Annotated in this window: 101 protein-coding genes, 4 pseudogenes and 1 riboswitch; of the genes and pseudogenes, 79 read left to right on the plus strand and 26 right to left on the minus strand. The window is 52.6% G+C overall.

All coding sequences use genetic code 11. The annotated features are described in order from the left end of the window. Nucleotides 1–296 (plus strand): annotated as a pseudogene (locus CCB157_RS18045) (group II intron reverse transcriptase/maturase); the annotation flags it as partial. A gap of 42 nt (nucleotides 297–338) precedes the next feature. Here the strand turns inward: CCB157_RS18045 and CCB157_RS09565 are convergent. The 5 genes from CCB157_RS09565 to CCB157_RS09590 form a co-directional block, all read right to left on the minus strand. Then, a complete protein-coding gene (locus CCB157_RS09565) occupies nucleotides 339–896 on the minus strand; it encodes a tryptophan transporter (protein ID WP_238594651.1) in 558 nt (185 codons plus the stop codon). Between the two features lie 427 nt (nucleotides 897–1323). Continuing rightward, complete coding sequence (locus tag CCB157_RS09575; RefSeq protein ID WP_077615679.1) at nucleotides 1324–3117, minus strand: carbon starvation CstA family protein; 1794 nt, start codon at nucleotides 3115–3117, stop codon at nucleotides 1324–1326. Nucleotides 3118–3251: 134 nt separating this feature from the next. Continuing rightward, on the minus strand, nucleotides 3252–3995 hold the full coding sequence (locus CCB157_RS09580; protein ID WP_077615680.1) for a LytR/AlgR family response regulator transcription factor: 744 nt from the start codon (nucleotides 3993–3995) through the stop codon (nucleotides 3252–3254). Next, nucleotides 3973–5751, minus strand: coding sequence for a sensor histidine kinase (locus CCB157_RS09585; RefSeq protein ID WP_077615681.1), 1779 nt, complete (start codon nucleotides 5749–5751; stop codon nucleotides 3973–3975). Before CCB157_RS09585 ends, CCB157_RS09580 begins: the two co-directional genes overlap by 23 nt. A gap of 317 nt (nucleotides 5752–6068) precedes the next feature. Next, the gene (locus CCB157_RS09590; protein WP_077615682.1) at nucleotides 6069–6497 is read right to left on the minus strand and encodes an HIT family protein; all 429 of its coding nucleotides are present in this window, start codon (nucleotides 6495–6497) and stop codon (nucleotides 6069–6071) included. A gap of 195 nt (nucleotides 6498–6692) precedes the next feature. Here CCB157_RS09590 and CCB157_RS09595 point away from each other — a divergent pair, with 195 nt between their 5' ends. Together CCB157_RS09595 and CCB157_RS09600 are read left to right on the plus strand one after the other, a co-directional pair. After that, a complete protein-coding gene (locus tag CCB157_RS09595) occupies nucleotides 6693–7439 on the plus strand; it encodes an ABC transporter ATP-binding protein (RefSeq protein ID WP_143286999.1) in 747 nt (248 codons plus the stop codon). Continuing rightward, nucleotides 7433–8644, plus strand: a complete 1212-nt coding sequence (locus CCB157_RS09600; RefSeq protein WP_158077269.1) for an ABC transporter permease — start codon at nucleotides 7433–7435, stop codon at nucleotides 8642–8644. Before CCB157_RS09595 ends, CCB157_RS09600 begins: the two co-directional genes overlap by 7 nt. 48 nt (nucleotides 8645–8692) lie before the next feature. On the opposite strand, the gene CCB157_RS09605 is transcribed toward CCB157_RS09600, so the two are convergent. After that, a complete protein-coding gene (locus CCB157_RS09605) occupies nucleotides 8693–10090 on the minus strand; it encodes a hypothetical protein (protein WP_077615685.1) in 1398 nt (465 codons plus the stop codon). A gap of 431 nt (nucleotides 10091–10521) precedes the next feature. On the opposite strand from CCB157_RS09605, the gene liaF reads away from it, so the two are divergent. From liaF to CCB157_RS09620, 3 genes are read left to right on the plus strand one after another with little or no spacing between them, the layout of a single operon-like run. Continuing rightward, a complete protein-coding gene (gene liaF, locus CCB157_RS09610) occupies nucleotides 10522–11352 on the plus strand; it encodes a cell wall-active antibiotics response protein LiaF (protein ID WP_158077270.1) in 831 nt (276 codons plus the stop codon). A 13-nt stretch (nucleotides 11353–11365) separates the two neighbouring features. Continuing rightward, complete coding sequence (locus tag CCB157_RS09615) at nucleotides 11366–12391, plus strand: sensor histidine kinase (protein ID WP_077615687.1); 1026 nt, start codon at nucleotides 11366–11368, stop codon at nucleotides 12389–12391. Then, nucleotides 12388–13020 carry a response regulator gene (locus tag CCB157_RS09620; protein ID WP_077615688.1) on the plus strand — a complete coding sequence of 211 codons (633 nt, stop codon included), beginning with the start codon at nucleotides 12388–12390 and terminating at the stop codon, nucleotides 13018–13020. Before CCB157_RS09615 ends, CCB157_RS09620 begins: the two co-directional genes overlap by 4 nt. Before the next feature lie 485 nt (nucleotides 13021–13505). Here CCB157_RS09620 and CCB157_RS09625 read toward each other — a convergent pair whose 3' ends face one another. After that, complete coding sequence (locus tag CCB157_RS09625; protein WP_077615689.1) at nucleotides 13506–13766, minus strand: hypothetical protein; 261 nt, start codon at nucleotides 13764–13766, stop codon at nucleotides 13506–13508. A 117-nt stretch (nucleotides 13767–13883) separates the two neighbouring features. On the opposite strand from CCB157_RS09625, the gene CCB157_RS09630 reads away from it, so the two are divergent. The 9 genes from CCB157_RS09630 to CCB157_RS09675 all read left to right on the plus strand — a co-directional run bounded on the left by CCB157_RS09630 (nucleotide 13884) and on the right by CCB157_RS09675 (nucleotide 22739). Then, nucleotides 13884–14468: an MFS transporter gene (locus tag CCB157_RS09630; RefSeq protein ID WP_158077271.1), complete on the plus strand. Its 585-nt coding sequence runs from the start codon at nucleotides 13884–13886 to the stop codon at nucleotides 14466–14468. 107 nt (nucleotides 14469–14575) lie between these two features. After that, a complete protein-coding gene (locus CCB157_RS09635; RefSeq protein WP_077615691.1) occupies nucleotides 14576–15658 on the plus strand; it encodes a DUF4097 family beta strand repeat-containing protein in 1083 nt (360 codons plus the stop codon). Nucleotides 15659–16192: 534 nt separating this feature from the next. Beyond that, entirely contained in the window at nucleotides 16193–17254 is a 1062-nt protein-coding gene (gene hemE, locus CCB157_RS09645) for a uroporphyrinogen decarboxylase (RefSeq protein ID WP_077615693.1), read from the plus strand. A gap of 153 nt (nucleotides 17255–17407) precedes the next feature. After that, the gene (gene hemH / locus CCB157_RS09650; protein WP_077615694.1) at nucleotides 17408–18355 is read left to right on the plus strand and encodes a ferrochelatase; all 948 of its coding nucleotides are present in this window, start codon (nucleotides 17408–17410) and stop codon (nucleotides 18353–18355) included. Next, nucleotides 18352–19731, plus strand: coding sequence for a protoporphyrinogen oxidase (gene hemY, locus CCB157_RS09655; RefSeq protein WP_077615695.1), 1380 nt, complete (start codon nucleotides 18352–18354; stop codon nucleotides 19729–19731). Before hemH ends, hemY begins: the two co-directional genes overlap by 4 nt. A gap of 204 nt (nucleotides 19732–19935) precedes the next feature. Next, nucleotides 19936–20364: a cell wall hydrolase gene (locus CCB157_RS09660; protein WP_077615696.1), complete on the plus strand. Its 429-nt coding sequence runs from the start codon at nucleotides 19936–19938 to the stop codon at nucleotides 20362–20364. 498 nt (nucleotides 20365–20862) lie between these two features. After that, nucleotides 20863–21603: an MBL fold metallo-hydrolase gene (locus CCB157_RS09665; RefSeq protein WP_077615697.1), complete on the plus strand. Its 741-nt coding sequence runs from the start codon at nucleotides 20863–20865 to the stop codon at nucleotides 21601–21603. Nucleotides 21604–21767: 164 nt separating this feature from the next. Next, complete coding sequence (locus tag CCB157_RS09670) at nucleotides 21768–22301, plus strand: GNAT family N-acetyltransferase (RefSeq protein ID WP_077615698.1); 534 nt, start codon at nucleotides 21768–21770, stop codon at nucleotides 22299–22301. Between the two features lie 192 nt (nucleotides 22302–22493). Beyond that, entirely contained in the window at nucleotides 22494–22739 is a 246-nt protein-coding gene (locus CCB157_RS09675) for an atypical membrane-integrating protein (Mistic protein) (protein ID WP_158077272.1), read from the plus strand. Nucleotides 22740–22838: 99 nt separating this feature from the next. On the opposite strand, the gene coaA is transcribed toward CCB157_RS09675, so the two are convergent. Continuing rightward, the gene (coaA, locus tag CCB157_RS09680) at nucleotides 22839–23729 is read right to left on the minus strand and encodes a type I pantothenate kinase (protein ID WP_077615700.1); all 891 of its coding nucleotides are present in this window, start codon (nucleotides 23727–23729) and stop codon (nucleotides 22839–22841) included. Between the two features lie 184 nt (nucleotides 23730–23913). Further along, nucleotides 23914–24096 (minus strand): hypothetical protein, encoded by a 183-nt coding sequence (locus tag CCB157_RS09685; protein ID WP_077615701.1) that lies wholly within the window; start codon nucleotides 24094–24096, stop codon nucleotides 23914–23916. A gap of 107 nt (nucleotides 24097–24203) precedes the next feature. Here CCB157_RS09685 and CCB157_RS09690 point away from each other — a divergent pair, with 107 nt between their 5' ends. Both CCB157_RS09690 and lplA read left to right on the plus strand, forming a co-directional pair. After that, nucleotides 24204–24821: a LysE/ArgO family amino acid transporter gene (locus CCB157_RS09690; RefSeq protein WP_077615702.1), complete on the plus strand. Its 618-nt coding sequence runs from the start codon at nucleotides 24204–24206 to the stop codon at nucleotides 24819–24821. 168 nt (nucleotides 24822–24989) lie between these two features. Beyond that, nucleotides 24990–25979, plus strand: coding sequence for a lipoate--protein ligase (lplA, locus tag CCB157_RS09695; protein WP_077615703.1), 990 nt, complete (start codon nucleotides 24990–24992; stop codon nucleotides 25977–25979). A gap of 73 nt (nucleotides 25980–26052) precedes the next feature. On the opposite strand, the gene CCB157_RS09700 is transcribed toward lplA, so the two are convergent. Beyond that, nucleotides 26053–26835 carry a methyltransferase domain-containing protein gene (locus tag CCB157_RS09700; RefSeq protein WP_077615704.1) on the minus strand — a complete coding sequence of 261 codons (783 nt, stop codon included), beginning with the start codon at nucleotides 26833–26835 and terminating at the stop codon, nucleotides 26053–26055. Nucleotides 26836–27663: 828 nt separating this feature from the next. Here CCB157_RS09700 and paaK point away from each other — a divergent pair. The 11 genes and pseudogenes from paaK (at nucleotide 27664) to CCB157_RS09770 (ending at nucleotide 37629) form a co-directional block, all read left to right on the plus strand. After that, entirely contained in the window at nucleotides 27664–28977 is a 1314-nt protein-coding gene (gene paaK / locus CCB157_RS09720; protein WP_077615769.1) for a phenylacetate--CoA ligase PaaK, read from the plus strand. Nucleotides 28978–29242: 265 nt separating this feature from the next. Beyond that, nucleotides 29243–30214, plus strand: coding sequence for a 1,2-phenylacetyl-CoA epoxidase subunit PaaA (gene paaA / locus CCB157_RS09725; RefSeq protein WP_077615707.1), 972 nt, complete (start codon nucleotides 29243–29245; stop codon nucleotides 30212–30214). Nucleotides 30215–30424: 210 nt separating this feature from the next. Next, nucleotides 30425–30754 carry a 1,2-phenylacetyl-CoA epoxidase subunit PaaB gene (gene paaB / locus CCB157_RS09730; protein WP_077615708.1) on the plus strand — a complete coding sequence of 110 codons (330 nt, stop codon included), beginning with the start codon at nucleotides 30425–30427 and terminating at the stop codon, nucleotides 30752–30754. Continuing rightward, nucleotides 30751–31545: a 1,2-phenylacetyl-CoA epoxidase subunit PaaC gene (gene paaC, locus CCB157_RS09735; protein WP_077615709.1), complete on the plus strand. Its 795-nt coding sequence runs from the start codon at nucleotides 30751–30753 to the stop codon at nucleotides 31543–31545. The genes paaB and paaC overlap by 4 nt, the downstream gene beginning before the upstream one ends. Before the next feature lie 148 nt (nucleotides 31546–31693). Further along, nucleotides 31694–32209, plus strand: a complete 516-nt coding sequence (gene paaD / locus CCB157_RS09740) for a 1,2-phenylacetyl-CoA epoxidase subunit PaaD (RefSeq protein WP_369688670.1) — start codon at nucleotides 31694–31696, stop codon at nucleotides 32207–32209. A gap of 198 nt (nucleotides 32210–32407) precedes the next feature. Then, nucleotides 32408–32714: pseudogene (locus CCB157_RS09745) on the plus strand (EthD family reductase). After that, nucleotides 32707–33483 carry an enoyl-CoA hydratase-related protein gene (locus tag CCB157_RS09750; RefSeq protein WP_077615710.1) on the plus strand — a complete coding sequence of 259 codons (777 nt, stop codon included), beginning with the start codon at nucleotides 32707–32709 and terminating at the stop codon, nucleotides 33481–33483. Before CCB157_RS09745 ends, CCB157_RS09750 begins: the two are co-directional and overlap by 8 nt. A gap of 229 nt (nucleotides 33484–33712) precedes the next feature. Continuing rightward, on the plus strand, nucleotides 33713–34486 hold the full coding sequence (locus CCB157_RS09755; RefSeq protein WP_077615711.1) for an enoyl-CoA hydratase-related protein: 774 nt from the start codon (nucleotides 33713–33715) through the stop codon (nucleotides 34484–34486). 176 nt (nucleotides 34487–34662) lie between these two features. Beyond that, nucleotides 34663–35529, plus strand: coding sequence for a 3-hydroxyacyl-CoA dehydrogenase (locus CCB157_RS09760; protein ID WP_077615712.1), 867 nt, complete (start codon nucleotides 34663–34665; stop codon nucleotides 35527–35529). 3 nt (nucleotides 35530–35532) lie between these two features. Then, nucleotides 35533–36732 (plus strand): thiolase family protein, encoded by a 1200-nt coding sequence (locus CCB157_RS09765; protein WP_077615713.1) that lies wholly within the window; start codon nucleotides 35533–35535, stop codon nucleotides 36730–36732. A 120-nt stretch (nucleotides 36733–36852) separates the two neighbouring features. Next, a complete protein-coding gene (locus CCB157_RS09770; RefSeq protein WP_077615714.1) occupies nucleotides 36853–37629 on the plus strand; it encodes an enoyl-CoA hydratase-related protein in 777 nt (258 codons plus the stop codon). Nucleotides 37630–37916: 287 nt separating this feature from the next. Here CCB157_RS09770 and CCB157_RS09775 read toward each other — a convergent pair whose 3' ends face one another. Further along, nucleotides 37917–38438, minus strand: coding sequence for a gamma carbonic anhydrase family protein (locus CCB157_RS09775; RefSeq protein ID WP_077615715.1), 522 nt, complete (start codon nucleotides 38436–38438; stop codon nucleotides 37917–37919). A 475-nt stretch (nucleotides 38439–38913) separates the two neighbouring features. On the opposite strand from CCB157_RS09775, the gene CCB157_RS09780 reads away from it, so the two are divergent. From CCB157_RS09780 to CCB157_RS09800, 5 genes are all read left to right on the plus strand, one after another. Next, complete coding sequence (locus CCB157_RS09780; protein WP_077615771.1) at nucleotides 38914–39894, plus strand: ABC transporter substrate-binding protein; 981 nt, start codon at nucleotides 38914–38916, stop codon at nucleotides 39892–39894. Between the two features lie 33 nt (nucleotides 39895–39927). After that, nucleotides 39928–40935 carry an ABC transporter permease gene (locus CCB157_RS09785; RefSeq protein WP_077615716.1) on the plus strand — a complete coding sequence of 336 codons (1008 nt, stop codon included), beginning with the start codon at nucleotides 39928–39930 and terminating at the stop codon, nucleotides 40933–40935. Next, nucleotides 40922–41752 carry an ABC transporter ATP-binding protein gene (locus tag CCB157_RS09790; RefSeq protein WP_077615717.1) on the plus strand — a complete coding sequence of 277 codons (831 nt, stop codon included), beginning with the start codon at nucleotides 40922–40924 and terminating at the stop codon, nucleotides 41750–41752. Before CCB157_RS09785 ends, CCB157_RS09790 begins: the two co-directional genes overlap by 14 nt. Nucleotides 41753–41933: 181 nt before the next feature. Continuing rightward, the gene (locus CCB157_RS09795) at nucleotides 41934–42353 is read left to right on the plus strand and encodes a thioesterase family protein (RefSeq protein WP_077615718.1); all 420 of its coding nucleotides are present in this window, start codon (nucleotides 41934–41936) and stop codon (nucleotides 42351–42353) included. Nucleotides 42354–42417: 64 nt separating this feature from the next. After that, complete coding sequence (locus CCB157_RS09800) at nucleotides 42418–43521, plus strand: Glu/Leu/Phe/Val family dehydrogenase (protein ID WP_077615719.1); 1104 nt, start codon at nucleotides 42418–42420, stop codon at nucleotides 43519–43521. A 173-nt stretch (nucleotides 43522–43694) separates the two neighbouring features. On the opposite strand, the gene CCB157_RS09805 is transcribed toward CCB157_RS09800, so the two are convergent. Continuing rightward, a complete protein-coding gene (locus CCB157_RS09805; protein ID WP_077615720.1) occupies nucleotides 43695–43958 on the minus strand; it encodes a hypothetical protein in 264 nt (87 codons plus the stop codon). 133 nt (nucleotides 43959–44091) lie between these two features. On the opposite strand from CCB157_RS09805, the gene CCB157_RS09810 reads away from it, so the two are divergent. Continuing rightward, a complete protein-coding gene (locus CCB157_RS09810) occupies nucleotides 44092–44337 on the plus strand; it encodes a hypothetical protein (protein WP_077615721.1) in 246 nt (81 codons plus the stop codon). A 7-nt stretch (nucleotides 44338–44344) separates the two neighbouring features. Here CCB157_RS09810 and CCB157_RS18230 read toward each other — a convergent pair whose 3' ends face one another. After that, the gene (locus CCB157_RS18230; RefSeq protein WP_158077273.1) at nucleotides 44345–44902 is read right to left on the minus strand and encodes a helix-turn-helix domain-containing protein; all 558 of its coding nucleotides are present in this window, start codon (nucleotides 44900–44902) and stop codon (nucleotides 44345–44347) included. Between the two features lie 141 nt (nucleotides 44903–45043). Here CCB157_RS18230 and CCB157_RS09820 point away from each other — a divergent pair, with 141 nt between their 5' ends. From CCB157_RS09820 to CCB157_RS09840, 6 genes are all read left to right on the plus strand, one after another. After that, nucleotides 45044–45790: an AzlC family ABC transporter permease gene (locus CCB157_RS09820; RefSeq protein ID WP_274519630.1), complete on the plus strand. Its 747-nt coding sequence runs from the start codon at nucleotides 45044–45046 to the stop codon at nucleotides 45788–45790. Continuing rightward, on the plus strand, nucleotides 45780–46112 hold the full coding sequence (locus CCB157_RS09825) for an AzlD domain-containing protein (RefSeq protein ID WP_077615723.1): 333 nt from the start codon (nucleotides 45780–45782) through the stop codon (nucleotides 46110–46112). Before CCB157_RS09820 ends, CCB157_RS09825 begins: the two co-directional genes overlap by 11 nt. A 148-nt stretch (nucleotides 46113–46260) precedes the next feature. After that, the gene (locus CCB157_RS17625; RefSeq protein WP_158077274.1) at nucleotides 46261–46398 is read left to right on the plus strand and encodes a hypothetical protein; all 138 of its coding nucleotides are present in this window, start codon (nucleotides 46261–46263) and stop codon (nucleotides 46396–46398) included. Nucleotides 46399–46867: 469 nt separating this feature from the next. After that, the gene (locus CCB157_RS09830; protein ID WP_077615724.1) at nucleotides 46868–48136 is read left to right on the plus strand and encodes a M48 family metallopeptidase; all 1269 of its coding nucleotides are present in this window, start codon (nucleotides 46868–46870) and stop codon (nucleotides 48134–48136) included. A 256-nt stretch (nucleotides 48137–48392) separates the two neighbouring features. Further along, nucleotides 48393–49076: a ribose-5-phosphate isomerase RpiA gene (gene rpiA, locus CCB157_RS09835; RefSeq protein WP_077615773.1), complete on the plus strand. Its 684-nt coding sequence runs from the start codon at nucleotides 48393–48395 to the stop codon at nucleotides 49074–49076. An 86-nt stretch (nucleotides 49077–49162) separates the two neighbouring features. Next, on the plus strand, nucleotides 49163–50266 hold the full coding sequence (locus CCB157_RS09840; RefSeq protein WP_077615725.1) for a D-alanine--D-alanine ligase: 1104 nt from the start codon (nucleotides 49163–49165) through the stop codon (nucleotides 50264–50266). 451 nt (nucleotides 50267–50717) lie between these two features. Here CCB157_RS09840 and CCB157_RS09845 read toward each other — a convergent pair whose 3' ends face one another. Beyond that, entirely contained in the window at nucleotides 50718–50930 is a 213-nt protein-coding gene (locus CCB157_RS09845; RefSeq protein ID WP_439951316.1) for a DUF1657 domain-containing protein, read from the minus strand. A gap of 128 nt (nucleotides 50931–51058) precedes the next feature. Between CCB157_RS09845 and CCB157_RS17630 the strand changes: the two genes are divergently transcribed. The 6 genes from CCB157_RS17630 to CCB157_RS09870 all read left to right on the plus strand — a co-directional run bounded on the left by CCB157_RS17630 (nucleotide 51059) and on the right by CCB157_RS09870 (nucleotide 56669). Then, a complete protein-coding gene (locus tag CCB157_RS17630) occupies nucleotides 51059–51196 on the plus strand; it encodes a hypothetical protein (RefSeq protein ID WP_158077275.1) in 138 nt (45 codons plus the stop codon). Between the two features lie 637 nt (nucleotides 51197–51833). Next, a complete protein-coding gene (locus tag CCB157_RS09850; RefSeq protein ID WP_077615727.1) occupies nucleotides 51834–52724 on the plus strand; it encodes a class I SAM-dependent methyltransferase in 891 nt (296 codons plus the stop codon). 293 nt (nucleotides 52725–53017) lie between these two features. After that, nucleotides 53018–53665, plus strand: a complete 648-nt coding sequence (locus CCB157_RS09855) for a phosphatase PAP2 family protein (protein WP_077615728.1) — start codon at nucleotides 53018–53020, stop codon at nucleotides 53663–53665. Between the two features lie 152 nt (nucleotides 53666–53817). After that, nucleotides 53818–54333 carry an acyl-CoA thioesterase gene (locus CCB157_RS09860; RefSeq protein WP_077615729.1) on the plus strand — a complete coding sequence of 172 codons (516 nt, stop codon included), beginning with the start codon at nucleotides 53818–53820 and terminating at the stop codon, nucleotides 54331–54333. A gap of 333 nt (nucleotides 54334–54666) precedes the next feature. Beyond that, nucleotides 54667–56331, plus strand: a complete 1665-nt coding sequence (locus CCB157_RS09865; protein WP_077615730.1) for a CocE/NonD family hydrolase — start codon at nucleotides 54667–54669, stop codon at nucleotides 56329–56331. A 233-nt stretch (nucleotides 56332–56564) separates the two neighbouring features. Beyond that, entirely contained in the window at nucleotides 56565–56669 is a 105-nt protein-coding gene (locus tag CCB157_RS09870) for a YjcZ family sporulation protein (protein ID WP_077615731.1), read from the plus strand. Between the two features lie 253 nt (nucleotides 56670–56922). Here the strand turns inward: CCB157_RS09870 and CCB157_RS09875 are convergent, their stop codons facing one another. Then, complete coding sequence (locus CCB157_RS09875; RefSeq protein ID WP_077615732.1) at nucleotides 56923–57513, minus strand: ECF transporter S component; 591 nt, start codon at nucleotides 57511–57513, stop codon at nucleotides 56923–56925. 180 nt (nucleotides 57514–57693) lie between these two features. Then, a riboswitch (FMN riboswitch) is annotated at nucleotides 57694–57826 on the minus strand. A gap of 390 nt (nucleotides 57827–58216) precedes the next feature. Here CCB157_RS09875 and CCB157_RS09880 point away from each other — a divergent pair. After that, entirely contained in the window at nucleotides 58217–58789 is a 573-nt protein-coding gene (locus CCB157_RS09880) for a histidine phosphatase family protein (protein WP_077615733.1), read from the plus strand. Here the strand turns inward: CCB157_RS09880 and CCB157_RS17305 are convergent. Continuing rightward, entirely contained in the window at nucleotides 58772–59041 is a 270-nt protein-coding gene (locus CCB157_RS17305; protein ID WP_143287000.1) for a hypothetical protein, read from the minus strand. The genes CCB157_RS09880 and CCB157_RS17305 overlap by 18 nt on opposite strands. On the opposite strand from CCB157_RS17305, the gene CCB157_RS18460 reads away from it, so the two are divergent. Continuing rightward, nucleotides 58964–59719 (plus strand): alpha/beta hydrolase, encoded by a 756-nt coding sequence (locus CCB157_RS18460; RefSeq protein ID WP_439951317.1) that lies wholly within the window; start codon nucleotides 58964–58966, stop codon nucleotides 59717–59719. The genes CCB157_RS17305 and CCB157_RS18460 overlap by 78 nt on opposite strands. 188 nt (nucleotides 59720–59907) lie before the next feature. On the opposite strand, the gene CCB157_RS18060 is transcribed toward CCB157_RS18460, so the two are convergent. After that, a complete protein-coding gene (locus CCB157_RS18060) occupies nucleotides 59908–60180 on the minus strand; it encodes a hypothetical protein (RefSeq protein WP_077615735.1) in 273 nt (90 codons plus the stop codon). Between CCB157_RS18060 and CCB157_RS17315 the strand changes: the two genes are divergently transcribed. From CCB157_RS17315 to CCB157_RS09920, 6 genes are all read left to right on the plus strand, one after another. Next, nucleotides 60061–60600, plus strand: a complete 540-nt coding sequence (locus CCB157_RS17315) for an MFS transporter (protein ID WP_238594660.1) — start codon at nucleotides 60061–60063, stop codon at nucleotides 60598–60600. The two genes, CCB157_RS18060 and CCB157_RS17315, sit on opposite strands and share 120 nt — an antisense overlap. Nucleotides 60601–60848: 248 nt before the next feature. Next, nucleotides 60849–62009 carry an MFS transporter gene (locus CCB157_RS09900; protein WP_158077277.1) on the plus strand — a complete coding sequence of 387 codons (1161 nt, stop codon included), beginning with the start codon at nucleotides 60849–60851 and terminating at the stop codon, nucleotides 62007–62009. Nucleotides 62010–62087: 78 nt separating this feature from the next. After that, nucleotides 62088–62423, plus strand: coding sequence for a DinB family protein (locus CCB157_RS09905; protein WP_077615738.1), 336 nt, complete (start codon nucleotides 62088–62090; stop codon nucleotides 62421–62423). A gap of 581 nt (nucleotides 62424–63004) precedes the next feature. Beyond that, nucleotides 63005–63901, plus strand: coding sequence for a hypothetical protein (locus tag CCB157_RS09910; RefSeq protein WP_077615739.1), 897 nt, complete (start codon nucleotides 63005–63007; stop codon nucleotides 63899–63901). A gap of 232 nt (nucleotides 63902–64133) precedes the next feature. Further along, nucleotides 64134–66755 carry a DEAD/DEAH box helicase gene (locus CCB157_RS09915; RefSeq protein ID WP_077615740.1) on the plus strand — a complete coding sequence of 874 codons (2622 nt, stop codon included), beginning with the start codon at nucleotides 64134–64136 and terminating at the stop codon, nucleotides 66753–66755. Between the two features lie 197 nt (nucleotides 66756–66952). Then, nucleotides 66953–67882 (plus strand): endonuclease NucS domain-containing protein, encoded by a 930-nt coding sequence (locus CCB157_RS09920; protein ID WP_077615741.1) that lies wholly within the window; start codon nucleotides 66953–66955, stop codon nucleotides 67880–67882. A 2-nt stretch (nucleotides 67883–67884) separates the two neighbouring features. On the opposite strand, the pseudogene CCB157_RS18065 reads toward CCB157_RS09920, so the two are convergent. Continuing rightward, a pseudogene (locus CCB157_RS18065) lies at nucleotides 67885–68427 on the minus strand (DUF2306 domain-containing protein). A gap of 410 nt (nucleotides 68428–68837) precedes the next feature. On the opposite strand from CCB157_RS18065, the gene CCB157_RS18235 reads away from it, so the two are divergent. The 4 genes and pseudogenes from CCB157_RS18235 to CCB157_RS09940 all read left to right on the plus strand — a co-directional run. Beyond that, nucleotides 68838–68963, plus strand: a complete 126-nt coding sequence (locus CCB157_RS18235; protein WP_274519631.1) for a hypothetical protein — start codon at nucleotides 68838–68840, stop codon at nucleotides 68961–68963. Between the two features lie 182 nt (nucleotides 68964–69145). Further along, a complete protein-coding gene (locus tag CCB157_RS09930; RefSeq protein ID WP_238594653.1) occupies nucleotides 69146–71818 on the plus strand; it encodes an McrB family protein in 2673 nt (890 codons plus the stop codon). Continuing rightward, the gene (locus CCB157_RS09935) at nucleotides 71793–74315 is read left to right on the plus strand and encodes a DUF2357 domain-containing protein (protein WP_077615742.1); all 2523 of its coding nucleotides are present in this window, start codon (nucleotides 71793–71795) and stop codon (nucleotides 74313–74315) included. The genes CCB157_RS09930 and CCB157_RS09935 overlap by 26 nt, the downstream gene beginning before the upstream one ends. Nucleotides 74316–74429: 114 nt before the next feature. After that, a pseudogene (locus tag CCB157_RS09940) lies at nucleotides 74430–74712 on the plus strand (transposase); the annotation flags it as partial. A 223-nt stretch (nucleotides 74713–74935) separates the two neighbouring features. Here the strand turns inward: CCB157_RS09940 and CCB157_RS09945 are convergent. Then, nucleotides 74936–75229, minus strand: coding sequence for a hypothetical protein (locus tag CCB157_RS09945; protein WP_077615743.1), 294 nt, complete (start codon nucleotides 75227–75229; stop codon nucleotides 74936–74938). 64 nt (nucleotides 75230–75293) lie between these two features. Continuing rightward, nucleotides 75294–75851: a CGNR zinc finger domain-containing protein gene (locus tag CCB157_RS09950; RefSeq protein WP_077615744.1), complete on the minus strand. Its 558-nt coding sequence runs from the start codon at nucleotides 75849–75851 to the stop codon at nucleotides 75294–75296. A gap of 157 nt (nucleotides 75852–76008) precedes the next feature. Between CCB157_RS09950 and CCB157_RS09955 the strand changes: the two genes are divergently transcribed. Beyond that, nucleotides 76009–76488, plus strand: coding sequence for a DinB family protein (locus CCB157_RS09955; RefSeq protein ID WP_077615745.1), 480 nt, complete (start codon nucleotides 76009–76011; stop codon nucleotides 76486–76488). Between the two features lie 277 nt (nucleotides 76489–76765). Here CCB157_RS09955 and CCB157_RS09960 read toward each other — a convergent pair whose 3' ends face one another. Then, nucleotides 76766–77179 carry a DUF5412 family protein gene (locus tag CCB157_RS09960; RefSeq protein ID WP_077615746.1) on the minus strand — a complete coding sequence of 138 codons (414 nt, stop codon included), beginning with the start codon at nucleotides 77177–77179 and terminating at the stop codon, nucleotides 76766–76768. 425 nt (nucleotides 77180–77604) lie between these two features. Here CCB157_RS09960 and CCB157_RS09965 point away from each other — a divergent pair, with 425 nt between their 5' ends. The 11 genes from CCB157_RS09965 (at nucleotide 77605) to CCB157_RS10015 (ending at nucleotide 93215) form a co-directional block, all read left to right on the plus strand. Continuing rightward, a complete protein-coding gene (locus CCB157_RS09965) occupies nucleotides 77605–78339 on the plus strand; it encodes an RNA polymerase sigma factor (RefSeq protein WP_077615747.1) in 735 nt (244 codons plus the stop codon). Nucleotides 78340–78407: 68 nt separating this feature from the next. Continuing rightward, nucleotides 78408–78776 carry a VOC family protein gene (locus CCB157_RS09970; protein WP_077615748.1) on the plus strand — a complete coding sequence of 123 codons (369 nt, stop codon included), beginning with the start codon at nucleotides 78408–78410 and terminating at the stop codon, nucleotides 78774–78776. A 728-nt stretch (nucleotides 78777–79504) separates the two neighbouring features. After that, entirely contained in the window at nucleotides 79505–82195 is a 2691-nt protein-coding gene (locus CCB157_RS09975; RefSeq protein ID WP_077615749.1) for a DUF5011 domain-containing protein, read from the plus strand. Nucleotides 82196–82207: 12 nt separating this feature from the next. Then, a complete protein-coding gene (gene srtD / locus CCB157_RS09980; protein WP_077615750.1) occupies nucleotides 82208–82846 on the plus strand; it encodes a class D sortase, LPxTATN-specific in 639 nt (212 codons plus the stop codon). A gap of 106 nt (nucleotides 82847–82952) precedes the next feature. Further along, nucleotides 82953–84404, plus strand: a complete 1452-nt coding sequence (locus tag CCB157_RS09985) for a GDSL-type esterase/lipase family protein (RefSeq protein WP_158077278.1) — start codon at nucleotides 82953–82955, stop codon at nucleotides 84402–84404. A gap of 572 nt (nucleotides 84405–84976) precedes the next feature. After that, complete coding sequence (locus CCB157_RS09990) at nucleotides 84977–85771, plus strand: DUF6230 family protein (protein WP_077615752.1); 795 nt, start codon at nucleotides 84977–84979, stop codon at nucleotides 85769–85771. A gap of 69 nt (nucleotides 85772–85840) precedes the next feature. Further along, a complete protein-coding gene (locus CCB157_RS09995; RefSeq protein WP_238594654.1) occupies nucleotides 85841–86431 on the plus strand; it encodes a DUF6230 family protein in 591 nt (196 codons plus the stop codon). A 41-nt stretch (nucleotides 86432–86472) separates the two neighbouring features. Further along, complete coding sequence (locus tag CCB157_RS10000; protein WP_077615753.1) at nucleotides 86473–87012, plus strand: DUF6114 domain-containing protein; 540 nt, start codon at nucleotides 86473–86475, stop codon at nucleotides 87010–87012. A gap of 56 nt (nucleotides 87013–87068) precedes the next feature. After that, on the plus strand, nucleotides 87069–88820 hold the full coding sequence (locus CCB157_RS10005; protein WP_077615754.1) for a hypothetical protein: 1752 nt from the start codon (nucleotides 87069–87071) through the stop codon (nucleotides 88818–88820). Nucleotides 88821–89094: 274 nt separating this feature from the next. Next, entirely contained in the window at nucleotides 89095–90822 is a 1728-nt protein-coding gene (locus tag CCB157_RS10010; RefSeq protein WP_238594655.1) for a bifunctional metallophosphatase/5'-nucleotidase, read from the plus strand. 1136 nt (nucleotides 90823–91958) lie between these two features. After that, entirely contained in the window at nucleotides 91959–93215 is a 1257-nt protein-coding gene (locus CCB157_RS10015; RefSeq protein ID WP_143287004.1) for an Nramp family divalent metal transporter, read from the plus strand. A 543-nt stretch (nucleotides 93216–93758) separates the two neighbouring features. Here CCB157_RS10015 and CCB157_RS10020 read toward each other — a convergent pair. Further along, the gene (locus tag CCB157_RS10020; RefSeq protein ID WP_077615756.1) at nucleotides 93759–94673 is read right to left on the minus strand and encodes a 1,4-dihydroxy-2-naphthoate polyprenyltransferase; all 915 of its coding nucleotides are present in this window, start codon (nucleotides 94671–94673) and stop codon (nucleotides 93759–93761) included. A 545-nt stretch (nucleotides 94674–95218) separates the two neighbouring features. On the opposite strand from CCB157_RS10020, the gene CCB157_RS10025 reads away from it, so the two are divergent. The 7 genes from CCB157_RS10025 to CCB157_RS10060 all read left to right on the plus strand — a co-directional run bounded on the left by CCB157_RS10025 (nucleotide 95219) and on the right by CCB157_RS10060 (nucleotide 104412). Continuing rightward, nucleotides 95219–96094 carry an ABC transporter permease subunit gene (locus CCB157_RS10025; RefSeq protein ID WP_077615757.1) on the plus strand — a complete coding sequence of 292 codons (876 nt, stop codon included), beginning with the start codon at nucleotides 95219–95221 and terminating at the stop codon, nucleotides 96092–96094. After that, nucleotides 96094–97155: an ABC transporter permease subunit gene (locus CCB157_RS10030; RefSeq protein WP_158077279.1), complete on the plus strand. Its 1062-nt coding sequence runs from the start codon at nucleotides 96094–96096 to the stop codon at nucleotides 97153–97155. The genes CCB157_RS10025 and CCB157_RS10030 overlap by 1 nt, the downstream gene beginning before the upstream one ends. Before the next feature lie 605 nt (nucleotides 97156–97760). Continuing rightward, complete coding sequence (locus CCB157_RS10040) at nucleotides 97761–99158, plus strand: isochorismate synthase (RefSeq protein ID WP_077615760.1); 1398 nt, start codon at nucleotides 97761–97763, stop codon at nucleotides 99156–99158. Next, on the plus strand, nucleotides 99148–100902 hold the full coding sequence (gene menD, locus CCB157_RS10045; protein ID WP_077615761.1) for a 2-succinyl-5-enolpyruvyl-6-hydroxy-3-cyclohexene-1-carboxylic-acid synthase: 1755 nt from the start codon (nucleotides 99148–99150) through the stop codon (nucleotides 100900–100902). Before CCB157_RS10040 ends, menD begins: the two co-directional genes overlap by 11 nt. 50 nt (nucleotides 100903–100952) lie before the next feature. Next, nucleotides 100953–101762: a 2-succinyl-6-hydroxy-2,4-cyclohexadiene-1-carboxylate synthase gene (menH, locus tag CCB157_RS10050; protein ID WP_077615762.1), complete on the plus strand. Its 810-nt coding sequence runs from the start codon at nucleotides 100953–100955 to the stop codon at nucleotides 101760–101762. Between the two features lie 224 nt (nucleotides 101763–101986). Further along, nucleotides 101987–102805 carry a 1,4-dihydroxy-2-naphthoyl-CoA synthase gene (gene menB / locus CCB157_RS10055; RefSeq protein ID WP_077615777.1) on the plus strand — a complete coding sequence of 273 codons (819 nt, stop codon included), beginning with the start codon at nucleotides 101987–101989 and terminating at the stop codon, nucleotides 102803–102805. Between the two features lie 101 nt (nucleotides 102806–102906). Beyond that, a complete protein-coding gene (locus tag CCB157_RS10060) occupies nucleotides 102907–104412 on the plus strand; it encodes an o-succinylbenzoate--CoA ligase (RefSeq protein ID WP_077615778.1) in 1506 nt (501 codons plus the stop codon). Between the two features lie 132 nt (nucleotides 104413–104544). Here the strand turns inward: CCB157_RS10060 and CCB157_RS10065 are convergent, their stop codons facing one another. Then, nucleotides 104545–104766 (minus strand): YdbC family protein, encoded by a 222-nt coding sequence (locus tag CCB157_RS10065; RefSeq protein ID WP_077615763.1) that lies wholly within the window; start codon nucleotides 104764–104766, stop codon nucleotides 104545–104547. 506 nt (nucleotides 104767–105272) lie between these two features. On the opposite strand from CCB157_RS10065, the gene CCB157_RS10070 reads away from it, so the two are divergent. Continuing rightward, entirely contained in the window at nucleotides 105273–105785 is a 513-nt protein-coding gene (locus CCB157_RS10070) for a putative DNA-mimic protein (RefSeq protein ID WP_077615764.1), read from the plus strand. On the opposite strand, the gene CCB157_RS10075 is transcribed toward CCB157_RS10070, so the two are convergent. Genes CCB157_RS10075 through CCB157_RS10085 form a run of 3 tightly spaced genes read right to left on the minus strand, consistent with a single transcriptional unit; the run spans nucleotide 105782 to nucleotide 109050 of the window. Next, on the minus strand, nucleotides 105782–107830 hold the full coding sequence (locus tag CCB157_RS10075; protein WP_077615765.1) for a histidine kinase dimerization/phospho-acceptor domain-containing protein: 2049 nt from the start codon (nucleotides 107828–107830) through the stop codon (nucleotides 105782–105784). The genes CCB157_RS10070 and CCB157_RS10075 overlap by 4 nt on opposite strands. Then, a complete protein-coding gene (locus CCB157_RS10080; protein ID WP_077615766.1) occupies nucleotides 107808–108500 on the minus strand; it encodes a response regulator transcription factor in 693 nt (230 codons plus the stop codon). Before CCB157_RS10080 ends, CCB157_RS10075 begins: the two co-directional genes overlap by 23 nt. Further along, the gene (locus tag CCB157_RS10085) at nucleotides 108493–109050 is read right to left on the minus strand and encodes an RNA polymerase sigma factor (protein ID WP_077615767.1); all 558 of its coding nucleotides are present in this window, start codon (nucleotides 109048–109050) and stop codon (nucleotides 108493–108495) included. Before CCB157_RS10085 ends, CCB157_RS10080 begins: the two co-directional genes overlap by 8 nt. 293 nt (nucleotides 109051–109343) lie before the next feature. Here CCB157_RS10085 and CCB157_RS10090 point away from each other — a divergent pair. Beyond that, nucleotides 109344–109609: transposase (locus CCB157_RS10090; protein WP_193432283.1), on the plus strand; the 266-nt coding region annotated here is incomplete at its 3' end.

Consider the following 109609-nt stretch of genomic DNA (forward strand, 5'->3'; position numbering starts at 1 on the left):
CGTTAATTGAGACCCCCTCTCCCTTGAAGCGCCTGGAAGAATGGATAAGAAGAAGGTTGAGACTGTGCCGTTGGCACCAATGGAAAAGGGTGAGAACTCGAATTCGTGAACTGAGAGCCCTTGGGCTCAAAGAACACGAAGTGTTCGAGATCGCTAACACTCGGAAAGGGGCTTGGCGTACGACAAGGACGCCTCAATTGCATAAAGCCCTTGGCAAAGCCTACTGGCTTAAGCAAGGGCTGAAGAGTTTAACGCAGAGATATTTTGAACTCCGTCAAGATTGGCGAACCGCCTAGTGCGGACCCGCATGCTAGGTGGTGTGAGGGGACGGGGGTTCGTCACCCCCTCCTACTCGATACATCTGTTCGAAAAGCCTTGGTGGATGATGGGGTATGGTTGATGATTTTGTAAACGATCGGGAAAACAATCGCGATAAAGACGGCGTTGATGACCGCTGCCGGCAAGACCACCGCCGTAAACATCGCCAAAAATCCGGTGCCGGGCGGCAGGGAAGCGAACAATTGGAGCGCCGTTAAAAACACCGTTCCGCTTAAGATCGTACCCGCAGCCGTCAAGATCACGGCATTCACCATCATCGGCAAAAGCTTTCTGATCGCGAGGAAAAGCGCAAAGATGACCGCCGACGTGATCAGCTTATCGATGATGTTCGGCAAGAAGCCGCCCGGTATCGTCGACGTCAGGCCGGACAACAGGCCGGCGGCGAGACCGATCACGGCGATATTGCGGCGATCCGCGAACAGAAAAATCGTCAGGAACATGGTTGACAGCAACAAGTCGGGTTTCATGCCAAAAAAGAATCCGGGCACGACGGCGTCCAATACCGTCCCGATCGCCAAGAACAACGCGATGAAGACCAACTTCTTCACTTGTTTCACGCTCATCTCTCCTCAACTCGTCTCGTTTTCCCCCGATAATGCGCTGCCGCTTATCGCGGGGATTACATCCAGTATACCAAACGACGGGAAAAAAGGGAACACGATTCATTCCGTTTTGCCGGATGCCTCAAGGCTGATTCGGTTCGTCAAACCTTGCCGAGGGCAGTTTCTGAACCGTCGGACGGGATCAGGCGCTGTTCGGCGGTCGATACCGGATGCGTCAAGCGGCACCGGATGAGGCAAGGCACGGTACCGGGGCTTGCGGCGTGCGCTCGGCAGAACCGTCATATAAATGATAAACGCCCGAGAGGCGGTCACCCTCGGGCGTCGTTTTTTTACAACGAGGCAAACGGCATGCGAAGCGTGGATCTTACGCTGACGAATGCCTTTGTCCAAGTATTTGCGGGGAACGGCAGGCTCGAAAACCTCAAGCCGACTGATATTTAAGCTCGGCTTCGGGCGTCCGCCAAATGGTGATCCACTTCATGACGGACGTGACCAAGATGATCAGGCCCAAAATGAGCATGATGATGGATAAAACGCCGTTCAACACGCTGTGTCCGGCCGATGCCGGGTTAAGGTAAACGTTTTTTGTCATCCAGATGCCCGCGGCGTTTACCGTGACGTATAAGTAGGCGAGAGGCACCAAGCATGTCAGCATATAGCGGCGTTTTTCCGCCACTTTCAAAATGACGGTGGCGCCGACGATCAAACCGATCGAAGCCATGAGCTGGTTGGAGACGCCGAACAGCGCCCAAACCGAACCGATATCGCCCGAGAACAACAGATAGCCCCAGACGAAGCAGGCGAGCGCGCTCGCGAATATCGCCCCCGGCAGCCAATCGGCTTTTTTCAGCGGTTTGTAAAATTCGCCGAAAAAGTCTTGGATCAGGTAGCGGGCGATGCGCGTCCCCGCATCGATCGCGGTCAGGATGAAGACGGCTTCGAACATGATGACGAATTGGAAAAAGTACGAGGCCAAATGTCCGAACCACGGGATCGATTTAAAGATGTAAGCCATGCCGACGGCGAGCGTGACGGCGCCGCCCGTGCGGCCTTCAAGGTTTAGGCCGATTTCGTGATTGAGCGTCGGCAGTTGAACGACGTGCATGCCCAGCGTTTTAAAGATTTCGGGAGCGGAGTTGATCGCAAAATAATCGGCGGGATGCAGAGACGTCGCGGCGACGAGCGCCATGATCCCGACGAGGCATTCGACGAGCATCGCGCCGAACCCGACGACTTTAATGTCCTGCCACTTATCGATCATTTTAGGCGTCGTACCGGACCCGACAAACGCGTGGAACCCCGAAATCGCGCCGCAGGCGATCGTGATGGAGACAAACGGCCAAACCGGACCAGACAAGACGGGCCCGCCGCCGTGGACAAATTTCGTGAAGGCCGGCATTTGGATCGATGGATTGACGAGAAAAACACCCAAAATAAGTGCGATGAACACTCCGATTTTCATGAAGCTGCTCAAATAATCGCGGGGGACGAGCAAGAGCCAAACCGGCAAGGCGGCGGCAAAAAAGGCGTAAACGGGCAGAAGGATCGCCAACGTTTTGTAGTTAAAGGTCAACCAGTCGCCGAGCGCGCTGTCCTTGATGTATGGGCCAGCGAAAACGCCGGCCAACAGCAGCAAAAAGCCGATGATCGACGCCCATTTTAAATTGCCGGTTTTCTTGTAATATAATCCGACCCCCATGGCGATCGGTATGGTGATGCCGACGGAAAACGTGCCCCATGGATTGTTTTCCAAGGCGTTGATGACGACCATGGACAGGCCGGCCATCGTAATGGTAATGATGAACAACATCGCCAAACCCGTGCAAAAACCGGCGACGGGGCCGAGTTCTTCTTTGGCGACATCTGACAGCGATTTGCCGTTTCGCCGCATTGAGGCGAACAAAACGACGGCATCGTGGACGGCGCCGCCGATGACCGCGCCGATCAACAGCCAGAGCAAGCCGGGCAAATAGCCGAACTGGGCGGCGAGCACCGGGCCGACGAGCGGACCTGCCGCCGCGATCGCGGCGAAATGGTGACCGAACGCAACCCAGCGGTTGGTCGGCACGTAATCTTTTCCGTCGTTCAGTTTATGAGCGGGCGTCGGCTCGGCTTCGCTTAAACGCAAAACTTTGGCTGCCAAGAACGTCCCGTATAAGCGGTAGGCGATGACGAGAAGGCAGATCGATCCGATGACGACGGTAATCCCGTTCATGTTTCGCTCCCCTTTCCTTTAGATTTTTGCAATTTCGATGATAGCGAAAGTGATCGATTTCATTGCATTTTCATCGCCAAACGCACAAAAGGGGGAGCGAAGTGCATGAACCTGAGGATGAAAAGCAAGCGCTTTCAAAGACCGAACCATTGTTTCAGCTTTTTGGCGTAAGTGCGGCTGACCGGGATTTTTTCACCGTTCGGCAAAACGAGTAGATAAGTGGAATGAAACCAGGGTTCGATTTGTGCGACTTTGTCCAAATTGACGAGGTAGGATCGGTGAACCCGCTCAATCGTGGTGTCCCGCAGCTTTCTTTCCAAGGAAATGAGCGATTCATTGACGCGATACTTTTTGTCTTGCGCGGTGATGATCGTTTGGCCGCCCGCGGCTTCCAAGGAATAAATGTCTTGAGGGTTGAGGACGATGATTTTTTCGTCGAGATTGATCGCCAATTTTTTCGGCGCTTCGCCCGTTCGGGCACTCGCCGCGTCCGCCCGTCGGCTCGCCTTTTTCATCTCGACGATCCGTTCGAGTTTGTTGACGGTTTGGATGACGCGGTGTTCATCGAACGGTTTTAAAAGATAATCGAGCGCATTCAGTTCAAAGGCTTCCAGGGCAAATTCATCGTAGGCCGTCGCGAAGACGATCTCGGGCCGATTGTCCATCTTGGAAAGCTTTTTGGCGATCTCGATGCCGTTATCTTCCGCCAATTCGATATCCAAAAACAGCACATCCGCTTCAAGCGGCTGACGCTCGTCGAAGACGGCTGACAAGGTGTCGCTTTCAGCGACGATTTCCACCTTTTTTGTGCGCTTCAGAAGATAGGCGAGCTCATCCCTCGCCAGCGGCTCATCGTCAACGATAACCGCTTTCAACATTTTGATTCCCCCGTTTCGGCGCGTGAAGGGGCAGGGTCATCCGCACTTTCGTTCCGCGGCCCGGCCGGCTTTCGATCGAAAACGTGCCGCGGCTGCCGTAAAGTTCCTCCACGCGCTTTTTAATGTTCCAAAGGGCGGTGCCGGTGCCTTCGCTCGAAGTGATTTGCCGGCGTCCCAACAGGTCGAGTATTTTCGGATCGATGCCGCGTCCGTCGTCTTCGGCGGCGATGATCAATTTTCCATCTTTTTTGTAAGCCCGAATCCGGATGGTTCCGGTTTTTCCGTCGGCCTTCGGGAAAGCGTGTTTTACGGCGTTTTCCACCAACGGCTGCAAAATGAACGGCGGAATCAAGACGTCTTTTAATGCGGGATCAACGTCCCATTCGACGCGGCAGCGGTCGGAAAAACGGGCTTCTGCCAGAGCCAAATAGGCTTCGACGTGCTCGAGTTCTTTTTCCAATGGAATGAACATCTGGCGCGCTCCTTGAAGGTTGCTACGGAAAAATACGGCCAATTTGATGAGGAGCTTTCTGGCCCGTTCGGCGTCGGTCCGGATGAGGCTCGAAATGGTGTTGATGGCGTTGAACAAGAAATGCGGATGGATTTGCGCTTGCAACGCTTTGATTTCCGCATCTTTTAAAAGTTTGCTTTGCCGTTCCATCTCGGCGAATTCCAACTGCGCGGAAAACAGCTTGCTCAGCCCTTCGGCGAGCTCTTCTTCGACGAGATTCAGGCGGTTCGGGCGCGTGAAGTACAGCTTTAATGTTCCGGCGGTTCGTCCATGTACGATGAGCGGCAAGACGACGGCCGCTTTCAAGGGGCAATCGCTTTTAAAGCAGCCGATCGCTTTTTGGGACGTCGCTTTTAAAATGCGCCCTTCGGCCAACACCGCTTTGGTCAATTTCGTTCCCAATCCCTGACCGGGGACGTGATGATCCGATCCTGCACCGACGTGCGCCAATACGCGTTTTCTGTCCGTGATGGCCACGGCGTCGGCGGCGGTCGAGCGGAGAAGGATTTCCGCCACTTTCCCGCACGTGGCGACGGTCAGCCCTTTGCGAAAATACGGCAGCGTCTGGTAAGCGATGTCCATGGCTTTGTGCGTTTGAATGGCGCGCGTGCGCTCTTCTTCTTGTAGCATCGTGCGAATGATCAGCATGAAGACCAAGGTGCCGAAACCGTTGACGGTGATCATGGGCAAGGCGATGATTTCCACCAGACGGCGGGCTTCTTCATACGGGCGGGCCAAAAGCAAGATGATGCCCATCTGCACGATCTCCATTGAGATGCCCGTGGCGACAACGAGCCATGGCGATGAGCGGCTGTGCAGTTGATATCGTTTGCCCATCAAGCCGGTGACGAAGCCGGCGAGCACGGTGGAAACCGAGCAAGCGACGGCGGAAAAGCCTCCGAGCGTCAGGCGGTGCAATCCGGCGATCAGCCCGGCTCCAATGCCGACCATCGGTCCGCCGAGGAATCCGCCGATCGTCACGCCCATGATGCGCGTATTGGCGATGGCGCCGTCCACCTCCAAAGAGGTGTGCCATTCGCTGGAAGTCAGCATTCCGTTTTGGATCTCGACGCCGATGTAGTTGCTGATGATCCCGAAAGCGCCGAAAATGACCGTCAAGATGATTTTTTCAAGGCGGTCGCCATGGCGGACCATATGGCGAAACGATTTGACCATGGAGAGCATAAACGCAATGATGATGAGAATGCCGACGCGTTCCAGCATTAACGGTACGAGCGCGAGCATAACCTGTTCCTCCAAATGACGGTTGACTTTCGTCAAGCGCGGGGAAGTATGAATCAGTGCGGTTTAAAAAAATAATGCGCTTTCATTTACTTCTAATAATAAAAGATCGCGCGAAGGTCGGCACGGTTTTTGACAAAACCCGCCTGGACCAGGCGGGTTTGTACGCCATTGTTTTCCCCATTCGGCCGAGGAAGGGCCTGAACGCGTTTGGGGAATAAACCAACGAAATGGGCAGATTTGGGCGGCCGGCCTTTAAATCCCCCGGACGGTTCTTCCGGCGGGCGTCATGCGGCCTGCACCGTTGAAAGGTGACAAGGTCAAAGTTTTTCGGCGATCGCCTTGGCGATGTTTTGCCTTTCTTCTGGAGAGTAATCGCTTTCGTGGGAATGCCACACGGCGCCGAAGCCATCCCCTTTGCCGTAGCGGGGGATAATGTGCAGATGATAATGGAAAACGCTTTGCATCGCGATCTCACCGTTATTGTTCAAGAGATTGAGGCCTTCAGGCTGGAAGGCATCACGGATCGCGCCCGCGATTTTCGGCACGACCGAGAACAATTTGGCCGCCGTGTCCGCCGGCAATTCAAAAATGTTCGGATAGTGGTCTTTGGGGACCACCAAGGTGTGCCCTTTGGTCACTTGGCCGATGTCGAGAAACGCGAAGACGTTCTCATCCTCATAGACTTTGGCGGAAGGCAATTCGCCGCGAATGATTTTGCAAAAAATGCAATTCGGGTCGTGTGCCATCGGCAACATCCTTTCCTATTTTTTGATTTATTTTACCATGGTTAAGAAAGGATTTCCCGTCGTTCATCCATGCCGGGCAGTCAAGGGGTGTTCCGACCGGTTTGTTCTTTCCGCTTCTGGCAAAATTACGGCATTTTTGCGACAATAGGAAGCAGCGGAAGCGTATGGCGAAAACGGTTGAAGGGAGTGGGCGGGGTGCCTGCGGTGCTGGAAGTCGAAGGGTTGAGCGGGGGCTACTCGCGGCGAAAAGAAATCATCCGCGACATCAGTTTTACAGTGAACCGCGGTGAACTCGTCGGGCTCGTCGGTTTGAACGGCGCCGGCAAGAGCACGACGATTAAACATATCTTGGGGTTGCTTGAGCCGACCAAGGGAACGATCAAAGTCGAAGGGCTTACGATTAAAGAGGACATGACGCGCTATCGTTCACACATCGGATATATTCCCGAAACGCCGGTTTTGTACGAACAATTGACGCTGCGCGAACATCTCGAAATGACGGCAATGGCCTACGGTTTGGATCGCGGCGTTTTCGAGGAAAGGCTGCCGGGATTGCTTCGCCGCTTTGACATGGAGAACCGCTTGAACGCGTTTCCCGGCCATTTTTCCAAGGGGATGAAGCAAAAAGCCATGATCCTTTCGGCGTTTCTCGTCCAGCCGAAGTTATACGTCGTCGACGAGCCGTTCGTCGGCCTGGATCCGCTCGCGATTCAAGCCTTTCTCGAGTTGATGACGGAGATGAAGCAGAATGGTGCGGCGATTTTAATGTCGACGCACATCTTATCGACCGCCGAGCAGTATTGCGACCGCTTCATCCTCCTCCATGAAGGCCGGATCGCCATGCAAGGGTCGATGGAAGAGTTGCGGCGGGCGTCCGGCAGGCGCTATGCCTCGCTCCACGAATTGTATGTGGCCGTCGCCAGGGGGGAGAAGCCGTGGTAACGGTCGAGCAGCTTTGGCGGGCGCGCTGTGGCCATTTTTGGAAGATCGCCGTGCGCTATTTGCGGCTTCTCGCCAACAGCGGCTTTATGTTTTCCCTCTACATTTTCATTGTCGCCGGCGGGGTGTACTACCAAAGATGGGTGAAGGGCTTGAGCGACGCGTTTCCGGCGGAATGGCTGTTGACCGCCGCTTTTTCCATCCTCATCGCCCGCACGCCGATCCGCACCTTTATTCAACCGGCGGATCTCGTCTTTTTGTTGCCGCTTGAACGTGAAATGACCCGTTATTTTAAACGGGCCGTTCTTTACAGCGCGCTCGTTCAATCCATCGCGATATTGTTCGCTTGGGCGATCGCCATGCCGCTTTTCCTGCAGACGGTCGATCGACGCCCGGCGGTGTATGCGGTCGTTTTGTTTTTGCTTTTTATGGTCAAGGCGTGGAACTTGGATGCCGCCTGGCGGGAGCATTATGTAACGGAAAGCCTGCCGTACAAAGGATTGCGCGTGGCGGTGACGGCGGCGTTCATCGGGTTTTTGCTTTTTAAAGCGCCGTGGTGGACGCTATGTCTCATCTTTTTGATCATGGTCGCCCTGTCGGTTTTCGTGTACCATCCCTTATCCAAAAAACATCTGTTGAAATGGGAAGTGCTCTTGGAAAACGAAAATAGGCAACTCGCCCGCTTTTTCCGGTTCGCCAATCTGATCACGGACGTCCCGGCCCTCAGAAACCGCGTCAAACCGCGGCGGTTGCTGTCGATGTGGACGGACGTTTTCCCGTTCGGACAAGCCTCGGTATTCCGCCTGTTTTATGCCAAGACGTTCGTCCGTCTGGGGGATTATTTCGGGATTTGGTTCCGATTGACGGCGGTCGGGGCCATCCTCATTCTTTTGTTGCCGGACGGGTGGCCGCAGCTTGTCGTCGCGTTCATGGCGGTGTATTTGACCGCTGTTCAGCTCCTTCCCATGTGGCGGAACGGATGGGAAGACGGGCCGGCGCTTTGGTTTCCGACGGCCCCCGTCCTCCGTCTCCGCGGATTTTTAACCGTTCTTTCGCTCATTCTCGTCGCCCAGTCGGTCATTTTGAGCGCGGCCGTCGCCGTCGGCCGGAATGGGGAAGCGGCCGGATGGGCTTTATTGATCTGCGTGGGGTTCTCCGCTGCCTTCACATACGGCTATGCGGCAAGAAAGCTTGGAACCGCCGGATAAAGGCGTGAAAAAAGATTAATATATCCGCTCCGGCGCTCGTCGGACCGTTCACAAGATTAACATCGCCGCAATCGTCGTCACGATGAGCCCGGTGATGACGGGGACGAGATTGCGGCGCGCAAGGGTGAACGCATCGACATTACAAATGGCGGCGGCCGGAATTAACGCCCAGGGAATGAGCGTCCCGCCGCCGACCCAAATCGCGGCGATTTGCCCCAAGGCGGTCAAGGTGGCCGCGCCCGCTCCGATCGCCGCGCTGAAAAGATGGGCGATGGAACCGGCCAAGGATATGCCCGAGAAACCGGATCCGTCCAGTCCGGTGATGGCGCCCGCAGCGGTGAGCGTGACGGCGGCGACTTCCTTGTTCACCGGCACCGCATGGGCGAGCGCGTTGCCGAGATCGTTGACGATGCCTTGGGAACCGGCGGGAAGGTGGTTTCCGAACACCGATTGAAAGCCGGCGTCCCCCATATAGAAAAACGCGGCGATCGGAATGACCGGCCCGAATACTTTAAAGCCAAACTGAAAACCTTTTATCAAATACGCGGTGATTTTTTCAAGACCGTCCTGTTGGTGAGCGGCAAGGGAAATCGCGGCTAATATAAATAAAACCGTGCCGCCGATCAGTGCGGTGGCGTCCCCGCCTTGGAGATGAAAAGCGAACATGCTGATGACATCGAGGATGAGCAAGACAGGAATGAGGACGGCAAAAACGGTTTTCGCTTGATCGGACAAGGCATTTGGTCGCTCTTGGCCGTGGGTTTCCAACGCGGCCAACTCTTTTTGCGTCACCTTTAACGCGCCGCTTTTCATGTCCCGTCGCAAAAACCAAAACGCGGTTGCAGTGGTGACCGCTCCCATGATGATGACGAGCGGCACGCTTGCCGCCATGACGGAAGAGACGGGGAGCCCGGCGGCGTCGGCCGTGAGTTTCGGTGCGCCCTGGATGATATAATCGCCGGATAATGCGATCCCGTGGCCGAACAAGTTCATCGCCATCGCCACGCCCAAGGCGGGCAGACCGGCGCGTAAGGCGACGGGCAGGAGGACGACGCCGATTAAGGCCGTTGCCGGGGAAGGCCAGAAAAACCATGAGATCACCATCATGATGAGGCCGACGCTCCAGAAAGCGAGAGCCGGGGTTTTGATCCATCGGCCAAAAGGGCAGATCATCCGATCGCTGATCTCGGTTTCGGTCATGATGTCGCTCAATGCGACGATGACGGAGATGACGAGGATGGTGCCGAGCAATTGACCAATGGCGTAAATCAAACTATTGAAGACGCTCGTAACGGCGACGACGATCGACGAGGTGGCGACCAAGCCGAGGAGAAAGACGCCGATGAGGCAGACGAGAGACGTATCGCGCCGCATGATCATAGCCGCAATGATGATGAACATAAAAAAGAGGTACACCCAGTGAATGAGCGTCAACTCCACTCCCATAGACAAGCCCCCTAGCCATTCATGTATTCATAGGGTATGACAGGCGCCCACGCGATGTGCCATATTTTTTCCGGCAGTGGCACCGCTGCTTCGCTTTCGCCGCTAAGAGGCTGCGCGTGAAGGCAAGCGGGCGCCGGGTTTCGCCTGCCGCTCATTTTGCGGAGGTAAAAATGGTCCTTTCCTTCAGAACCGCTTTGGATTGAACGGCGAATTCAGACTTGGGACGGAGGTAAAAACCGCCGCCGGGTCATTTATAATGTCGGGTAAGGCGATTATATTGGTAGTGAAAAGAAGAGGTTGGAACCCGAGGCGAGGAGACCAGACGCGAAGGGATAAGGCATGGAATGTGGAAGTCTCGCGCAATAAACCGCGGGGAGAAGGCCAATCCGGTCAAAGCTTCCAAGGATGACAGAGATTTTGAGGGGATAGCGATGAGAAGACATATATCATTTGGGAATTTATTCATAGCGTCCATTTTCATTCTGATCGGCGCCTGGCTGCTTTTGTCCAATATGGGCCTGATTGATACAAGCCTCGGTGCGCTTCTCGATATTTTTCTCGCCGCCGCCATTTTTGTTTACGGGCTATGGTCGATCTTTGTCCCGTTGCTTAGAAGGCGGCGGCCGCACTGGTTTGCGGGCGTGTTCGGCACGGCCTACGGCGGTTTGTTATTGGCCGATTATTTTCACTGGCTCTCGTTTCGTTGGTCGGATTTTTGGAAGCTGTGGCCGCTCTTGTTCGTCTATATCGGCTTGGAAATGATCAGCGGCAGCGTCAGGACGGCCCACGGGGGCTATGAAAGAAAGCGGCGCCGCCGGGAGGGCCGCGGGTCGACCGCCGTGTACGACGAAGGATATCGTGAATATAAGGCTTCTAATCGGCACGGGACGGGCACATCGGTTTTCAATTTTGTCAAAGAATACCGGTTCAATGAACCGAATTGGCCGGTGGAACCAATGGCGCATTGGTCGATGGTCGGCGAATACGAGATGGACTTCACCCAGGCGTTCATCCCGGATCGGGAAACGGCAATCCGGCTTTCCGGTTGGGTCGGCGACATCGATATCATCATCCCGGAAGACGTCGCCTTCCAAGTGAGAGGCGAGGCGAGCATCTTGAACGCCAAGATCGACGATCGGGTTCAAGACGGCGTCGGCGGCAGAGATATTTTTTATCAAACGCCGGATTTTGAGCAGGCGACGCGCCGCCTCATTTTCGACCTGGATTTTAAAATCTTGGATCTTCGCATCGACCGGATTTAGGGGGGCAGGCGGGATGCTCAAGTCATTTCATGCTTTTAAGAAGCAGGCGGCGATCGCCTTGCTTTCCGCCGCGGGAGTCTTCATTGCCCTCGAAGGGATCGCCTCCGCCGAAGGCAGGCGCGTCACGGGCGAAGTCGCCGCCGCGTCGGGCATCGTTTTCATCGTCGTTTTTGTCCTGGGGCTTTATCTCACGTTTAAAGAACGCTGGGCATTCAAGCAGCATCTGGACGACATTACTGCTTTTATCACCGTGCTGTCCAACGGCAAATTATCCGACCGCATGGAAATTCAAGAGCCTGGAGAACTCGCTTCCATCGGCCGGGCGCTCAACCGCCTCGCCGACCGCTTCGAGAATCAAGTCCAATCGCTGCAAAAACTGGCCGACGAAAAGGCGGAACTCGCCGAACAAGCGAAAGCGGCGGCGGCCATCGAGGAGCGTCAACGGCTGGCGCGCGATCTGCACGATGCGGTCAGCCAACAGTTGTTCGCCTTGAACATGCTCGCTTCGGCGGCAAAAAAGACGATCGACAAAAATCCGGAGGCCGCGAAGCGCCAAATCGAAGAAATCGCCGATATCGCTTTGAAAGCGCAAGGGGAAATGCGGGCGCTTCTCCTTCATCTCCGCCCGGTTCATCTGTCGGGAGATTCTTTGCAAGAAGGGATGGAAAAACTCATCGATGAACTGGCGCGGAAGACAAACATCCGGTTTGAAACGGACATTCAACCGATCGAAGGCCTTTCAAAAGGCGTCGAAGACCATCTTTTCCGGCTGCTGCAGGAAAGTCTGTCGAATGCGCTGCGCCATTCCGGCGCGACGGTGATTAAGCTCGAACTCCGGCAAACGAGCCAAGCCGTCGTCTTAAAGGTGCATGACAATGGAAAAGGGTTCGACGTCACGGAAGAGAAGAAGGCGTCTTATGGGTTGAAAACGATGCGGGAGCGTTGCGAGGAACTGGGCGGCCAGTTGACGGTGACGTCGCGCCTGGGCGAAGGCACTTTTGTTGACGTCCGGATACCGATAGGGGGGAATCGCTTATGACCGAACCGATTAAAGTGCTGATCGTCGATGATCACGACATGGTGCGCCGCGGCTTGCGCGCGTATTTGGAAATCGAAGACGATATAGAAATCGTCGGCGAGGCGTCCGATGGCGACGAAGTGTTGGAACGCGTTGAAGCCTTGCGCCCTGACGTCATCCTCATGGATTTGATCATGGAGAGGGTGGACGGCATCGAAGCGACCAAGCAAGTGCTCGCGCAACACCCGGAATGCCGGGTGATCGTCTTAACGAGCTTTTATGATGACGAAAAAGTTTTTCCGGCGCTTGAGGCGGGGGCAACCAGTTATTTGTTGAAGACAGCTTCGGCGGAGGAGATCGTCGAAGCGATCCGCAAAGCGGTGCGCGGGGATTCCGTCATCGACGCCAAAGTCGCCGGAAAAATGCTCCACCGCTTTCGCGATGCGCGCCCGAAACATGAACAGTTGACGAGCCGGGAGCGCGAGGTGTTGATTCTCATCGCCAAGGGGAAGTCGAACGCCGAAATCGCCGAAGAACTCTACATCGGCATCAAGACGGTGAAAACCCACGTCAGCAACATTTTGAGCAAGCTGGGAGTGAGCGACCGCACCCAAGCGGCGATATACGCCCACGAGCATCATTTAGTTTAACCGTGTCGTGATGAAGGCGATGGTTATGGCGGCAAGGTTGGTTGCGTTTTCCGGGCTCTATTTTGATCAAGTGGATATCTCTGCTAGATTTCCAGTCCGCCGTTTGGGGAGCGGATCCGTGATTCAACTAATAGAGAGAATCGGCATTAAACAAACCCCTTAATGATTAATTCCATGTAGGGGGCTCCCGCATGCGAAGGATCTCCGTGCCTCATCGAAATTTTTGGTGCTTTTTTTCAGGTTATTTAGCTTCCGAAATCGATCTTTTATTTATCCGTTTTTTGGTGGGTGGAACATCAAACGCAAAATCCCCAGTTAGTGGCATGGTTGGGCTTGGCGATCACGGTTCCGCAGCTGTTTTCATTTATTACCGGTGCGGTATCGGATGTCTACAACAGAAAACATGTCATGATGACAGCCGACTTTTTATCGATGCTCATTTGTTATAAGCATGACGACCTTTACTTTAAAACGATCGGTTTTTCCTATCTCTTTATATTCTTTTCCTTTATTAAACCTGTGCGACAAAATTTTTTACCGTGTTCAAGAGCTTTTCTTCCGGATATGACTTCCACAAAATTTCTTAACTTGGGCAACAGCTTGTTTACGATGGCTACCCAACTATAAACGATCATCGGGGCGACCATTGGTGCCGTTTTGTTAAATAAATTAAACATCGTGGTGTTTTTCCTTTTTAACGCCGCAACGTTTCTATTTTCCTTTTTAATGGCTGCTTTGATCCGCAATGACCATGGTCATCCGGCGCATGCGGGAGCTAAAGGGAGACTCGCTGAAAAACTTTTTAAGCTTTTAACAAAAAACACGTCATGATTTTCGTTTCAAACGTAAAAGGCGGTTTTTCCTTGTTTAAGAAATATAAACTCCTTAGGTACATGATACCCGGCGTGTTTTTCACCAATATTTTTTTCGTCACTTTCAATTATTTAACTCCGGTTTGGTCGCAACAAATTTTGAGAAAAGGCGCCGAAGGCTACAGCCTGATGGAATTGGGATTGGCTACCGGTTTTTTCATCGGCGCGTTCATGGCTGCCGTGCTGTCAAAGAGAGTGTCTGCAAAATATGGGCAAATGTTGGCGTTTTTAATAGAGGGGCTGCTGATGTTTTTTCCGGCATTTAAAAACCTATACTATGAAGTCATTGTTTTGCTTTCCGTAGGCATTGGCTTCGGCATGTCCAATACCTTCGGGGCAACGATGATTCAAGAAATGATTCCGAAAGATTATCGGGGGAGAGCTTTTGGCGTGCTTATGACCGCTCTCGGTGGCGTGGCCCCCATCGGAACATTTATATCGGGAATTCTAGCCGGCATTTTGGGACTCATCGGTGTGTTTGGGATATCCGGAATCGGCGTGGCGATCGGGGCGGTCATTTTGGCCGCTGTTTTCGCCAAGATTCCGGATATGGAAAGGGCGAAAGCAGTGGTATGAAAGATGTGTGTAAAAAAGCGATTGGAACCGTTCTGATCATATCTTCGCATGATGGAAAAATAGGGTTTGAAACTAGAATAGACACCTGATAAGGAAGCGATGGCAATATGAGTCTCGCACGAGCGATCATCACGATCGTCCGGTCATTGACCGGCATGTTCAATGTAACGGAGATCCATGAAACAAAGCGATTTTCCGGCGAGGGGATCCGCCGCCTTCACATACGGACGCCGTTTGTCACGGTCCGCCTCGGATCCACAAAAGAAGGCGAAGGGACGGCGGCCTTGACGGGGGGAGTGTCAAGCCGCTATAAGGATGCCTTCGTTTTTGATGTGCGGCGCAACGAGGATGCCCTGGAAATCAGTGTCGAGCGCACCGCCGCCAGATCCTTTTTCTTCGGATGGATGGTCAACCGTTTGACTTTAGACGTCCGTTTGCCGGATAACGTTTATGAATCCATTGCCCTTCATTCTTCGTCTGGAGACGTTTTTTTGGAGGATGTGGCGGCAGGAACCGTGACCGTCAAAACCTCAAGCGGAGATGTTCAAGCCCTTGACCTCCGTGCCAAGGATCGCTGTTTCATTCGGTCCAGCAGCGGGGATGTTCGAGCGACAAACATCGGAGCGAAACGGATCGATATGGAGGCGACCAGCGGCGCCTTCCTGCTCAAAAACATCACAGCGGAGACGCTGACGGTTTCTGCGACGTCCGGCGGGATCAAAGCCTTCCGCATTGCGGGGCATCATTTCCGGGCCGAAGCCTCGAGCGGCGACCTGCAAGCGACCGATGTCAGCGTTAAACGGTTTTCCGCACGCACGCGCAGCGGGGATATGGAGCTGCACCATATCGTTGCGGACCGCGTTCAACTTTCGGCGTCTTCCGGCGAGATATCGGTTGCAAAAGTCTCCGGTGCGCTCGACATTGAGACGTCTTCCGGTGATATTCGGGTCCTCAGCGACGCTTTGACCGACGATTGCCGACTCCGCGCGACGAGCGGAGACATCGACGTCAAACTCGCCGATCCTTCCGATGTCATGCTCTTTTTCAGCAGTTCATCGGGACAGGGCCGTGTTCAAGTGCCCGCGATGGTGTTTCAGGAAAAAAGCGATCATATCATCCGCGGGATGACGGGGTCCGGCCGCTGTCGTTTGCATGCGCAGACCAGCTCCGGCAATTTCCGCCTGAGTTGACAAGCTTCGCCTCATCGGGGCTCGGGCATGGATTAATGCGCTGATTGCGCGCGCATTAAATTTTTCTTGAAACGGTGTCGTGTTAAAATAGGAAAGGCACCGTCTTTTGGCGTTTGGATACGGCCGAATGACGAAAAGGTTGGAAACGCCGAAATCCTTTTTTTGTTTCGCCGCGCTTGCGTTCGGCTGCCGCTTCGGAATCGGTACACAGGCAAACAATGGCCGACGGACGTCGCGAACGTTCGGCTCACGCCCGGTTGCCGGCTTGCGCAAGCGCTTACCGACGGAAACGACGCTTTATGCGTTGCGGGAAGCCGGTTCCTTGCCATACGCAGGCGCCATTGCGATCGAATACATAACTTTTCGGCAGTTTTTTTCCGAACCGCCTTCGATGATGGAAGTTTAGGTTAATGCTTGGCCCGCCATGCGAATTTGTAACAGATTCGATAGAATTTCGGCGCGCACGCGGGTGTTACAATATGGAATAATAATTATGGAATAATAATTTTAGAAAAGAGAGAGGATGGCCGCGCATTGACCAACCGAGCGTTTAACGACGCGTTCCTAAAGGCTTGCCGCAAGGAGGCGGTCCCGCACGTCCCCGTTTGGTACATGCGGCAGGCGGGCCGATATCAGCCGGAATATCGGGCGATCCGTCAACAGTATTCGTTTTTTGAAATCAACGAGAATCCCGAAGTGTGCGCGCAAGTGACGCGCTTGCCTGTCGAACAGCTGGGCGTGGACGCGGCGATCTTGTTCGCCGACATCATGACGCCAATAAAGACGATCGGCGTCGACGTGCGCATCGTTGAGGGCAAAGGGCCGGTCATCTCCAATCCCGTGCGCGCGTTGGCTGACGTCAAACGGTTGGGGGATTTGGCGCCGGAGCGCGATCTGCCATACATACGCGAGACGATCCGCTTGCTGAGGGAACAGCTTTCCGTACCGTTGATCGGGTTTGCCGGGGCGCCCTTTACGCTGGCCAGTTATTTGATCGAAGGCGGGCCGTCGAAAGACTATCACAAAACGAAGGGATTTATGTACAGCCGTCCGCAAGAATGGCAAGCCTTAATGGACAAGCTGGCCGCCGTCACCATCGCATACCTGTCGTGGCAAATCGAGGCAGGCGCGCAGGCCGTGCAGGTCTTTGATTCTTGGGTTGGATCGGTCGCCAGCGATGATTATGAAAAGTACATCGCCCCGACCATGATGAACATTTTCGCGGAGATCCGAAAAACCGGCGTGCCGACGATTTATTTCGGCAGCGGCACAGCGCATTTGCTCAAAATTTGGAATCAGCTCCCCGTCGACGTTTTATCCGTTGATTGGCGCATTTCCATCGACGAGGTGCGGGAACTCGGCATCGACAAAGCTTTGCAAGGAAACCTCGATCCTTCGATGCTGCTCGCCCCGTGGGAGGCGTTAATCGAAAAAGTGAAAGCGATCGTTGATCAAGGCAAGAAAAAACCAGGATATATCTTTAACCTCGGGCACGGCGTTTTCCCCGAGGCAGATGCCGCCGTGTTAAAAAGGCTGACGGATTGGATTCATGAATACACGAAAGCGGAAGCGGTCAAAGAACGCGTGGAATCGTGACGGTTTAAAAGATCCGGAATGGGTTGGGTCTCGCTTGACAATGCGGGAATTCCAAAAATGCGATCGTGAGTCTGGCGCGCGGGATGCGCCATCGGCCGAATCGTCGTTCGTTTAAAGCGCAATGAGATCATACATGAATAGAGGTGCTGACACATGTCGAAAAAAACGATCGGTTTGCTCGTCATGGCGTACGGAACGCCGTATCGTCCTGAGGACATCGAACCTTACTACACGCATATCCGCCACGGCCGCCGTCCTTCCGATGAACAATTGGAAGATTTGAAAAGGCGATATGAAGCGATCGGCGGCGTTTCTCCGCTCGCCCGGATTACCAACGAGCAAGCGAAGGGGCTCGCCGCCCGTTTGAACGAGCGCCGGAACGACTGTGAGTTTAAGCTTTACATCGGGTTGAAACACATCCATCCGTTCATCGAAGACGCCGTCAAAAAAATGCATGAAGACGGCATTGATGAAGCGGTCGCCATCGTGCTCGCCCCGCATTATTCGACATTCAGCGTCAAGTCCTACATCGACCGGGCGAGGAAGACGGCCGCGGAGCTCGGCGGCCCTTCCATCGTTGCCGTTGAAAGCTGGTATGACCAGCCCGGTTTTATCGATTGGTGGGCGGACAAAATAAAAGAAACGTTTGCCCGAATTCCCGAAGGCGATCGGGAACAAACGGTCGTCATCTTTTCGGCGCACAGCTTGCCTGAAAAAATCATTGCCGCAGGCGATCCGTATCCGCAGCAACTGGAAGAAACCGCCCGGCTGATCGCCGAACGCGCCGGCGTGAAGCATTATGCGGTGGGATGGCAAAGCGCCGGGCAAACGCCGGAACCGTGGCTCGGTCCCGACGTGCAGGATTTGACGCGCGAGCTGTACGAAAAAAAGGGTTACCGTTCGTTCATTTACTGTCCGGTCGGCTTCGTCGCCGAGCATCTTGAGGTGCTGTACGACAACGACTATGAATGCAAAGTCGTGACCGAGGAATTAAATGCCTCCTATTACCGCCCGCCGATGCCGAACGCCGATCCCGCGTTTATCGACGTGTTGGCCACCGCCGTCCTGCAATCATTAAAAGAAAAAGAGACCGCTCAATGACCAAGCGCGTCGCCATCATCGGCGGAGGCATCACAGGCCTTTCGTGCGCTTATTATTTGCAGCAACGGACGGCGGAAAGCGGCGACGGCCTTCGGATCACCTTGATCGAAGCGGAAGACCGGTTGGGGGGCAAAGTGAAGACGCTGCGCCGCGACGGTTTTGTCATCGAACGCGGACCCGATTCGATTTTGAAAAGGAAGCCGGAAGGGCTCGAGCTCGTCGAGCAGCTCGGCCTCGGCGCGGATGTCGTCACGAACCGGACGGGGCGCTCCTACATCTTAAAGGACGATGCGCTTCATCCGATTCCGGACGGTTCGGTGATGGGCGTGCCGACGAGCCTGCGTCCGTTGCTGAAATCGGGCCTTTTATCCATGGACGGAAAAGCACGGGCATTAAACGACCTTTTTATCCCGAAACTCGGCGACTTTGATGATCTGTCGGTCGGCGAATTTTTCAGAAAGCGTTTGGGCGATGAGATGGTCGATCACCTCATCGGCCCGTTGCTGTCGGGCATATACGCCGGTGACATCGATCAGCTCAGCTTGGAGGCCGCCCTTCCGCAATTTATAAATATCGAGAAACGCTACGGCAGCCTCATCCTCGGTTTGCGCGAAACCATGCCGAAACGAGGGAAAAGCGAAGGCCAATTCGCCACCTTGACCACTGGGCTGAATGCGGTTATCGATGCGCTTGCGGACGCTTTGGATTCAGAAGCCGTTTCGATCATGACAGGCGTAGAGGCCGAAAGTTTCGAGAAAGACGACAACGGGTATTACATAGGTCTCTCTGACGGCACGGCGGTCGAAGCCGATTACGTCGTCTTCGCTGTGCCCCATCGCGTCGCCGAACGGCTCATTGGAGCCGATTTTCTCAGGCGCGACCGCGTCGCACCCGATACGTCGGTGGCGACGATCGCCATGGCCTTCGCTCGCGAAGATGTCGAAATGTCGAAAGACGGGACGGGGTTCGTCGTTTCGCGCCGCGAACCGAAGGCGATCACCGCTTCGACGTGGACGCATTTGAAATGGCCCCATACCGCGCCGGAAGGCAAGGCGCTCATCCGCTGCTATGTCGGCAAGCCGAATGATCCCGGGATCATCGAGAAAACCGACGATGAACTCGTCGCGATCGCCATAAAAGAGATGAGCGGAACGGTGGCGATTAAAGGCGAACCCGATTTCGCCGTCGTGACGCGTTGGCCCCTTGCGATGCCGCAATATCCGGTCGGTCATAAGCGCTGGCTTGCGGAGATCACCGCGCGCCTCGCCCGGGACTTTCCGAACGTTTACCTTGCCGGGGCCTCCTATGACGGCGTCGGGATTCCCGACTGCATCCGCCAGGCCCGATCGGCCGCACAAAACATTACGGCTTCATAAGCAACAACCCGACGGAGCTTTTCTGTCGGGTTGTCTCGCTTTCTCCGCGTTCCGGATGCCGCACCTTTTCGCTTTCGGCCGCCGTTTGCCGTCACCTAAGTTTGGCGCACGGTCGAAGGCGTCGTCGCTTTCAACGCCGTCTTTTTTTTTCCTCAGGTCATGAGCCAACCTCCCGGCTAATATGCATAAAGTGGAGGTGTGGTCATGGCGGTTGTGAAAGCAACGTCGTCCGATATTGCCCTGCTTGCGCGCCTGTTGCGCGCGGAAGCGGAAGGGGAAGGCATCATGGGCATGATGCTCGTCGGGAACGTCGGCATCAATCGAGTGAGGTGCAATTGTGCGGATTTCGTCGGCATTCGCACCATTCCGCAAATGGTTTTCCAGCCCCACGCGTTTGAATGCGTCCTACACAGCTACTTTTATCAAAGAGCGCGGGAGCAGGAAAAGCGCTTGGCCCGTCGGGTGATCAACGGTGAAAGATATTGGCCGGCGAAATTCAGCCTTTGGTATTTCCGGCCCCCCGGCGATTGTCCGCCGCAGTGGTACAACCAGCCGCTGGTGGGCCGCTATAAATTGCACTGTTTCTACGAGCCGACCGGAGAAACGTGCGAGAACGTTTACAATACTTTCTGATGACGATGGTGACTTTCGGATGTGGCGCGGTCAAGAAGGTAGAGGTGCGCCGCGTTCGCGCGGCATTGATGACATAATGGCAGGGCGGTGTGGGCAAGGGGACGATGACAAAAAATGGCGGGTGAACGGAAGAAGGTTTCAGGCAATGATCGGGAGCCGTTGAAGCGTTCAGGTGATGGCGATGGTCTGTAGAATAAAGCCCGTTCTCCTTTATCCGTCCGCTTCACCGGCATTCAAGGGATGGATGGAATATGGCGGTCAATTATGGAAGCCTTCGGACCGCGCGGCGCCTGTCGTCTGGCCGCGCTGGCTTGAAGGCTTTCGCTCTTTCCTACGCCTTGTATTTTTAGCAATCCGGTTCCGCCGGCATGCCGGAATTCGGGGCGCCGAGATTGATCTCCCGGCGGAAAAGCGCTAATCTAAAATAAAACGCAACGGACGTTCAACGGAATGCAATTTGTCCACAGCTTGAAACCTAGGATTGAGGTGACACTTGCCATGAAATGGACGGTTATCGGATATTGGGGCGCTTATCCGGAAAAAGGAGAAGCGACAACGGCGTATCTCCTTGAAGATCAAGGTTTCCGCCTCCTCATCGATTGCGGAAGCGGCGCGTTGGCTCAACTGCAAAAATACGCGGCCATTACGGATATCGACGCCCTGATCCTTTCCCATTATCACCACGATCACATCGCCGACGTCGGGCCGCTCCAATACGCCCGCGACATCGCCAAATATTTGGGAGGTTCGGCGAAGCCGTTGCCGATCTATGCCCACGAAATGGAACCGGACAAGTTTAAGGCGTTGGATTATAACGATGCGACTCATGCCGTGAGCTACAAGATCGGCGAGCCGATCGAAATCGGCCCGTTCCGCCTCGACTTCATCCGGACGGTTCATCCCGCGCCGTGCGCGGCGATGCGGATTACAAACGGCAAACGGACGATCGCGTATACCGCCGATACGAGTTATATTCCGGAACTCGTCCCGCTGTCGAAAGAAGCGGATCTGCTCGTGGCCGAATGCAGCCTTTACAAGGATCAGGACGGCGCGCCGATGGGGCATATGAACAGCCTCGACGTCGGACGCCTCGCCAAAGAAGCGGGCGTTCGCGAAGTGTTGCTCACCCACTTGCCGCATTACGGCCGCCACGAAGATTTAGTCAATGAAACGGCGACCGTCTTCGAAGGCAAAATTTCGTTGGCGAAGAGCGGCTGGACTTGGGAAGCGGCGGAGTAATCAAACGGCGGTCAGGAAATGTGCGTGTCGTTTAAACATCCGAAAATGACAACCGATAATATATAAAAGGCAACCGGTGTGACGGATGGCACGCCTTTTCGGGCAGGCCATCCTTGTTCTTTAACCGGCGCCGATGCGGTTGACGGATAGAAAGGAGCGAAGCGATGTTTGAAAGCGAACGATTGATTTACAGGCCTTATACAATGGATGATCTGGACTTTTATGCTTCTTTATGGGCGGATGAACGGGTCGTGCGCTATATCGGGTTCGGGTTGACGAAAAACCGCACGGAATCCGAATACCATTTGAGGGAATGGGTGTTGCCCCGCTACCGCGACGGCCTCGGGCTTTACATGTTGGTCCATAAAGCGGACGGGCAGCCGATCGGCCATGCGGGCCTCATTCCTCAAGAGGTGGACGGAGAGGAAGAAATTGAAATCGGCTATTGGCTAAAGCCCGACTATTGGGGGCGAGGATTGGCTAAGGAAGCGGCCGTTTTCTTCAAAAAATATGGTTTTAGAACGCTCCATTTGCGCAAGCTCATCTCGCTGATCAACCCGAACAACCCGGCGTCCATTTTTGTCGCGCGCAAAAACGGCATGTATTATGAAAGAACCGTTGATTTTCACGGCCATCCGACGCTCGTCTATTCGGTGCACAACCGCGGCGGCGCAGAAGATTGGTCGGCATTCGGCTGAGTTCCCTTGTTGCGGATTGGTTGGCTTGGCGTGGGCGGTGGGCGACGCTCCTTTCCAAGTGGATTTCACAGTGTTCTGACCGACGTCATACGAGCGGCCTGATCATGCAGCCCCGAAAATCAGTGCGGAATTTGCATGAAAAGGTTCGGACCGGGAAAAATAGGTTCAAAAGATTCTCGGCGGGTGACGGGTTTGAAAGCCGGACAAGATGAAAGCAAAATATTCAGCGACGCCATCGACCGCATCAATCAAGGGATGGAAGACATCATTAATTTGTACAACGAATTGGAGGAAGACCGCGAGCTCATCAATTTTGACGACGACATCGCGGCGCGCATCGTGAAAGCGAAAGAGAAGTACGGCAGCGAATTCGTCGATCAGAAAATCAACAACGTCGTCAAAGAAATCATCGAATGGCTGCCGCTGGACGGGGAATAAAACGGCCATACCGGGCATTCGTTCTGAATAAAGGGACAACCCTCTCAATAATTAATAAATTTAAGGGTCCCGCTCTTGTTTAAGGGCGGGACCCGCGGTTTATAAAAGGCATTTGTTGATTTTGATTTCCCGAATGCGGTGGTCGCCGTCTTTTCGTAAAATGAGGCTTGCGCGTTCGCGGGTCGGCAGGATATGGTCTCTGAGGTTTTTGCCGTTGATGTCCTCCCAAACCTGCCGGGCCATGGCATACAGCGTGTTTTCGTCCGTATCCTTGAAGTTGTAATAAAAGGACTCCGGCCGGTTCTCGGCCGCTTGGACTAAACCCTTGATGCGTTCCCAGTACCAACGGAAAAGATCGGCTTCTTCCGCGTCGACGTAAAGAGTGACATCCATCCGGTCCGACAGCGGCACGCGACCGGTGGCGGCGCCGAGGACATGAAGCCCTTCCACGACCAAAATGTCGGGGCGTTCGAGCGTTGTCGGTTCGGGCAAAATGTCATAGATGTCGTGGGAATACTCGGGGACCCGGATGGACTGCGCGCCGTCCGCCAATGCGGCGATCGCGGCGTGCAACGCCTCGAAATCGTAACTTTCCGGGAAGCCCTTTTTATCCATCAACCCGCGTTCCGACAATATGCGATTCGGATAAAGAAATTGATCGGTGGACAAAACGGCGGTTTTCGGCTGATCCGGATACCCCGACAACAAAGACGTGAGGATGCGTGCCATCGTGCTTTTGCCGCTCGCGACGCTCCCGGTGATGCCGATGATGAAAAGGTCGGGCCGCTCGGGTGCTTGGAAGAACCGGCGGACGTTGGCTGCCGTTTCGCGTTTGACTTGGTACATAAGGTGCAAAAGCTCGGCCAATGGAGCATAAATCGCGGCGATTTCCGCGGGATCGATGTACGGCGGAAGCGAAGCGCTTTCAATGGATGGTTTCTTCCCCAGGCGCGCCTCCCATTCCGCACGCGGCAAAGTCAAATAGTCCATTCCACTTCTCCCCTGTTACGTTTGTCACATCTCTCCCCAATTTAACACAAATCGACCTCGGTTGACCATGTTCATCCCTTCCGAATCCGTTTCGGCAAACGAAAGCCGTGCCGCCGCTGTTCGTATGCGGCAATGTGCGCCGCGCCAACCCATCATCACGGCGGCGCTTCCACCCAAGGTGGAATCAGGCATGGTGGATCGCGGTGAAAAGCAATACTCCGTCCAAAGTGAAAACACCAAGTCCGGATTTATCGGGCGTGGCTTTTTGTGGTGTTTGATTTGCCGCGGTGCCATGAGGCCGTTGAACGAGGCGATGACAGTCAATAAAACAGGCACTGGCCTTGATTCCTGCATAATCCTTTATCATGGAAGCCACCTCCATTTCCTATCTTTGAGATGATATAAAAATATGAACAGTCTAAAAACGGGTGTTTTTCTGTGGTAAAATGACATTAGGGAAAAGGAGGAGGACAGTTGGTCGAAGCCTTTGTGCACGGTTTTGTATTAGCGTTCGGGCTGATCTTGCCGCTCGGTCCGCAAAATGTTTTTATCTTTAATCAAGGGGCGTTGCAACCGCGCCTGATCAAAGCCTGGCCGGCCGTCGTCACCGCTTCGCTGTGCGACACGATTCTCATCACGCTCGCCGTTCTCGGCGTTTCCGTTGTGGTTTTGGCGTTGACGTGGCTGAAAACGGCGATTTTCGCGATCGGTTTTATTTTTTTGATCTACATGGGCTGGTCGATTTGGCAAAGCCGGCCGAGTGTCGGGCAAGCGGCGGAAACGTTGTCGCCTTGGAAGCAGATCTCCTTCGCCGCGTCGGTGTCGCTTCTGAATCCGCATGCGATCCTCGATACGATCGGCGTCATCGGCACCGGCTCGCTCGCCTACGACTGGGGCGAAAAAATGATGTACACCGTGGCTTGCGTGGCCGTTTCTTGGCTTTGGTTTGCCGGACTGGCGATTGCGGGCCGGGCTCTCGGCCGCATCGACCGCGACAGCCGCTGGCTGAACGTGGTGAACAAAATCTCCGCTTTGATTATTTGGGGCGTCGCCGTCTATTTTCTTCGACAAATCACCGCGATCCTGATTTGATGGTATCGGGTTTTCCATCTCTTGAAGCCGCCGGTTGAGGCATGGAGATCCGCACCATAAAAAACGGTCTGGACCATCCGATTGGCAATGGCGCGGGATTTGTGCCATATTGATATTGTGAAAACAGCGGAGCGCATGCACAACCGATCATCAAAAGGTGGGAATTCAATGAAGTACATCGACAATCAAGACGTCATGGATGCGACGCTGAATTTGGCGATCGAAGAATACGTGCTCACGGAATTGGACATCAATGAAACGTATTTGCTCTTCTACAGCATGACGCCGACGGTCATCGTCGGCAAAAATCAGAACACGGTCGAAGAAATCAACATGGATTTCGTCCGGGAGCATAACGTGACCGTGACGCGGCGCCTGTCCGGAGGCGGAGCGGTTTATAACGATGAAGGCGACTTAAGCTTCAGTTTCATCACCAAGGACGACGGAAACAGTTTCCATAACTACAAGAAATTTACCGAACCGGTCGTGCGCGCCTTGCGGCAAATGGGCGTCCATGCCGAACTTCAAGGGCGGAACGATCTCGTCGTTGACGGCAAAAAGATCAGCGGCAACGCGCAGTTCTCCACACGCGGCCGCATGTTCAGCCACGGCACGCTTCTGTTCGACGTGAACCTCGAAAACGTCGCACGCGCCCTCAATCCCGACGCAGAAAAGTATTTGTCAAAAGGTGTCAAGTCTGTGCGCAGCCGGGTGACCAACATCCGCGAGCATTTAAAAGAAGACATGGACATCAAGACGTTCAAAAGAAAGCTTTTAGAGTACATTTTCGAAGGGGAAAAAGATATCCCCGAATATAAATTGACGGAGAAAGACTGGAAGCGGATCCGCGAGATCGCCGATAAGCGGTACCGCAATTGGGACTGGGTGTATGGACGTTCGCCGAAATTTAACGTTCAGCATAAACATCGCTTTCCCGCCGGCACGGTCGACATCCGCTTGGAAGTCAAAAAAGGCGTGATCGACGAAGCCGCGATTTATGGCGATTTCTTCGGCGTCGGCGACGTGAAGGATATCGAGGCGCTTCTCATCGGCACGCGCTACGATCGCGATGCGGTGAGCGACAAGCTGGAAACGGTCGACATCGGCCACTATTTCGGCAAAATCACTAAAGAGGATTTGTTGAGCATCATGTTTTAATAGCGATGTGAGAAAGGGTGCGGACGACGCACCCTTTTATGCTTCAACAAATTATTTTCGTTTTACATCGGATCTAGGCTTTCTTCGCCGCCCAAACCGTCCAATAGTCCTGCTCGATGATTTCTTTTGTACACCGTTGGCGCAGGCGTTCGCTGATGTGCTGAATGAGGCGTTCCAGCTCCGGATCGGTCAGTTCGTGCAAAATCGACCGGCCGGTTCTCGCCGAGAGATCTTTTTTGAGTTCTTCTAGATCCGAATAGATTTTTCTCGTCTCACATAACTCTTTTTCGTCCACGGTGCGAAAGCCGGCCTTCAGCAACGTTTCCTTTACGGTTTGGCTATCGGGTCTTCGCCCGGCTTCCTTGTCCACCAATTTCGGATAGACTTCGAAGAAATACCCGCGGATATGATGTTCATTCGGCGGCTGCAAAATGTTTTTCAGCGTCCGGCTCTGCACGATAAAAACGCCTTGAGGTTTCAATAACCGATAGGCCTCACGGAAACAGGCTTCCAGATCCGTCACGTGGTGAATCAGGGCCCGTTCCAAAATGACATCATACTGGGAACCCGGCAGGCGGGTATCCAGGGCATCGCCGACGAAAAAGGCGATTTGGGGATAATCTTTGCTTTTTTCTTGGGCGGCCCGAATCATCTCTTTAGAAAAATCAATGCCCGTCACGCGTTTGGCACCCATCTCGGCAAACGCCCTGCAATATATCCCGCCACCGCATCCGACATCCAAAACGTCCTTCCCTCTGACATCGACGATTTCTTGTATCGCGGCTTTCCAAGACGGATCCGCACGGCGTCCGGCATAAGTGTAACGGTTGGCTTTAGAATGAAAGTCAATCGGCATGGAGACCCTCCTGCTAGGCGTTGATGATCTGCTTGTCTCATGGCGTGGAACCCGTTTGCCGGCTTCCGTTTGCCGTTTCGAAAGAATTCGAACGCAAGTGAACGGGCCGGTGACCATTTTGGGATGCCCATTGGCTTTTGCCATGAAAAGCGTCGGTTTGTCCGACGCAGGCCATCGTTTTTTAGCCGGCGTGGACCCCGGAATGTTCGGCGAGCGACCGCTGTCCGGCACTCGTTGCAGCTTCAACGGGGCTTTTCCGTTTTTTGTTCGTTGACTCCGCTGCGCCTGGCGGCGTAGTAACCGGTCCAGCCGGCGATGAAGCTCGGGGCTAGGCTCCAAAGGAAGTAGCCCCATCGGCCCGTGACCAATGTGATGAGCAGAAAAAACAGCGGAAAGCCGATCATGATAAAAAGCGCCATTCTTTGATACGTGTTTATTGAAAAGGCACCTCCCTTCATGCGGCTGGCGGAAAAATTCCGCACGGTCAAAAGGTGATCGCGTGAATATAGCCGAAAGGAACGGCCATTTGCGGAAGTCGCCAACCCGCATTTCTGTTCTAAATTTTATCAAAAATATCAAGATAAAAATCACGAAAAATTCCGTTGACCGCAAGCCGCCGAAAGGGACGGAATCGGCTTTCAGTCTTCATCGTTCGTCGCGGCTCCGGCTGCTTAAATTTTCAGAAGAGGTTGACTCTTGTCAGGAGGAGCATTATCATTGGGTTAAATCCATCATCGCATGGTGACGGCCGCTGATGGTTTGTCGCGCTCACTTTTGTAAGGGCTTACATTTTGATGAGGAGGAGAGGCGTTGATTTTCAATCCTGAGATGGAAACGATGCCGCGCGATCGGCTGGAGGCGCTCCAACTCAAACGGCTGAAGGAGACGGTACAGAAAGTTTACACGCGCGTGCCGTTTTATCGCGACAAATTTGAAAAACACGGCGTCGTTCCCGGTGACGTCCGGACGCTTGCCGACTTGAGAAAATTGCCGTTCACGGAGAAAAAGGATTTGCGCGACCACTATCCGTTCGGCCTATTGGCCGTCGACAAATCGGAAATCGTCCGCATTCACGCTTCTTCCGGCACGAGCGGAAAGCCGACCGTCGTCGGCTATACGCGGCGGGACATCGACCAATGGGCGGAAATCGTGGCGCGGGCGATCGCGGCGGCCGGGGGCAGGCCGGGTGAGGTCTTGCATAATGCTTACGGTTATGGCCTTTTTACCGGCGGGCTCGGCTTGCATTACGGTTCGGAAAAACTCGGGATGGCCACCGTCCCGATCTCCGGCGGCAATACCGAAAGGCAAATCATGTTGATTGAGGATTTCCAGCCGACCGTCATTTGCGGCACGCCGTCGTACATTTTGAACATCGTTGAAACGATGGAGCGGATGGGGAAAGATCCGCGCAAGACGAGCCTGAAGTACGGCATACTCGGCGCCGAGCCGTGGTCGATGGAAATGCGCCGTGAAATTGAGGAGCGGTTGGGGATCAAGGCGATCGATATCTACGGCTTGAGCGAAGTGATCGGTCCGGGCGTTTCGATTGAATGCCATGAAGCGCAGGACGGTTTACACGTCATGGAGGACCATTTTATCGTCGAGGTCATCGACCCCGAAACGCTGGAACCCGTCCCGGAAGGCGCGGACGGCGAACTCGTGTTTACGAGTCTGACGAAAGAAGCGATGCCGGTCATCCGTTATCGGACGGGCGACATCGCCTCGTTAGATAAGACGCCGTGTCTCTGCGGGCGGACGACCGTGCGCATGTCTCGGGTGAAAGGCCGGATTGACGACATGCTGATCATCCGCGGCGTCAACATTTTCCCGTCAGAAATTGAAAACGTCCTCCTTTCGGTCGACGAACTCGCCCCGCATTATCAACTCATGTTGACGCGCCACGGGCCGTTGGATGAAGTCGTGTTGAACGTTGAGATCAACCCGGAAACGTTCGCGGCCTTTGGCGGAGATTTGAACCTTGAGGGCGCCCGCGATCTTGCCGCCCGCGTCGCTCGAATGATCAAGAACGCGTGTCTCGTCACCGTCGAGGTACACCTCATGCCGCCGGGCAGTATTCCGCGTTCCGAAGGAAAAGCCGTCCGCGTCGTGGATAAACGGGCGGAAGCCGCACCACGCGCATGAAGGTATGGCAAATATTTTATTTTGGGGGTGTCGGGCCGGAGAAAGTTGCCCTCGAACCAAATATCAGCCCGTTCGACCAGCACCGTGGACGCCATCCCGTTTAAAATCCCACAACTTCTATATAGCGCCCTTTCTTTGTGATTTCCCATCCGTCCCCCGATGCTTCCGCTTTTGGATCCGACAGGCTTCATCTTGAACTGCAACCCTGACGACGAATTTCATAACGTAATAAAAACGACATATTTTTTTATGGAGGTTGACCGCCATGGCCGCCGCCGTCCCGTTTGAGCAATGGACCGCAGAGGAAAAATACGGGCATTTTATGCGACGCATTGAGAACGGCGAAAAAATCGAGGCGGACGACTGGATGCCCGATGACTACCGAAAAGCGCTCATCCGCCTCATCACGATGCACGGCATCAGTGAAATCATGGGCGCATTCCCCGAAAAGGAGTGGGTGCCGAAAGCGCCGACGCTGCGGAGAAAACTCGCGATCATGGCCAAGGTGCAGGACGAAATGGGGCACGGCCAGCTGTTGCTCCGCGTTGCCGAAGACCTCGTCAAGCCGTGTGGAAAAACGCGCGAAGACATCCTGCAAGATTTGTTTGCAAAGCGCTTAAAGTTTCATAACGTTTTTCACATGCCTTCTCCCACTTGGGCCGACGCCGCGGTCATCGCCTGGCTCGTCGACGGAGCCGCCATTTTATCCCAGACAATGATGCTCAAAACCTCTTATGGGCCTTATGGCCGCGCGTTGAAGCGCATCTGCCAGGAAGAATCGTTTCATGCCAAGCACGGGGAAAGCTTGACGCTCTCCCTCGCCGAAGGAACCCCCGCGCAGCGCCGCATGCTTCAGGAGGCCATCGACCGCTGGTGGGAGCCGCTTCTCATGTTTTTCGGGCCGAAGACGAAGGAGGCGACCGGCCACACAAACGTCGACAAAAACTTGAAATATAAATTGAGAACCAAAACGAACGAAGAACTGCGCCAGGAATTCCTTTCGAAATACGTTCCGAAAATCCGGCTGCTTGGCTTGGCCATCCCCGATCCGACGCTGCGCTACGATGATGAAAAAGGGGAATGGATTTACCGGGAACCGGACTGGAACAAGTTCAAACAAATCGTCACGGGAAACGGCCCGAAAACCGACGAACGTCTGCGCTTGCGGCGCACGTCTTACGAGAACGGCCGTTGGGTGCGAGAGGCGTTGGCGCAATGGAAAGCGGCCGCGGTATAAAAGGATTTTGTTCTTCCTTTCTATCGCCGGTGAACCGGCCGCGTCCGGGCCATTCCGCTTGCGGCTGCGGTTTGTTGGACAATGCGACCGCTTCCTTGTAGAAGAGAGCCTCGGGACGTTTAATCCCATCCATGTCCGGGGAGTGGAGCGCGCGCGGCGCTTTGCCTGCGCGCGGCCGCGAAATTCTCCGTCGTGAAAGGATGACCGAAGTTGACCGATTCGGTACACCGCTTTTATGAAGAGTACGAAGTTTTTAGCCGAAAAAAAGGCGATCTGCCGCTCGAACATCGCTTCAGCCTGCTCGCCCCGAATATGGAAATGGCGATGATTTTGGCGAAAGAAAATTTTTTCCGCCGCGAGCCGGTCGCCGATTTATGGATCGTGAAGCGCTCGGACATTCGGAAAATGACCCAGAGCGAACGGGAAGCATTCGGCCGCCTCGAAAAGCCCTACCGAGAAACGAGAGGATACGGCGATCTGAACGAGCGCTGGAGGGCTTTTAAAGCCAGGGCCGGGGAAAGCGGTGACGCCGGGCCATGACGCCGGAATATCGCACCGCGCTGATCGAATTGCTTTACCAACTCGCCGACGACAATTTCATTCTCGCCTATCGCGGTTCGGAATGGCTGGGGCTGACGCCGCACATTGAAGAGGACGTCGCTTTTTCGTCGATCAATCAGAACGCGATGGGACACGCCGCCATTTATTATCAGATGCTTGAAGATCTCGGAGAAGGGAAAAGCGACGATCTCGCCCTTCTCAGGCCGCCGGCCGCCTTTCGCAACGCCGTTTTGTTGGAGTTGAAAAATGGACCGGGCAACTATTGGGACGCGCCCGACTATGATTGGGCGTTTGCCGTCGTCCGCCATTTTTTCTTCGATGTGTTTAAAAGCATCCGGCTCAACGCCTTGAAAAAATCAAGCTATCCGCCCCTCGCCGCGGCGGCCGGGAAAATTGTGACGGAACAGGCTTACCATCTCATGCATTGGGAGACGTGGTTTGTCCAACTCATGATGAGCACGGACGAGGCCCGGAGGCGTATGGAAAAGGCGCTTTCGCTGTGCTGGGCCGATGCGGGCGGTTTGCTTTCACTCGGCAAATGGGGAGCGGTGATGGCCGAGCACGGGTTGACGGCAACGGAGGCGGAATGGCGCGATCAGTGGCGACAAGCGATCGGCCAGTCCTTTGCCCGCGTCGGTTACGTCCCGATCGGCGAACCCGGGATGGCGCACGGCGATGGCCGTAACGGCGAGCACACCGCTGATCTCGGCGAAGCGTTGTCCATTTTGAGCGAGGTCTATCGTTCCGATCCGCAAGCGACCGGGTGGTAACTTTTCCATCGCTCGCGCCGCGGGGGCGATGGGGCGGGGATGCTCGCGCCCGGAGCGGGAGCGGATGGATGCCCCCGTGTCTGCCGTACGGGAAGCGTCCGGCCGAATGCCATACCGGGACCGGTCCGCAATGAAGGGGGAGGCGTCTTTGGACGATGAAGGTTTGAAAACGCGCGTCACGGAAGCGCTTAAAAAGGTGAAAGATCCGGAACTGCCGGGGATCGACATCGTCGCCCTCGGCATGTTGGAAACGGTTTCTGTAACGTCCGGACGGGCCCGCATCACCTTGCTTCCGACGTTCAGCGGTTGTCCGGCTTTGGATCTCATCAAGAAAGAAGTCGTTGAAACCGTGCGGCGCGTGGACGGTGTTACCGAGGTGGCGGTGGTGTTTTCGTTTGATCCTCCGTGGACGACCGCCCGCATCAGTCCGGAGGGGCGCGAACAGTTAAAGGCTTACGGCATCGCGCCGCCGCCCGCGGCACAGCGCCCCGGCGATCCGTGGGAAATCGAGTGCCCTTATTGCGGCTCGTCCGTCGTTACGGTGGAAAATTGGTTCGGCCCGACCGCGTGCCGCAGCCTTCTTTACTGTCGGAGTTGCCGAAATCCGTTTGAAGCGATGAAACCCGTCGCTCACGTTGCCGATGAACGCCCCCGGCCGGATTAATGCGAGAGGGCGGCGGAACAAGTTTTCTCCCCGGTGCGGGTTTCCTCGTTAAAGGGTGCGGCGGTAGTTTTTGCGCGTGGAGCCAAGGTGCTTAATCGAGTTTCTTTCCCCTTTTTGCCGAAGAGAACGGGAGGTGCGGATTTCCCGTTCCGTCAAAGCGGTTGTTTATTACGGATACGTTCGAAGAGGAGGCCACTCATGGTTAAATTGATTGCGCTTTATAAGAAACCCGACGATCCGGCTTCATTTGATGACCATTACAGCAACGTTCACATCCCGATCACGAAAAAAAATTCCCGGGCTCCGAAAAATGGAAGTGACGAAAATCGTCGGTTCGCCGGCCGGCCCGAGCGATTATTATTTGCTGTGCGAGATGTACTATGACGATCACGAAGCGCTGAAAAAAGCGATGAAATCCGAGGAAGCGAAGGCGTCAGCCAAAGATTTAATGGGGTTTGCCGGTTCGCTCGTTACGATGATGATCGGTGAGGAAGCCGATGATTGACCGCCCTTTTATAAAAGTTTGGAGAGATGGGGCGGTCGGGCACATCGAATTGAACCGGCCGGAGGCGTTCAACGCGTTGAATCGCCAAATGATGAGCGCCATCGTCGGCGCTTTGCAGACCTTTGATGAAGACGCGGAAACGGCCGTTGTCGTTATCAGCGGAGCGGGACGGGCGTTTGCTGCCGGAGCCGACATCGATGAAATGGCAGGGGATGATCCGGTCCGCCTGGAAATGGTCGATCCGTTCGCCGTTTGGGATCAAATCCGGCTCATCCGCAAACCGCTCTTGGCCGCCGTCCACGGGTTTGCGCTCGGCGGCGGCTTTGAGCTGGCCTTGAGCTGCGACCTCATTTTTGCCGCGGAAAACACGCAATTCGGATTTCCGGAAGTCAAGCTCGGCGTCATGCCCGGTGCGGGCGGAACGGTGAAATTGACGAAGGCGCTCGGTCGCCATAAAGCGCTCGAATGGCTTTGGACCGGAGCGCGCATGACGGCGGAAGAGGCTTGTGCGCACGGATTGGTCAACCGGGTCGTCCCGGCCGACAACCTAATGGAAGTCGCCATGAAAATGGCACGAAAGCTTTCGGAACAAGCGCCGCTTTCGCTCAGATTGATTAAAGAGACGGTCAATCAAGCCGCCGATCTTGCCCTTTACGAAGCCATGCTGATCGAACGGAAAAATTTTTACTTGTTGTTTGCCTCCGAAGATCAGAAAGAAGGCATGGCGGCCTTTCGAGAAAAACGAAAGCCTGTGTTTAAAGGCCGGTAGCTTGGGAAAGTTGGCCGCGAGAATCGGGGGATAAAAGGCGGTTCACCACTTTTTAAAAAAATTAGGATTGATACATTACGGGAAACGCTCCGTTTGCCGATCGGCTTTCGCGGCCTCTCTCGCTTTGGCATCCTCTCGGCGTCGGCATTTCTCCGCGCGTTTTTTCCGGCCGACGAAGGAAAGGCGCGTGTTTTTCTAGAAATAAAACGGGAGAAAAGGAGGAGATGGAATGTACGAAACGATCCGTTATGAATTCCGGAACGGCGTCGCCCGGATCGAGCTCCATCGCCCGGACCGGCTGAATGCCTTTACGGAGACGATGAATCAAGAAATCCTCGATGCGCTCCTGGCCGTTGAAAAGGACAAGGCGGTCCGCGCCTTGATCATCACCGGCAGCGGGCGGGGATTCAGCGCCGGAGAAGATTTGAAAGCGGCGAGCGGCGAGGTCGACTTTGGCGAGGTGTTGCGCAGCCGCTACAATCCTATGATCAAAAAGCTTGTCGGCATAGAAAAGCCGACCGTCGCCGCGGTCAACGGCACGGCGGCGGGCGCCGGAATGAGCCTGGCCCTCGCCTGCGATTTCCGCATCGCATCGGACGAAGCTGTCTTCATCCAAGCTTTCGTGAACATCGGCCTCGTCCCCGATTCAGGCAGCCTCTATTTTCTCCCCCGTCTCATCGGCTATGCCAAGGCGCTTGAACTTGCGGTTTTGGGCGAGAAGATCAAGGCGGATGATGCGCTCGCCCTCGGTTTGGTGACCAAGGTCGTGCCCGCCGCGGAACTGGAGGAGGAGTCGTGGCGGTTTGCCGAACGGCTTGCCGCGATGCCCACGAAGGCGATCGGCCTGATCAAGCGGTATATGCAGAGGAGCTTTGAAACCCGGCTCGATCAAATGCTGGAGTGGGAAGCGTTCGCCCAGCGCACAGCCGGATTGACCGAAGATTTTCGCGAAGGGGTTGCCGCCTTTATCGAAAAGCGGCGGCCTGAGTTTCGCGGTCGCTAGGCGTGGCGATGACGGCACCGCCTGTGCGGCGCCGCGGCTGTCCGTGACCGGTTCGTTTTTCCAGGGCAGTTGACGGAGTGCCTTCTTTATTGATCGGCTACATGGCCGGGCGGTCGCCGAAGGCTCGCCTTTTCCGTTGCGCTACAGCATAGTTCGGGCAAAGGAGGATGATGACCATGACGGAACAGATCACCGTTGTCGGAGCGGGCGTCATGGGCCGGGGCATCGCTTATGTGGCGGCGCTGGCCGGTTTTAAGGTCCATGTCGTCGATGTACAGCATCGCGCCCTTCAAAGCGCCGCAAAAGAGATCGCCTCTCTTTTCCAAAAAGCCATCGCCCGGGGCCAGTTGACGCCAGACGAGGCTTATGTGGTGCAAGACCGGTTGTCTTATTTTACGGATTTAGAGAAAGCCGTCAATCAAGCCGATTTCGTCATTGAAGCGGTGCCCGAAAAAGCCGAGGTGAAGCGGGCGGTCTTTGCGGCCCTCGACCGGCACGCGCCCGAACATTGCGTGCTCGCCACCAACACGTCGACGATGAGCCCGACGGAAATCGGCTCGTACACCCAACGGCCCGAAGCGGTTATCGCCATGCATTTTTTTAATCCTGTCCATAAAATGCCGCTCGTCGAAATCGTACGCGGGTTGGCGACGGCGGATGCGACGGTCGCGCGCACGGAGGCAGTCGCTAGGAAAATGGGGAAGGAAACGGTGACCGTCAACGACTTTCCGGGGTTCGTGACGAGCCGGCTCAGCGCCCTCATCGGCAACGAGGCGTTTTACATGCTGCAGGAAGGCGTCGCGTCAGCGGAAGCGATCGACAAAGCGGTGAAGCTCGGCCTTCATTTTCCGATGGGGCCGTTTGAACTCGCCGACCTCGTCGGGCTCGACACGCGCTTGAATAACTTGCGCTACCTTCATGAAAAGCTCGGGGAAAAATACCGGCCCGCTCCGCTTTTGGAACAATACGTAAACGCCGGACGCCTCGGGAGAAAAACGGGACGCGGTGTTTACGATTATCGCGGAAAAGAACAGGAGGATTGACCGATGCGCGAGGTCGTGATCATCGATGCGGTGCGCACGCCGATCGGCCGGTACAAAGGCGCATTGAAGAACGTCCGCCCCGACGACATGGCGGCGCACGTCATCCGCGCTCTGCTCGACCGGCAGCCGGCTGTGTCGGAAGATGAAATCGAAGAGGTCGTCTTCGGCAATGCCAACGGCGCCGGCGAGGAAAACCGCAACGTCGCGCGCATGGCCGCGCTTCTCGCCGGACTGCCGGTGTCGGTCACCGGCGTGACCGTCAACCGCCTTTGCGCCTCGAGCCTTGATGCTGTCAACATCGCGGCCCAAGCAATCATGGCGGGCGCCGGCGACATCTACATCGCCGGCGGGACGGAAAGCATGACGCGGGCTCCGTACGTCATGGCGAAGCCGGAGATCGATTTTCCGCGCGGAACGATGGAACTCTTTGATACGACGATCGGATGGCGCTTTGTCAATGAAAAATTGGCGGCGCGTTACGGAACCGACAGCATGCCGCAAACGGCCGAAACCGTGGCCCGCCGCTTCGGCGTGACGAGAGAGGAGCAGGACGCTTTTGCCTATCGCAGCCAAATGCGCGCCAAAGAGGCCATCCAAGCCGGCCGATTGAAAGATGAAATCGTCCCCGTCACGGTCATCGATCGGAAGGGGACGGCGGCGGTCGTCGCGGCGGACGAACACCCCCGTCCCGATACGACGCCTGAGAAGCTCGCAAAATTAAAGCCGTTATTTGAGGGCGGAACGGTGACGGCGGGCAATTCATCCGGCATAAACGACGGCGCGAGCGCGCTGCTTTTAATGAGCGGCGACGCGGCGCGGCGGCTTGGCCTCAAACCGTTGGCGCGCTTCGTGGCGAGCGCCAACGCCGGAGTTGCGCCTGAGGTGATGGGGCTCGGCCCGATTCCCGCCACCCGAAAAGCGCTCAAACGGGCGGGTTGGGCGATTCGCGATCTCGATCTCGTCGAATTAAATGAAGCTTTCGCCTCCCAAGCGTTGGTCTGTATCCGCGAGCTCGGTCTCAATCCGGACATCGTGAATGTCAACGGCGGGGCGATCGCTTTCGGTCATCCGCTGGGGGCGAGCGGCGCCCGCATTCTGACGACGCTTTTGCATGAAATGAAGCGCCGCGGGGCGAAACGCGGGCTAGCCACCATGTGCGTCGGCGTCGGACAAGGGGTGGCCACGTTGGTCGAGGCCGTCTAGTAACCCGTGAACCGGCCGGAAGAGCGCCCGGGATTCTGCGAGTCAGAACAAAATGCAGGATCTGGCCCGGTTGACGCTCTTAAGAAACACATCCAAAGAAGACGGGGAGGGAGAATAACGATGGCCACGGTTCTCTTTGAAAAGAAAAATGGAATCGGTTATGTCACGATTCATCGTCCCGAAGTCATGAACAGCTTCAATTACAGCACCTTGTTGGCATTAGAGGAAATCGTCGAGGCGCTGACGGTCGACAACGAGGTCCGCGTCGTCATTTTTACCGGGGCCGGGGATAAGGCCTTCAGCGCCGGCGCGGATTTGAAGGAAAGGCGGACGCTTTCGGAACAGGAAGTGCGCCGCAATGTAAAGAAAATCGGCGACGTCTTTCAGCGCATCGATGAACTGCCGCAGCCGACGATCGCCGCGATCAACGGTTATGCCTTTGGCGGCGGTTTTGAACTGGCCCTTGCCTGCGATTTTCGCATTGCCGCCCGCCATGCCCAAATCGGGCTCACCGAGACGAGCATGGCGATCATTCCCGGCGCGGGCGGCACCCAGCGGCTGCCGCGTTTGATCGGCACGGCCCGCGCCCTTGAACTCATTTTGACGGCAAAAAAGCTGACCGCGGAAGAGGCATTGGCATACGGCATTCTAACGCGCGTCGTCGATGGCTCCGAGCTGATGGCGGCTTGCGAGGCCTTCGCCGCCGCCATGCTCAAAAACGGGCCGATCGCTTTGCAACAGGCAAAATTCGCGATCAAGCAAGGCATGGACACCGACTTGAAGACCGGGCTTAAAATCGAATCGAAAGCGTATGAAGTGACAATACCGACAAAAGACCGCGTCGAAGCGCTCCAAGCGTTCAGCGAGAAGCGGCCGCCGCGCTTCACCGGCGAGTGAAGGATGGCGTTGGCGACATCGCTTGACCGTGCGCGGCATGGTTTGTTATCTCGCGATTGGGAAGGATGGAGAAGACGATCGATATCGCCCCGAAACTGACCGCGTTCACTTCATCGGCAAACCGCCTGTCTTGGCGGCGCTTATCTTGGCTGAGCCATTTTCATTTTCTTGTTGTGCCTCGGGGAAAAACAGATGCGGATGTGCAAGGCGGGGAGAGAATGAGCCGATGGTTGTCCGTTCCAAAACGCCGCCTTTCCGTTTTTTCAGCGGAAAGGCGGCGTTTTTATTTAAGCTCTCTGATTCTGCTCGGCTTTAAATATTTGTGCCTTTTGTTCATAGATTTCAACGGTCGCCTTCAGCGTTTGAAAATCGCGCTCGGTCAACTCACGTACGACTTTGCCGGGCGCGCCCATGACCATGGTGCGCGGCGGGATTTTTTTGCCGGGCGGAACGAGCGCGCCGGCCGCGATGAACGCTTCTTCGCCGATTTCCGCCCCGTCGAGCACGGTCGCGCCCATGCCGATGAGGGCGCCGCGGCGGACGATGCAGCCGTGCAAGATGGCGTTGTGGCCGACGGACACCTCATCTTCCAGGACGACGGGAAAGCCCTCATATAGATGGATCATGCAGTTATCTTGGATGTTGCAACGCCGGCCGATGGTGATCGGCCCTTCATCGCCGCGGATGACGGTGTTGAACCAAACGCTTGAGCGCTCCCCGATCGTGACGTCTCCGATGATTTTCGCCCCTTCCGCCACGTAAACGCTCTCATGAACGTTTGGAACATGCGATTGAAATTTGAGCAGCATCCGGATCCCTCCTGATTGAGCCTTTAAGACTACGCCGGTACAGAATCTTTAGATCGTCAAAACCAGTATAACATTTACGGGCTGGATCGGCATGATGAACGCGCCGTGACAATAAGCGACTATCCGCCGTCCGAACATTCTATCCGAACATTCTTGGCGGCGCGGGCAACGGACGCCGTTTCGGATGAACGGAGGCGATTTTTCAAAGCGGGATGTTCTGAAAGATGATTCGCCTTTGGCGGGAAAGCGTCCCTTTCGGCGCGGCACAAAATGGCCGCTGATTGCGGCGGCCGCGCTGAAGGAATCGGCGCCGGCGTGACGATTCATGATGAAAGAAGTCGACGGCCATCCCGAAAATTATGTGTTAAACGATCGGCGGATTTCCTTTACAATTGCATTAATATAATTAATTTAACGACGATTAAAAGAGGAGGACCAATCGGTGAAAAAGCCCGCGTGTATCCTGCTCGGCTTGATGATCTTCGCCTTGACGGCCCTCGGCGGATGCGGCGACAAGGCGTCGACGGAAGGCAAAAAAGGCGAGGGCGGCAAAAAGACCTACACGGTCGGCGTCACGCAGATCGTCGAACACCCGTCGCTTGACGCCGCGTTTGCAGGGTTTAAAAAAGGAATGGCGGATGCCGGCCTTAAAGAAGGCGTCAACGTCAAATACATTGTGAAGAATGCGCAAAATGACAAGACGACGAACCAAACGATCGCCGATGCTTTCGCCGCCGATAAAGTCGATCTGATTTTTGCCAACTCGACGCCGAGCGCTCAGGCGGCACTCAACGCGACCAAAGACATTCCGATCGTCTTCACTTCGGTCACCGATCCGGTCGGATCGGGGCTCGTCCAATCGATCGAAAACCCGGGGGGCAACGTGACCGGAACGAGCGATACGCATCCCGAAGCGATCCCGGATACGATCAAGTTTATGAACGGACAGTTTAATTTCAAAAACGTCGGCACGATCTACAACGCCGGCGAGACCAATTCGGTCGCGCAAATCCGTACCATTAAAGAAGCGATGAAGGGCACCGGCTTGAAGCTTGTCGAGAAAACGGTGACGAATTCTTCTGAAGTGTTGCAAGCCGCGCAATCATTGGTCGGCAAGGTCGACGCGATTTACATCGTTACGGACAATACGGTCGTCAGCGCATTTGAATCGGTTTTGAAAGTCGCCGATGAAAACGACATACCGGTCTTTGCCGGGGAGCTGGATTCGGTTCGGCGCGGCGCGTTTGCCGCTTACGGATTCGAGTATTCGGACATCGGCTACCAAGCCGGGCAAATGGCGGCCAAGATTTTAAAAGACGGGAAAAAACCAGCGGACATTCCTGTCGAGTACCCCAAGCATTTAAAACTATTGATCAACAAAACGGCGGCCGAAAAGATGGGCGTGCACCTTAAGCCCGAATGGGACGGCATGGCGGAGTACTTTACGCAAAAGTAAACGATGGGGGAAGCGAACGGAGGGAAAGGATCAATGTTTGCATCCATCTTTGGAGCTCTCGAATCCGGCATCATTTTTGCGATTATGGCACTGGGCGTTTACCTCTCGTTCCGGGTCCTTGACTTCCCCGATCTGACGGTGGACGGCAGTTTCGTCACCGGCGCCGGCACGGCCGCCGCCATGATCACCCGCGGGCTCGACCCGATCTTGGCGACGGCCTGCGGCACGCTCGCCGGATTCATCGCCGGCTGCTTCACCGGTTTGTTGCACACAAAGGGGAAAATCCATGCGCTCCTGTCCGGGATTCTCATGATGATCGCGCTCTGGTCGATCAACTTGAGGATCATGGAAGACGCGGCCAACATCCCGCTTCTCGGCAAACACACGCTCATGACCGAAATGGCGGATTTCGCGAAGATCACGGGGCTCGATGCATCGCTCAATGCCGCGCTTAAAGCGGTCGGGCTCGGGGAAAGCTTGCCACGGACGTGGGGCATTTTGATCCTCATGCTCGCCCTCACGCTCATCATCAAAATGTTGAACGATTGGTTTTTGCAGACGGAAATCGGCCTCGTGCTCCGGGCCACGGGCGACAACAAGCGGATGAGCCGAAGCTTTTCCGCCAATACGGATCGCCTGACCATTCTTGGCCTTGGGCTGGCGAACGCCTGGGTGGCGCTCTCCGGCGCCATTTACGCCCAGTACGGCGGATTTGCCGACATCGGCATGGGCGTGGGCATGATCATCGTCGGTCTCGCTTCGGTCATCATCGGTGAGGCCTTGTTTGGCACGAAAACGATCGCCCGGACGACGCTGGCAGTTATCGGCGGCGCCATCATCTATCGGATCGTCGTTACACTCGCTTTGCGCATCGAGTTTTTCAAACCGGGGGATTTAAAGCTGATCACGGCGGTCATCGTCGTCCTCGCACTCGTCGTTCCGAAGGCGGTGGACAACCGGCGGGAAAAACGCCGGCGGAAAAGGCGGCAGGCACCGGCGGACGACCGGAACCGGGAGGCGGAGCAACGTGCTGCAACTTAAAAACGTCCATAAGGTTTTTAACGAAGGGCAACCGGATGAGCGGGTTGCGCTCGCCGGCATCGATCTCGAGCTCAAATCCGGGGATTTCGTCACCGTCATCGGATCGAACGGCGCGGGCAAATCGACGCTCATGAACGTGATCACCGGCGTGCTCGCCCCTGATGCCGGAGAGATTTGGATGGACGGCAAGGAGGTGACCCGTCTTCCCGAGTTCAAAAGATCGGCCCGGATCGGCAGGGTCTTTCAAGATCCGATGGCGGGAACCGCCGCTTCGCTCACCATTGAAGAAAACTTGTCGATCGCCTTTACGCGGAACAAAACGCGCACCCTCGCCCGCGGGGTGACGAAGAAGCGGCGCGCCTTTTTCCGCGAACGGTTGGCGGAACTGAATTTGGGGTTGGAAAACCGCTTGACGGCCAAGGTCGGCTCGCTTTCCGGCGGCGAGCGGCAGGCGCTCTCCCTGCTGATGGCCACTTTGACCTATCCGAGTCTTCTTTTGTTGGATGAGCATACCGCCGCCCTCGATCCCGCGCGGGCGGCGCTCATCGCCGAGATGACCGAGCGCATCGTTCGGGCGTCACGGCTCACGACGTTGATGGTGACCCACAACATGCAGCAAGCCATCGCCCTCGGCAACCGCCTCGTGATGATGGACGCGGGCCGCATCGTCGCCGCCTTTGACGAAGAGGAGAAAAAAACGCTCACCATCGAAAAATTATTGGCGGTCTTTCAGCAAATGCGCTCGGCGGCGAGCGACCGGCTTTTGTTGAACGCATTTCCGCCCGGCGCCGGCTTGCCCGGACAAGGGGGAGAGTGAATCCCCTTGTCCATTTATTCGTCGCTTTTCCATGGTCAGAGGCGAAAGGGCGCGGCGCCCTGGGGAATGATCCAGGTGACCACGGAAAACAAGAAGCTTGTCTGACAGCCGGTCAAGGCTGGTGATTTTTGTCAGTCTTTAGGCGGTATTCGTCAATTCGCAGAGGCAAGGAGGGTCCATGATGAAGCCAGGAATGGCGATCGGCCGGACGGCGACGATCACCGCGACAGTCACCCCGGACATGTTCGCGCGATTTGAAGGACAAGTCGTCCATCCGGCGCTTTCAACGGTTTCCATGGTCTATCACATGGAATGGGCGGCGCGGCAAATCATTTTGCCGTATTTGGAAGCGCACGAAGAAGGCATCGGCGCCGCCGTGTCTGTCAAACATCTCGCGCCGACGCCGGAAGGGGAAGCGATCACGGTGACCGCGACGCTGACGGAAATAAAAGGACGCGCCGTCGTCGCGCGGGTGGTCGTCCGCAACCGACGCGGCATCGCCGGGGAAGGCGAGGTGACGCAATTCATTTTGCCGAAAGATGAGATCCGCCGGAAACTCGGGGCGTGCGAGGCGCAGCCGGGTCTAGGGGAACATGAGTAAAAATGAAAGCGTTTTCTTTTTTGGTTAGGGATATTCCGAATGAGCTAAACGGGAGGGAAACGCGATGTTGGCATTCGAGAGAATAAAAGATTATGAACAAGTGATGTTTTGCAATGAACCCGAAAGCGGATTAAAAGCGATCATCGTCATCCACGACACCACTCTCGGTCCGGCGCTCGGGGGAACGCGCATGCAGCCGTACCGAACGGTCGACGACGCCTTGGAGGACGGTCTGCGGCTCGCCAAAGGCATGACTTACAAATGCGCCGCGGCGGATGTCGATTTCGGCGGCGGAAAAGCGATCCTCATCGGCGATCCGCTGACGGATAAATCCCCCGATTTGTTTCGCGCCTTCGGCCAGTTTGTCCAATCGCTGCACGGCCGCTTTTACACGGGGACCGACATGGGGACGAATCCGGAAGATTTCGTCCACGCCCATCGGGAGACGCGTTTCATCGTCGGGCTTCCCGAGACATACGGCGGGCACGGCGATTCGTCCGTTTCCACCGCCCATGGGGTGATTTATGGCATCAAAGCGGTTTTAAAACGGCTTTGGAACGACGAAGAACTCTCAGACAAAGCGTTTGCCGTCCAAGGGTTAGGGAAAGTCGGCTTGAAAGTCGCGAAACGGTTGTTGGAGGCGGGGGCAACGGTTTACGCTACAGACATGAACGGCAACGCGGTGAATGAATTGGCCGCTTACGCCGAGACGACGCGCGGACATTTTTCGGCTTATGAAGGCGACGCGATTTATGACGCCCCGGCCGACATTTTTGTCCCTTGCGCGATCGGCGGCATATTGAACGACCGGACGATCGAGCGCCTTCGGGTGAAAGGCGTGGCCGGTTCGGCGAACAATCAGTTGGCGGAAGACCGCCACGGCAAAGCGCTCGCCGAAGCCGGCATCCTTTATGCGCCGGATTACATCGTCAACGCCGGCGGACTCATTCAAGTCGCCGACGAATTATACGGGCCGAACAAAGAACGGGTGGTTCAAAAGACGCGCCGGATTTACGAAACGCTCAGCGATATTTTTGAAACCGCGGAGCGTGAGGGCATGACGACCGATGAGGCGGCAAACGTGTTCTGTGAAAAGCGCCTGCGCGCCCAAAGCGCACGAAGCCGGTTTTTTTTGCCCGAAAAACCGCCGAAGTGGCGGTTGCGCTAAACATGCGGGTTGGATCCGGGTCAGGCGCTCCCGCCTTTTCAATCCGCAAATCGCGCCCGGTTTCACTGATGGCAAGGCAAACGGCGTCTGCCCTCTGATTACGCCATCCATTCTCCCGTCCGCCTGACAGCGGTTTTGGCCGCCGAAATTTAATCATCGGCCATGCGTTCCGTTCATCTTTGGATCATAATGGAATGGTGAAACGGTTGAAAAGGGGGAACCAATCCTTCCTTGTGAAAAACCGTGGGGTGCCCGCATTTAGCACAAAACGCGGCGTCCGGGCGGTTGACATGGGTACACCCGTCCGAAATCAAACCCGGTTCGTCGGCGCATTTGTTGATGAGCGGAGCGCCGCACTTGATGCAATGAGAATCGTTTTCACCGCCGACGTGTCCGCAGCGCACGCAGACGCGCGGGTCTTCTTTTTTATCCGCCATCGTTTCTCACCTCACGCCATTATATGCACCGGCGGATGGAGACGTCAAAGCGGCTGCGGAGTTTGATATTCACCGGACAAAGGGCCTTTTCCATAGGATATTAAACAGGATGCATGCGGCGGGAGGGTTATCCGTGGCGATTTCGATCAATTTTGCAGCGATCAACGTCAATTCATTAAACCGTGGCGCCTCGGTCTCAATCGGTGAAAACAACCAGCCGGGCTGGACGGCGCACGGGAAGAATAACCTCGGCAACGGTAACTTCTTCGGCATTATTTTCTCCGCCAATCAAATCAATATCATTTTGGATAATGATGTCATCGATATGCCCATAAACGATCAAGACGGCGTTCCGGGCGTCCAAAACCAATCTGTATAGATGTCGTTCAATAATAGTAGATGACCATGACCAAGGCGGCTTCCCGGCCGCCATTATTGATGTAGCGGTGCGGCCGATCGGCGGCAAAACGCAGGCCTTCCCCCGCCACCAACTCATGCGCGCGTCCGCCCAACTCCACAACCATGTTTCCTTCCGTGACCCATAAAAACTCTTCCACGCGGCCGGGGTGCGCTTTCGCCAAATAATCGCAACCGGATTTCAAGCGCACTTCATAAATTTCGAACGGCCTGGCGCCGTTCATCGGAAACACCGGATAAACTTCAAAGCGGCCGCCGTCTTCGTGGATGGGCGAAAGTTCCGTGCGTTTTACGAGGCTTACCGCGTCTTCGGCCTCTTCGATAAAGGCGGTAAACGGCACTTTCAACCCTTCGGCGATCTTCCACAGCGTGCTCACCGTCGGATTGGAAAGCGCCCGTTCGATTTGGACGAGCATCGGCTTGCTCACGCCGCATCGTTCGGCGCAAGCTTCCAAACTCAAGCCTTGGGCGAGCCGGATGGCCCGCAACCTCCGGCCGATGCGCTCGTTCAGCTCCCGCTTTTCCACGGACGGATCCCCCTTGTTCACTTCGCAAAATTTCTTTTGAAAAAAAAGTCAAAATAACCTACAATTATTATATTATATTATTAAAATTTGCACGACAGCTAATCTGATCGGACGATTTGAGGGAGCAGAGGTGAGGAGAGGGTGCTTTCCCATTCATCGGCGGAAAAAGTGAAAAGCGGCGATTGGTGGAGCGGGGTTAAAGCGGGCATCCCGATTGCCATCGGCTATATGCCGATCGCTTTAACCTTCGGATTGCTCGCCCGGACCACCGGTTTAACATTTGCCGAGGCGGCGGCGATGAGCCTTTTCGTTTACGCCGGCGCTTCGCAATTCATGGCGCTGCAAATGATTGCCGGCGGCACCGGGCCGCTCGAGATTATCCTCGCCACGTTTATCGTGAACATCCGCCACTTTCTGATGACCGCATCGATTGGCGAGCGCATGAAAGAACCGTCGCGCCTCAAGCGGGCGCTCATCGCGTACGGCATTACCGATGAAACGTTCTCCGTCGCCTCGCTAAACCGCGAGTGCGTCGGGACTTCCTACATGGGCGGCTTGATCGTGATGGCGTACGGGACTTGGAACGTCTTCACTTGGATCGGTTATGCGGCGGGCGCCAGCCTTCCCGGCGTTCTTCAAAAGAGCATGGGGATCGCCTTGTACGCCATGTTCATCGGGCTCGTTGTGCCTTCGTTAAAAAAAGAGCGGAAGGCGCTCGCGATATTTCTCATGTCGGCGGGTTTGTCCACGCTCTTATCCTTCTTTCTGTCCGCGGGTTGGGCGATTGTGTGGTCCACGCTGATCGCCGCGGTGGCGGTGGAAATTTTATTCCTTCGCAAAAAATCGGAAGTCGATAAGAAACAGGCGGGTGGCGGATATGGACGGTAAATGGCTATGGATGATTTTAGGAATGGGCGCGGTCACGTATATTCCGCGGATGCTTCCGCTCGTCGCCATGAAAGCGGAAGGCATTCCCCCGTTCTTGCAAGGCATTTTGAAAAACGTGCCGTATGCCGTTCTCGGCGCCCTCATTTTTCCTGCGATCTTCGTCATTCACACCGGCGATTTGCGGCACATCACGACCGGGGACTTTCTTTTCGGGTTGATCGGCGGGGCGGTTGCTTTTATCACCGCTTATCTTGGATGGAACATCATTTTCGTCGTTCTTTCATCCATTGCGATTTTGACGTTGTCCTCCGCCTTGTTCTGATCTTCCGACAACGCGGGCAACGACTGAAGCCGCATTTATGATCTGGAGGCCACCTGTTTTCCTTTTTGTTTGTGGGCCATTTCTCGGCATGAACGCCGTCCCCCCCTTATATACATAAAAATATCCAATCAACCGAGGGGGGATGTCCGTGTGGATCCGTTGGTTCGCGCTTGCGGGTTCCGCCTTCTTTTTCATTACGGCGGGGTTTTTAATCGCCTTTCAGGGCATTGAATTTTTTAAGGCATTCATTCAATTTTTGAACGATTATTTCAACCATCATACTTGATGAATTTGCTTGATATGCGGAAAGCCTCCTCTGAGAAAAGCAGGCAAGCGTTTCACCGGAGAGGCGCGGGGCAAAACAAGGCGATGGCCAAGCTTCACGGGTTCCTCCGTTTTTCTCCAAATGAAAGCCCGCGGGCTTGTGAAGGGTTTTGACCGTTAAGGTCGCCGAGGATCGAATGCCATAGCAAACGCCTTCGGAAGCGCAGTTCTATTTTGGCCGCTAAGGACGACGAAGATCGCCGCCTCGACCGGTCTTTTGTCGGGTTGCCGCATGCCCGGTGCGCATAGGACGGCCCTCCCGATGGATCGGTTCGGTTTGTTTTGACCATCGTCCATCAGGCGTTCCTAGCTGCTTCTTCCCCCGCGGCACGCCGGCGGTTCTAATTTTCCGGATAATGGCTTACACTGTTATTAAGACAAGGGTCGGGCCGCTCCAAGATAAATGAAACGGTCCGGAAATGGGGGATTCGATGAAGAAAGCGGCGTGGTGGTTTCTCGGATTCTATTTGCTCTATATCCTCATCATGGCCGGTTATTTCTTTTGGTGGACGAATTGGGGGGTTCCCGCCGATTACAAGGGAACGGCCGCGGATCCAGAATTGTTCATGACCCACCATCAACTCGTGTTAAGCCAAAACTATTCGAAGCTTCAAGATTGGCTGTATTTCTTGAGCATTCCGCTCAAGTGGGGCGTATATCTCTTTGTCATCGCCTTCGGATTTTCGCGGTGGCTGCGCACGCGGGCCGAAGAGGTGACCCGGTTTTCCGTCGTCCACACCGCCGTTTATTTTTTGGCCTTGTCGATCGTCACATGGCTTATCGCCTTTCCGGTCCATTATGCGGCGCACATGATCTCGCTCCGCTACGGCGTTTCGGTTCAACCCTTTTCGAGTTGGCTGCGCGATGACCTCGTTTCATTCTGGGTGGATTGGGTCATCACCTGGCTTGCGGTGATCGTCATCTATTTTTTCATCCGCAAAAACCCCAAGCGCTGGTGGCTGCCCGTATGGCTCGTGTCCATTCCGTTCACGGTTTTTCTTACATACATCCAACCGGTGGTGATCGATCCGCTATACAATCATTTTAAGCCGCTTTCGGACGGGCATCTAAAACATGAGATTTTGGAGCTTGCGGACAAAGCGAACATTCCGGCGGATAACGTCTATGAAGTCGACATGTCGAAGAAAACGAACGAAATGAACGCCTACGTCAACGGGATCGGGTCGAATTTGCGCATCGTTTTATGGGATACGACGCTCAAGCGTTTGGACGACCGGGAAGTCGAGTTCATCATGGCTCACGAAATGGGCCATTATGTCAAACATCATTTGCTGTGGAGCGTTGCGGGGAGTATATTGGCCATCCTGTTCGGTTTGGTGATCGCGGCGAAACTATATCGGTGTGCGGTCGCGCGTTGGGGCGATGCCCTCGGCCTTCGCGGGCCCTCCGACATCGCCGCCCTCCCGCTTTTGCTCCTGATCTTATCGGTGTTGTCCTTTCTCTTCTCGCCCGTCGAAAACGCCGTATCGCGGTATGCGGAACATTCCGCCGACCGGTACGCGATTGAATTGACGCATGACAAAGAAGCCGGCATTTCGGCGTTTCAAAAACTGACGACCGCCGGGCTCGGCGAGGTCAATCCGCCCGCGCTCGTTCGAATTTTCATCTACGACCACCCAACCATGATGGAAAGGATTCATTTCTTGGAAGAATACGGAAGTTCATCATCCGGCCGGTAACGGAGGAGCCACTAGGCTCCTTTTTTATTGGCTCATGCCGGCGGGCGGTTCTCCTGTTGTACCGAGGACGGCGGAAGAAACGGATGGTTCGAGCAGGGTCCGCATCGCACCCTTAGGGGCGAACGGGCCGCCGGATATGGCAAAAAGAATGCCAACACGAATCCACATCTGTGGTACAATGGGTGCTGGAGCACACGAAAAAGGAGCGGGGCCGATTTTTTTCGGCACGAAACCGAAAAAGAAGGAGATTCTCCGAATGGATATAAAAGCGAGTGAAAAACGGCGGGCCGGCGAAGCGGCTTGCGCTTTTATCCGCGACGGGATGACGGTCGGCCTTGGCACGGGTTCCACTGTCCATTTTACGATTTTAAAGATCGCCGAACGCATCAAAAACGAAGGGTTGAAAATCCGGGCGGTTTCCACTTCCAAGCGAACGACGGAGCTTGCGGAAGCGCACGGGATTCCGATCCGTTCGATCGATGACGTGCCCGAGATCGACGTGACGATCGACGGTTGCGATGAGTTCGATCCGTCATTGCGGGGAATCAAGGGCGGCGGCGGCGCGTTGTTGTTTGAAAAAATCGTCGCCCGCGCTTCGCGGGTCAATATTTGGGTCGCCGACCACTCGAAGCGGGTGGAACAACTGGGCGCCTTCCCCTTGCCCGTCGAAGTCCTCCCCTTCGGCCATACGCATGTGATGAAGACCATGGCCAGCGAAGGGCTGAAGCCCGCTTTGCGCAAAACCCCGGACGGTTCGCCGTACATTACGGACAGCGGGCATTACATCGTCGATCTTCACATCGGAAAAATTGCCCGCCCCGAGGAATTGGCGGCGTGGCTCAACGGCATTCCGGGCGTGATCGAAAACGGCCTGTTTTTGGGAATCGCCGATAAGGTTTTGGTCGCGGAAGGCGACAACGTCGTCACGTATGAACGCTGATCGGACCGTGTTCACCGGTCGCCTTCATGGAATGTTTGAGTAATATGGAAAAAACAGATTTCTATTCGTGAAGAAGGGTGACGGACATGAAGAAAAAACCGACGGTAGCCATCGTGTACGGAGGCAAGTCGGCCGAGTATGAGGTATCGCTTCAAACCGCTTTTTCAGTGATCAACGCGATCGACAAAGAAAAATATAACGTTTTGCCTGTTCATATCACGAACAACGGCGAATGGTTGGAAGGTTCCACCGTGACCGGCAAGCTGACGGACGTCAAGCAGCTCATGCTTGAAGACGGCAAGGAAAAAGGAGAAAAAATCAGCGCCGGAGGGTGGCTGACCCCGGCGGTCGCTGCTGAGGAAAACGAAAACGATAAACCCGACATTGTCTTTCCTCTTTTGCACGGTCCCAACGGTGAAGACGGAACCGTCCAAGGGCTGCTCGAAATCCTCGGCATCGCTTACGTCGGTTCGGGCGTCGCCGGTTCTGCGGCCGGCATGGATAAAATCATGATGAAAGACATCTTTAAAGCCCACGGACTCCCGCAGGCCGATTACATGCGGATTGACCGGCATGAATGGGAGCGCGATCGCAGCGGGTACATTCGCTCGGCGGCAGAAACGATCGGTTTTCCGTGTTTCGTCAAACCGGCGAACAACGGTTCGAGCATCGGCATTAACAAAAGCCACGACGAGAATGAGTTTGTCGGCCACGTGGAGACGGCGTTTCAATACGATCAAAAGGTGATCGTCGAAGCGGCCATCGTCGGCCGCGAGGTGGAAATCGGCGTCATCGGCAACGAAGACTTGGAATTCTCCGTCCCGGGCGAAATCAAACCGAATAAAGAGTTTTACGATTATGAAGCCAAATACAAAGACGGCGATACGACGCTCATCATTCCGGCGGATATTACCGATGAACAGTTGAAAACGATCCGTTCCATAGCGGGCACCGCCTTTAAAATCCTGAATTTGAGCGGTTTGGCACGCGTCGACTTCTTCATCCGCGAGGCGGACGGCCAAGTGTTGATCAATGAAGTCAACACCATGCCCGGTTTTACGCCGTTCAGCATGTTCCCCTTGCTGTGGAAACATACCGGCCTGGAATATCCGGATTTGATCGACCGCCTCATTCAACTCGGCATCGAGCGCCGGCAAGCCCGGGAATCGATCCGTTATCGTTTGGAATAGCGACCTATTTTTTGAAACTTCCACGATTGCCTTTTGTCCGGGAGAAGGTGGACTGAATATATTGGCATTGGACATGATGATCGATGCCGTCGCATCATGTCCCCACCCATACCTCCTCGCTGTTTATGGTCAATATGACACCATGTCATGCCTCCTGCTGGCGGGGCGGCCGGTTCCCGGCTGCCCCGGCTTTATGTACGCCCGGCATGGGTGCGGTGCTATAGGGTGAAAGTCCTGAACGGGGGCTGGCGAGCGCCTACCGTTAGCTGAAGGCAAGGGTGTCCGCCGCGAGGAAAAAGGGTGTGCGATGGCGTTTTGGCGTTCGCCGCAATGATGGATGGATGCAACGCACTCCAGCCGTACTGGTCTTGGATAAAATCCTTTATGTATTCCATCCGTTCATATCAAACATGAAATTTAAGGAAGGCGAAAGGCGCCTTCCTTTTTGGCATTATTGGTTGTATTGCGGTTCTTCCGATTGGACATATTGAAGGCGTTGGTTCAGCTGATCGAGAATGGTTTTTTGTTGTTGGGCTAAGCTTTTGAACATTTGTTTCGCCGCTTGGTCCTGGGTTTCCAAAGCAAAACTGTCGAGGTTTGCCAACGTCGCTTCGCAGCTGGCGATCGTCTGCTGAATTTTCGTGCCGATGGTCAATGTTTTCACCTCCACAACCTTAATATGATTAAAAAACGTCCGGTTATAACGGCCACAAACTGGCAAACCCGGCTCGCATGTTTTCGTGAAAAAAACGAAAACTATATTTGAACCGAAAAACGCGGAGGTGGTACACCATGAAATGGCATTGGGGCTCCATGCTTGCCGGCGTCGGCATCGGCGCGGCGGCGGTGACGATGATGAAAAACCGCAACAATAATAATATCCGCAAAATAGCCAACGACTTTTTAAAAAGCGACACGGGTGCGAAGTAGGAAAACATGCCAAGAGCACGCTGTTTGGATGCTGACTCATCAGGCCGTATGGGAACGGGCCTCTTTGGGTCAGTTTTTTTAAAGACGACGGCCTTGAACGCGTCCCAAGCATCAAGCGTATGCTTCGTTTTGGTGCCATCGGCTTTCTGCCGATCGTCGAAGAGAGCCGAAAAACCGCTTGATAAATGACTCAATGTCATGCCACAGACGTTCGTTTGTGTAAAAAGCGGAAGGCGTTCAGGATGCGCCGCCTGTCACTTCGATAACGCGCCTTGGCAAAGCGCGGCACGCAAGCCGATGGATTCTCCGTTTTAAGTTGAAATACGCCTCATTCACTGAAAAGCCGCCCGCTTTCCGGGCGGTATTCGTTTGGGTATAAGGAATGCTGCCGCATTTGACTTAAACGCTGGCCGAAGATTCGGTCCAACGATTGAATCCGGGAGGATCGATCTCCAAAAACATGCGTGTATCGTGGGGAACGATTTTTTTCTTCAGAGGAAAAATAAATACTTGACAAAAATTTAATTATATGTTATAATAAAAACATTTATTGAAATTTATAATTGGTTTGGTATACTTCTTTTTGGACGTCATCTCTTCGTTTCGAGGAGATAGGCTCTAAAAAGGAGGAAATGCAGTGCAAGCAAACCAAGTCAGTCTTACGGCCATCATGACCGCCTACTTACGCGCCTACCATGCCATGAATGACACCCCAAAAATTTTCGATGATTTTCTCGCCATTCATCTGATACCTGAGGAAAGACGGGCTCTCATTGAACAAGGATTTTCTAAGGCTCTCCAAGCTCAAGTTTCGGAAAGCGGTTTGGACAGCTCCGATCCGAAGTCTCTGAGGCCCTTATTGCAGGCCATGGGGCTGCCGCATGTCCTCAGCCGGTCACGATATGCGGAAGACCATCTTGATTTGGCTGTCAAACAAGGGGTCGAGCAGTATGTGATCCTCGGGGCGGGGATGGATACCTTTGCTTTTCGTCGTCCGGATCTCCTGCGCCAAATTCAGGTGTTTGAAGTGGACCACCCCGCCACGCAAGCCTTCAAACGTCAGCGGCTGGCTGAATTGGCATGGGAAATCCCATCACATCTCCACTTTGTGCCCGTGGATTTCACAAAGGAAAGTTTGGCCGATGCGCTTAAGAGAACTTCGTATGACGTGCAGGCGAAAAGCTTTTTTAGCTGGCTGGGCGTCACCATGTATTTGACCCGAGAAGAAGTGTTGGCAACGCTTCGTGCCATTGCCGAAATTTCTTCCGCCGGCAGCATGGTTGTTTTCGATTACTTTGTGCCTGAAGAAAATGCGCTGAAAGAGATGCAGGAAGATTTGCGCAAGATCGGCGAGCCGATAAAAACGGCTTTTGATCCGGCCACATTGGCTTCTGAATTGGAAGGTTTGGGGCTCCGTCTTCATGAAAACGCCAGCCCGTCCGCTATCCAGGAGCGGTATTTTCAAAATCGGACGGACGGTTATCATGCGAGTAAACATGTCCGCTTTGCGTTGGCAGTCGTAGAGTAAAAAGTTCTTCCTTATTCGATGATCATTTACGCCGGGTGAAGTGCCCGGTTTTTTTGTACGCTTTGTTCACCGAGTGGTTGCAGGCTTGTGCTACCCGCCGGCATGCTTGGCGTCGCCGATCGGCTTCCTGCTTCAGCATGCGGGAAGTATGTGCGGAGACATGAGGAAGGCAGCCTTGCTTCCGTATATAATAAAAAGTATGAATTCAAGCCTTTAAAACCTTGATCGGCCCATTCGCCTTATTTCACCGTTTTCGACGCCTTAGGGCGAAATGGGAAGGGGGGGACGACCCTTTGCAACGTTTAAGTGACCCGCGTCGTTTTCGTCGGCTTTGGCTTGCCGCTTTTTTCTTTTGTTTATCCGGTTTGGCCGTTTTGATTTTCGGGTTGGAACGGCATCGCTTGGCGGTGATCGATGCGCCGGTTTCGCACATGCTTCGCGCGGAGCGGCCGCAGGCGTTGACCGCGTTCATGGAAAGCGTCACTTTTTTTGGTTCCGATCTCGCGGTGTTGGGGGTGACCCTGGCGACCGCTTTATGTCTATCGGCTTTTAAACGGCGGCACGCGGACGCCCTTGCTTTTTTGCTCTGCACCCCCGGGTCCATTTTCATTTACAGGTTGCTGAAAGACGTTTTTCGTCGGGCGCGCCCCGCGGCCGAACATCTGGTGGCAGCCGGCGGATACAGTTTTCCGAGCGGCCATGCGACGATGGCGACGGCTTGTTACGGCATGTTCGCGTATCTCGTTTGCAAACATTTTTGCCGGAACGTCAAAGGAGTTATTTTGACCGTTCTCTTGGCCGGAATGTGGATTGTATTGATCGCGGCAAGCCGGGTGTATCTGGGGGTGCATTATCCGACGGACGTGCTCGCCGGCTTTTTCGTCGGGAGCGCTTGGTTGTTGGTGTGCATTTGGATCAACCGCCGTATCGAGGCTCCCTGATTTCCCATCGCCGTCCGGCGGCTTCGTTCAGGCAAGATCGCTTACTTTAGCGTTTTCCGCCAAGCTTCACGCGAATCCGCCTATCTATTCCGGTTGCTTTCATGAAAACGCTTCATTTATACTGAGTAAGGTGGAAGAAAGGGAGTGCCAAGATGGAAGCAAAATATGTGAACGAATCTCGCGCCGTCAAGTCGGCGCACGTTTTGCCGCCGGATACCAACAATTACAATACGATGTTCGGCGGAATCTTGATGGCCCATATCGATGACATCGCGGCGATTTCCGCGGCGCGCCATGCCCGCCGGCCGGTCGTGACCGCCTCGACAGATTCGGTCGATTTTCTTCATCCCATCAAAGCGGGATCGTCGGTCTGTCTGGAATCGTTCGTGACGTGGACGCATAAAACATCGATGGAAGTTTTTGTGAAAGTGATCGTTGAGGATTTGTTGACGGGGGATCGCAAACTTTGCGCGACGTCCTTTTTGACGTTTGTCGCTTTGGGCGAAGACGGAAGGCCGACCGAAGTGCCTCCCGTCATTCCGGAAACGGACGAAGAAATCATGCTTTATGAAAGCGCTCCATCGCGCTATGAAATTCGCAAACTAAGGAGAGAGGAAAGCCGGCGCTTTGCCAAAGTGATCACCGTGAAAAAGCCTTGGGAGCGGTGACGGAAGCAGCGAGAGCGATGGTGTTTGCTCTGCTAAAAATCAATCTCTGTGCCATCGGGATGCCTGGCTTTGCAAGTTTAGGAAAATCGAATGGCCGTCCGTCGGCCTGCCGAGCGGCATAACCATCGATCGCCTTTTCCGCAAACCAGGCGGGACGCTTGCTCGAACACGTAAAAAACAAATGATTGCCGCAAGGGTCCAAACCATCGTGTCGGCGACAGCGGCGGCACGCCGAACCGCGCCCAGTCTTCCGATCGCCTTTGCCCGTTAAAAGGAAAATCCGGTTTGCGCGGCGAAATGATATAGCCGAAAACAAAGACGGGAGGCAGCGCGATGATGGGCACTTATGACATAGAAATTCGCCGCGACGTCCGCATACCGCTCCGCGACGGCGTGACGCTGTCCGCAGATTTGTATCGGCCTGCCGAGGCGGGACGGTATCCGTCGATCGTCGTGCGCACACCGTACATGAAAAATACGAAGGCGAATCATGAAAACGGCTGCTATTACGCGCGGCACGGGTACGCCGTGCTGATCGTCGATGTCCGCGGCCGAGGCGATTCGGACGGCGCGTTCATTCCCTACCGGAACGAAGGGGACGACGGATATGATTGCATTGAATGGGCCGCGGAGCAAGATTGGTGTGACGGCAACGTCGGCACGATGGGCGGATCTTATCTCGGGCGCATCCAATGGCTCACCGCGATTAAACAACCGCCGCATCTCAAAACCATGATCGTCTCGGTCACTCCGTCCGACCCGTTTGTCGAATGGCCGACGGGGACGCCGACGCCGATGCACGTCTGCTGGTTGTACATGACGAGCGGGCGGATCATGCAAAACATTGATGTCATCGATTGGGAGGCGGTGTATAAACACCTGCCGCTCGTGACGATGGACGAAAAGACGGGCAAACGCCTGCCGCACTGGCGCGAAGAGCTCGAGCATACCCACCTCGATGATTGGTGGAAAGCGATCTGTTACCAAAACGCGTTTGATAAAGTCGATCTTCCGGTTTTACATATTTCGGGTTGGTATGACGATGAGCAGGTCGGCACGCCGCTCAATTTTATCGGCATGACCAAACACGCCCCGTCCGAACGCGCGCGCCGCAACCAAAAATTAATCATGGGTCCGTGGATTCACCAAATCAACACGTCGACGAAAATCGGCGCCATCGATTTCGGCCCCGATGCCGTGATCGATTTAAAAGGTTATCAATTGAGATGGTTTAATCGTTGGCTAAAAGGCGAAAAAAACGGCATTGACGCGGAAAAACCGGTCAAAATCTTCGTGATGGGGCGAAACGAATGGGTGGAAGAAGAGGCTTGGCCTTTGCCGAATACGAAGTGGACGCGCTTTTACCTTCACAGCGGCGGTCGTGCGAACAGCCGCTTCGGCGATGGCGTGCTCTCGATGCATCCGCCCGAAACCGACGAAGCCGAGGCCGATAGCTACGACTATGATCCGAGCGATCCGGTGCCGTTTATCACCGACATGGTGTCGAACCAAATCGGCGGGGCGGATGACTATTCGGCGATTGAACGGCGCGACGACGTTTTGGTCTACAGCACGCCGCCCCTAGACGCGGATGTGGAAGTGACCGGACCCGTTAAAATGGAGCTGTACGCAAGTTCCGACGCCAAAGATACCGACTTCATGGTTAAACTGTTGGACGTCCATCCCAACGGATTCGCGCAGCGGCTCACCGACGGCATGGTGCGCGCGCGTTTTCGGAACGGTATGGATCGCCCGGAATTGATCAAACCGGGCGTGATCTATAAGTTTGAAATCGATTGCTGGAACACGTCGCACGTATTTAAGAAAGGCCACCGCATCCGCATCGAAATCGCATCGAGCGCATTTCCGAAATACGACGTGAATCTGAACACCGGTGCGCCGCTCGGGAAAACAAGCGAGATGATAACGGCCCATCAAACGGTTTTTCACGATCCCGAACACCCGTCGGCGATCATCCTGCCGATCATCGAAAGGTAATCGGAAGCGCCAACAATGGGGAAGCGGTATGCGGACGGTTTGGAAGCGTGAGGCGCGCGTCAGATCGTTTGCGGGGCTTGAAAAAGCAGGCGTTTATATCCTTTGGAAGGCGAAAAAATCCGCTAAAAGGTTAAGAAATCCGCGAACGTCCAAACAGGCGAATCGCTCCGGCATAAGCTGTTAATGTGTGGTTTACCCCCACAAATCTGATTATAAAAAGGAGCGATTGACGAATGAGTTATGGTGGTGGCTACGGTTACGGCTACGGCGCCGGCTTCGCGTTGATCGTCGTTTTGTTCATTCTTTTGATCATCGTCGGCACGTCCTACGTTTGGTAATGAAAGTTCAAAACCACCCGAAACGGGTGGTTTTGGTTTCTCCCGATGAAAAAAGCGTTCAGGCAAAGCCCTGAACGCTTTTTAACGGGAAAGAAGAAATCACTTTTCGATGGAAATGGCGAAAAACCGCTCCGCAACGCCCGGTGATGCGATTCCGTTCATACATGGCGGAGGATACGGCCGCACCCCATGCCGGCCGAGGCAGGGAACGGATGAGGCATTAATGCGTTCCTTCCCGATCGGTCCCGCTTCGCTAAGCATCCGTTCGTAAGCGCGGGCGAAGGCGCGCGTAAATCGGCAAAGCGAGGATGGAGATAATAATGCCTTTGATGATGTTAAAGGGCAAGATCGCCAGGACGATCAGGCTGATCAGATCATGGATCGAATGGTTGGCGGCCTTCGCGAGCTGCACCGCTTGTTCAATGCTGAAGCCTAGGAAATAGGCGTACAACGGAAAAATAATAAAGTAGTTGGCGACGCTCATGACGCCCGCCATGACCAGGGTTCCCGCTCCCATGCCGATGATGAGCGAGCGCAGCGTTTTCCCCTTATGATAGATGTAAGTGCTGACCACTATGAAGAGGCTGCCGGCAAAGAAATTGGCGGCTTCTCCGATGACGGATCCCATCACGAAAGCGTGGATGATATTCTTGACCGCTTCGACGACGACGCCGGCGAGCGGGCCGTACATGATGGCCGCGATGAGCGCCGGAATGTCGCTCAGGTCGATTTGCAAAAACACCGGAATGAGCGGCAGCGGGAATTGCAGATACATGATCAAATAAGCGATCGCCGAAAGCAAGGCGACGGTAATGTTCCTTCTTAAAGACATTTTTTTCATCAGATCACCTCATTTTTGATTCTTTGGGTCGGGTCTGATGATGGGCTGCGGCGGAGTGCGGACTTCGAACGCGTCGTGCCGAAAACTTTTTACATAATAAAAACGCCCAAGGGACATTCCCTTGGGCGTCGAAGTTTTCACGGAATACGAAACGATCGGCTCCGAAAAAGCGCAGCCGTGCTCATCATCCTTCTCCCATCCAGACTATACTGTCGGTTCCGGATTCTCACCGGATCCTGCCTTGACGGCTCGCGGACTTAGAGAGCAAGCTCTCAACACCGCCGGTCGGGAATTTCACCCTGCCCCGAAGGAATGTCTTTAATTTTCATATCCATTATAACCACCTGGAATCGGTACAGCAAGCGATTTGTTTCGCCCTTTGTCGGCGCGGCCGCGGAGGTTTCGGATTGCCCGTCAAAAGCTGGACGCACCAAAGCCTTTGCCGCGGCTGAAATCGCCCGCTGCTTGGTTATTTCCCTGCCGGTACGTAAGACGGGGATGGCCGGCCTGAAACACGGGCGTTTTCATGCTGGTTCCACCCGATATTTTCAGGCAACGGGAAACTTGTCCTATATTCGTCAATATCTTTAGCAGCGACGCTCAATCGGCGCTTAATGCTTGCTGTTTTATATATTTTATATTGTTTAATCAATTAATAATTTATAATCGAATCAGGGCGATCTGTTCCGGAGGGAAATCGATTTATATGTTTACCCATTTATACTTTGTGAGGCATGCCCATTCCGCCTATACACCTGATGAATACGGAAGGCCGTTATCTGAAAGAGGGCAGGCCGATGCCAAAAAAGTCACAGCAGTACTTGAAAAGGAAAAGATCGATGCCGTCATTTCCAGTCCTTATAAACGGGCGGTGCAAACCGTAGAAGGCATCGCCGCATGCATCGGCAAAGAGATCGCCATTGAGCCGGCATTTAGAGAGCGGAAACTGTCCGCAAAGCCCGTCACGAATTTTGATCAAGCCATTGAAAATGTCTGGCGGGATTTCCGCTTTTCCTGGGAAGGAGGGGAGTCCAATCTCGCCGCCCAGGAAAGGGGCGTGCAAGCCACTTTGCAGGTTTTGGAGAAATATGCGGGCCAAAACATCGTCATCGGCACCCATGGCAATTTAATGGTTCTGATTATGCATTATTTTGACAAGCGGTTTGATTTTCATTTTTGGAGAGCCCTTGATATGCCGGATATTTATCGATTGACCTTTCAATGCACGTCGTTAAAAGGCGTGAAACGAATTTGGCATCGTTCATCGGGCGGTTTCTAGCGCCACCCGTATCAGGATTTTAAGGGCAATTTTTGAGTTTTTAGCAAAATGCGGAAAGCGAAACGCATCAATTACGGCCGTTTTGCGGAATTCCCCTAGAAACGCCATCATACGATGTATTGGCAAACTTGCGTCCTGTCCGTCCAAGGCAAAAGCGATGAGGCGCTGGCGATTCTGGCACGCGCCCTCAAAAGCGGGATATGGTGGCATCCGCATTTGCTCGCCCATGATCCTGATTTCAAACCGCTGCAAGAATCAGAAGCCTTTAAGAAGATTATTAAACTGTGCCAAGAAAAATTGGAAAAGAACAAGGGCGGCATCCCGGCGCGGCTTTTCGAATACGGCAGGACGCGAAGGCGGCGATTTTTTCCTTGCATTGGCGGAATTCGAATGTCGAGGAATTTGCGCCTTATTGGCTTGATGAGCGAACGACCGACCGCTACCTTTTTGGTTTTCCGCAATCGTCGCAAATCTGCGGCTATAAGGCGTATTGTTGGGATGACCGCGAGACCGCATGGAAAGATATCGAGCGGACCTATGCGGCATTTAAAAAAACGCCGCGCGTTCGGCACCGCCATCCTCGCCGGCGCTTCCCAAGGAGGGGTTCTCACCGTCGAGCTCGGTTTCCGCGCCCTGTTTTTGGACACAAGCGGTTTTATCGCGGCCGTTCCCGCCATTAAAGACGTCTCCTCAATAGAAAAATCGATAAAAGAAAAGAGAAGGAAGGATTTAAAAGGCTGCCTGATCACAGGGGACAAAGACCCTTATTACCAGAAAACGCTGGAGCTGGCGGCGCTTTTTGAAAAAGAGGGGATACCGTGCCAATGCATTGTAAAAGAAGGAATGGGCCACTTTTTTCCCGAAGACTTTCCCGTATTGTTGGAACAGGCGGTCGAGTTCATTCTATACACAACCGGCCGGCCGGAATAAGCGGCCCGTCTCAATTTGTAACCAATGTCGGCGGAACTTGCGGCGTCTATCATGCTGGCGCTGCCGGTCGGCTAAAAGGCGGTCGCTTTCGTCCCGCAGGCGGCCGAAGCCGAAAATCGGTCTCCGGACAGATTTTTAAAGCCTTGTTCTTGCCGGCGGCACATATCTATGAAATATCAGCATAAATATCAGAAAATATAGAAAATTTTTTTAATCGGGAAATCGGCGACCATCCTCGGGCAAGCGGCCGCCGGCTTCGTCATCGCCGGGATCGGGATCGGGGCCGGTTGGACGTTGTCCGCGGAAGCCTTTTCTTTTTTCTTCGCCGCCGCCTGCGTGGACTGAGCCGCCAAACCGAAGCGGGCGTCCCGCATGCCGTCCGCAACGAAATCAAAAGAAGCGGGGGAAACGCATTCCTTCTGGGGCAAATTGAAAAGCGGCCGGCAATATTCCAAAATCATCCGATGATCTATGCGTTGGTGTTGAGCGCCATGCTCGTTAACATCATTTCCTACATTGGCCCGCTCTACCCGGCCTTCGTGAAGGTTCAATTGCGGAGCGGGGCGGAAGTCTACGGGCTGATTCAGGCCGCGTCGGTCATCTGCGGCATGCTCGGCGGCTTATTGACCGGCCTGCTCAGCAGACGTTTCAAAACGGGCCGTTTGATGGGGGGATCTTTGCTGTTCGCTGGCTTTTGCCCGATCGGCATCGCCGTCTCGAATTCCGTCCCTTTGACCATGGCTCCGCGCTTTGCGCAAACCTTCTTCACCAATATGGCGTCGATAGTCATGATTTCGGCCCGGCTCGCCTTGGTCGAAAAACTTACCGCGGGCGCGTGTTCGGCATTTCGCAATCGTTCGCCATGCCGCTCAGCACTCTGATTGCCGGTATTCTTGGCGACCGCACCGGCGTATCCGTCCTCTTTCCCTTTGTGGGTGTTTGGGGTCATCGGCGTCGCGGCCTTCGCATTGGTCAATCCGAATATCCGAAACTTAAATGTCAAGGAGTCGTAAAATTTTTTACCAAAACATGGGGGGATCTCGGTGATTGCGCTTCTCAGTTCATGGTCTTATCTAAAATTATGGCTTGCGCAGGTCGTCTCCGAGTTCGGGGACGGCCTTACGAAACGTTGATCATCATCCTTGTCGCGACTCAATCCGACAATCCGTTCATCATCGGTTTCGTCATCTTTGCGCAAATGCTTCCGACCGCGGTTTTCGGGGTATTCATGGGTCCTCTCGCCGACCGATTTTCCAAGCGGTTGATTATGGCCGGCATGGATATATATCGAATGATCATCGTGTTGCTGATGCTTTTCGCTCAACACCATGTTTGGCTGATTCTCGCGCTCATCGTGCTGGAGGGCGTCGGGACGTCGCTTTTTGAACCGGCACGTTCCGCATCCATTTCTTTATTGGTGAAAAAGGAAAAACTGGCCGAAGCGGTCGGGCTGTCGCAAGGGACCGCGCAGGCGATGATGATCATCGCTCCCGCGGCCGCCGGGCTTTTGTTTTTGCTGAAGGATAACGATTTGATTTTTATCATCGATGCGTGCACGTTTATCGTTTCCGCCGCGATCCTCCTCACCATTAAAGAATTGAACCGAAAGAGCGAAGAAAACGGACCGGGGCGGGAGACCGAAGGCTATTTGCTGTCGATCGGCCGGGGAATCCGGACCGTCTTCGGCCTTCCCGTATTAAGATTTTTGATTCTGTTTTTGATCCCGATGACGCTCGCCGCCGGTGTGTTGAACACCAACATCAATGCCTTGTTTTTGATGGAATTAAAGGTGCCCGCGGCGAAATTCGGATTTTTGGACGCGACGGTCGGGATGGGCGCCGTTCTTGGGGCGCTCGCTTCCCCCTATATCATTAAACGGATGCGGCCGGGCGTGATGCTTCTCGCGAGCACCGGCGCGATCGGCATTTGGATGTTCCTTGCCCTGGTCTTGCCGCATTTTTCAGAGTTGTTCGGTCTCTCTCCCGTCTTCGTCTGGTCGTTTTTAGTCGGCGGTTTGAACGCGCTGTTGAACGTTCCGGTGAGCGCCTTGTTTTTGGGCATTACCCCGCAGGAATTTTTGGGACGCGGCTCGGCGATATTGCAAGCGACCGTCAATTGGGGGCAGATGGCAGGCATTTTGCTCGGCGGGTATGCGGCGAACCTTGCCGGTACGCTCTATGCGACGGCGGGGACGGGCGTCTTCATGGTTTTGGCTACCATGGTTTTCCCCTTCCTGCGCGGATTTAAAGATCTTTATCGCGTCAAAAGCGAAGCGGAGCAAGTGGCATGACTCACAACTAGCAATCGTGTCGTGACGGGGGACGTCCTTCAAACGTGCGAAAATCATTTTTTCCGGGGGGACAATGAAATGGGAAAATCGCGCTTGTCCGTGTTTCAGTCGCTCAGGGATTATAGTTGGGACGCGGAGTCCTGGTTTTTGCCTATGGCTTCCGCCATCGAAGGAGTCACATCCGAAGAAGCATCATGGCGGCCGCCTGGCGGAGGCAACACCATTTGGCAAACCTTGAACCCTCTCAACTATTATAACGCGTGCATTTTGGAAAGATTGAAAGGGCGTTCGCCTGACCCTTCGTTCATCACGAATACGGCGACGTTCGGGGCGCCCGGCGACCCGGATGACCGCGAGGGATGGAAACGCGACGCCGCACCCGCGACATCGCTGAGTGCATCCAAGAAGCGCTGAGGAAACTCAAGGAAGAGGATTTGGACAAAGACGCCTTGAGGAAACGCTCACTGCCTGGATCATGCATGATGCTTACCACACCGGCCAAATCGTCTTGCTCCGGAAGATGCAGGGCACCTGGCCGGCGGAGAGGAAATGATTGTTAAGAAGACATCGATGCCGGACGCCGGGTCCGGGTGACCCGCGGATCGGCGCCGACATTGATTTGGTTCGCCGAACGCTATGAAGGGCGGGGCGGTCGCGCCGGAAACCCGCACGCTCGGCTTCTTCCCGCCCTTTAAGACAAGCGGCAATCGATGCGGCGACGGGGCTGGCTCTAGGCTCGACACCCTCGTCTGCCGATGACGGAGCCGCGCAATCGCACCTTTTCCGGTATTACACCGAAGCAAAAATCCGCCATTTCCACATCACCGCTTTGGACAGTCCCCCCTTTTTGGGCCACCATGAGTGTTATGATAAAGACGGAGAGAGATCCGCGCCAAATTGAAAGCGCTTAACCATAACCCGGAAGGCTCAACTTGACGCTCGGAAAAATGCCGCAAGCCAAGGTGTTGTAAAAATAAGCGGGAGGGGTTGATCGAATGAAGGTCATCGATCTTACGGCTTTCCGTAGAAACAAGTGGATTGGAAACGACCGCGAGCAGCTTCGAGAGGCGGATGATTATTACGAGTATTGCTTCATTCCCGAATATGAAATGGCGTTTGACGAGTTCAAAATCGACGGCGTTCAAGTAAGGGACATCATTGCGAACATCTTGACCTTGAAGTCCAAGACGTTGCTCGTCAGCGTTTCCTTTCCGAAACCTTGTGAGATCCCTGACATCATCGACTGGTTTGGAAACCATATCGTCTCTTTTAATGAAAAAGATGCGAAGGGATATTTCGCGGCACAGGCGGCGGAGATCCTCGATGGCGTCCGCTTAAGAGGAGAGCCCGTCGTCTTATGCAAGAGGGGCCGGAAAAAGCTTTATTACGATCCAAGCGAATTTGCGGAAGTAACGGAACATTATCACTATTTTTACCGACAAGTGGATCCCGGAAAAATGGCTGAAATCGAATTTATGACCATTGATGAATCCATTGATGAAAACGTCGACGACATGATGACAGAGAAGGATTGGTTTGAACTCGACATGCAGGCTCTGGGGCTTGACAAAGATGATGTGTTGGACAGTTCATCTACTCTTCCTGAGGATGATTGGGATGAAGAGGACGACGAAATTAACGAAGATTGGGAGGAAAAGCTTGCCAGGGTATCCACCCTTCGAATATTAGATTCGGAGTTTAGAGGAAATAACCTTGCGGTGGCTGTTATAGCCGATGATCCCATTGAATTAGAGGGCACGGGGGCATTAAATTGTGCCAAGGAATATGCGGAAGATAAAGGTTTTACCACCTTTGTTAAAGCAGACGATATCGAAATTCGCGGGCAGAATGAACCTTGCCGCCGAATATTCCATTTTATCTCAGATGAATAGGCCGTTGAGGCCGTGAGGGTGTGACCCGGCGTATTGGAAGGAAAACCTTCAGGATTGTGTTGTTAGGAAGCCTGAAAACCGATACCTCGAAATCGCCCCATTTTACGGTTTTTATCATGAAAAAATTTTTTTCATACCGTCCTGTCTCCGTTTCGACCCGAAAAATTTAAAAAACGCGTTTACAAATATAATTAAAAAAATTAAAATATATTAAAAAGAAAAAGGTGGCGTCATGATCATGCATATAGAGGGTTGGCGAACCGTAGAAAAAATCAAGATTACGGCAAAAGATAAGAAACTCGTCGAAATCGATGACCTGGCATTATCCCCGAAAACGAAAGATTACCTCCGCCGACTATATCAATCCAAGCTGTACATTCATCAAAAAGAAGCGGTCAAGGCCTTTTTGAATAAAGAGAACGTATGCATGACGACGGGGACTTCTTCCGGAAAAAGTTTGCCTTTTTATATCGGCGGAATGGAAGTCCTCGCGAAAGATCCGAAAGCCAAAATCATCGCCATATACCCCATGAAAGCGTTGGGCCGCGAGCAGGAGGACAGGTGGAAAGCGGCGATGGAAAAGGCTGGCTTTCCGGTTTCCGTTGGGAGAATTGACGGTAATGTCGGCGTCAATAAGAGAAAAAGCATTTTGGAAGAATGCCAAATCGTCATCATGACCCCGGATGTAATACATGCATGGCTGCTTTACAACGTCAGCGATCGCGCCATTGTGCGTTTCTTGAAATCGGTCGCGTTTATCGTCATTGACGAAGTCCATTCCTATTCCGGCGTGTTCGGTTCGAATTCGGCTTTTTTATTCCGAAGGTTGAGGCACTTATTGCAACTGTGCGGGCAGTATCCGCAATTCATGTGTGCTTCGGCGACGATCGCACAGCCGGCGGAACATCTGAAAAAATTGACCGGCGTGGATTTTGTCGTCATCGGCCCTGAAATCGACGGTTCGCCGAGATACGATGTGGAAATCATCATGCTCGATCCGCCCAAAAATGCGGATTTTATGACGGAGATGGCGGTTTTTTTCGGTGAAATCGCAAAATTTGACGAGCGGTTTATCGCTTTTGTCGACAGCCGGAAGCAAGCCGAATTGCTTTCCGCGATCTTGAACCGGAAGAAAAAGAAAAGCGATGAAGAAGCGGAAAGCACGTTGACGGCCGAGCACCTTTTGTCCGCCGACATTTTGCCGTTTCGCGCCGGCTATGAAGTGCAGGACCGCGAAACCATCCAGCGCCGCCTTTCGGACGGTACGTTGAAAGGCGTGATCAGCACGAGCGCTTTGGAACTCGGCATCGACATCCCTAATCTCGATATTGCGGTTTTGGTCGGCGTTCCGACGTCTTTGACGAGCCTGTATCAAAGGATCGGGAGAATCGGCCGCCACAGGGAAGGCAAGGTCTTTGTGATCAATAACGGTAGCACTTTTAACGAAATGATTTTTGATCACCCGCAAACGTTGTTGGAAAGGCCGATGAAAGAAAGTTCGTTGTATCTGGAAAACCCGAGGATGCAATACATCCATGCCCTGTGCCTGGCGCGGCTCGGGGGCGAGCACGACCAATTGTGCCAAATGATCGGAAAAGCGGATGAAGAAAAATTCCAATCGGCTGTCGAGTTTCCGGAAGGGTTCATTCGTCTTTGCCAAAAAGAAAGGATCGGGGAAATCCCTGTTGATCTGAGGGAGATGAAAGCGGAGGCGGGGGAAGATCCGAACCATACCTTTCCATTGAGGGACGTCGAAAGCCAGTTTAAAGTCGAACTGAAACAAGGTCCTGTTCAAAGAGATCTCGGATCGTTGTCATATGCCCAAGTTCTTAGAGAAGCTTACCCCGGCGCCGTTTATTATTATACGACCCAAGCGTATAGGGTTTACAAAGTGAATCAGCATACCAAAGTGATCACTGTCCGGCAGGAAAGGCAATATACGACGAGTCCGCAGTCCCTTCCCATCCTGGTGTTTCCGAATATTTCGGAAGACAATGTTTATCGCTCGGTCACATACGGGGATTTATTGGTGTTCGAATGCAACATCCAGGTCAGGGAGTCCGTTTCCGGTTTTAAAGAGCAACGCGGCCCGACGACGTTAAGGAGAACGTATCCGTTGACTGATCCCGTGACATATGACGTTCATCGCTTCACGCGCAATTATTTTACGAGCGGTGTAATCCTTCTTCATCCGGTATTCAACAATGAAAACGTCGAAGTCGACAAACTGGCCGAAATCCTCTGCGACAGCTTTTTGATAAAAATACCGTTTGACCGGCAAGATGTGGAATGGGCGATCGATAAAGTCAGGACGGACAAACCTCCATATATCAAAGAAAGCTCGAAATTCATCGCGATCTTTGACAAAACTTACGGAAGTTTGCGATTGTCCGGGCATCTCATGAAGGATGATACGCTTGGCGACGTTTTGGAACAAGCGATCAAGTTGGCAAAAATCAAGGAAAAAGAAGGGAAAATCACGGGCGCCACAACCGGAGCGTTGCTGGAATTATCCCGCCTCTCCGCAAACGGTGCTCGACCGATTTCGCTCGGCGGAGAGGAAATCGGCGACCTTGGGGATATGTTACATAAGATTATTTTGCCGAACAGCAAGGGGCTCGTGACTTATGAGTCGAACCGTGAATTTTTGATTGAGCGTGTCTTTTTCAGCCCCAGGACTTCCGAGCTGATGTACGGGGGCCGGTATCTCGACCAAAAAACGGCCGAAGGCAACCTCACCATTTCGATTCCGGCAAGCAAAATCTTGGAAATCCCCGGGGAAAGCCAAACCGGTTTTTACAATTTGGAGACCGGGGAAATTCTCGAAACGCTGCCGGAGAAATCCCTGTCCTGATTACACGTCCTTGCTGACAGAACGCCGCTCATCTCGGACGGGTCGATAATATGGATAATGGCGGACATGCAGACAATCATTTTCTTTTATTTTTCTTAGAAAGACTGCATTATTAAATCGCTGCGATCAAGGTTGTTGAACAGGAGTAGTATAAACGTCAGCAAGCATTTCATTTTTCGTTTAAGGAGGAAGAATCTTTGGCGAGCTACCTCATTCCTTATGTTGACCCGAAACGAAATGATTTGGAAGAGGATCCTTTATTCTCAGAATATACATACGGTGACAGTGGGAGAAGGGGAAAAATATTGAAGACCAGGGTTTCAAAAGGGGATTATCTCTTCTTCCATACGACGATACAAAATATGAGATATATCACCGCTTACTATTTTGTTGAAGAAGTAATGGACATAAACAAAGCGAGAGAAGACTCGACGATTGTAACGAAATACAATAATCCGCATTTGCGAAGTGCGCAATATCATAGAGATAACGAAGTGATTGTTTTCGGCAATCCGATAAAATCTTTGATCTTGCAGATTCCACTGGAGATAAACAAGGCATTGTTAAGGGAACTAAATATTCCGTTCAATCCTTCGAAAAATCAAACCGAGTTGGCCGCCATTTCTTCTCGATTGAGAAATTGGGTTAGATTGGATGCGAATCAGGCGGATTTGCTGAGGAAGAAGATTGATGATTTAAATCAGAAGAGTTATTTAAAACGAAAACTGCTTTCAAATGATGAAATCCGCCAAATATTGGAACGAGATATCGAACAATTTATTGCGGAAAATCCGACGGTTCTGGGAAAAAATATGCTCTTTATAGACAAACAAGTTGTCCTACGCGATGGAAGAAGACTGGATTTATTGATCCAAGATAAAGAATCCAAACAAAAATATATTGTTGAAATTAAAAAGGGCGAGATAGGTCCTGAAGTGATAAAACAGATCAAGGCGTATATCAAGGTTTATCAACGTGATAAAGGTGAAGGGGATATGAAAGGTATCGTCGTATGCAAAGGGTTTTTGCCGCATTTTGAAGATGAAATAATCAATCAAGCGAAACGGGAAGGCTTAAGGATATACATTTATGGTTGGATGTTTGCTTTACAACGTATTCCAACATAATTTCATATGATTTGTTCGAAAAAAATTGAAAGTGGTCGTACCGTTCCCGCTCCAGCGCCGTTCAATTCCGTAACGCCCGGCCGGATTTGAGATTGGCCCATTTCACGTCCCATACATTGACGGCAAAAACTTGTGCGATCATCGCCTTGATTCCGCCGGGAAGCGTAAACCCGTTGTAAAGGGCGTAATTCAAAATCAAAAGAGGTAATCAAGGCGCGGGCGTAAACGGCGACCAAGGTGATGCCGAAGCTGCGGATCATCCATTTTTGATGTTCTTTGAACTTTCGATCGGCGGTCGCGCAAAAACCTTTACAGCAAGTGAAAAGCCAGACAGCGTACAAAGCGAGAAAGGACATCGCTTAGGTGTAATCCTTTTCGTAATATATGACCGGGAAGGCCAGAACGCCGCTGAGAAGAATGCTCACGACGTAAATCTTGCCGGGATTGCGATGCACGGACGGTTTCTGCCGGCGGATGGGGTGCAAGAATTGGAAAAAGCCGGTGATCAGGCGATGAACGCGAGCGCGATGTGTGCGACCACGCATAACTATATCAACACAAGCCTCGACAATAAAGGATATTGGACGGCGAATGGGGTAATCGGAATGCGGCTTTTGTTCGGATCCAAGGTGAAGCACGGGGTGGAAAACGGGATCATGATTCAGAGCGACACGATCAACAACAGCCACCAGCTCTTTATCACTTTCATCTTCTCGACCTTCTTGTGCGTTTATTTGTGGCACATCCGGATCCGTTTTGTGATAAACCGTATGTTTACAGCATAACGCGTGATCCTTAACGCTTTCTAAATCAATTCTTAATAAATTATAACTAAGGAATGCTGAACAAATAAAATATCCTTGATTTACAAGGATTTTCAGTCTTGTTTGTCGAAATCAAATGCAAGGGTTTTATCACCCATTCTGCAAAAACCTTGCACTTGGAGGCTCCTGCTTTGTATAAAAGATCGGAAAACCAACTTATTTTGTCGGATGACTTTTTCTTGCCGTTTGGCGGCAAATTGAATAAAGACAATCGTTGGGTCAAACTCGCCCAATGGATTTCAATTTATTCCGTCTAAAAAATGACCATAACATGCTTGATTTCATTATAAACATCCAGAAAAAGGTATTGATATATTGGGATGACTTAGAAAAATCTTACGAGGTAAAAAAGTCGGTATTAACATATTTATGAAAGGGATTATACAGGAATTAAATATGTTGCTAAAAAATAGGTTTTAGTTTCACTTGGAGGCCGATGATGATCAAACAAAGTTACAGCTGGTCAAAACCTGATGATAAACCAAATTTGATTGGCATCAAGAAGGTCGATTGGTCGGTCTTCGAATATGGCTCGACCATTCCTTCAGAGTTTCATGCCGACTTCGATGAGGCAAACGGTGGATACCATCTTGCAAAAGGGGATAAACATGAGATAAAACTCATTTTTGATGACCGGGCTTTTGATGCGCTTTTAGTCAATGTGGATCGCAAAAATATTGGGGATACTTACCAAATTCGTTATGACAACAATAAAGAACTAAAAACGTTTTTAAAAGAAATGTTGAATTCGAGTTATCGGTATTTATTAGAAGTGCGTTCAGTGAACGAAAATACGAAAAAAGTTGCTCACGTTCCGGATGAAATAAGTGAGTTCATGGAGTTTTATCAAACGGGGACTCCATTTATATATCGTGTTGTCTTAAAGGTTTATCAGCCATCAAACACGACTTTTCCACATTTTTGGTGGGTGAATCAAGGAAAAACACATGAAGTCGAAAAAAGTAGTGGAATTTTATGGGCACCGAAAGTAAGTAAAAGTGGAGTTGCATTTGCTCATCATACGGATTTGACGAAGGCAAAGCCTGGTGATTTAGTATTCGTTTATGCAGTCGGGCAAATTAGAGCAATTGCTAAGGTCGATGAATCAGCGCTTGAAAAGCCCAAGCCAAAAGAGATTGCTTCGGATGCATGGCAACAGGACGGTTACTTGTTACCCGTGAGTTATTATGAACTTAAATCGCCGATAACGAAAGATGAAATTCCCCTTGAATGGAGAATCACAGAAGATGGGCCTTTTGACCGGAATGGGAATGTAAAGCAAGGATATTTTTTCTCTGTGTCGGATGATTTTGTTCAGAAACTCTATCATAAATTTAAAGAACGATTCCCAGAAGGTGTGGCTTATAATTCCTTCAGACCTCGTTCAGAAGCGATACTTGAGACCAAGGACTTTCATGATGGCAAATCAACTCATGAAAAATTGGCTGAACCTTTTAATTCCATATTCATTGAGTATGGTAAAGCGGAACAGTGTTTTGATTTGATGCGGGAGACCGCTAAAAGACTAGGAATTCGTAGCGAAAGTGATCCACGTCTATCCGTTACCTATCGGAAAGATATGCGTTCGATTCATTTTAATTTTTGTTCATGGTTAATTTTGGGATTTAAAAAATTACGAGATGGACAAGTTGGCGTTCAACTTCCCCTTCTTATTGAGGAAACGGGTAATATCAAAGGGATGATCGAAGAAGATTACATTTATCAACAGAAGATCAATGAAAAACCGGTGAGGCTTTATACAGTTAGTATAGAAGCCTATCAAGATATAGATTCGGGCGTGCAGGAAGCATACCTTCGGACTATTGATTTTGTAAAAACTAGATTTGCAAATTATAGTAAAACACCTTATCGAAGAAATCATTTAGATATTTTGGGTGCAGCGATATTTGATTTAGCAGCTCGTGAGAAACTATTAAAAAATGGGATAGATCCCGATATATTAAAAAGTGAATCCATCGAACCATCGAATTATTTTACGACTTTTGATTCGGATCAAGCCCTTATTGACCACATTCACAGCTATATATCAAGTAAAGGTTTCTACTACTCCAAAGAAAATGTCATAAACTTATTTCTTGCGTTAAAAACAAAACCATTTGTCATATTATCCGGAATTTCCGGGACGGGGAAAACACAAATTGTCCGTTATTTTGCGGAGAGTTTGGGGGCGACGAAAGAGAATGGCCGTTTTACAATGATCCCGGTTCGACCGGATTGGAGCGACGGATCGGATCTTTTGGGTTACACGAATCTTAAGGGTAAGTTCCAACCCGGACCTTTAACCCGTGTGTTGCGGGAAGCTTCAAGACCGGAAAATAGGAATAAACCTTTCTTCGTTTTGTTGGATGAGATGAACTTGGCACGGGTGGAATATTATTTCAGTGATTTTCTCAGCATTATGGAAAGCCGCGACTGGAAGGGCGATCGGATCGTAACGGATTCCATTGAGCTTGATAAAGGGTTAGAAGAGCGGGTGACGATGCCCGACAATGTTTATATTATCGGTACGGTAAATATGGACGAAACGACGCATCCGTTTAGCCAAAAAGTGTTGGATCGTGCCAATACCATTGAGTTCAATGAGGTCAAACTGGATCATTTTGAATTTCTCGAAGAGGAAAAGCAGTTTCCACGACCCGCCTTGGTGTCGAATGCAGTTCTTCGGGGCGAATATATTCGATTAAAAGATGCCTATCGTGAAGCGAAAGACTTGATCTATCGCATCACTGGAAAGCTCGTAGAGGTGAATGCCATCTTAAACGAGATAAACGCGTCTTTCGGTTATCGGGTAAGGGACGAAATTTGCTTTTATATGATACACAATGAAAAAGCGGGGCTATTGACCGAGGATGTAGCTTTCGACCTACAGCTGTGCCAAAAAATATTGCCACGGCTTTCGGGAAGTGATGAGCGGACAGATCGGGTTCTCAAGCAACTTTATCGCTTCTGTACGAACCGCATCATTGAGGAAGATCGCATTGACAACTTGAAAGAAGATCTGAATCATGCCCCCTATCCGAAATCAGCGGCGAAATTGGCCGATATGATATGGAGGCTGCAGAACGATGGCTTCACGTCCTTCTGGTTCTGAAGACTTTGTAACGCAACTGGTTGTCATTGAGACATCGGAACTTTTTCTGTACATCAAAGGGATACCGTACCATGAACGATATGAAAGCCTAAAGCAATACCGACAAAAGGCCGAAGAAACTTTTGAAACGATGCGGTTTGAGTGCACTGGTGTTGATGTCGAATCCGTCGAAGTTTTTGATGTTCGAGAAGGGTGCCTGATGGAAAAAGGGGAACACCCACCGATTTTCTTTGAAAACGGCTTTTACCAACTCGTGGTCGAGTCGAAACAACGAAAACGATTATATTTTGATCATGAATATCCGGCACTGCGAAAAGCTGTTGGCCCTGTGGGTAAAGACGGGCACATCCTCATGGGCAACTTACGTTTTACGAACGAAATCGGCTTGACGACATTTCAGATTCATGACGGCATACGGACGCTGCTCGAGGTAACGCTCGAAATTTTTCCCTCCAAGTTGGATTATAAAGAGGATTTTTATCAACTGTTGAAAGAGGTCAATGAAGAAATTTATAATTTGGCGTTTCATTTTTTGCGGAAAACATTTTTAGGTGCATCATCCGTCCCGTCATCCCGTCCCTCACCCACGGAATTTTATCGACTTTTCGATCACTATGTTCATCAATTTTTTCAAGCGATCGATCGCATTGAGCGGCAGCCGCACCATAAGCTTGTCACCCGCTACCTTTATGTTCGCGGCGACCGGATTAAACAGATGGATCCGACAGCTCGAAAGCGTATACGGAAAAAGGCTCATCTTTTTGAAGAAACGCCGGGTGGTTTGGACATTGCAGGACATGAATTATTGCCGCGGAAAGGATGGACCGTCAGAAAAGATTTGTCTTTCGATACATTGGAAAACCGGTTTGTGAAATGGATGATTAGCCGTTTGCGCGATAAGACGGCTTATATTTACAAAAAACTCGCTGAAAAGGGGCCTTATGAAAAGGCCGCGGATCCGAAGCTGCTGAACAAGGTATCCGGAATGCAGCGTCTCTTAGAAAACAGGTTTCAGATGTCCTTTTGGAAGACGGTTGGGAAGCTTGACCGCAGCGTGATGAGCCTCGTTTTGCACATGAAACCGGGCTATCGCGAGGCTTATCGCATATATCTCATTGTTTCACGGGGTTTGGCGCTCCTAGGACAGATGTTTAAAATGTCGGTTAAAGACGTGGCTACCCTTTATGAATATTGGACTTATTTGAAGCTGGGGCAGATCCTCGGCAGAAAATATGAGCCGGTCTCTCAAGATATCGTGAAAGTGAAACGCGACGGCTTATATGTTGATCTTGATCAGACAAAATCCGCGAAGCGCGTTTTCCGGCATCCGGCCACTGGCGAGAAGATTGTTTTGGAGTTTCAGGCGCGGGATAAGGGAGTGCCGACGGTTCCACAAAAACCCGATGTTTTATTAAGCATCGAAAAAAAGGATCGGCCTTACCCATATAATTATGTCTTCGACGCCAAATACAGGATTGATTTTGCGTCGGCCGGAAGTTATTACGATACGGTATATCACTCGCCGGGACCGTTGGAAGCGGACATCAATACGATGCACCGGTACCGCGACGCGTTGGTGGCTCGCCAAGGCGGTCCGTATGAGCGCTATGCCTTTGGAGCTTATGTGCTTTTTCCGTGGAATGATGAATTAGGGTATCGGTCGCATCATTTCTATAAGAGCATTGATGAGGTTAACATCGGCGGGTTGCCGTTTTTGCCGAACGCGACATCGCTCGTCGAACAATTCATCGAGCGGCTCATCGATAAAAGCGCCGAGGAAATACAGGAGGAAGGCATTTTGCCGCTCGGGGCCACGGATTACTGGCGCTCGTCGCTTGAGGAAAAAGTACTGGTCGGTAATGTGAATGGATTGGACCGGTATCACGCCCATATGCGCCATTGCTTTTATCACATTCCCGTCCGCATTCTGCGAAGCGGATGGCAGGAGGCCCGTTATGTGGCGCTTTACATTCCGCAAAAAGTATCGACCCTTGCCGATGTTGCCAACGGAATCACTTATTATGGCAAGATCATAGATACAGAACTCGTCAAGAGGTCTGATATTAAAGAGATCCCATCAAGGAATCAAGAGTATTACGTCCGCTTTCGAGTCGACGGTTGGCGCCGATTGGATCATACAATCGGTCCGGTGGGTTATGGCATTGTTTCTTATATGATGACGACGCTGAATATGTTAAAAAAGGCGTATGATCTCCCGGAACTTTTTATTAAATCTGAGGAAGAGCTAGCTTTATGGCGGATGTTGCGCCGATTCAGCCGGCAGATTCGGATCGACTTGGACAACCGTTCCGTTGATTTGGCGAAACGGATCAAAGCCTATAAAATCCGTGATCTTACATTCACGATCGACGAACAACGGCGACGGCTTGCGGCGTCAAAACAGGGGAAAGTTTTGAAGACTTTCAACCTTGAGGAATTGCGCAAACGTCCTTCAACGCTTTTTCGTGAAATCAGCACGCTTTTGTATGATGGTTAAATTCGGATTTAATCGTACGTTTTAATCTACGGTTTGACAATTTATGCACGAGTGGTCCGGTTGCGCTATTAACCGGATTTTTTTTACTATCATGTCTACAATTTGATCTCTCTTGACCCCACCTCAGTGCTCGCACTGCCGGTGCGGTACAGAAAGCGGCTGCGGACCACAAACAGCGTGGAGCGCCTGAATGAGGAAATCCGCAGACGTGATTGCGTGATACGAATCCATCCAAATCGTGACTCTTCATTTCGACTAATCGGAGCGCTTATCATAGAAATCGACGAGAAATGGCAAACTGGGCACAAATATCTCGATTATGGCGGACTATTTCACATGGTGTAAGGAGCGGGAGGAAACGGACCGGAACTACGCAAAAGCACACAAGGTTAGTTGACATAACTCAATTCCTGAAGAGGGGCGAATTTACACCACATTTAGGACTTGATCTCTTTCACGACGAAAACGTCGGAATTAGATAGTAAAATATCGACGTTATATGATGAAATAAAAATTCGTCTCCCAGAGAAGAAAAACGAAAAGCATACGGCTGATGAATTATAATCCTGGTTCTTGTTTAGTACAAATATTAAACACAGAATGAGTAGAGCGACAGGTTATTAGGCCGGGATCATGAGATTTCTTTTTTTAAGAGGATATGCAATCATTTCTGATCGATTTGTAAGCGGGGCGGGGGAGGCCATACCGGTTTTCAAAAGTGTGTTTAACCCCGCTTTTTGTTTGATTTTCCTAATCGGTATGACCTTTTTATGGGGCTTGGCAGCTGAAGGTACATTTGCAGCAACCCGTTTAAAGGTGGTTTTGGCGGCAAAGGGCGTCGGCGAGTTTTCTTTCTTGAAAAGGAAGCCTATAGGGTTTTCTTCGGCGTAAATGCGACGCGATCTTGTCTTCATCGTTCTGACCGCCAATGCCCAAGGGCGATAATACATGTACGGCCAAAAAGTGTTGAAGGCCGCTTTATTCCGTTTTTTGGCGTTCCCGAAATTTCCGCACTTTAATGAGGTTTCCGCACGTTTTGTCGTCGCAATACCGCTTCGAGCGGTTCCGCGTGTTGTCATAAAACACCCATAAACAATCCTTGTTTTCACAGATTTTGATGCGTTCCGGGTTCCCTTCAATCGCTGTTTGGATGAAAGAAGTAACGACGGCGTCCATGACCTGCGCCCATCCCTGTTGGGCGGCGACGCTCTTGAGGCGCCAGCCTTTTCCGTTTTCCCCTTTGATGATGGTGCGGATCACCGGCGTTTGTTTTAAGAAAGCATTCAGCCCGTCGACGTCCGCTTGATCGATTTGTTCCCCCGCTGCCAGCTTTTCCGTGAGCTGTTGCAAAAATGTCCGCAAGCGGACAAGGGCTTTCAGTTCGTCCGGCCCGGCCGGCACCGGCGCCTGAAGCTCCCATTTATTAAGAAACCGCGTTTGCCAGTCCCGTTGGCCAAGCCGGTCTTCCGGAGGTTTCCCGGTTCCGCGCCAATCCCGCCAAACGCTGTTCAAAAAATCCGTCCAGAGCAAATCCATAAAAAATCCTCCTTGCCGTATTGACCGGAAGCAGGGCGTTCGGTATGATATGTTTGTAACTATCTAATTAACTATTTGATGGTTACAAATGAATGAACCATTATTTCTTATTGTAACGAGTAACGCCCGCAAATGACAATTTCAAGGAGGTTTTGGCATGGAAGCGTCGCGTTTGTCCGCCCTTCAGTTGCTCAGAGAGTATAGCTGGGACAAGGAATCGTGGTTTTTGCCGTTGGCTTCCGCCATCGAGGGCATCACATCCGAAGAAGCCTCATGGCGTCCGCCGGTCGGAGGCAACACCATTTGGCAAACATTGAATCACCTCAACTTTTACAATGCGCGCATTCTTGAAAGGTTAAAAGGCCGCGCGCCGGCCCCTTTGTCCGTCACGAATACGGAAACGTTCGGAGAACCGGGTGACCCGAATGACGCCGCCGGATGGCAAGAGACGGTTCGCCGCGCCCGCCAAATCGCGGAAGACATTCGTGAAGCGCTGAACGGCATCACGGAGGCCGATTTGGACAACGATGGCCTTGGCGAAGCGCTCACGGCATGGGTCATGCATGATGCCTATCACACCGGACAAATCGTTCTGCTCAGAAAAATGCAAGGCGCTTGGCCGGCTGAACGGGAATAACCCGCCGACACAATGATGCCGGATTTGCGTCCGCCTCGCCGGATCGGTGTTGCCGCCTTGCGATCATCATGATGTGGATGGCCGCTTCTCATGCGGCTTTTTTGTTTGCCCCTAGTAAAGACAGAGATGAACGCGACAACTCGAAAGATCGGGATTTGTGCGTCGATAGACGTTGCCAATATTGGTTTTATCGGAAGGAAGGGGGGAGCGAAAAGATTACTCCTCATCATTTCAAAAGTGAAAGAGAGAGTACGAAAAAAATAGGGGTAAAGCAAATCTATTCATGCCGCTCTTTATCCCAATTTTTATCGTTTTGCCAGTTATAAGTGTCTTTAAAGATATTGAGCTTGTGATTGTAGATTTGGATGACATGAGGGGAAAGCCATGTGATTTCTGGTTCGCTTCGATCATACTCGAAATAAATGGTCTTCGGCGGTTTGTCTTTTTGGTTATTAAAAACAATGTCGACGCGGATGGCTGTTCGGATCGTTGCCCCGCCGTTATTAATTAAAAACGCTCTTGCCGTATAGGCGTGAGTGGGCGAATCATACGTTTTGATCAGTTTTCCATGCGGTGCTTCTTCAAGTGTTGTATGCGATAGGTCATAAATGCCGATAAAAATGATAATTAAGATGAGGGCGGTTAGAAAAGCAAAAATTCTTTTTTTAGTTGTTTTCTTCTTTCTCCCCATCGTTTATCCGGCCCTTCTTAAAAATAATAATAAATTCGGTCAAGTCTTTCTGTTTATAATAATATCCCTTACGATATAAGCCCATAATGTTTCTGAATCTTGGTTTCGTTAAAATCGGAGCTGAACCACTTTATATAGAAGTGAAGCAAATTAAAATCCAGCAGCTTGCTGAGAATAAATGAGTCATGGTTGTTACCTCAAAAATTCAATAACCGTTGATGATATTTGCAGTCAGATTTCCGGGGATGAGATCAAGCGATAAAGGCCGTCCAAGTGAAATTTCTTTTTTTCGACCCGATGGAAGAAAGCAATACCTAATAGAAAGGCAGAGCCCTTAGCGATCAATATTGAAAGTAGTCCTATTTTTCCGTAAATAACTTGGTATAATAAATGCAAATGGATTGGCAAAAGGAGCAGAAAAAGCGTTGGGCAATAAAAATGATCATAACAATGCCTTTATGGAGTTTATCCGCCCTTATCGCTCTGACTTGTCCAGATATTGTCGGATGATGGCGGGAAACCCTTGGGATGCTGACGATCTTTATCAGGAAACTTTAATCAAGGCCTACCAATCATCGGCTTCCCTTCGCGAACATCCGGCTCCAAAAGCGTATTTGTTCCGGATCGCGACGAATGTCTGGATTGACCACTGCCGAAAACATAAAGTGCCTTTGGATAGGTATGAGGACGAGCGGTTCGCGGTTCAGACGCATGCCCTTGAGTTTGAGGTGCGTGAAGCATTGGAAGAACTATTATGCCTTTTGCCGCCGCGCCAAGTATCTGTGTTGCTGTTGACGGACGTCTTCGGATTTAGCGCACGGTCGGCGGCCGCGATGATGGAGATGACCGAAGGCGCCTTGAAAGCGGCTTTGCATCGCGCGCGAACGACTTTGAAACAGGCAAAGGAGGAAGAAAAACAGACGCGGTTCCGTTTACGCTCGAAAAGCGTTGCCGAATTGGTCGATCTCTTTTTAAAGGCATTTCAGCAGAAAAATCCGGCTGCTGTCAGCCGGGCTTATCATGCGCTTCAATATCACGGTGTTGAAGTCATGCGGGTGTTGAACCGGGGAACGGTTTCCTTCCGTTTTGAAGATCCGGACGGCAATGTGTTTACCGTTGTCGCCCGAGACGAAAAATATTTTCACAATGATCAGGAATGACCGTATCTTTTTGTGTTTGTGCTCCGTTATATCCTATGAATCGATGATTTTTAAGGAGTTGTGGTGAAATGGCATTCGTAAAAAGAATCGATACGGTTTTTGTCCCTGTAACGGATTTGGAAAGGTCGGAGAGGTGGTATTTGGAGATGTTCCCTTTTAAAGTGACTTTTCGAAGCGGCGATGGCCGTTACGTCGGATTCAGCTTTAAGGACCACCATCCTCTTCAAACCGGGCTTTGCATTTATAAAGCGGAAAAAGTCGTAAAGTCGGAGCATGAGGCGTTCAATTTTTTCACCGAAGACGTGGAGGGATACCACCGCTTTCTCCAAGAACGGAATGTTAAAATCACCGATATTCATGTTGACGGCAACACGAGATTTTTTGAATTTTATGATCCGGATGGCAACCGAATGAGCGCCGTCGCTTTTCCCGAGTAAGACAAAACGGGAAGGGAAAAACTTGCTAGCGGCAATGGGAGCCAATGTCGGTTTCTAATGAGTAGTTCCATAATAAGACAGGTTTTTTCAAGTTCCGAATATTGGGTTATGCCACTCTCCCTAGAGTAATGAAGCCGGCAAAATCCCGAAATTGAAACATGATTCGCAAAGTGGGTGAAAAAAGTCAAGGATAGAGCGTTGCAGCGATTGCCGTTTAAAGAAACGCCCTATTTTAGTTCCAACGCGTTAGTCATAGATAAACAAGCTCCGGAATCACCGGAGTTTTTTCTTTTGACGCCGTAAATTAAAAGGAAAAGCAGGTAAATGAGTCGCATGCTGTAGAAATGTTGGAATAATCGTACAAAAGTAGGAGGTCGAGCCTCATAGTTTTTATAATTCCTATTTTTTTCGGGATAGGATTGGGTTTGCCAAGGTTTTACTATTTAAAATAAGGATTTTTCTAGAAACATCCATTAAACCGCTCAAAGACAACGCCCTGTTTCTCAGCAATTTTTATGAACGAAACGAGAACAACCGCGACATCCGTTCTATGGCCATTTTGGCTTGAGGGAGGTGGCCTGGGGCCAATTTTGAAAGGGTTTACAAAAAGGGCATCCTTATGTCCTTTTCATTGTAAAATCCTCTTCGTTTACTGCGGCATGGGGGAAACAGCCTCGAAGGAGGTGATGTCGCTGTTTAAATGCGGCCGCTGTAAATGAAGGCTTGGTATGAAATTTAAACAGAAGGGGGCGTTTAAAATTAAAAGAGCATTTTCCAAAGCAGCCAAAGTGATGCTTGCTATTGCATTGGTCCTGCTTTATTCCGGCGCAAGGTTGGGTACCGCGAGCGCCGCGGGCGGAACGAATGGTTCAAGCGGGATGCATGAAATCTCGAAAACGATTCAATATCATTGCGCCAGCGTCACGAGCTTTGACATGCCCGTCACCATCAAGGCGACCGTCCCGGATTCGGTCAAACCCGGCGAAACGTTTATGATTAAAAACTCTTCAAGCACGGTGACGTTGCCGGCAGATGTCGTCACGACTTTAAAAACTGTTTTGCATGCGGACACCATCTCAGGTCAGGCGACACTCTTTGAAGTCAAATCCACAAACACAGATAAAACCGTGAACGTGGCAAATCCGCCGATTCCCATTCCCGAAACCGTTGTTCCTGATTCCGGACCACTAACGTTTTCCGTCCCGGGTGAAGGCGGTGTCGATGCAGGACCGTATACCGCGGGTCAATCAGGCGAAATGGCATTCTACACCGGAAATATCAATACCACAATTATTGTCCATAACGCGCTCGGAGACACCCCAATTCCCGCTAATTGCTCTCCTGTCGAAGGCGCAGATACGAAGATCAATACCGTACCCATTCAAGAAGAACAAGTGGACCAACCGCCGGTCATCACTTTAAAAGGCGATAATCCGATGACGATTGAGATTGGCGATGTGGATAAGTTTGTTGATCCGGGCGCGACGGCCACTGATGATAAGGACGGCGATCTCACCAGTAAAATTAAAACTTCCGGTAGTGTAGATCCCAATAAACTCGGTACCTATAAATTAACCTATACCGTTGCGGACAGCGCCGGTCATACAACAACGATTGAAAGAACGGTCAATGTGGTTAAACCCGAAGGCAGCATATTGTATCATTGCGTCGTTCCTCTCGGATTTCTTAATATTGAATTTGACATGCCAGTAATCGTCAAAGGCTCGGCGCCAAAATCCGTTCAACCGGGAGCGGATGTCAAGATTACCGGTGCCCAAACCCTTGTGAAAATACCTGCTAACATTGTAGGAGTAATGAAAGCGCTTGGAGGGACTAAGTTATCCGGTACGACCGACGAATTTATTTTGAACAGTGACAACCCCGACTCGACGGTTGATGTGGCTCAGCAACATGAAATTGCTATTCCTGAAACGCCGGTTCCTGCCTCTGGACCTCTGAAATTTACCGCTCCGAAAGAAGGTTTGGAAGTGTCCGGGTTTAAGGCCGGAACCGAAGGGGTCATGCACATCAAGGCCGGAGAAATAAAGACACATATGTATGTTGAAAATTCTGCAGTACCTGATGTCAACGCGACATGCAATCCGGTCGATGGTGAGGATACAACAACGAACACCATCACGATCGACGGGGAAAAACCGGCGCTTACTTTGAATGGCGACAACCCGTTGACCGTGGAATACGGCAGCACGTTCCATGATCCGGGCGCTAAGGCCACCGATAATGTCGACGGGGATCTCACGAATCAAATCCAAGTCACGGGCGAAGTGGACACCCACAAATTGGGAACTTACACATTGACGTATACGGTTTCCGACAATGCCGGCAACACGGCGACAGCGGAGAGGACCGTCAAAGTCGTCGATACCGAAAAGCCCAAGATCACATTAAAGGGCGATAACCCGATGACCGTTGAACTCGGCAGCGTGTTCGAAGATCCGGGTGCGTCGGCCACCGACAATGTCGACGGCGATCTCACTGATAAAATCCAAGTCACGGGCGAAGTGAACACCGATGAATACGGCACGTACACGGTCACCTATTCCGTGACGGACAGCTCCGGCAACACGGCGACGGCGACACGGACGGTTCACGTCGTCAAGTCGTCCGGAACGGTCAATCCCGGTGATAATGAAGGAACAAAAGTTTACCCCGGTGAACAGGTGACCATTGGTGATTCCGGTGCCGTTTTGACGATGCCGGACGATCTGCCCGTGGGGACGACTTTGAAAGTCAGGGATGTCAGCAATAGTGACGAAGTGGTCAATGCCCCTGATTTAATCCTTGCGGGCGAAGTCTATCACTTCGACATCCAATATCCGGACGGCCAAGCTCCAAAAGGTAAATTCACTTTGACCCTGACTTACGACGCCGCCAAGTATTCGCCGGATCAAGTCGATATCTACTATTACAATGAAAAAACGGGCAAGTGGGAAAAACTCAACGGAAAAGTCGATCCGGAAAACGGTACGATCACGGTTGAGGTGACCCACTTCTCGACATACGGCGTCTTTGCCAAAGCGGATAACAGCGGCGGAGACAACGGCAACAATGGCGGCAACGATAACGGGGACAATGGCGGCAACAATAATGGCGGCAGCGATAACGGAGGCAATGGCGGCAACAATAATGGCGGCAGTGACAACGGAGGCAATGGCGGAAACGATAACGGCAACCATGGCAACGGCGGAACCGGCAATGGCAACAGCGGAAACGGCGGTAACAATGGCGGTTCCGGAAACGGTGGCAACGATAACGGCGGCAGCGCCGGCGGGGGCAACGGCCAAGGCGGTCAATTGCCTGAAACGGCAACCATGAACCCGATTGGCATCGCCTTTGGCTTTATCTTGGCGGCTATCGGCGCGTTCATCTTGGCCAGAAAGAAAAAACTTGCACGATAGGGTGATTCGGCCATGAAAAAAATTGGCTTTGTCCTTTTGATCGCAGGGATCATGATCATGGTGTGGTTCGGTTACGGCCAATGGAAAGCGGTTCAATCGGCCCACACCTTGAATGAAAATGTCTCCAAAGCCTTTGATAAAGGGACAAAGCCAAAAGCGGATGGCGGGGCGAATTCACAGGCGGCGGGACAAGAGCCGCCGCCTGTTCCCCATTATAAAACGGGAGAACGGGTCGCCCGGCTTGTCATCCCTAAAATTAAAGAATCGTATGATGTTTTTTGGGGAACCGACAAAAAAACGCTCGAAAAAGGCGCCGGCATGTATGTGAGCCGGTGGACCGTGCCGCCCGGGTACGGCGGACATACCGTCATCTCCGGCCATCGGGATACCGTCTTTCGCCCCTTAAAAGATTTAAAAAAAGGCGACATGGTGTATGTCAACTATAAGGGCGTAGATTATCAGTACGAAATTAAAAAAATATGGATTACGAATGCCGATGACCGCACGGTAATTGTAAAAAAAGACAAGCCGACACTGACATTGACGACCTGCTATCCCTTTTATTATGTGGGCAATGCCCCGGATCGCTACATCATTCAGGGTGAACTCGTCAAGAAAGGTGATTTGTTGAAGGACCGTTCATTAAAATAGCGAAATGCCCAGTTTTACGCGGAAATACATGAAGGATTCATGGCGCAGGCACACATACCGCATCTTTGGGTATGTGTGTTTTTTCCTAATGGAGGGAGATTGGCTTATGACAATTATTAAGTGGTCTATGCAGTCGATACGGCTTCTGCTTGTGCTGCTGCTGGCGCTAATGCCGGCCGTTGCCGCGGCCAAATCCGGCGATGAAACAAATTATAAACCGACGCTCAATTATGTGGCTTTGGGGGATTCCTTGGCGGCCGGGTTTTTAAATTCCGGTTCCGTGGGCGAGGGGTATCCCGTGTACATCAAGCGATCGTTGGAGGATGAACTCGGCTATTCCGTTCATTTAAGCAATGAAGGCGTCGGAGGCTATCGGACGGTCGATGTTTTGAAACAGCTGGAAAATGAGACGGTCAAGCGTGAACTCATCGAAGCGGATCTCATCACGCTTGATATCGGGGCCAATGATGTTCTTCAGAAAGTGGGAACCTCGCCGGATACGAGTGATCCCAATGTGATCGCGGTAGTCACTCAAGCGATTCAAGAAATCCAGTCCAATTTGGACGTCATTTTAAAGGAAATCAAAGAGCTGAATCCCGACGCGCCGCTATATGTCATGGGCTATTACAACGCCATACCTTATGCGGATGGCCAGGATGCGATTGTGCTGATGATCAATGCCTTGAATTCGGTCATCAGCGGTGAGGCGAAAAAGTTTGAAGCCGAATTTGTGCCCACTTTTGATTTGTTTGCCGGGCATTACGAACAATATTTGCCCAATCACAATAATATTCATCCGAATGCGGACGGTTATAAGGTGATCGCCGGCCGGTTCCTGGAGAAAATCATCCCGTTTTTTGCGACGGAGATTGTCCCCGGTGCGGAAACGCCGGTGCATGCGAAGCAAAGAGTGACGATACAAGGGACCAAAAACGTGATCACGCTGCCGTCTGACCTGCCTGTCGGGACCACTTTGATGGTGACGGACGCCAGCCAAAGCGATGCGGTCACGAGCAACGCAGGTTTAAAGCCGGCGGGTGACGTTTATCGATTTGATTTTAAATATCCGGACGGGACCAGTTCCAAAGGCCCGTTCATCCTGACGATGGGCTACGATGCCGATCGCTATGCGAAGGATCAGGTGGATATTTACTCCTATAACGAAGCCAAAGGGATGTGGGAGGAACAGAACGGTACAGTGGATGAAGCGGCTGGAACCATCACCGTCAGCCTCTCCCATTTTTCGACTTACGGCGTGTTTGCCAAGATCAACGATGGAACAAATAATCACGGCGGAGAGCCCGCTGATAACGGAGATAGCGATAACGTCGGCTCCGGCGGAAACAATGACAACACTGGCCACCATCCCGGCACCCATGACAACAACGGCCAAAGTTCCGGCAGCCATAACAGCGCGAGCCCCGGCAACGGCGGAGCTGAACAAGGCGGCCGGCTTCCGGATACCGCGAGCCCCAATGCGCCGTTCATATTGTTCGGGTTCTTGTTGGCAGCGGCCGGAGCGGTGCTTATATGGAGAAATAAAAAGTCTTTAAATTAGGAGATATGAATGGATCGGTAAATCATGACGCCGGCTCCTCCATGGCTTGAAGGGGGCCGGCGCCTTTGTTTTAATGGGCATCCCGCATTGGCCATGGAACGGATCGCTGTACTTAGCGTTTGCTGTTTTTCGGTCGTGGTGGAGGCGCTGCCGTCGCCGTCGACTCAAATTCAAAGGCGCTTTCACATGGTGCTTTGCCATTGTTTGAATCGCCGTGCGCCTTTCAAGATGTAATGGCAGTGCCGCCATGCTCCTCCCTCATTTATTGAGGCATTCAATAAGCCTTTGCATCGCGATAGATCCCCATTTCATTTTCGGAACGGGCGGATTTGGGGGTTCCGGCATGACTCGGCGATGGGAGATGGGGCGGTGTACAAAAGTCGGGGAGCGCCAATGTGCGGCTTAGAAACCCCTATTTTTGTCGGGATAGGTTTGTGATGATGAATGCTTTATAATGGCAACAAAGTATTTATATTCTGAATAAAATGCCATAATGATGGTTTTCCAACAGGCAAGGCTTGTGCGGTTTCACTTGTCCGGCCGAAACTATGTGAAGGAGGAGCAATTTTTAAATGGGTGATGCGGCGCTGACAATCGGTTATACGATAAAAAAGAAATTTTTTATAGCGCTTCTCGTCGGATTATTGATGCTCGGCGGAATGGCGGCGGTCTTTGGCGTGACCGGCACGGCGTTCGCCCTGCCGTTGGGCGGGATGGGGGATTTCCATGTCCAATTTGATAAATTGGAGGGAAAAGGATTTGTATTGATGCCGCAAATCGGGAAAACGGGAGATTCCGATGCCGCGCCTTTAGTGAGGAACAAAATTGACAGCGCAACGGTGTACGGCTTGCACATTTACAAGGATCTCAAATTGCCGACGGGAAAATGGATCCGAATCAATATCAACGGATCGCAGCCGACCACCATCAAAGGCCTCATACAGGATGCCCGGTTTATTGACGCGAATTTACAGTTTAATAATTTGGCCGTCGAGCAGCATAATACGTCCAAGATGTCAAGCGAAGAAGCCTTTACCAACAATTGGGGACAATCCGCGGACAGCGTGACGATTACGGACGGAAAAATTGTAACCGATTACTTATTTCAAAATATGGTTAATTTGCAAGGGGCGAAAATTTCCATCCAAAGCATTTCCGGCCCCGATGAAACGGCGGATCAAGCGAACGCGGGCGGCGCGGCGGCATTGGGAGACGGCGGCGGCGACGGCGGTTCCGGTTTGGGCGGCAAGCTGCCGTCAACGGCGAGCAATGGTTTCATGATGGTTTCGATTGGTATCGCCTTGGCTGCGATCGGAACGGTGATCACCTTAAGAAGGAAACGCGTCAACGGGCTGAGGAAATCTTAAAAAAATCGATCGGTGTAGCTTCCTAGGACATCGGAAAACGTCAAGACTCATACCGGTGAGGTGAAGAGAGTGGAAACAGGCAAGCCTATCGGAAGGACAGTCAAAAAGAAATTTATGGCCGCCCTTTGTGCCGGATTGTTGGCGCTCGGCGGTATGGTGACGGTTTTTGGAATGACCGGAACCGCCTTTGCCTTGCCTCTCGGCGGGATGGGAGATTTTTATGTCCAGTTTGATAAGCTGGAAGGCTCGGGATTTCAATTGCTTCCGCAAGTCGGGGAAACGGGCGACTCGGACGCCAGCCCCATGGTGAGGAACAAAATTGAGGAAGCGACGGTGTATAATCTGCACATTTATAAGGACTTAAAGCTGCCGACCGGAAAGTGGATCCGGATCAACATCAAAGGAACGGAGCCGACGAAAATCAAAGGATTGATCCAAGACGCCCGTTTTATTGAGGCTAATTTGCAATTCAACAATTTGGGCATCCATGAGCAGAACACGAATGATTACACAAAAAATTGGACGCAAACGGCGGATACCGTCACCATCACTAATGCAAAAATTGTCACCGACTACTTGTTCCAAACCATGGTCAATTTGCAAGGCGCCAAGATTTCCATTGAAAGCATCGACCAACCTGAAACGACTGAAAGTCCATAGTCCCATGAAGCGATCACCATGTATCGAGGAGGGAAGCCGCCATGGGCGACGCGGCTGCCAAGGCTGAAAAAAAACAAGAAAGGTTGGAAAAGGCCCGGGCAAAATTGGAAAAACGGCTGGAAAAATTGGAGAACGCGGGCAAATTTAAAGCGTGGAGAAGCCGCCGGCCGTTTTGGGGGGCGACTTTCTCGGTATTGGCAGGGCTGTTGATTTTATATATTCCCATCCAGCTGTACGCGATTGCCTTTGTCCCCGGCAGCTTTGCTTTCATCGGGCTGCTGTTCGGCGTCCTTGTGTTGATTTTAGGCGTTCTTTCCTATATATTCCCGCAATTCTCGACCGTTCTTGGCGTGATCACGATGTTCCTGTCCATTCTTTCCATTATGGGCGCTCTTGGCGGATTCTTGCTCGGCACCATTTTGGGCCTGATCGGCGGAGCGCTTTGCATCGGTTGGGAAGAGCATGTGATCGCTCCGGACGCCAATGGTCCGGACCAAATGAACCGGCCCGATAAAGGGGAAAAGGCGAAAACGAATTTGATTGATACGAGCGAAGTCGCCAGTTCAAGTTCTTCAAGCTAGATTTCTGCTTGCGGCGGATCCGGCGGGGAAAGAATGGCGGGCAAGGGGATTGTGATATGAAATCTAGTAAAAAGCTTCATAAACGCCTCATCCTGTTTGGATGGATGATTGTTATTATAATAGGCATCTGTTTCCCGTCGTTTTCGCCGAGAATGGCATTGGGCGAAGGCGAAGACGACGGCTCCGGCAACAGCGGCGGTTTTTTGATTGAGGCGGATAAAGTCGAAGGCACAATCGATGTTATGAAGATCCTTTCACAAGGCGAAGCGGATATCGGCGAGGGGAAGATATACGGATTAACCATCACCAAAAAGTTAGAAACCGCGGATAAAGGGACGCTTGTCATCAAAATCAAATCCCAGGGCCCCATTGACGTTGAAAACTTAAAAGGGAAATTAATGGGAATGCCGGGGCTGGGCGGTGTTTGCATTCCGAGCCAACCGGATTGGGTGTGCATGACAGGCGTCAAAATGACATTAAGCGAGCAAACCGCAGACGCCATTTCCCTGCCGAACGCGACTGTCGAGACGTGTTTTGATGGACAATGTGAAGACGCCCGTTTAGAATCGAAATCACAAACCTCGGGCAAAACCTTGGATGAAATCGAGAAAGAAATGCCTTTGCTCAAGGAACAATTGGATCAGGTGAAAGCGCGGATTCAGAAAGCGAAAGCGTTGGCGGAAACGGCTGCCAATGAAAAGCAGACCGCGTTGTTGCAGCAGCTCTTGAAAGAAGCGCAAGCGGCCGCGGACTCGCCGAACGAACTGGAGCCGCTCGCGAAACAAATCGGTGAAAGATACAACGGGTTGAATCAAAGCGCCAGCGCGTGGGGGGCTGCTTTGGAGGAAGCCGATCAGTGGCTCAAGCAAATCATGGTTACGATTGAACAAGATGAAAACGCCTTTAGTTCCTTCACCGGGCAGAAACCGGGCAGCGATGCCAAAAAAACGGGTCAAAACAAGCAGACAACCGACATTGCCCCACCCCTGAAAAACTTGGAACAACGTTTAAAAGAAATCCAAGATGAGGCCAAGTCCCTGCAAGGCGAGATAAAAGCCTTGCAGACGCAAAGGCAGAGCTTCATGGACCGTTTGGCCGGATTTAAGCGGGATATTGACGAATTGCAGCGTGACATCAATCAGAACAAGGATCAATATTCGGAAGAACAATTGAAACAAATTCTTCAATTTTTGGCCGTCGGCTCATCCGACGAAGGGACGGCATCCGCGCCATCCGGCCATTCAGCCGACGAATCCGGCGGAGCATCAGACAGTCATCGGACAAATAGCGGGGGCGAAAACGACGGGAAGGAGCAAACCGGCCATCCGGGACAAGGCGATCAAGCCCGATTGGAACAACAGCTTGAAGCAATGATTCAGAACGGGGAAAAGCAAGCAGCCTCCATTCAGCCGACATTGGATGAGGCAAAGGTTGAAATCAATCAGATGGAACAACTGGCAGACGACCTTTCCGAACGGCACTTGTTCATCCTGAATACTTTGAACGCCAAAAAGGCCGATCAATTTGAAGCCGTTTTAGACGCCTTTCAAAAGGATGTGGCTGGCTTAACCGAACCGGTTAAAGGATTAAAGGCCACCCTCTCCAAGGCGGAAGCGCTGCAAAACAAGTTAGGGAAAGAAAATAAAGATCTCCAAGAGTTACAGGCGGTTTTCAGCCAGATTGAGGCTCTGAAGAAAAGGCTCAAAGATGGGGTAAAAAAGAAACTGGAGGCCTTGCCGTATTTTGAGAGGGTCCATGATTTTATCGAGCGGATGGATAAGATCCTTGAAGAATGGGATTCCTGGTAACGGCTGAACATACTGCCCTTTCGTATTTATGAAAACCGGCGTGTTTCGACAGAACGCCGGTTTTGTTATGTGCAGGATACAAAAACGAGCCACGATGTCGGGCCGTCGTGCCCATTATCTCTCCCGTATGAAAATTTTCGGGTTTGCATTCTTTATTTGGGAAGACAAAACCATCCGCACATGATATAAAATGCAATAATCTTTTTTATTTTATAGTCAAACGGGTTCCTTTCACCATTCGGGTTAAATTTGCCATGATCATTGGAGGATGGCCATGAAAAAGTTTGCCGTTTATCTTGCTTCAGGGGTGTTGACGACGATCGCCGCAAGTTTTATCGCCGGCCCGAAACGAAATGCCGTGCCTGTGCAGAAACGGGCCGAAGCTTTAGAAATGGCTGAAGCCCCGAATATCAAAGCCGTCAGTTCGGTTCATGGAAGCCCCGGCAAAAGGTTTACGGCCTCCCGTTTTTCCCATTCGATGGTTGTCCGGCAGGAACTTATCCAGCCAGCGGCGAAAATAGATAGAGCGAAATTCAATGCTTCGTGGGGGAAGTTTATGAAACTCAAAATTATCCATACCAACGACGTGCACAGTCATTTTGAAAATTTTTCAAGAGCGGCTTCATTGATCCGAAAACTGAAGGACGAACACACGCTGCTCCTTGATGGCGGTGATTTTGCGGATTTTAAAAGCATCGAGCTGCGCGGGACGAAGGGAATGGCCGCGGTTGAATTGTTGGAAGCTCTCGGTTACGACGCTTTGACGATCGGAAATAATGAGATGTTCAACGGTGTCGATACGCTTGAGCATATGGCCACCCATAGCCGGTTTCCGTTTATCAGCATCAATCTATTCAAAAAGGATCGAACGAAAATCAATGGCGTGGTGCCCAGTGCAATTATCGAAAAAGGCGGATGCCGCATTTTGATTACGGGGGCTTCTCCTGATTTGGGCGTTTTCAACGACGGGCTGGGCATTTATGTCCCTTCATACAAAGAAGCCATCTACGAAGAAATCAAAAGGAATCAAGGGAAATACGATCTTTGCGTCGTTTTGAACCACGTGGGAACGGCGGCGGATGAGGAACTTGCCCGGGAAATAAGCGAAATCAATGTCATCTTATCCGCACATGACCATAAGCTTTTTTCTGAAGCCAAAAGGATCAACGGAACCATCTTGAATAGTGCGGGATGTTACGGGGAATATGTCGGCGTTCTGGAGCTGGAAGTTGCGGATGGCATGGTCGAGTTGCTGCATTCCGCGACTCTGTCCACCGCCGAGATGGATGCGGATGATGAGGTCATGGCGATCTTAAAAACGAATAAGGCGAAAGCGGTGGAAGCCTTAAGCCGTCCGCTTTACGCCATCGATCGTCCGCTTTGGCACGATGTCATTGAAGAAAATCCGCTCACGAACTTGATTGCGGATGGTTTAAGAGAAATGTTGGCGTGCGATATTGGTTTAATAAACAGCGGGATCGTGAACGCCGGCATTTTCCGCTATTTAACCGAAAAGAAGTTAATTGAAGTCTGCCCGTCCCCGTTAAATCCCACCGCTTTTGAAATTAAAGGGAAGGATATCCGAACGGCTTTGGAACAATCGCTCGATGTCCAAGTCTGCCTGGCGGACGGTAGAGGCCCCGGGTTTAGAGGAAAGTATGCAGGACGGCTGCATGTCTCCGGCGCCACCGTGATCCATGACGGCACCCATGTCGTCGAAGTGCTCGTCGGAGATCAACCTTTAAGAGACGAAGCGTGGTACACGGTGGCGAGTTCCGATTACTTGCAGCGCGGTTCAGGCTATCCGTCGCTGGCGCATAACCGCAATGCCAAATATCGCGCCGAAGAAATCCGCGATGTCATCAGGTTGTATGCGTGCGACCCGCATTTTATTGAAAAGGCCTATATGAATAGATGGAAAGAGCGGCAAACCGTTCGCACCGTCGGACAGAGCAGGGACGAAGCGGACAGAAATAGGATAGAGAGCGGTTTCCGTTCATAAAGGGTGATTCCAGTTATTTTGATCATAAGTGAGATTCGTATGGATCCAAAATTTAGAAAAGACTTTTATACATCATTGGCTCTTTTAAGGATCGCCCTCATCGTTTGACTCGTTCTACTCGTTTTAAAATGACGCTTGTATTCCTGTTTTCAAAAGTTGGTTATTGGGGCGGCTCCTTCTTCCCCCTTCTTTATGGCGACACGCCGGGTAAAAATCTGATCGGAACGCTCCGAGATGGGCGCCGGGGTTTTTCCGGGATCGCCAAGCAGGTATTGTGCCCTTTTTACAATACCTGCTTTTTGTTTATTGACGGACCTATCACCAAGTTGCCGATGATACCGTCCATGGCCAATCCATCAGCCATTATGGAACATTGTGAGGAATCGGCTATTTAGTACCGAAATATTAATTTTTATAAAAATCAGGAGGCAATAACTGCAAATGCAGTTATTTTTTAAGAAAGTTTAGATTTATTGAATTCTCGCTGATTTACATTGAATTCTTGGTTGATTTCGTTGAATTGTTCTTCGTTTTCGTTGATTTCGCCCTGCACTTCATTGGATGGAGGAAAGGAGGACATCTAGGTTTTCCAAATTAACCATAAAAAACATTTAATTTTTCATTTTTAATGCAAAATGTAAATCAAAAGACATAGTTGCCGGGTTGGAGTCGTTCTTCCCGAGATTTATAGCGCCCGCTTTTTTTATGACTTCTTTCCAAAAAAATCGCCAAACGATTATTTTGCGATTCATTTCTGCGGTGAACTGTTCCTTTTTACAATGTGGCGTTTTTCAAAACAACCTGCTTGTTTCAGTCCCCATAAAATCGCATGTTCCTTGGGAAAATAAAAAGGAGCCGAATTTATTTACGGTGCGGCTTTTCAAACAGGAGTGTTTTGATTGACTTTTTCATTAGCAAACCGTACACTGAAAACGAATTAATTTTTCCTTAAGGAAACATTTTTTTATTAATAAAATAAAATAGAGTCAAGCAATATTTGCTTCGCTCGGAGGCTGTTGGGCCGCCCGCGGCTTTGTCTGAGACAAAAACGATCATGCCGTTTGTGTGAGCGGGGCATGGGGGATGAGCGCATGGGGAGCAAATCGAGCTATTATCGTTGGGTAATTCCTCGTCAAATGAAAGGAACCGTTCCCGGCGCGTACAGCGCCTTGCGCGGAGAGACGAGGGGACTTAAGAGCATTTTGCCCTTTCTCGGACCGGCGTTTATCGCTTCGGTCGCTTATATCGATCCCGGCAATTTCGCGACCAACATCGCGGCTGGGTCAAAGTACGGTTATATGCTGTTATGGGTGATCGCCTGTTCCAATTTAATGGCGATACTCATCCAAACGTTGTCGGCCAAACTCGGCATCGCCACCGGCCAAAATTTGCCGGAGGTCGCCGGCAACCGCTTTTCTAAACCGGTGAATATCTTTCTTTGGCTGCAAAGCGAACTCGTCGTCATGGCCACCGATCTCGCCGAGTTTACGGGAGCTGCGCTCGGCATGTATTTGGTGTTCGGCCTGCCGATGCTGACGTCAGCCGTGCTCGTCGCCGTCCTATCCTTTCTCATTCTCATGTTGGAACAAAAAGGCGTGCGCAAGCTGGAAGCCGGGATCACCGCCATGGTGTTTGTCATCGTGTTCGCTTTCGCGTTTCAAATTTTCTTGGCACAACCCGATGCCGGCGCCGTAGCTCACGGGCTGCTCGTCCCGAAATTTCACGGCACGGAAAGCCTTTTGCTTTCGGCGGGGATTCTCGGGGCGACGGTCATGCCGCATGCGATCTATTTGCATTCGTCGCTCACGCAAAATCGGGTGGTCGGCGCGAACGAACTGGAGCGGAAAAAAATCTTTCGCTTCGAATTCATCGACATTCTGATCGCCATGTTCATCGCCGGCGCGATAAACGCGAGCATGCTCGTCATGTCCGCGGCGCTCTTTCACGAAAACGGCCTCCGCGTCGAAGACATCGATGTCGCGTTCCATGAACTTGGGCGTTTGGTTGCTCCGGTTTCCGCTTTGCTGTTTGGGGTCGGATTATTGTCCGCCGGCCTGTCGAGTTCCACGGTGGGAACGATGTCGGGCGACATCATGATGAAAGGTTTCATCAAGCGACGCATCAACATCTATTTGCGGCGATTGATCACGATGGTTCCGCCGCTGGCCATCATCCTCACCGGTGTGAATCCGTCGCGGGCGCTCGTCATCAGCCAAGTCATTTTGTCCTTCGGCATCGCCTTTGCGCTCATCCCGCTCATCTTGTTTACGAGCGATCGGCGCTTGATGGGGAACCTTGTCAATAAAAAAATCACGACGCTGGTCGCTTGGCTGATCGCGATGCTCGTCATCTCCCTGAACGTTTTCCTGCTTTATCAAAGCTTTTTTGCCTAATCGGTTTGAGCACGATCCGCCGAACAAGGCGGTTTTTTCTTTTATAAAAGCCTGTTTTTGTGTGGTTGAACGTTGTGCCTTTCTTTTCAACCGCCACATGGTGCCTCTGTACATGTGGCATCTTTCGTCGAGAATGCAGTATCAGTTACGGCGGCTTGGAAAAACTTGTTGGGAAACCGGTCGGCGCTGCGCGTGCCCACTGCAATCCGGATAGCGTCGGCGAGAACGGGGGCCTCGAGAATCCTCGAAATTCACGATGGCGGGGAATCCACTGAAAGCCATGGGGCATTCCAAGAAAAGCGGCGCCGGAGTTTAATGAAAAACGATGCGGTTTTACGCGGAAGCTTTCTTAATTGGATGGAATCATGACCATCGGCCAGAAAAAGCTCCGGCGGCGTTCGGATGAAATTGGACGGCATAAGTTGTTCCGCAAAACGAAGGCGGACCCAAAAGGGGGAAAAAGCCCTTTTAGGTCCGCCTCTTTTTTTGACAGTCGTCTGCCGCGGACGGGCGATCCCGTCTTGTCCTGTCCGTTCCCGTGCGTCAGGTCGTCAGGACGAAATCGAGGATGAGCCCGAGCGACAAAAGCATGCCGAACAACGTATGCATTTGCGCCGTCGCTTTCATGGCGGGCATGAGCTGAATCGATTGCGTTTTGCCTTTAAACAGTTTGGCGGCTTGGAACGCCTTCGGAAGGCTGAAAAAGACGATTAACAGCCATGCGGATTCGACCCGGAAGATCATCAGGCCGACGATCCAGATGTAGGCAACGGCGAACATCCCCGTCAAAAAAGCGACCGCCCTTTTTCGACCGAGAAGGATGGCGAGCGTGCGCCGCCCTTTTTCTTTGTCGCCGTCAAGGTCGCGGATGTTGTTGGCCATCAAAATGCCGGCGACCAAGATGGCGATCGGCACCGCGAGGAGAACGCTCGTCATCGTGACGGTGCCGGTTTGAATATAAAAGGAGATGAGCACGATGATGAGCCCCATGAAAAGTCCGGACACCAATTCCCCGAAAGGCGTATAGGCGATCGGATAGGGGCCGCCGGTGTAGAGATAGCCGGCCAAAATGCACATGGTGCCGACGAGCGCGAGCCACCAACTCGTGGCCATGCAGATGTACACGCCGATCAACATCGCGGCAAAGCAAAAAAGATAAGCGAGATTCAGTACGACTTGGGGCGGAATGCCGTCGCGGACGATGGTGCCGCCGATGCCGACGGAATCCGCGGTGTCGAGGCCCCTTTTGTAATCAAAATATTCGTTGAACATGTTCGTCGCCGCCTGGATCAACAGCGAGGCGACGAGCATCGCGATAAATAAAAGAATATGAATGCGGCCGTATGACAGCGCGATCGCTGTGCCCAAAATCACGGGGACAAACGATGCCGTCAACGTGTGGGGGCGAAGCAGCTGCCACCAAATCCGCCAACCGGTGTTTCTTTCTATGTTTGCCATGATCGTCTCTCCCAACAACCGATCATTTAATCATGTGACCGAAGTTCAATTCAAGTTTATGAGAATCCCAAAAGGGTGTCAATGATCACAACCGGGACGGGCGGGGCCTAGCCGCCTGCTTTGGAAAAACGGGGCGATGAATGAAATGCGTGAAAAATCGGTTCATCACGTTCGCTGGCAATCGCTTGTTTCAGTCCGCCGCCAAGCGTCCCTGCGAAACGATCAGCTTTCGAGAGAAAGAGATCCATGAAAAGAAACAAGTATGCAACGGTAGGGACGAACGTAGGCGAAATTCAGAATCTTGATCGTCGCGGGTATTTTTCAATAAGATTGAGCGGCGGGAGGGGCGACTGGTTAAATCGACCCGTGATAAGCGAATGGAAGCGATGATGAATCCATGTAACCTTTTCGGTAAGAAAAAAGGGTGTAAAATAACAAAAAACTTTGAAATAATATCCAACGTATAATATATTGGAAAAAAAGCGATCAATTTGGCGGTAGTGTGATCATTTAGTTGTGAGTTTTGGAGAGTGGAGGAATATGCGGTGAAGAACACGTGGATTGCATTGATTTTGAAATTCTTGGTTTGTTTTCTTGGCATTATTTTCGTTTCAGCCGTGCCGAGCCTGTTCGCCAATGGCTTTCACTTAAACTGGCCGACCTATTGGAGGGCTTTGACACAAATCGTGCATTCGCTCTTGCATGCCCCGGATATGGTCTACACGAAAAATGAAGTCACCCGCACTTTGGCATACAATGTGTTTCCGGAATATTGGGGATACTACGGCTACTCGTTTACGATTTTTATCTCGGCGTTGGTCGCCTCGTTTGTCGTTGGGCTTCTGCTTACCTACGCGACCGTCATGCGATCGAAGAAAACGGTGAACGTCATCGTTTCCATTCTGTCGTTTTTGGAATCAATTCCGGATCTTTTGATCATCGCGGTGTTTGATTTCGTCGTCATCGCCATTTACAACCAGACCGGGGTCTTGCTCTTTAACGTGGCCGGCGCTTTTGAACGGACGTATTTTGTGCCGATCGTCATCCTGACGATTTTGCCGAGCATTCTCTTCTTCAGAATCCTTTTGCTCGCCGTGCTCGAAGAAGAAAACGAGCTTTATGTCGATCTCGCCCGCGCCAAAGGGCTGAAAAGAAGCCGGATCGTTCTCGTCCATGTTTACCGGAACGCTCTGATCACCCTGTGCACGCATCTGAAGCCGATCTTCTCGGTTTTGTTGTCCAACTTGGTCATCGTCGAGTACGTTTTCAACATCTTCGGCATCACGCGCTACATCCTCGATCATCCGCAACCGGACATTTTCGCGCTGAGCATTTTATTATTCTTTATCCCCGTCTATGTTCTGATGGCGGGCTTGCGGCTCTACGCGGAACATTTGACCGGGAAAAAGGTGGCGGTATGATGGTGCGGCAGCTCGTCCGAAAACCGCTGTTTTGGATCGGGTTTTTCTATATTTTTTTGTGGCTGGCGGGGAGTTTTGCCTACCTTTGGATCTGGCACAACCATATTCCCATCGCGGATTTGACGTTAAACACCCAACATAGGATCGCCGCGCGGCCGCCGTATCCGCCGCAGCAGTTTCCGCCCTTGGGCGCCGATGATTTTGCGCAAAGCATCTTTATCGTCGTGTTGATCGGCGCGAAGTTCACGCTCGGGTTCGCCATTCTGATCGCCTGGCTCAGGGTCGTATTGGCCGCGATCATCGGCGTCGCGTTCCGTCTTTGGATTCCGAAGATCGGCCGCATTGTGCTGGCCCCCTTTGAAAGTTTGAGTTATTTTCCGATCGCGCTCCTCGCCTATTTTATTCTGCAATGGGTTTTATTTCAGGACGCGAGAATGCATGAGAACCACTTTTCCTACGGGTTTTGGGCGCGGACATGGATCACGGTCGCGGTGTTGACGCTGATTGCTTTGCCGAACACCGCTCAAACCCTATATAACGAAACGGATCATCTTTTGCAAAAGGAATTCATTGAATCGGCCAAGGTGCTCGGCGGCGGCCGTTGGCATCTTGTCCGAAAACATTTGCAACCTTACTTGTTCCCGAGACTCGTTCTCGTCTTTGTTCGGGAAATCGTGCAAGTGCTCTTATTGATGGCGCATCTCGGCCTCTTTAATCTTGCCATTGGCGGCATACTTATGAAAGATAACATGTTTAGTCATGAAGCCCCTTATTCGTTGTCCAACGACTGGGGCGGGTTGATTGGCGCATATTGGCATTTTTTGTGGACGACCTATCCCTATTTAGCGCTCATTCCGATCGTTTTGGTCACCTTGGCGATTCTTTCTGTCAAGGCGGTTTTGCTCGCCGTTCAACAGGTTGTGGAACAGGATGTGGGCGGCGGTCTTTCAAAATCTGCAAAGTATAAGCAGCGAACGGCGGATGCGACAGCCGTGGGGAACGGTCCACTATCCTTCGAGCCGGTCACTGATCCGGACAGACAGGCGTACGGAATGGGGTAGGGGCCAGGCTCGTGAATGAAATCGGTCTGAAAGCACCGTGGCAATGGACGGTCCGTTTGAACGGATTCGAGCTGACTTGGCCGACGTGTGAGGGCAACGCCTTGGCCTGGGCGTCCTAGCACCAAAGACGGCAGAGGAATTCGTTCCCGTTCCGGAAAAGAAATAGGAGCATTTGTAAAAAAGCCGCTTTATCTCCTATACCGATTGCCGCGCTCGGTCTGCTTAAATTGACAGTCAAAAAGCGGCAGGTGTATGCTAGCAGTGGTGTTGGAAGGCACATATCTGCCTTTACTCGCGCGATAGGCATCGCTCTAAAACCGAGCGTGGATTCATAATGAAGCATAGAACCGTTGAATCAAACGGGTTCTCCTTGAAAGGCTGAAACGGGAACGAATGCCTGTTTCCGCAATATAGGCACGGATGCGTCTCCGCATCTGGTAGAGCTTTGATGATACATCCGGCGCCGTCCCGTGCGCCTTGTCCGGATGCAAGCGCGTTGAACGTTTGGGCGGTGCCGTCGTTTCTTCGGCGGGCACAAGGCGGTTTTCCTTAAGTTGAGGATGGGCGTTCATTGTGCCCGCCCGTGTTGATGAGGAGGCTTGACGATGATCGGCGTGGAACACGAGATCATGCTCGATGAGATAAAAAAGGCGGCAGCCGTGGCGCGTAAACGGGGACATGCCGTCTTGTACAGCCGTTCCGTGCCCGCAGATACGGCCGATTTGCTGGCCTTTTTCGCCAACGGCCGCTCCGTCGCTCAAGATTTTCGCTCGTTCTGGCACGTTCGTGGCGAACGGTCTTTCAGCGCCGTCGGCAAAGCCGTGGACATGCACGGGAACGGCGGCGAGCGATTCAAAAGTCCGGAAAAATTTAAACGAGAATGGTCGAACCGCGTTGTTTCCGCCGCATCACACGGCGGCCCCGGCCCGTTTCTGACGGGCGGATTTTCTTTTTTTGACGATGTTTCGCCAAGCGGCCCGTGGACGTCATTCGGCAGCGTCGCGTTTGTCCTTCCCCGCTACTTGCTCATCGCAGAGAGCGGAAAGAAATGGCTGATGATGAACGCCGTGATCGCGCCGGATGCGGATCCCGTCCGACTTTTTAAACGGATGACGGAAGATATCCGTCAATTGATGAAGGAAAACGGCGGAGATGAGCAAGAGGTGCGGATCGTTGACCGCATCCCGGATCGCCGCGAAGACTGGATCGCCGCCGTGGAGCGGGCACGGCAGAGAATCAATGAGGGGGATTTGGAAAAGGTCGTCCTTTCCCGAACGGTGACGATAAAAACCGACGGGCCGATTCGTCCCGAAGCGGTTTTGCGGCGGCTCGTCGCCGGGGAGGCGGGGCGCTTTATTTTCGCTTTTGAACGCGGCGGCACCGCCTTTGTCGGTGCGACGCCGGAGCGGCTTGTCAAGCGCTGCGGCCAGCGCTTGATCAGCGACTGCCTGGCGGGGACGGCGGCGCGCGGCGGCACGCCTGAAGACGACGAGCGGTTGGGCAACGAACTCCTCGGCGACGTCAAAAATTTAGCGGAACATCGCTTTGTCGTCGAAATGATCCGCACAACGTTAAGCGGATTTTGCGAACGGTTAAGCGTTCCCGACCGGCCGCGGCTCATGAAAACGAACAGCGTCCAACATTTATATACGCCGATTGAAGGCGAAGTCAAAACGGGTGTCGCCCTCCTGGATGCCGTTCGCGCGTTGCACCCGACCCCGGCGATGGGCGGTACGCCCCGGGATGCGGCGCTCGAAGTGATCCAAAAATGGGAAAGGCATGAGCGAGGATGGTATGCGTCGCCCATCGGTTGGCTCGATTTGGAAGATAACGGCGATTTCGCCGTCGCCATCCGCTCCGCACTCATTCATCAAGATGAAGCTTGCCTTTATGCCGGCTGCGGTATCGTCAAGGATTCCGAACCGATGAAGGAATATGAAGAAACCGAGATAAAATTCCGGCCGATGATCAAGGCTCTGGGAGGTGGCGGGCATGAATCGTAACGAGGGCTTGACGGCTTTTACCGCCGCATTTGTCGATGAGCTGGCGCGCGCCGGCGTCCGCGAAGTCGTCATCAGTCCTGGCTCGCGCTCCACGCCCTTGGCGATGTTGTTCAACGCCCATCCGGACACGCGGATATGGATCGATGTCGATGAGCGCTCCGCCGCCTTTTTTGCCCTCGGCCTGGCAAAAGGGGCGGGGAAACCGGTCGCGCTCGTCTGTTCATCGGGGACGGCGGCGGCCAACTATTTCCCGGCGGTGATTGAGGCGCGCTACAGCCGCATTCCCCTCATTGTGTTGACGGCCGATCGTCCCCATGAGCTGCGCGAAGTTGGGGCGCCGCAGGCGATTGACCAAGTGAAACTGTACGGCGATCATGTCAAATGGCATCAGGACATGCCGATTCCCGAGGACGGCGAAGCGCTGGCGGCGTTTGCCCGGACCAGCGCGCGCCGCGCGTTCCTCATGGCCGGCGCCGCGCCGGAAGGTCCCGTTCACGTGAACTTTCCCTTCCGCGAACCGCTCGTTCCCGAGCTCGACCGCACGCCTCTTTGGGAGGCCGGGCGGACGGCGGGCGGCATGGACAACCGCCATATCGCAAGAGGCGTCGCGTCGCTTGCGAATGAAGATTACAAGGCGCTCGCCGACGTGTGGAGAACCGTAGAAAAACCGTTGATCATTGCGGGGCCGCTGCGCCATCCTCGATTGAAAGAAGCGCTCCTCCGCCTCGCGCGGGTTCTCGATGCCCCCGTCCTCGCCGATCCGCTATCCGGACTGCGGTCGGGCACGCGCGGCGACGAGCGGGTGATCGACAGCTATGACGCCTTTTTAAGAGCGCCGGCGTTCAGCGAGCGCGTGCGGCCGGACGGCATCCTCCGCTTCGGGGCGATGCCGGTCTCCAAACCGCTCTTGAAGTATCTTGAAGCCTGCCGGCCGAAGGTGCACATCGTCGTTGATGAGGCCGATCCTTGGCGCGATCCGACGCATACGGCTTCCGGCGTGATCCACGCGGATCCGGCCGCGTTTTGCCGGGATTGGGCCGAAGCGCTTGGCGCTCCCATGAAGCATGCGGAGTGGGTCGCTCTTTGGGAGAGCGTAAACGGGATCACGGCGGACACCGTCACCCGTTTCGTTCGCGAACAGGAATGGTTTGAAGGCCGCGTCGTCACGGAACTCGTGGACGCGATCGATCGCGGCGCGCTTTTTGCGGGCAACAGCATGCCGATCCGGGATGTCGACACCTTTTTCTTAAAAACGGACAAAGCGATTGAAGTCTTTGCCAACCGCGGCGCCAACGGCATTGATGGCGTCGTGTCGACGGCCCTCGGAACCGGTGTGTCGTCCGGACCGCTCCATCTTTTGATCGGCGATCTCTCGTTCTTCCATGACATGAACGGTCTAATGGTCGCCAAACGCCATGGTTTGGACGCGACGCTCATCGTCGTCAACAACAACGGCGGCGGGATATTTTCTTTCCTGCCGCAGGCCGAATCGGCCGGAGCGGACTTTGAAACGCTGTTCGGCACGCCGCTTGATCTGGACATCCGCGTGGTCGCAGCCGTTTACCAAGCCTTTTACAAAAAGGCGACCGATGCGGCCGAATTGCGGGCGGCGCTTGCGGAAGCGCGCAGTGTCAAAGGTTTGAAAATCATCGAAGCGGTCACCGACCGCAGGCAGAACACGGCCATCCATAAGTCGCTGTGGCAAACCGTCGCGGCGGCGGTTGCGGCCGCTCTGGATGATTGATGGAACATTTTTCCTTTCGCGATTGATTTTGTCGAAGGGGGGCGGCAGCCGTGAAGATTGAAGCCAACGGCGTCCGTTACAGCGTGGACGTCCAGGGGGCGGGCGAGCCGCTGTTATTGCTGCACGGGTTTACGGGCACGAAGAAAACGTGGGCAAAGTGCCTGCCCGAATGGACGGAGCGGTTTCAAACGATCGCGGTAGACATCGTCGGGCACGGGGAAAGCGATTCGCCGGAGGACGTGCGCCATTACAAAATGGAAGCGGTCGCCGATGCACTGGAGATCGTGTTGGACCGGCTCGGCGTCAAGAAAACGCATGTGGTCGGCTACTCGATGGGCGGCCGGCTCGCCCTGTATTTCACCATCATGCGCCCGCACCGGATCGGGCAAACGTTGCTTGAAAGCGCTTCGCCCGGCTTGGAGTCGCCCGAAGAAAGGCGGGCGCGCGCCGAGCGCGACGACGCCCTCGCCGACCGGATCGTGGCCTGCGGTTTGGAAGCATTCGTTGAAGAATGGGAAAACCTTCCGCTTTTTGCGACGCAGCGCGACCTGCCGGAGGCCGTCCGCCGGGAAATTCGCCGGCAAAGGTTGTCGCAAAACCCGATCGGCCTGGCGGGCAGCTTGCGCGGGATGGGAACGGGGCGCCAACCGTCGCTCTGGGATGCGCTCCCGCATTGCCAAACGCCGATCACCCTCGTCGTCGGCGCTTTGGACGAGAAATTCGTCACAATTGCCGAGCGCATGGCCGCCCGGCTTCCGTGCGGCGTCCGGCGCATCGTGGACGGTTGCGGCCATGCGGTTCACGTGGAACGGCCCGATATTTTTGCTAAAATAGTAATTGAAGCGTTAAGCGGTCATTGAAGCCCGGTGAAATCGGCAGACGCCGCGGCGGTTGCGGCGGCGGCACACCCTTGTTTTCTTGGCCGAGCTCCCCCGCTTCTTGGGCAACCGCCTGTTTCGCTGCCGATACTGGAAAAGCCCGCTGGTTGGAAGCGCCAACGCCGCCTTGGGCGAAGGCCGAAAACCGGCCGTGCGTCCGTTCGTTCGGGCGCCGCAAAATCCGTAAAAGAATGGACGGTGAGAGTATGGCAATTGAATGGAAAACCGCGCATACATATGATGAAATCTTGTATGAGACGTATGACGGCATTGCGAAGATTACGATCAACCGCCCCGAAGTGCGCAACGCCTTTACCCCGAAGACGGTCAACGAAATGTATGACGCGTTTTCGCGCGCCCGCGACGATTCAAGCATCGGCGTCATCATTTTGACCGGTGCGGGCGACAAAGCGTTTTGCTCGGGCGGCGACCAAAAGGTGCGCGGCCACGGCGGCTACGTCGGGGAGGACAACATCCCGCGGCTGAACGTGCTCGATTTGCAACGCCTCATCCGCGTCATCCCGAAACCGGTCATCGCCATGGTCAACGGCTATGCGATCGGCGGCGGCCACGTGTTGCACGTCGTTTGCGACTTGACGATCGCCTCCGAAAACGCGATTTTCGGCCAAACCGGTCCGAAAGTCGGCAGCTTCGACGCCGGTTATGGCGCGGCCCTCTTGGCGCGCATCGTCGGGCATAAGAAAGCTCGGGAGATCTGGTATCTGTGCCGCCAATATACCGCTCAAGAAGCGCTGGAGATGGGGCTTGTCAACGCGGTCGTGCCCTTCGAGCGCTTGGAAGAAGAAACGGTCAAATGGGCGAAGGAAATCCTTGAAAAAAGCCCGACGGCCATTCGCTTCCTGAAAGCGGCGTTCAATGCCGACACGGACGGGCTCGCCGGTTTGCAGCAACTCGCCGGCGATGCGACGCTCTTGTATTACACGACCGACGAAGCGAAGGAAGGCCGCGACGCTTTCAAGGAAAAACGGAAGCCGGATTTCAGCAAATTCCCGCGGTTCCCGTGATTGAACAGGCAAAAAGAGAAGACGTCGCGAAAGAAAAAACACGCTTGATGTCATTCAAGCGTGTTTTAAAGTTCGACACATTTTAAGGGAGTTTTACGATGATGACGGACACGGTCATGCCGCATTGGCTCAGGAAACGGGCGGAGTTGACGCCCGATCGGGTCGCCGTCGAAACCTTCGAGGCGGCGGTGACGTTTCGCGAATTGAATGAATCGACGAGAAATCTCGCGGCGAACTTGCAGGCTTACGGCATCAAAGAAGGCGACCGCGTCGCGCTTTTGATGGGCAACAGTTTGGCGATGATTCAATCGTACCATGCGCTCGCTTACTTGGGTGCGATTGCCGTTCCGCTCAACACGCGCTTAACGCCCGCCGAAATCGCTTGGCAGCTCGAGGACAGCGGCGCCTCGCTCTTGCTGCATGACGGTTCGAAGCTTGATTCCGTCCACGGTTTGGAACCGCGCCGCGCCGAGGTGCGCGCCGTCCGCGACTGGATCAGCACCCCCGCGCGTCATCCCGCACGGCTCAAAGAAACGATCCGGCTGGATGAACCGCATACGATCATTTATACGTCCGGCACGACGGGGCGTCCGAAAGGCGTCATCCTCAGCCACGGCAATCATTGGTGGAGCGCGGTCGGCTCGGCGCTCAACCTCGGGGTGAACTTCGACGACAAATGGCTCGCCGCCGTGCCGCTTTTCCACGTCAGCGGCTTGTCCATTTTGATGAAAAGCGTCATTTACGGCATGCCGGTGTTTTTACAAGAACGCTTTGAAGCGAAGGCGGTGAATGAAGCGATTTTTTCCCGGCGCGTGACCATCGTGTCGGTCGTGACGGCCATGATGACGAAGCTGCTCGACGACTTGGGCGATCAAGCTTATCCCGCTTGGTTTCGCTGTATGCTGCTCGGGGGCGGACCCGCGCCGATGCCTCTCCTCGAAAAAGCCAAGGCGAAAGGAATCCCCGTTTTTCAAACCTACGGGCTAAGCGAAACGGCGTCGCAAATCGTCACGCTCGCGCCGGAATACATGATGGAAAAAATCGGTTCGGCGGGCAAGCCGCTGTTTCCCGCGGAAATCAAGATCGTTGACGACAGCGGCAAGGAACGGCGGCCGGGCGAGGAAGGCGAAATCGTCGTCAAAGGCCCCAATGTGACGAAGGGCTATTGGCAGCGGCCGGAGGCGACGGCCGAGGCTTGGCGCGACGGGTGGTTTCATACCGGCGACATCGGAGTTTTGGATGACGACGGATTTTTATACGTCCTGGACCGCCGCAAAGATTTGATCATTTCGGGCGGAGAAAACGTCTATCCCGCCGAAGTGGAAGCGGCGCTCGTCGGCCATCCGCTCATCGAAGAAGCCGGGGTCGTCGGAGCGGTGGATGACGTCTGGGGGCAAGTGCCGGCGGCCTTCATCGTCACGAAAAATGGGGCAAAACTCGCCGCGGAGGACGTCGAAGCGTTTTGCCGCAACCGGCTCGCGGGCTATAAAGTGCCGAAGCACGTGTTTTTCGTCGACCGTCTGCCCCGCAACGCGTCGGGCAAACTGCTGCGGCGCAAACTGGTCGAGCGGTTGCCGTCGAAGTTAAGAACCGGCGTCGACGGATGAGCGGAGTGGGTTCGCGCCGGTTTTCAGCGGACAAATGGCTCCTGATTTTGAAGGGTACAGCCGTTCCTTATGGCGTGTAAAAAGGTTCGTGGGGCTTTGTAAAAGGATTCGGTGAAAAGAAAAGGCTGAGGATTAAAGAGGCAATTGATTCAACAAATTTTTCAGGGCGATGAGTTCGTCCTTCGATAACGTAATGCCGCGGCCCATGCGTTCTTTGTTCGGGGACCAGCTGCGGAGGTCGTATTTCGGCTCGCGGTTGTTCCAGCTTACGATTGTGAGTTCTTTCGTCCATCCGTTTTCGGATTCGGACAACGTGCCGAACGACTCCAGGACTTGAAAGGCGAATTCCGCCACGCGTTTTTCCCTCCTTTCCAGCCCATGCGGATTCGCTTCCCGGCCGCCGCCGGCGATTCATCCACCCGCGCAATATCAATATACTATATTCTGAAAAATATGGACAAGAGGGTGCGCGTTGACGGCACCCGATTTTTTTCGACAAAGCGGGGACGGCTCCGCTTGAAACCAATGAAATGGCGATCACCGATTGTCATTCGCTAAAACAGAATACCTATTTTCAATCTATGCCTCGTTCTTTCACTCATCTGCCTGTCCAATAGACGGACGTGGTCCATGACGGTTAGGACTTCTTCTTGTTATTTGGGGCGACCGCTTTTGTCCGGCGCTCGTCCTTGCAAATCGTTGGCAGCTTTTATGCGATGATCGCCCTTCTCCTATCGAATGCGATCATGCTCCGATCCTTCTTTATCAAATGATTAATGCTTAAAGCGACCGGCCGCTTATGTTGGATCGGTCACGAATGATTATGTTTGGATGTTTTCTGGACAAGGAGCTGCCCACGTATGATTCATGCGCAAATCGGGCCGATCATCGAACAGCCCGACAAAGACGATGTTTTATATCGAACGTTGGAAATTCAAATGCAGCGGTTGGGGCATTTAGTACCATACCGCGAACAACTCAACTGGTCCACGCATTATGCGGATTGTCTGCTCGGTGATCATGATGCGCTGAAGAAGTTGCAAAAAATGGCGGCGAAAAATGATCGGACATGGGTGTTTTACGCGAAATGGACTGGAAAAACCGTCTATCAACATGTGCTCTGCCACCCGAACGACCGCGATCTCTATCTGCCCTTCCGCTTTGAGAGCCCGTTTTGCATCATCCATGATAACCGAAAAATGTGGGTGGGGTCCGCCCCGCGCCTTTTGGAAGAATTGAAATGGTTGGAGATTTCCATAAAAACCGCGGGAACGGAGGACGTGCGGGCGTTCTGGGAAGCTTTTCAAAACGCGGCAAGGCAAGCGGTGCAATCGGTCAGTGCGATGACTTTGCAACGCCGTTCTGAAGATTAATGGGCAAGCGGGAAGGTCACGGTCACTTTGAACAAATCGCCGTCCACGGCGATGTCGAGTCCGCCGCCGTGCAAATCCACAATCGATTTGGCGATGGCGAGCCCGAGACCGGAACCCTCCGTGTGCCGCGACGGTTCGCCGCGCTTGAACCGTTCGAACAATTCATCGACATCGTCGTTGAGCTCATATTTCGTGATGTTTTTGAACGTGAACACCGCTTCCTGTCCTTTGACTTCCGCATGAATATAGACGCGCGTGTTTTCAAGCGAGTATTTCAGGATATTGCCGATCAAATTATCGAACACGCGCCAGCATTTTTGCCCGTCGACCATGGCGTAAATGGGTTGTTCCGGCGCTTTGACCCGGAATGTCAGTCCGGATTGCGCGATGCGCTCCTCATTTTCCGCGAGGGCCTGGTGCAAAAGCTGGACGAGGTCGACGCGCCTCTTTTGGAGTTCAACGGCGCCGCTCGCCATTTTCGACACTTCAAAAAGATCGTCGATGAGCACTTTCAAGCGCTTGGCTTTCCGGGTGATGATTTCCACGTATTCACGGCTTTTTTCATCGCCCAGAGCCTGCTGTTTCAACAATTCGGCGTACGTCATAATCGATGTGAGCGGCGTGCGCAAATCGTGGCTGACGTTCGTGATCAATTCGGTTTTCAGACGTTCGCTTTTCGCTTCTTTTTCTTGTGAAATCACAACCCCGTGTTTCAGGCGGTTGATGTTCGCTTCCAGCCGGGCAAACGGCGATCGCCCCCGCGCCGGTAAATCCGGCAGCATGAACCCGGCCGCCAAATGGTTTGTATGTTCGACGAGGCGGCTGATCGCGGCGGACCGCTTCAAAATCGCATAAAGCGCGGGCAGGCCCAAAACCAATTCGACCGGCCCGAAAACAAAGACGAGCGACGGGTCACCCAAGATCGGCCACGCCAACATCCCCGCGACGAACACCACGAAAAGCAAGATTAACGTTTGTAACGCGATGGACCGGTTCAGGAAAAGGTCCCGACAGACGCGCCAAAAACGATAGGTGACAGATTGGCGCAAGAGTCGCTCCGGCGTTCCTTTGCGCCACCGTTCGATGGCCATGGTCCATAAAATGTAGGCGGCACTCAACTTGACGGCCTCCATTATGAGGCTGATAAAATCGCGGGGACTCCCCCATACGCGAAAAACATCCCAAACGAACAAAGTGGCGTACGCGGCGCCCGCCAATACGACATCAAAGGGGAGGCGCGCCGTCCACGGCCCGGACGCCACCGAAAGCGGCCGCTTTATAAACAATACGATGCCGGCCGCCAAGGCGATCAAACCGGTGAGGGTGGTGAAATAAAATCGGCGTTGGTCCTTCAAAAAATCCCGGTACCCGATCATGACAGCGCTGTCGCTCGGGGCATGTCGCGATAAACCGATCTCGCCTTCATAAGCGGCGGAACCCATCGCGATATCCGACATCATTCGGTCGTCTTTATGAAAGGCCTCTTCCGGTATCGGGTGAAAGGTTTGATATCGGCGGGTCACGTCCCGGATGTTTTTATCTTCAGGGAGATTGGTGTAAACCTGCCCGGTGTTCATGTCTTTAATTCGATATTTAAAAGCGCGCTCCTCGTTATAAAACAACATTTTTTTCCGTTCGTAATCCGACTTGAATTCCTCAAGGGCGTTTGAAAATTGGCGGTCTAAGACCGATATCTTTTTTTCGAGCTCTTTTTTCAAGGCGTTCGCCGTTTTCTCGTCGCCTTTGGCCTTCGCCTTGTCGATCAAGGATTGATACTTTTTTTGTGTATTTTTGACGTCCGCTTGATATGGATCCTTTTCGCGGATGGCGTTGATCCATTCGGATTCCGATTTGCCGGACAAGACGTACAAACGAAGATGGCCGATGAAGGTGTCCCGGTAATTTTGATATTCCTGCGTATCAAAGTAGGATTGGCCGACGAAGCGGTAGCCCTCATGTAACAGCAAACTCAATGCGTTGAGGCCGTAAATGAAGAGCAGCACGGCAACGGCGAAGAGCCCTTTATTTTTCCATTTTGTAGCCAATGCCCCAAACCACCTTTAAATACCGGGGATTCCCCGGGTCGATTTCAATCTTTTCGCGAATTTTGCGGATGTGAACGGCGACGGTGTTTTCCGGATGGAAACCCGGCTCTTCCCACACCCGCTCATAAATTTCGTGGATGGAAAACACCCTTCCCGCGTGGCGCATCAAGAGTTCGACGATTTTATATTCAATCGGCGTCAGCCGCACCGCTTGGCCGTCCACTCTCAACTCTTTCGCCTCGGTGTCCAGCGCCAGACCGCCTAACACGATCGTGTGGGGCTTTTTTTCGTAAGTGCCGAGCGTGACATAGCGCCGCAATTGCGATTTTACGCGGGCGATGAGTTCGAGGGGATTGAACGGTTTAGTGACGTAATCATCGGCCCCGATCTGCAAGCCGAGGATTTTGTCCGTATCTTCCGATTTTGCGCTGAGCATGATGATCGGGATGTTTTTGCCTTCCCGGATTTTGAATGTGGTTCGGATTCCGTCTTGCTCAGGCATCATGATGTCCATGATGATGAGGTGAATCGGCGTGTCCGTCAGGATTTCCAACGCTTCCCGGCCGTTTTCCGCTTGATAGACGGAAAAACCTTCATTTTTCAAATAAATGCCGATCGCCTCGCGAATATCGCGATCATCGTCGACGACCAAAATATTCAGCTTATCCAATAAACGCAGCCCCCTTTTTCTCACATTCGTCGCGCAAGTGCCGCAGGCCTTGGAACAGGCGCGATTTCACCGTTCCGATCGGGCAGGACAACACCTCCGCGATATCGCGCAAAGGGCGTTCCTCGAAAAAGCGCAACATGACAATTTCACGCTGTTTTTCCGGCAAGCGGCGCAGCAAGTCCCGGATTTCTTCCTTCGCTTCTCGCCGGGCAACGGCCTCAAAAACTTGATCATGACCGACAATAAATGGTGCCGCGATCTCGTCATCGCCAATTCGTTCCTTTTGAAAGCGGGCGCTGCGCCAATAATCGCGGCATAGGTTTTTGGCTACGCAAAACAGCCAACATGGGACATTGGCGGGAAGCCCAACTTTTTGGCATTGCGCGTGGAGTTTTAAAAACGCCTCTTGGGTCAAGTCTTCCGCGAGCGCCTCATCCGCGAGCAACCGGCGCAGATAATCCAAAACGGCAGAATAATAGCGTTCGGCGAAAAGGGTGAAGGCGGCCTCGCCGTCCGCCGCTTGACGTGAAACGACCGACTGATTAGACATTTCATAATTCACCTTCAATATACCAAATCGTTTCCAAACTTTGATACCGATTATAAAAAGGAAATCTTAAAGGTCGACCAACGATTTTCTTAAGAATTTCTTAAAAACGGAATGCAACGGGCGTGATGAGAGAGGGGGGAAACCTTTTATCTCGGCATGCGATAAAATAGCCATGCCGGCGATCGATGATGTATAAAATTTTGTGTAAAGCATTTTGCTAGAACAAAAGAAAAAAGGTAGGGTATTCTCTGATTTGGACCACAACACATTCCAGAGAAAGGAGTACCCTACCTATGTCTAAAAGAAGTATACCGAATGTCGACTGGGCAAATCAACTGGAAAATGCCATTCGTCAGTTTGTAAAAGAAAAATTAGAACTGATTATGCGGGAAGAAATCAAAAATTTCCTCGAAATCGAACAGGCTGGAACGCCGAATATGAGAAACGGCTACTATCAGCGAAATCTAGATACACAATATGGCCGGATTGAGGGTCTTTTGGTTCCAAGAGACCGAAACGGGGAATTTCAAACACAGTTGTTTGCCCCTTACCAACGGCA

Origin of the sequence: Caenibacillus caldisaponilyticus, from assembly GCF_002003465.1 — a bacterium.
Lineage (GTDB): Bacteria > Bacillota > Bacilli > Bacillales > Sporolactobacillaceae > Caenibacillus > Caenibacillus caldisaponilyticus.

Coding starts and splice junctions, on each gene's coding strand:
- CCB157_RS09930 (WP_238594653.1), top strand. CDS start 69,146: ATGATCAAACAAAGTTACAGCTGGTCAAAACCTGATGATAAACCAAAT.
- CCB157_RS10005 (WP_077615754.1), top strand. CDS start 87,069: ATGAAATCTAGTAAAAAGCTTCATAAACGCCTCATCCTGTTTGGATGG.
- CCB157_RS09635 (WP_077615691.1), top strand. CDS start 14,576: ATGAGTCTCGCACGAGCGATCATCACGATCGTCCGGTCATTGACCGGC.
- CCB157_RS09665 (WP_077615697.1), top strand. CDS start 20,863: ATGAAATGGACGGTTATCGGATATTGGGGCGCTTATCCGGAAAAAGGA.
- CCB157_RS09775 (WP_077615715.1), bottom strand. CDS start 38,438: ATGCTGCTCAAATTTCAATCGCATGTTCCAAACGTTCATGAGAGCGTT.
- CCB157_RS09800 (WP_077615719.1), top strand. CDS start 42,418: ATGTTGGCATTCGAGAGAATAAAAGATTATGAACAAGTGATGTTTTGC.
- CCB157_RS09985 (WP_158077278.1), top strand. CDS start 82,953: ATGACAATTATTAAGTGGTCTATGCAGTCGATACGGCTTCTGCTTGTG.
- CCB157_RS09860 (WP_077615729.1), top strand. CDS start 53,818: ATGGAAGCAAAATATGTGAACGAATCTCGCGCCGTCAAGTCGGCGCAC.
- CCB157_RS09990 (WP_077615752.1), top strand. CDS start 84,977: ATGGGTGATGCGGCGCTGACAATCGGTTATACGATAAAAAAGAAATTT.
- CCB157_RS10040 (WP_077615760.1), top strand. CDS start 97,761: ATGATCGGCGTGGAACACGAGATCATGCTCGATGAGATAAAAAAGGCG.
- CCB157_RS17630 (WP_158077275.1), top strand. CDS start 51,059: ATGAAATGGCATTGGGGCTCCATGCTTGCCGGCGTCGGCATCGGCGCG.
- CCB157_RS09755 (WP_077615711.1), top strand. CDS start 33,713: ATGTACGAAACGATCCGTTATGAATTCCGGAACGGCGTCGCCCGGATC.
- CCB157_RS09575 (WP_077615679.1), bottom strand. CDS start 3,117: ATGAACGGGATTACCGTCGTCATCGGATCGATCTGCCTTCTCGTCATC.
- CCB157_RS09805 (WP_077615720.1), bottom strand. CDS start 43,958: ATGGCGGATAAAAAAGAAGACCCGCGCGTCTGCGTGCGCTGCGGACAC.
- CCB157_RS09760 (WP_077615712.1), top strand. CDS start 34,663: ATGACGGAACAGATCACCGTTGTCGGAGCGGGCGTCATGGGCCGGGGC.
- CCB157_RS10030 (WP_158077279.1), top strand. CDS start 96,094: ATGGTGCGGCAGCTCGTCCGAAAACCGCTGTTTTGGATCGGGTTTTTC.
- CCB157_RS10020 (WP_077615756.1), bottom strand. CDS start 94,673: ATGGCAAACATAGAAAGAAACACCGGTTGGCGGATTTGGTGGCAGCTG.
- CCB157_RS09825 (WP_077615723.1), top strand. CDS start 45,780: ATGGACGGTAAATGGCTATGGATGATTTTAGGAATGGGCGCGGTCACG.
- CCB157_RS09870 (WP_077615731.1), top strand. CDS start 56,565: ATGAGTTATGGTGGTGGCTACGGTTACGGCTACGGCGCCGGCTTCGCG.
- CCB157_RS10085 (WP_077615767.1), bottom strand. CDS start 109,050: ATGTCTAATCAGTCGGTCGTTTCACGTCAAGCGGCGGACGGCGAGGCC.
- CCB157_RS09975 (WP_077615749.1), top strand. CDS start 79,505: ATGAAATTTAAACAGAAGGGGGCGTTTAAAATTAAAAGAGCATTTTCC.
- menD (WP_077615761.1), top strand. CDS start 99,148: ATGAATCGTAACGAGGGCTTGACGGCTTTTACCGCCGCATTTGTCGAT.
- CCB157_RS09795 (WP_077615718.1), top strand. CDS start 41,934: ATGAAGCCAGGAATGGCGATCGGCCGGACGGCGACGATCACCGCGACA.
- CCB157_RS09880 (WP_077615733.1), top strand. CDS start 58,217: ATGTTTACCCATTTATACTTTGTGAGGCATGCCCATTCCGCCTATACA.
- CCB157_RS09785 (WP_077615716.1), top strand. CDS start 39,928: ATGTTTGCATCCATCTTTGGAGCTCTCGAATCCGGCATCATTTTTGCG.
- CCB157_RS09950 (WP_077615744.1), bottom strand. CDS start 75,851: ATGGATTTGCTCTGGACGGATTTTTTGAACAGCGTTTGGCGGGATTGG.
- CCB157_RS09580 (WP_077615680.1), bottom strand. CDS start 3,995: ATGTTGAAAGCGGTTATCGTTGACGATGAGCCGCTGGCGAGGGATGAG.
- CCB157_RS09970 (WP_077615748.1), top strand. CDS start 78,408: ATGGCATTCGTAAAAAGAATCGATACGGTTTTTGTCCCTGTAACGGAT.
- CCB157_RS09915 (WP_077615740.1), top strand. CDS start 64,134: ATGATCATGCATATAGAGGGTTGGCGAACCGTAGAAAAAATCAAGATT.
- CCB157_RS09585 (WP_077615681.1), bottom strand. CDS start 5,751: ATGCTCGCGCTCGTACCGTTAATGCTGGAACGCGTCGGCATTCTCATC.
- CCB157_RS09620 (WP_077615688.1), top strand. CDS start 12,388: ATGACCGAACCGATTAAAGTGCTGATCGTCGATGATCACGACATGGTG.
- CCB157_RS09670 (WP_077615698.1), top strand. CDS start 21,768: ATGTTTGAAAGCGAACGATTGATTTACAGGCCTTATACAATGGATGAT.
- menB (WP_077615777.1), top strand. CDS start 101,987: ATGGCAATTGAATGGAAAACCGCGCATACATATGATGAAATCTTGTAT.
- CCB157_RS09615 (WP_077615687.1), top strand. CDS start 11,366: ATGCTCAAGTCATTTCATGCTTTTAAGAAGCAGGCGGCGATCGCCTTG.
- CCB157_RS09770 (WP_077615714.1), top strand. CDS start 36,853: ATGGCCACGGTTCTCTTTGAAAAGAAAAATGGAATCGGTTATGTCACG.
- paaK (WP_077615769.1), top strand. CDS start 27,664: ATGGAAACGATGCCGCGCGATCGGCTGGAGGCGCTCCAACTCAAACGG.
- CCB157_RS09700 (WP_077615704.1), bottom strand. CDS start 26,835: ATGCCGATTGACTTTCATTCTAAAGCCAACCGTTACACTTATGCCGGA.
- CCB157_RS10060 (WP_077615778.1), top strand. CDS start 102,907: ATGACGGACACGGTCATGCCGCATTGGCTCAGGAAACGGGCGGAGTTG.
- CCB157_RS09830 (WP_077615724.1), top strand. CDS start 46,868: ATGAAGAAAGCGGCGTGGTGGTTTCTCGGATTCTATTTGCTCTATATC.
- CCB157_RS09780 (WP_077615771.1), top strand. CDS start 38,914: ATGATCTTCGCCTTGACGGCCCTCGGCGGATGCGGCGACAAGGCGTCG.
- CCB157_RS18060 (WP_077615735.1), bottom strand. CDS start 60,180: ATGATTTTGGAATATTGCCGGCCGCTTTTCAATTTGCCCCAGAAGGAA.
- CCB157_RS09840 (WP_077615725.1), top strand. CDS start 49,163: ATGAAGAAAAAACCGACGGTAGCCATCGTGTACGGAGGCAAGTCGGCC.
- coaA (WP_077615700.1), bottom strand. CDS start 23,729: ATGGACTATTTGACTTTGCCGCGTGCGGAATGGGAGGCGCGCCTGGGG.
- CCB157_RS09765 (WP_077615713.1), top strand. CDS start 35,533: ATGCGCGAGGTCGTGATCATCGATGCGGTGCGCACGCCGATCGGCCGG.
- hemH (WP_077615694.1), top strand. CDS start 17,408: ATGTCGAAAAAAACGATCGGTTTGCTCGTCATGGCGTACGGAACGCCG.
- CCB157_RS09605 (WP_077615685.1), bottom strand. CDS start 10,090: ATGGGAGTGGAGTTGACGCTCATTCACTGGGTGTACCTCTTTTTTATG.
- CCB157_RS09935 (WP_077615742.1), top strand. CDS start 71,793: ATGGCTTCACGTCCTTCTGGTTCTGAAGACTTTGTAACGCAACTGGTT.
- hemY (WP_077615695.1), top strand. CDS start 18,352: ATGACCAAGCGCGTCGCCATCATCGGCGGAGGCATCACAGGCCTTTCG.
- srtD (WP_077615750.1), top strand. CDS start 82,208: ATGAAAAAAATTGGCTTTGTCCTTTTGATCGCAGGGATCATGATCATG.
- CCB157_RS09865 (WP_077615730.1), top strand. CDS start 54,667: ATGATGGGCACTTATGACATAGAAATTCGCCGCGACGTCCGCATACCG.
- paaA (WP_077615707.1), top strand. CDS start 29,243: ATGGCCGCCGCCGTCCCGTTTGAGCAATGGACCGCAGAGGAAAAATAC.
- CCB157_RS09685 (WP_077615701.1), bottom strand. CDS start 24,096: ATGATAAAGGATTATGCAGGAATCAAGGCCAGTGCCTGTTTTATTGAC.
- CCB157_RS09750 (WP_077615710.1), top strand. CDS start 32,707: ATGATTGACCGCCCTTTTATAAAAGTTTGGAGAGATGGGGCGGTCGGG.
- CCB157_RS09910 (WP_077615739.1), top strand. CDS start 63,005: ATGAAGGTCATCGATCTTACGGCTTTCCGTAGAAACAAGTGGATTGGA.
- CCB157_RS10015 (WP_143287004.1), top strand. CDS start 91,959: ATGAAAGGAACCGTTCCCGGCGCGTACAGCGCCTTGCGCGGAGAGACG.
- CCB157_RS09590 (WP_077615682.1), bottom strand. CDS start 6,497: ATGGCACACGACCCGAATTGCATTTTTTGCAAAATCATTCGCGGCGAA.
- CCB157_RS09945 (WP_077615743.1), bottom strand. CDS start 75,229: ATGAAGACAAGATCGCGTCGCATTTACGCCGAAGAAAACCCTATAGGC.
- CCB157_RS10000 (WP_077615753.1), top strand. CDS start 86,473: ATGGGCGACGCGGCTGCCAAGGCTGAAAAAAAACAAGAAAGGTTGGAA.
- paaC (WP_077615709.1), top strand. CDS start 30,751: ATGACGCCGGAATATCGCACCGCGCTGATCGAATTGCTTTACCAACTC.
- CCB157_RS09660 (WP_077615696.1), top strand. CDS start 19,936: ATGGCGGTTGTGAAAGCAACGTCGTCCGATATTGCCCTGCTTGCGCGC.
- CCB157_RS09955 (WP_077615745.1), top strand. CDS start 76,009: ATGGAAGCGTCGCGTTTGTCCGCCCTTCAGTTGCTCAGAGAGTATAGC.
- CCB157_RS09905 (WP_077615738.1), top strand. CDS start 62,088: ATGGGAAAATCGCGCTTGTCCGTGTTTCAGTCGCTCAGGGATTATAGT.
- CCB157_RS10070 (WP_077615764.1), top strand. CDS start 105,273: ATGATTCATGCGCAAATCGGGCCGATCATCGAACAGCCCGACAAAGAC.
- rpiA (WP_077615773.1), top strand. CDS start 48,393: ATGGATATAAAAGCGAGTGAAAAACGGCGGGCCGGCGAAGCGGCTTGC.
- CCB157_RS09960 (WP_077615746.1), bottom strand. CDS start 77,179: ATGGGGAGAAAGAAGAAAACAACTAAAAAAAGAATTTTTGCTTTTCTA.
- CCB157_RS10010 (WP_238594655.1), top strand. CDS start 89,095: ATGAAAAAGTTTGCCGTTTATCTTGCTTCAGGGGTGTTGACGACGATC.
- lplA (WP_077615703.1), top strand. CDS start 24,990: ATGAAGTACATCGACAATCAAGACGTCATGGATGCGACGCTGAATTTG.
- liaF (WP_158077270.1), top strand. CDS start 10,522: ATGAGAAGACATATATCATTTGGGAATTTATTCATAGCGTCCATTTTC.